The 113,741-nt window shown below is 64.7% G+C and carries 101 protein-coding genes and 1 tRNA gene (1 of these 102 running past the window's edge); 54 read left to right on the plus strand and 48 right to left on the minus strand.

Going from position 1 to position 113,741, the window contains the following annotated elements; all coding sequences use genetic code 11:
* Positions 1-22: 22 nt before the first annotated feature.
* Entirely contained in the window at positions 23-844 is an 822-nt protein-coding gene (locus MA07_RS17680; protein ID WP_036345733.1) for an IS5 family transposase, read from the minus strand.
* Positions 845-2,195: 1,351 nt separating this feature from the next.
* Here MA07_RS17680 and MA07_RS17690 point away from each other — a divergent pair.
* The 4 genes from MA07_RS17690 (at position 2,196) to MA07_RS29715 (ending at position 3,992) form a co-directional block, all read left to right on the plus strand.
* A complete protein-coding gene (locus tag MA07_RS17690; RefSeq protein WP_036354022.1) occupies positions 2,196-2,519 on the plus strand; it encodes a hypothetical protein in 324 nt (107 codons plus the stop codon).
* Between the two features lie 51 nt (positions 2,520-2,570).
* Entirely contained in the window at positions 2,571-2,930 is a 360-nt protein-coding gene (locus MA07_RS17695; RefSeq protein ID WP_036354026.1) for a hypothetical protein, read from the plus strand.
* Between the two features lie 177 nt (positions 2,931-3,107).
* On the plus strand, positions 3,108-3,239 hold the full coding sequence (locus tag MA07_RS31220; protein ID WP_280114247.1) for a hypothetical protein: 132 nt from the start codon (positions 3,108-3,110) through the stop codon (positions 3,237-3,239).
* 339 nt (positions 3,240-3,578) lie between these two features.
* Entirely contained in the window at positions 3,579-3,992 is a 414-nt protein-coding gene (locus MA07_RS29715; protein ID WP_152568909.1) for a hypothetical protein, read from the plus strand.
* 140 nt (positions 3,993-4,132) lie between these two features.
* Here the strand turns inward: MA07_RS29715 and MA07_RS17705 are convergent, their stop codons facing one another.
* The 5 genes from MA07_RS17705 to MA07_RS17725 form a co-directional block, all read right to left on the minus strand.
* Positions 4,133-5,128, minus strand: a complete 996-nt coding sequence (locus MA07_RS17705; protein ID WP_036354032.1) for a site-specific integrase — start codon at positions 5,126-5,128, stop codon at positions 4,133-4,135.
* Positions 5,129-5,238: 110 nt separating this feature from the next.
* Positions 5,239-5,315, minus strand: a tRNA-Arg gene (locus MA07_RS17710).
* 60 nt (positions 5,316-5,375) lie between these two features.
* On the minus strand, positions 5,376-6,140 hold the full coding sequence (locus MA07_RS17715; protein ID WP_036354035.1) for a pseudouridine synthase: 765 nt from the start codon (positions 6,138-6,140) through the stop codon (positions 5,376-5,378).
* Positions 6,137-7,051, minus strand: coding sequence for a class I SAM-dependent methyltransferase (locus MA07_RS17720; RefSeq protein WP_036354040.1), 915 nt, complete (start codon positions 7,049-7,051; stop codon positions 6,137-6,139). Before MA07_RS17720 ends, MA07_RS17715 begins: the two co-directional genes overlap by 4 nt.
* A gap of 69 nt (positions 7,052-7,120) precedes the next feature.
* Positions 7,121-7,459 carry a hypothetical protein gene (locus MA07_RS17725; protein ID WP_036354043.1) on the minus strand — a complete coding sequence of 113 codons (339 nt, stop codon included), beginning with the start codon at positions 7,457-7,459 and terminating at the stop codon, positions 7,121-7,123.
* A 207-nt stretch (positions 7,460-7,666) separates the two neighbouring features.
* Between MA07_RS17725 and MA07_RS17730 the strand changes: the two genes are divergently transcribed.
* Positions 7,667-7,951 carry a hypothetical protein gene (locus MA07_RS17730; RefSeq protein ID WP_036354046.1) on the plus strand — a complete coding sequence of 95 codons (285 nt, stop codon included), beginning with the start codon at positions 7,667-7,669 and terminating at the stop codon, positions 7,949-7,951.
* A 23-nt stretch (positions 7,952-7,974) separates the two neighbouring features.
* On the opposite strand, the gene MA07_RS17735 is transcribed toward MA07_RS17730, so the two are convergent.
* The gene (locus MA07_RS17735) at positions 7,975-8,880 is read right to left on the minus strand and encodes a DMT family transporter (RefSeq protein ID WP_036354050.1); all 906 of its coding nucleotides are present in this window, start codon (positions 8,878-8,880) and stop codon (positions 7,975-7,977) included.
* Positions 8,881-9,138: 258 nt separating this feature from the next.
* On the opposite strand from MA07_RS17735, the gene MA07_RS17740 reads away from it, so the two are divergent.
* The 4 genes from MA07_RS17740 (at position 9,139) to MA07_RS17755 (ending at position 13,139) form a co-directional block, all read left to right on the plus strand.
* Positions 9,139-10,374, plus strand: a complete 1,236-nt coding sequence (locus tag MA07_RS17740) for an MFS transporter (RefSeq protein ID WP_200879389.1) — start codon at positions 9,139-9,141, stop codon at positions 10,372-10,374.
* 207 nt (positions 10,375-10,581) lie between these two features.
* Complete coding sequence (locus tag MA07_RS17745; RefSeq protein ID WP_036354053.1) at positions 10,582-10,971, plus strand: septal ring lytic transglycosylase RlpA family protein; 390 nt, start codon at positions 10,582-10,584, stop codon at positions 10,969-10,971.
* Between the two features lie 151 nt (positions 10,972-11,122).
* The gene (locus tag MA07_RS27930; RefSeq protein ID WP_052003282.1) at positions 11,123-11,989 is read left to right on the plus strand and encodes a hypothetical protein; all 867 of its coding nucleotides are present in this window, start codon (positions 11,123-11,125) and stop codon (positions 11,987-11,989) included.
* Complete coding sequence (locus MA07_RS17755; RefSeq protein ID WP_036354056.1) at positions 11,982-13,139, plus strand: hypothetical protein; 1,158 nt, start codon at positions 11,982-11,984, stop codon at positions 13,137-13,139. Before MA07_RS27930 ends, MA07_RS17755 begins: the two co-directional genes overlap by 8 nt.
* A gap of 52 nt (positions 13,140-13,191) precedes the next feature.
* Here MA07_RS17755 and minE read toward each other — a convergent pair whose 3' ends face one another.
* From minE to minC, 3 genes are read right to left on the minus strand one after another with little or no spacing between them, the layout of a single operon-like run.
* On the minus strand, positions 13,192-13,455 hold the full coding sequence (minE, locus tag MA07_RS17760; RefSeq protein WP_036354060.1) for a cell division topological specificity factor MinE: 264 nt from the start codon (positions 13,453-13,455) through the stop codon (positions 13,192-13,194).
* On the minus strand, positions 13,452-14,267 hold the full coding sequence (gene minD / locus MA07_RS17765) for a septum site-determining protein MinD (protein WP_036354063.1): 816 nt from the start codon (positions 14,265-14,267) through the stop codon (positions 13,452-13,454). The genes minE and minD overlap by 4 nt, the downstream gene beginning before the upstream one ends.
* 17 nt (positions 14,268-14,284) lie before the next feature.
* Positions 14,285-14,953 carry a septum site-determining protein MinC gene (gene minC, locus MA07_RS17770; RefSeq protein ID WP_244445280.1) on the minus strand — a complete coding sequence of 223 codons (669 nt, stop codon included), beginning with the start codon at positions 14,951-14,953 and terminating at the stop codon, positions 14,285-14,287.
* Positions 14,954-15,392: 439 nt separating this feature from the next.
* Between minC and MA07_RS17775 the strand changes: the two genes are divergently transcribed.
* Together MA07_RS17775 and MA07_RS27935 are read left to right on the plus strand one after the other, a co-directional pair.
* Positions 15,393-16,556, plus strand: a complete 1,164-nt coding sequence (locus MA07_RS17775; protein WP_052003283.1) for a TAXI family TRAP transporter solute-binding subunit — start codon at positions 15,393-15,395, stop codon at positions 16,554-16,556.
* Positions 16,557-16,625: 69 nt separating this feature from the next.
* A complete protein-coding gene (locus tag MA07_RS27935; RefSeq protein ID WP_152568910.1) occupies positions 16,626-18,149 on the plus strand; it encodes a hypothetical protein in 1,524 nt (507 codons plus the stop codon).
* Positions 18,150-18,177: 28 nt separating this feature from the next.
* Here the strand turns inward: MA07_RS27935 and MA07_RS17785 are convergent, their stop codons facing one another.
* Entirely contained in the window at positions 18,178-18,435 is a 258-nt protein-coding gene (locus MA07_RS17785; protein WP_036354072.1) for a hypothetical protein, read from the minus strand.
* A gap of 181 nt (positions 18,436-18,616) precedes the next feature.
* Here MA07_RS17785 and MA07_RS17790 point away from each other — a divergent pair, with 181 nt between their 5' ends.
* The 4 genes from MA07_RS17790 (at position 18,617) to MA07_RS17805 (ending at position 21,214) form a co-directional block, all read left to right on the plus strand.
* Entirely contained in the window at positions 18,617-19,216 is a 600-nt protein-coding gene (locus MA07_RS17790; protein WP_036354075.1) for an XRE family transcriptional regulator, read from the plus strand.
* A gap of 10 nt (positions 19,217-19,226) precedes the next feature.
* Positions 19,227-19,766 (plus strand): GNAT family N-acetyltransferase, encoded by a 540-nt coding sequence (locus MA07_RS17795; RefSeq protein ID WP_036354079.1) that lies wholly within the window; start codon positions 19,227-19,229, stop codon positions 19,764-19,766.
* Between the two features lie 103 nt (positions 19,767-19,869).
* Entirely contained in the window at positions 19,870-20,637 is a 768-nt protein-coding gene (locus MA07_RS17800) for a sulfite exporter TauE/SafE family protein (protein WP_036354081.1), read from the plus strand.
* A gap of 145 nt (positions 20,638-20,782) precedes the next feature.
* A complete protein-coding gene (locus tag MA07_RS17805; RefSeq protein WP_152568911.1) occupies positions 20,783-21,214 on the plus strand; it encodes a hypothetical protein in 432 nt (143 codons plus the stop codon).
* A 66-nt stretch (positions 21,215-21,280) separates the two neighbouring features.
* On the opposite strand, the gene MA07_RS17810 is transcribed toward MA07_RS17805, so the two are convergent.
* The 3 genes from MA07_RS17810 to MA07_RS17820 form a co-directional block, all read right to left on the minus strand.
* Entirely contained in the window at positions 21,281-22,312 is a 1,032-nt protein-coding gene (locus tag MA07_RS17810; RefSeq protein ID WP_036354089.1) for a cysteine synthase A, read from the minus strand.
* A gap of 113 nt (positions 22,313-22,425) precedes the next feature.
* Positions 22,426-23,061: a DsbA family oxidoreductase gene (locus MA07_RS17815; RefSeq protein ID WP_036354092.1), complete on the minus strand. Its 636-nt coding sequence runs from the start codon at positions 23,059-23,061 to the stop codon at positions 22,426-22,428.
* Positions 23,062-23,113: 52 nt separating this feature from the next.
* Positions 23,114-24,034, minus strand: coding sequence for a hydrogen peroxide-inducible genes activator (locus MA07_RS17820; RefSeq protein WP_036354095.1), 921 nt, complete (start codon positions 24,032-24,034; stop codon positions 23,114-23,116).
* A gap of 92 nt (positions 24,035-24,126) precedes the next feature.
* Between MA07_RS17820 and MA07_RS17825 the strand changes: the two genes are divergently transcribed.
* Entirely contained in the window at positions 24,127-25,593 is a 1,467-nt protein-coding gene (locus MA07_RS17825; RefSeq protein WP_036354564.1) for a catalase, read from the plus strand.
* A 227-nt stretch (positions 25,594-25,820) separates the two neighbouring features.
* On the opposite strand, the gene MA07_RS17830 is transcribed toward MA07_RS17825, so the two are convergent.
* Positions 25,821-26,471 (minus strand): MBL fold metallo-hydrolase, encoded by a 651-nt coding sequence (locus MA07_RS17830; protein ID WP_036354098.1) that lies wholly within the window; start codon positions 26,469-26,471, stop codon positions 25,821-25,823.
* A 142-nt stretch (positions 26,472-26,613) separates the two neighbouring features.
* Between MA07_RS17830 and MA07_RS17835 the strand changes: the two genes are divergently transcribed.
* Both MA07_RS17835 and fghA read left to right on the plus strand, forming a co-directional pair.
* Positions 26,614-27,726, plus strand: coding sequence for an S-(hydroxymethyl)glutathione dehydrogenase/class III alcohol dehydrogenase (locus MA07_RS17835; protein ID WP_036354102.1), 1,113 nt, complete (start codon positions 26,614-26,616; stop codon positions 27,724-27,726).
* Between the two features lie 14 nt (positions 27,727-27,740).
* Positions 27,741-28,589, plus strand: a complete 849-nt coding sequence (gene fghA, locus MA07_RS17840) for an S-formylglutathione hydrolase (protein ID WP_036354567.1) — start codon at positions 27,741-27,743, stop codon at positions 28,587-28,589.
* Positions 28,590-28,756: 167 nt separating this feature from the next.
* Here the strand turns inward: fghA and MA07_RS17845 are convergent, their stop codons facing one another.
* The gene (locus MA07_RS17845) at positions 28,757-29,332 is read right to left on the minus strand and encodes an NUDIX hydrolase (protein WP_036354105.1); all 576 of its coding nucleotides are present in this window, start codon (positions 29,330-29,332) and stop codon (positions 28,757-28,759) included.
* Between the two features lie 131 nt (positions 29,333-29,463).
* Here MA07_RS17845 and MA07_RS17850 point away from each other — a divergent pair, with 131 nt between their 5' ends.
* The 3 genes from MA07_RS17850 to MA07_RS17860 all read left to right on the plus strand — a co-directional run bounded on the left by MA07_RS17850 (position 29,464) and on the right by MA07_RS17860 (position 32,238).
* Positions 29,464-30,288: an SIR2 family protein gene (locus tag MA07_RS17850; RefSeq protein ID WP_036354109.1), complete on the plus strand. Its 825-nt coding sequence runs from the start codon at positions 29,464-29,466 to the stop codon at positions 30,286-30,288.
* A 60-nt stretch (positions 30,289-30,348) separates the two neighbouring features.
* On the plus strand, positions 30,349-31,665 hold the full coding sequence (locus tag MA07_RS17855; RefSeq protein ID WP_081929026.1) for an MFS transporter: 1,317 nt from the start codon (positions 30,349-30,351) through the stop codon (positions 31,663-31,665).
* Positions 31,666-31,734: 69 nt separating this feature from the next.
* Positions 31,735-32,238, plus strand: coding sequence for a DUF2059 domain-containing protein (locus tag MA07_RS17860; RefSeq protein ID WP_160195456.1), 504 nt, complete (start codon positions 31,735-31,737; stop codon positions 32,236-32,238).
* A gap of 60 nt (positions 32,239-32,298) precedes the next feature.
* On the opposite strand, the gene MA07_RS17865 is transcribed toward MA07_RS17860, so the two are convergent.
* From MA07_RS17865 to xylF, 4 genes are all read right to left on the minus strand, one after another.
* Positions 32,299-33,051, minus strand: a complete 753-nt coding sequence (locus MA07_RS17865) for an SDR family oxidoreductase (RefSeq protein ID WP_036354114.1) — start codon at positions 33,049-33,051, stop codon at positions 32,299-32,301.
* Between the two features lie 137 nt (positions 33,052-33,188).
* Positions 33,189-33,968 carry an ATP-binding cassette domain-containing protein gene (locus tag MA07_RS17870; protein WP_036354117.1) on the minus strand — a complete coding sequence of 260 codons (780 nt, stop codon included), beginning with the start codon at positions 33,966-33,968 and terminating at the stop codon, positions 33,189-33,191.
* An 11-nt stretch (positions 33,969-33,979) separates the two neighbouring features.
* Entirely contained in the window at positions 33,980-35,278 is a 1,299-nt protein-coding gene (locus MA07_RS17875; protein WP_152568912.1) for a sugar ABC transporter permease, read from the minus strand.
* A 157-nt stretch (positions 35,279-35,435) separates the two neighbouring features.
* Positions 35,436-36,482: a D-xylose ABC transporter substrate-binding protein gene (gene xylF, locus MA07_RS17880; RefSeq protein ID WP_036354123.1), complete on the minus strand. Its 1,047-nt coding sequence runs from the start codon at positions 36,480-36,482 to the stop codon at positions 35,436-35,438.
* A gap of 226 nt (positions 36,483-36,708) precedes the next feature.
* Between xylF and MA07_RS17885 the strand changes: the two genes are divergently transcribed.
* The gene (locus tag MA07_RS17885) at positions 36,709-37,917 is read left to right on the plus strand and encodes an ROK family protein (RefSeq protein WP_036354126.1); all 1,209 of its coding nucleotides are present in this window, start codon (positions 36,709-36,711) and stop codon (positions 37,915-37,917) included.
* A 66-nt stretch (positions 37,918-37,983) separates the two neighbouring features.
* Here the strand turns inward: MA07_RS17885 and MA07_RS17890 are convergent, their stop codons facing one another.
* On the minus strand, positions 37,984-40,701 hold the full coding sequence (locus MA07_RS17890) for a calcium-binding protein (RefSeq protein ID WP_036354128.1): 2,718 nt from the start codon (positions 40,699-40,701) through the stop codon (positions 37,984-37,986).
* A complete protein-coding gene (locus MA07_RS17895; protein ID WP_152568913.1) occupies positions 40,698-41,300 on the minus strand; it encodes a hypothetical protein in 603 nt (200 codons plus the stop codon). Before MA07_RS17895 ends, MA07_RS17890 begins: the two co-directional genes overlap by 4 nt.
* A 397-nt stretch (positions 41,301-41,697) precedes the next feature.
* On the opposite strand from MA07_RS17895, the gene polA reads away from it, so the two are divergent.
* From polA to MA07_RS17915, 4 genes are all read left to right on the plus strand, one after another.
* A complete protein-coding gene (gene polA / locus MA07_RS17900; RefSeq protein ID WP_036354134.1) occupies positions 41,698-44,754 on the plus strand; it encodes a DNA polymerase I in 3,057 nt (1,018 codons plus the stop codon).
* An 8-nt stretch (positions 44,755-44,762) separates the two neighbouring features.
* On the plus strand, positions 44,763-45,251 hold the full coding sequence (locus MA07_RS17905; RefSeq protein WP_052003285.1) for a GNAT family N-acetyltransferase: 489 nt from the start codon (positions 44,763-44,765) through the stop codon (positions 45,249-45,251).
* A 193-nt stretch (positions 45,252-45,444) separates the two neighbouring features.
* The gene (locus MA07_RS27940) at positions 45,445-46,773 is read left to right on the plus strand and encodes an adenylate/guanylate cyclase domain-containing protein (protein ID WP_052003286.1); all 1,329 of its coding nucleotides are present in this window, start codon (positions 45,445-45,447) and stop codon (positions 46,771-46,773) included.
* An 87-nt stretch (positions 46,774-46,860) separates the two neighbouring features.
* Positions 46,861-47,145 (plus strand): hypothetical protein, encoded by a 285-nt coding sequence (locus tag MA07_RS17915; protein WP_036354136.1) that lies wholly within the window; start codon positions 46,861-46,863, stop codon positions 47,143-47,145.
* A gap of 7 nt (positions 47,146-47,152) precedes the next feature.
* On the opposite strand, the gene MA07_RS17920 is transcribed toward MA07_RS17915, so the two are convergent.
* The gene (locus tag MA07_RS17920) at positions 47,153-47,941 is read right to left on the minus strand and encodes a class II glutamine amidotransferase (protein ID WP_036354139.1); all 789 of its coding nucleotides are present in this window, start codon (positions 47,939-47,941) and stop codon (positions 47,153-47,155) included.
* Positions 47,942-48,113: 172 nt separating this feature from the next.
* On the opposite strand from MA07_RS17920, the gene MA07_RS17925 reads away from it, so the two are divergent.
* On the plus strand, positions 48,114-49,520 hold the full coding sequence (locus tag MA07_RS17925; protein WP_052003287.1) for a sodium:proton antiporter: 1,407 nt from the start codon (positions 48,114-48,116) through the stop codon (positions 49,518-49,520).
* Between the two features lie 114 nt (positions 49,521-49,634).
* Here the strand turns inward: MA07_RS17925 and MA07_RS17930 are convergent, their stop codons facing one another.
* From MA07_RS17930 to MA07_RS17945, 4 genes are all read right to left on the minus strand, one after another.
* The gene (locus MA07_RS17930) at positions 49,635-50,729 is read right to left on the minus strand and encodes an NAD(P)/FAD-dependent oxidoreductase (RefSeq protein WP_036354142.1); all 1,095 of its coding nucleotides are present in this window, start codon (positions 50,727-50,729) and stop codon (positions 49,635-49,637) included.
* A 103-nt stretch (positions 50,730-50,832) separates the two neighbouring features.
* Entirely contained in the window at positions 50,833-51,888 is a 1,056-nt protein-coding gene (gene ugpC, locus MA07_RS17935; RefSeq protein WP_036354145.1) for a sn-glycerol-3-phosphate ABC transporter ATP-binding protein UgpC, read from the minus strand.
* A 111-nt stretch (positions 51,889-51,999) separates the two neighbouring features.
* Positions 52,000-53,457 (minus strand): FAD-binding oxidoreductase, encoded by a 1,458-nt coding sequence (locus MA07_RS17940; RefSeq protein WP_036354581.1) that lies wholly within the window; start codon positions 53,455-53,457, stop codon positions 52,000-52,002.
* Positions 53,458-53,529: 72 nt separating this feature from the next.
* Complete coding sequence (locus MA07_RS17945) at positions 53,530-55,140, minus strand: phosphoenolpyruvate carboxykinase (RefSeq protein WP_036354147.1); 1,611 nt, start codon at positions 55,138-55,140, stop codon at positions 53,530-53,532.
* Between the two features lie 527 nt (positions 55,141-55,667).
* Here MA07_RS17945 and MA07_RS17950 point away from each other — a divergent pair.
* The 12 genes from MA07_RS17950 (at position 55,668) to trxA (ending at position 73,602) form a co-directional block, all read left to right on the plus strand.
* Positions 55,668-56,366 carry a response regulator transcription factor gene (locus MA07_RS17950; RefSeq protein WP_036354150.1) on the plus strand — a complete coding sequence of 233 codons (699 nt, stop codon included), beginning with the start codon at positions 55,668-55,670 and terminating at the stop codon, positions 56,364-56,366.
* Positions 56,367-56,436: 70 nt separating this feature from the next.
* Positions 56,437-58,290, plus strand: coding sequence for a sensor histidine kinase (locus tag MA07_RS17955; RefSeq protein WP_036354153.1), 1,854 nt, complete (start codon positions 56,437-56,439; stop codon positions 58,288-58,290).
* A complete protein-coding gene (locus MA07_RS17960) occupies positions 58,287-58,742 on the plus strand; it encodes an HPr kinase/phosphatase C-terminal domain-containing protein (protein WP_036354156.1) in 456 nt (151 codons plus the stop codon). Before MA07_RS17955 ends, MA07_RS17960 begins: the two co-directional genes overlap by 4 nt.
* Before the next feature lie 88 nt (positions 58,743-58,830).
* Positions 58,831-59,232, plus strand: coding sequence for a PTS sugar transporter subunit IIA (locus MA07_RS17965; RefSeq protein WP_036354159.1), 402 nt, complete (start codon positions 58,831-58,833; stop codon positions 59,230-59,232).
* Positions 59,233-59,237: 5 nt separating this feature from the next.
* Complete coding sequence (locus tag MA07_RS17970) at positions 59,238-59,558, plus strand: HPr family phosphocarrier protein (protein ID WP_036354162.1); 321 nt, start codon at positions 59,238-59,240, stop codon at positions 59,556-59,558.
* Positions 59,559-59,834: 276 nt separating this feature from the next.
* Positions 59,835-61,235: an adenosylhomocysteinase gene (gene ahcY / locus MA07_RS17975; RefSeq protein ID WP_036354166.1), complete on the plus strand. Its 1,401-nt coding sequence runs from the start codon at positions 59,835-59,837 to the stop codon at positions 61,233-61,235.
* Positions 61,236-61,597: 362 nt separating this feature from the next.
* The gene (locus tag MA07_RS17980) at positions 61,598-64,165 is read left to right on the plus strand and encodes a PAS domain-containing sensor histidine kinase (RefSeq protein ID WP_052003288.1); all 2,568 of its coding nucleotides are present in this window, start codon (positions 61,598-61,600) and stop codon (positions 64,163-64,165) included.
* 29 nt (positions 64,166-64,194) lie between these two features.
* Complete coding sequence (gene tsaE, locus MA07_RS17985) at positions 64,195-65,760, plus strand: tRNA (adenosine(37)-N6)-threonylcarbamoyltransferase complex ATPase subunit type 1 TsaE (protein WP_036354169.1); 1,566 nt, start codon at positions 64,195-64,197, stop codon at positions 65,758-65,760.
* 9 nt (positions 65,761-65,769) lie between these two features.
* Positions 65,770-66,504, plus strand: a complete 735-nt coding sequence (locus tag MA07_RS17990; RefSeq protein ID WP_036354172.1) for a nucleotidyltransferase family protein — start codon at positions 65,770-65,772, stop codon at positions 66,502-66,504.
* Between the two features lie 21 nt (positions 66,505-66,525).
* The gene (gene addB / locus MA07_RS17995) at positions 66,526-69,741 is read left to right on the plus strand and encodes a double-strand break repair protein AddB (RefSeq protein WP_052003289.1); all 3,216 of its coding nucleotides are present in this window, start codon (positions 66,526-66,528) and stop codon (positions 69,739-69,741) included.
* Positions 69,738-73,178 (plus strand): double-strand break repair helicase AddA, encoded by a 3,441-nt coding sequence (gene addA, locus MA07_RS18000; RefSeq protein ID WP_036354179.1) that lies wholly within the window; start codon positions 69,738-69,740, stop codon positions 73,176-73,178. The genes addB and addA overlap by 4 nt, the downstream gene beginning before the upstream one ends.
* A 103-nt stretch (positions 73,179-73,281) precedes the next feature.
* Complete coding sequence (gene trxA / locus MA07_RS18005; protein WP_036354183.1) at positions 73,282-73,602, plus strand: thioredoxin; 321 nt, start codon at positions 73,282-73,284, stop codon at positions 73,600-73,602.
* Between the two features lie 294 nt (positions 73,603-73,896).
* Here trxA and MA07_RS18010 read toward each other — a convergent pair whose 3' ends face one another.
* The 11 genes from MA07_RS18010 to MA07_RS18060 all read right to left on the minus strand — a co-directional run bounded on the left by MA07_RS18010 (position 73,897) and on the right by MA07_RS18060 (position 84,921).
* Complete coding sequence (locus MA07_RS18010) at positions 73,897-75,222, minus strand: folylpolyglutamate synthase/dihydrofolate synthase family protein (protein WP_036354186.1); 1,326 nt, start codon at positions 75,220-75,222, stop codon at positions 73,897-73,899.
* 14 nt (positions 75,223-75,236) lie between these two features.
* Entirely contained in the window at positions 75,237-76,145 is a 909-nt protein-coding gene (gene accD / locus MA07_RS18015; RefSeq protein ID WP_036354190.1) for an acetyl-CoA carboxylase, carboxyltransferase subunit beta, read from the minus strand.
* 102 nt (positions 76,146-76,247) lie between these two features.
* Entirely contained in the window at positions 76,248-77,087 is an 840-nt protein-coding gene (trpA, locus tag MA07_RS18020; protein WP_036354585.1) for a tryptophan synthase subunit alpha, read from the minus strand.
* Positions 77,088-77,232: 145 nt separating this feature from the next.
* Positions 77,233-78,453 (minus strand): tryptophan synthase subunit beta, encoded by a 1,221-nt coding sequence (trpB, locus tag MA07_RS18025; RefSeq protein WP_036354193.1) that lies wholly within the window; start codon positions 78,451-78,453, stop codon positions 77,233-77,235.
* 57 nt (positions 78,454-78,510) lie between these two features.
* Positions 78,511-79,170 carry a phosphoribosylanthranilate isomerase gene (locus MA07_RS18030; RefSeq protein ID WP_036354196.1) on the minus strand — a complete coding sequence of 220 codons (660 nt, stop codon included), beginning with the start codon at positions 79,168-79,170 and terminating at the stop codon, positions 78,511-78,513.
* A gap of 10 nt (positions 79,171-79,180) precedes the next feature.
* Complete coding sequence (locus MA07_RS18035; RefSeq protein ID WP_036354199.1) at positions 79,181-80,128, minus strand: ornithine cyclodeaminase family protein; 948 nt, start codon at positions 80,126-80,128, stop codon at positions 79,181-79,183.
* A 13-nt stretch (positions 80,129-80,141) separates the two neighbouring features.
* On the minus strand, positions 80,142-80,495 hold the full coding sequence (locus MA07_RS18040) for a LapA family protein (protein ID WP_036354588.1): 354 nt from the start codon (positions 80,493-80,495) through the stop codon (positions 80,142-80,144).
* A 28-nt stretch (positions 80,496-80,523) separates the two neighbouring features.
* Entirely contained in the window at positions 80,524-80,838 is a 315-nt protein-coding gene (gene ihfB, locus MA07_RS18045; RefSeq protein WP_036354203.1) for an integration host factor subunit beta, read from the minus strand.
* Between the two features lie 26 nt (positions 80,839-80,864).
* Entirely contained in the window at positions 80,865-81,830 is a 966-nt protein-coding gene (gene sppA / locus MA07_RS18050; protein ID WP_036354206.1) for a signal peptide peptidase SppA, read from the minus strand.
* A 454-nt stretch (positions 81,831-82,284) separates the two neighbouring features.
* Positions 82,285-83,982, minus strand: a complete 1,698-nt coding sequence (gene rpsA, locus MA07_RS18055) for a 30S ribosomal protein S1 (protein WP_036354208.1) — start codon at positions 83,980-83,982, stop codon at positions 82,285-82,287.
* 309 nt (positions 83,983-84,291) lie between these two features.
* Positions 84,292-84,921 (minus strand): 2-hydroxychromene-2-carboxylate isomerase, encoded by a 630-nt coding sequence (locus tag MA07_RS18060; protein ID WP_036354211.1) that lies wholly within the window; start codon positions 84,919-84,921, stop codon positions 84,292-84,294.
* A 218-nt stretch (positions 84,922-85,139) separates the two neighbouring features.
* Between MA07_RS18060 and MA07_RS18065 the strand changes: the two genes are divergently transcribed.
* Positions 85,140-86,372: an argininosuccinate synthase gene (locus tag MA07_RS18065; protein ID WP_036354213.1), complete on the plus strand. Its 1,233-nt coding sequence runs from the start codon at positions 85,140-85,142 to the stop codon at positions 86,370-86,372.
* Between the two features lie 186 nt (positions 86,373-86,558).
* Entirely contained in the window at positions 86,559-87,830 is a 1,272-nt protein-coding gene (locus MA07_RS27945; protein WP_052003290.1) for an MEDS domain-containing protein, read from the plus strand.
* Positions 87,831-87,963: 133 nt separating this feature from the next.
* Here MA07_RS27945 and MA07_RS18075 read toward each other — a convergent pair whose 3' ends face one another.
* A complete protein-coding gene (locus MA07_RS18075; protein ID WP_081929028.1) occupies positions 87,964-89,838 on the minus strand; it encodes a PAS domain S-box protein in 1,875 nt (624 codons plus the stop codon).
* Positions 89,839-90,760: 922 nt separating this feature from the next.
* On the opposite strand from MA07_RS18075, the gene typA reads away from it, so the two are divergent.
* Positions 90,761-92,587: a translational GTPase TypA gene (gene typA / locus MA07_RS18080; protein WP_036354217.1), complete on the plus strand. Its 1,827-nt coding sequence runs from the start codon at positions 90,761-90,763 to the stop codon at positions 92,585-92,587.
* A gap of 76 nt (positions 92,588-92,663) precedes the next feature.
* The gene (locus MA07_RS18085) at positions 92,664-93,287 is read left to right on the plus strand and encodes a glutathione S-transferase (RefSeq protein WP_036354220.1); all 624 of its coding nucleotides are present in this window, start codon (positions 92,664-92,666) and stop codon (positions 93,285-93,287) included.
* Between the two features lie 48 nt (positions 93,288-93,335).
* On the opposite strand, the gene MA07_RS30515 is transcribed toward MA07_RS18085, so the two are convergent.
* The 9 genes from MA07_RS30515 to ubiE form a co-directional block, all read right to left on the minus strand.
* Complete coding sequence (locus MA07_RS30515; protein ID WP_200879390.1) at positions 93,336-93,500, minus strand: hypothetical protein; 165 nt, start codon at positions 93,498-93,500, stop codon at positions 93,336-93,338.
* Between the two features lie 13 nt (positions 93,501-93,513).
* Positions 93,514-93,747: a hypothetical protein gene (locus MA07_RS18090; protein WP_036354223.1), complete on the minus strand. Its 234-nt coding sequence runs from the start codon at positions 93,745-93,747 to the stop codon at positions 93,514-93,516.
* Positions 93,748-93,759: 12 nt separating this feature from the next.
* Positions 93,760-94,116 carry a hypothetical protein gene (locus MA07_RS18095; protein ID WP_052003292.1) on the minus strand — a complete coding sequence of 119 codons (357 nt, stop codon included), beginning with the start codon at positions 94,114-94,116 and terminating at the stop codon, positions 93,760-93,762.
* Positions 94,117-94,259: 143 nt separating this feature from the next.
* Positions 94,260-95,240 carry a cysteine synthase A gene (cysK, locus tag MA07_RS18100; RefSeq protein ID WP_036354227.1) on the minus strand — a complete coding sequence of 327 codons (981 nt, stop codon included), beginning with the start codon at positions 95,238-95,240 and terminating at the stop codon, positions 94,260-94,262.
* A 73-nt stretch (positions 95,241-95,313) separates the two neighbouring features.
* On the minus strand, positions 95,314-95,763 hold the full coding sequence (locus tag MA07_RS18105) for an Rrf2 family transcriptional regulator (RefSeq protein ID WP_036354230.1): 450 nt from the start codon (positions 95,761-95,763) through the stop codon (positions 95,314-95,316).
* Between the two features lie 11 nt (positions 95,764-95,774).
* Positions 95,775-96,230 carry a dUTP diphosphatase gene (gene dut / locus MA07_RS18110; protein ID WP_036354233.1) on the minus strand — a complete coding sequence of 152 codons (456 nt, stop codon included), beginning with the start codon at positions 96,228-96,230 and terminating at the stop codon, positions 95,775-95,777.
* Positions 96,227-97,441, minus strand: a complete 1,215-nt coding sequence (coaBC, locus tag MA07_RS18115) for a bifunctional phosphopantothenoylcysteine decarboxylase/phosphopantothenate--cysteine ligase CoaBC (RefSeq protein ID WP_036354236.1) — start codon at positions 97,439-97,441, stop codon at positions 96,227-96,229. Before coaBC ends, dut begins: the two co-directional genes overlap by 4 nt.
* Entirely contained in the window at positions 97,438-99,012 is a 1,575-nt protein-coding gene (ubiB, locus tag MA07_RS18120; protein ID WP_036354239.1) for a 2-polyprenylphenol 6-hydroxylase, read from the minus strand. The genes coaBC and ubiB overlap by 4 nt, the downstream gene beginning before the upstream one ends.
* A gap of 3 nt (positions 99,013-99,015) precedes the next feature.
* A complete protein-coding gene (ubiE, locus tag MA07_RS18125) occupies positions 99,016-99,765 on the minus strand; it encodes a bifunctional demethylmenaquinone methyltransferase/2-methoxy-6-polyprenyl-1,4-benzoquinol methylase UbiE (protein ID WP_036354600.1) in 750 nt (249 codons plus the stop codon).
* 184 nt (positions 99,766-99,949) lie between these two features.
* Between ubiE and mutM the strand changes: the two genes are divergently transcribed.
* From mutM to MA07_RS18180, 11 genes are all read left to right on the plus strand, one after another.
* On the plus strand, positions 99,950-100,837 hold the full coding sequence (gene mutM, locus MA07_RS18130; RefSeq protein ID WP_036354241.1) for a bifunctional DNA-formamidopyrimidine glycosylase/DNA-(apurinic or apyrimidinic site) lyase: 888 nt from the start codon (positions 99,950-99,952) through the stop codon (positions 100,835-100,837).
* A gap of 85 nt (positions 100,838-100,922) precedes the next feature.
* Complete coding sequence (locus MA07_RS18135) at positions 100,923-101,696, plus strand: enoyl-CoA hydratase (protein ID WP_036354244.1); 774 nt, start codon at positions 100,923-100,925, stop codon at positions 101,694-101,696.
* Positions 101,697-101,698: 2 nt separating this feature from the next.
* Positions 101,699-102,490 (plus strand): TSUP family transporter, encoded by a 792-nt coding sequence (locus MA07_RS18140; RefSeq protein ID WP_152568914.1) that lies wholly within the window; start codon positions 101,699-101,701, stop codon positions 102,488-102,490.
* Positions 102,491-102,665: 175 nt separating this feature from the next.
* Positions 102,666-102,932, plus strand: a complete 267-nt coding sequence (rpsT, locus tag MA07_RS18145) for a 30S ribosomal protein S20 (protein ID WP_036354247.1) — start codon at positions 102,666-102,668, stop codon at positions 102,930-102,932.
* A gap of 830 nt (positions 102,933-103,762) precedes the next feature.
* Entirely contained in the window at positions 103,763-105,214 is a 1,452-nt protein-coding gene (dnaA, locus tag MA07_RS18150; protein WP_052003320.1) for a chromosomal replication initiator protein DnaA, read from the plus strand.
* 162 nt (positions 105,215-105,376) lie between these two features.
* Positions 105,377-106,495 (plus strand): DNA polymerase III subunit beta, encoded by a 1,119-nt coding sequence (dnaN, locus tag MA07_RS18155; RefSeq protein ID WP_036354253.1) that lies wholly within the window; start codon positions 105,377-105,379, stop codon positions 106,493-106,495.
* A 194-nt stretch (positions 106,496-106,689) separates the two neighbouring features.
* A complete protein-coding gene (recF, locus tag MA07_RS18160) occupies positions 106,690-107,850 on the plus strand; it encodes a DNA replication/repair protein RecF (protein WP_036354257.1) in 1,161 nt (386 codons plus the stop codon).
* Positions 107,847-108,632 (plus strand): CPBP family glutamic-type intramembrane protease, encoded by a 786-nt coding sequence (locus MA07_RS18165; RefSeq protein WP_036354260.1) that lies wholly within the window; start codon positions 107,847-107,849, stop codon positions 108,630-108,632. The genes recF and MA07_RS18165 overlap by 4 nt, the downstream gene beginning before the upstream one ends.
* 3 nt (positions 108,633-108,635) lie before the next feature.
* Complete coding sequence (locus MA07_RS18170) at positions 108,636-109,250, plus strand: LysE family translocator (protein ID WP_036354263.1); 615 nt, start codon at positions 108,636-108,638, stop codon at positions 109,248-109,250.
* A 200-nt stretch (positions 109,251-109,450) separates the two neighbouring features.
* On the plus strand, positions 109,451-111,877 hold the full coding sequence (gene gyrB / locus MA07_RS18175; RefSeq protein ID WP_036354266.1) for a DNA topoisomerase (ATP-hydrolyzing) subunit B: 2,427 nt from the start codon (positions 109,451-109,453) through the stop codon (positions 111,875-111,877).
* A 225-nt stretch (positions 111,878-112,102) separates the two neighbouring features.
* Positions 112,103-113,741, plus strand: the 5' portion of a protein-coding gene (locus tag MA07_RS18180; RefSeq protein WP_160195457.1) for a sensor domain-containing diguanylate cyclase. It continues 47 nt past the right edge of the window; only the first 1,639 of its 1,686 coding nucleotides appear in the window; it begins with the start codon at positions 112,103-112,105; the stop codon falls past the right edge of the window.

Below are 113,741 nucleotides of genomic sequence, written 5' to 3' on the forward strand. Positions count from 1 at the left end.
CTTAGTGCCCGTTTGAGAATTGCTACGGATGAGCGATGCGGCGGAGCATGAGGCTGCTCATGGCCACTCCGATCATAGCCTCGGAGACGTCGCAGTGCTCTTCGTAGTCGCGCACCAGCCGGCGCCAGCGCGTCATCCAGCCGAATGTTCTCTCCACAACCCACCGGCGTGGCAGTGCTTGGAAACCCTGCTGGTCGGGCAGCTTGCGTACGATCTCGATCACGAAATCCCGGTAAGCCGCCTCGCTCATCAGCCGCCCACGGTCGTAGGCCCCATCGGCAAACAGGTGCTTGAGCCACGGCCAGCGCTGACGCACGGCCTTGATGATTTGCTCGGCCCCTTGAGCATCCTGGATGTCGGCGGTTGTGAGGTTGACCATGAGCAGGCGCCCGTCTGTGTCCACTGCAATGTGCCGCTTGCGGCCCTTCACCTTCTTGGCCGCGTCATAGCCGCCTCCGCCCGGGGCTGCAGGCGCTTTGACCGTCTGGCTGTCGATCACGCCAGCCGTCGGGCTCGCCTCCCGGCCTGAGCGCTCGCGGTCCAGCATGAGAGCGACATCGTGCAGGGTCTGGAACAGCAGGCGGCGGACAAAGCGCCGGAACCACCAATACACCGTCTGCCACGGCCCGAACTCATGCGGCAGCATGCGCCAGCCGCAGCCGGTGCGAGCCAGATAGCGGATGGCGTTGAGGATCTCGCGCAGATCCACCTTGGGCTTGCGGCCACGCCGGGTGGGTTGAGGCAGGATCGGCCTGATCCGCTGCCATTCCTCATCGGTCAGGTCGGTCGGGTAGCGCTGCCGCTCAAAGGCCTTCTGGCGCTCACGATGCTCTTTGGTCCACATCCGGCTCATGTGGACTCAAGACTAGCCCAATCTAACCCACTGCGACATTCTCAAACAGGCTCTAAGGCATACAGGAGAGGGTTCACCTTTTTCGAGAGAGGGGTGCCATTCGCCTTTGGTGTGTTCTATCTATTGTTAAGCCTTCCGAGATAGGCACAAAAAGCTTTACCTACGTATTTAGCGGGTTCAACAACGGTTTCACATACGCTGCATCACCCCGTTGCAGCCTCCGTTCAAGCTCAAACGCAGCCTTGCCGCTTTCCACACAGGTCCACCTGAAACCCAAGTTTGCTTTAATGTAGTCGCGCGTAGCCTTATCCAGAGACAGACTGCCATCGGCTATCTCTGCAATACGGTTGTGAAGGGTAGGGAGAACAAGCCGATCTGCGACGTAAATACAAAATTGATCCCCGCTTCGTCTTCCGCTTGCATGGCTATTGAGCCTCCCCCAAGGGCCAGCCTTCCCGTTGCCCTCAGCACCGCCTATGAAACTCCGGCCTGACATACCGACATAGATGAAGGAGCCATCCCGGTTCCAAATCGTGTAGACCACTGCGCCTGAGCGAGGTACGTCGCCTGTAGGCCAGTCTGAGAACCAGTGGATAGGGCCGCTTATCAAAGCCTCCGTTGGGTGAGTCATAGCGGTGCCTTTTTAGAGGACTGCTCTAACTCCATGCCTCTTGTCTCCCTGACCCAAACAGGAGCTGCTAATGCCTCATGCCTTCCAAGTCGGTCAACTTGTACGCGCTACAGGAAAGTTCTCCGACCGAACAGGACAGGACGGTGTGTACGAAGTCGTTCGCCTGCTCCCTCCTGACACTGATGGTGTACCGAAGTACCGGATCAGGAGTCAGGCTCTAGGACAAGAGCGAGTGGTCAACCAGCCGGAGATTGCCAAGGGCCCGCAGGGCTAATCTCGCAGCAGCTCCCCTCGGTGCTGCGGAACTTGGATTAACTTATGTTGGTTGGCTCCCTAATGGCGGAGCATCGGTTCAGAGTTGGCGATCTTGTGCGGGTTGGGGCTGGCGTTGATGCAAAACCTGACAAGAGTTCGTTTGCCGCTGGTTCCTGCAATCATCCGAGCGGTATCCATGAGGTGACACGCCTTCTGCCTTCGATGGGCAGCGGTGAGCCGCAGTACCTCATCAAAGGCTGTTCTGGTCAACCGGAGCGCAACATAGGGGAGAGCCAGCTTACCTCTGCGGTTCACTTCCCCCAGCCCCGCCGCTGATAATCCAGCCTCCCCGAAATAGCGGCAGGCTGGATAGTCTCGATTGATCTATGTGAAGGCTATTGCTCCGGGAGCCTATACGGTTGTTTCCTCCTAAAGGGGGGGAAGCAACATGGGGACGTGACCTATCTGATCTGCCTCAATGCTCTTCATCAGGCCTATCGCGAGCTTGAAGAGACGCGGCTTCGGTGTCGTGGGGCCGCTCATGCTCTCACAACGATCCGTGAGACTCTGGATCAGGCTCTAGATCTTGCTTATCAGAAGCAATCTTTCGGTCCCCTCAACAACCTTTTTGATGAAGAAGAGGCTGCGCTTGCATCCTATGAGCAATCGCTAGTCAAGGTCAGGGAAACAGAGGGACGGTGGGCGGCCATGAGTCTAGCCTTGGCTTATGAGAGAGAGCGTTCACAGGCAGGGCAGGTGTTCTCTACCCGCGCCAACTGACCTGTGAGTATGTTTTAGAATAACCCATTTGAGCAAGTTGCTGGTGAAGTCATGCTGGCTAATATTCCTGCCATCATGCCACGTTACAATCTCTTTCTCTATAACCAGCGCAAGCGGGTCAGGTATCCTGAAACCTTAGATCTTCCCGATGTTGATGCCGCGCAGGGTATCGCTCAGAGGGTGGCAAACGTCTTTATGGAGGTTGTTCCATATTGGGATGAACTGACTTCCGAGCAGCAGAACCGCTATGTGGTCGAGATTGTAGATGAGGCGGGAGAACTGCTCCTGACTGTACCATTCAGGAGAAAGAGGAAGCGAAGGCTGGTCCGTCTGAAAGGTTCAATCATCAAGAGAAAAAGGCCCCACCAGGATCACTCAACTGATGGGGCTGGAGAGTCTCAGGAGGAATAGCCACAGTCTGACACATGCCTTGGCTGGGTCTGTGCGATTGCACACCAGCACCAGCAGTCGAGCCTTAATCCTAAGCTGGAAGAAAGCAATCCACAGCCATCCACAGGCTGACTAGAATGTTCCCTATTTGTTCTCATTCTGTGATAGGTTCAGGGACATGATGAGGGAGAACAAGAAATGAGGTTGCCTCGCCTGTCCCTGCGTATCTGGAAGTTGCTCGACGCACATGCCGAGGGTCTTCCTGCTATTGGAGCCTTGGCGCTCATTGTGCTGCTGCTGGTTGTAGCAAAGTATCTGGCCGACCTGTGAACCGAAGAGAGAACTGCCAGAAGGCTTGGCTGTTGCCCTTACGAACTTCATTGGTCCCTTTCTGATAAACTATGAGCCTGACGGTCACTCCATCAGGCTCTTTTCTTTTGTTTAGTCAGCTGTCGCCTTAGCCACCTTCTCTGCCCTCAGGTGAGTATCTCAGCTCAACTCTCTTAAACCATGATGGCCGCTGATAACTGCTGCGTCAGGCGTATCATCCCTCCACCGATCATGAACAATCGCTGTCGAAGCTGTTTGGCTCTGCTTCAAGGGACCTAGTGCATCCTCTTGGACAATGGGGTGGCTCAGGACGAGTTCATCCCTGTGAGGAGGGTTCTTATGAGCATCGGTTGGAAAAAGGTAGTTCTCGGAACATTGGCCGCTCTTGCACTAGGAGGTGCCGCTCAGGCGTCAGAGGTGAGCATCACGATCCGCACCAATGATCGTCTGCCTCACCGGGTCGCAGACTACGATGGCGACTTGTTTGAGCGTCGCCAATACAGCCGGACGGAACACGGGTATGAACATCGTGATCCGGATCGCTACTATGGTCGCCCTGTTCCTGAGTGGCGTGAGAGAAAGCACCGCCATGGCGAGTATCGGAGTATTCCGGTCGTGGACCGGCATGAATGGCACCAGCCTGTCTATGCTAGACCGCATTGGCGCCATCAGGGAGGCTGCAAGATTATCATCAACGAGCGGGTGAACCGCTGGGGCGAGAGGGTTCAGGTGCGTAAGGAAATCTGTCGCTGAACCAGTTGCCGTTTGCCAGGACAGCTAGCAGAGGGAACTCAGGGCTAGCTAGGCCGTTAGCTTAGCGAGGTTTTTGGTCCTCCCTTTCTGCTAAACTTATGAGCCTGACGGAAATCCGCCATCAGGCTCTTTTCTTGTGGTTAGCTCAGGGTCGCCGTAGCCAATTTCTCAGCTACCTTCTCAGGCCTGAGGTGAGTGTATCGGCTCAACATCCGTGGATCCCGGTGTCCACTGATCAGAGCCACCTCAGGAACGGTGAGGCCATACTCAAAGAAACGGGATACGGCTTCGTGGCGTAGGTCATGTAGTCTCAGGTCTTCCAAGCCAGCCCTGCGCCTTAGCCTCTCCCAAGCAAGACGCACAGCATTGGGCGTAACTGGGAAGACTCGCTCATCCCTTCGCTCCAACGAGGCCAATATCTCAACAGCCTTGGGTGTGAGCGGGATGGTCCGGGGATGCCCGTTCTTGGTCTTAAGGATACGAATGGTCGGAGCAGTCAGGTCTACATCCTTCCATCGGATTGACAGGAGTTCACCCCGGCGCATCCCGGTTTCGATGGCGAGGGCAACAAGAGGGCGAAGATACCACGCTGATTTGGAGCTAAGCGCATCAGCCAACCGTGCATTATCCCCATCTTCAAGACGCCGTTCTCTTGGCTTGGAGTCGTTCGGAAGCTTGATCTGATGGACCGGATTGGTGTGAATAGGCATACCCCATTCAGTCCGTGCTACCTCAAAGACATGGCGAAGTACCACTAACTCTCGTCGGACGGATGCTGGTTTAACAACCTTCAACCGATCTTCCCGATAGTGGGATACTGACGCTCCTGACAGATTGTGAAGGTTGGTGTTGGCGATGCTGTGGTTGAGAAGCTGACGTAACCGGGATTGCTCGAACCTCACGCCTCGCTTCCTTGGTGTGACTTCCTGCTCATACCTCCTGAGAAGGTCAGCAACGGTCATGCCCTTGAAGTCTCTGATTGTGGTCGGAAGCTCAGCTCGGTCGATTTGCCTTTCCTTATCCCGCGCCCATTCAGCGGCGTCGGTTCTGACAGAAAAGGATTTGGTGAGAGGCGGGAAGCCCTCTCTTCGCACTTGGACTTGCCAGGAAGAGCCTCTCTTGCGGATGGTCGCCATTGGTCGTGTTTCCGTTCAGCTGTGACAGGGCTGTGACGGACTAGACTTCTTGGCTGTTTGAGAGGCTTCGCCTTTGCTCCTGAAACCCAAGTTCTAGAAGGGTTTAGGAATGGCGCACCCGACACGATTCGAACGTGTGACCTTTGCCTTCGGAGGGCAACGCTCTATCCAGCTGAGCTACGGGTGCTTGCGGCGGTTCGCCTTCTCTTTCCCTACCCGATTACGCGCTTCAGGGCAACCTCTCCGCTCACGAGGCTTGCCGGGAGGTGGTTCCGGAGGGCGGCAGGACCAGGGCGAGGTCGGCCTCGTTCATGATCCGGAACTGCCCCGGCTCCAGATCCGTCGGCAGGTCCAGGGCGCCGATCCGGTTGCGGTGCAGAGCCGTGACGTGGTTGCCCACGGCCGCGAACATGCGCCGGACCTGATGGTAGCGCCCCTCCGTGACGGTGACGTGGGCGCTTGTCGGGGAGAGCACCTCCATCTGCGCCGGCAGGAGCGGCTTGTCCTCGCCTTCCAGCATCAGGGTGCCGGAGGCGAAGATCTCGCCCTCGTCGCCTTTCAAGAGCCGATCGAGGGTCACGTGGTAGCGCTTGGAGACATTGGCGCGGGGCGAGATGATGCGGTGGAGCAGGTTGCCGTCGTCGGTCATGAGCAGCAGCCCCGAGGTCTCCTTATCGAGGCGACCGACCGTCGAGAGCGCCGGGTCGCGCCGGCGCCAGCGGTCGGGCAACAGGCTGTAGACCAGGGGGCCCGCCTCCTTGTGCGAGCAGGTGACGCCCAAGGGCTTGTGCAGCATCAGGATGAAGCCCGGCGGCGGATCGAGGGGCTTGCCTTGAACCTTCATCCTTGCCGGGAGGTCGCGGGTGACGGGAATGCGCTGATCGGAATCCTCGACCGCCTCCCCGTCCAGGGTCACGAGCCCGGCCCCGACGAGCTGCTGCACCTCCCGGCGGGAGCCGTAGCCCAGATTGGCCAGGAGCCGGTCGAGACGCAGGGTCGGTGTCTTGCTCATTTCAGCGCCTCGTAGATCTTGTATCCGCCAGCCTCTACTTTCGGGGTCACGCGCCGGAACAGGGGCTTCAGCACGTTCTCGTAGGGCAGATGGCGGTTGGCGACGAGCCAGAGGACGCCGCCGGGGCGCAGGGCTTCGGCGGCCCGGCGGATGAAGCTCTGGCCCAAGCTCTGGTCTTCGGCGCCGCCGTCGTGGAACGGCGGGTTCATGACCACGAAATTGAGGCCCTGGAGCCCAGGGCCGTTGCGGACATCCACCCAGCGCACCTCAGCGCGCGGATCGGCGATGTTGCGGGACGCCATCTCGACGGCACGGCGGTCGATATCGAGCATCGCAAGGTGCTCCACCGTGGGAGAGGCCAGGATCGTGCGGGCGAGAACACCGATGCCGCAGCCGAAGTCCGCCCCTCTGCCGCTGAACGCGGGCAGGTTCTGCTCCAGCAGCACGCTGCCGGGATCGAGGCGGTTCCAGCTGAACACGCCGGGCCAGGTCCACAGGCCCGACGCCTCATCCAGGCGCGGCCCGCCCTCGGCCAGCGGCTCGTCGAGACCGGTCAGCAGCGTGGGCCGCTCACAGGTGCAGATGCGGAAGTGCCGCCGGGATGTCTCCGAGACCGAGCACCCGAAGGCCTTGAGCTCCTTGGCGATACGCGAGCCGCCCTTGTCCTTGGGCGCCAGAATCGTCAGGGCGCCGCCGGGGGCGAGCACCCGCAGCGCCAGCGCGGTGGTGTAGCGCCGCTCCACGGTGCCGGGCGGCGCCAGCACGAGCATGTCGCTGAACGAGCCCTCCGGCTGCTCCTCCAGCTTCGCGGAGCCGGGAATCAGGGGCGAGAACTGGGCAGCACCCTCCGGCGCTTGAGCCAGTTCGGCCGGAGGCGTCCCGTAGACGCCGCTTCGTGTCGTGTCGTGCAATCTGGTGGCCTGTTGCTGAACCGGCGCTTTCTAATCCACAGCAGCCCGCGCAGCAAACCTCAAGGCTGTTCAGTATTTCAGGCGCAGCGCCCGACCCTCCTGCGTGCCGCCCGCGCAGGTGATGCGGGCCCTGGGGCAGGAGGAGACATAGACCGGGGTCGGGCAATAGGTCTGCATGAAGCTCTCGTCGATGGCGCAGGTGACATGCACGCGATAAGCTCGCTGCGGAACGCCCGGCACGTCATGGAGCACCGAATACCCGAGCCCCTGGTCGGCGAGCCGCGCGATGGGGCGCGTCGTCAGGACCTGACTGGACCGGACGCCGACAACCGCCGTGACATCCGCCGCCAGAGCCGCCGGTCCCACCAGACCTGCGGCGAATGCCATTCCGACCAAAAGCTGCTTCATGCTGCGCCTCATGCAATGCCTCGCCTCCCCTGCTCGCAGAGGGAGGATCATGCAGGATTAATGCAAAGCTCAGCTTCGGGATCCAGGCTGCACGAAGGATTAACCACGCCTGGAACGCCCCGGGGCTATCCGGCCTGCTTTAAGCAACCGGTAGGATTTTTGGCCCGATAAACACCGCCCGACAGGACGTGAACTGACCAGGATCCCATGCACCACATCCATCTCGCTGAGGGTATGCGGCTTCGTTTTCCGGCACGCAGCGCCGATTTCGACCAGGGCGTCGAGATCGGGATCGTGGCGGCGCTGATGAGCCAGGATCTGACGGAATTCACCCGCAAGATCTCGCGCGACAATTTGGGGCAAGTGCGCGCCCTGGTGGAGCAATTCGGCTACCGGCTTGTCGAGGGTTCCGAGGAGGGGGATTTCATCGAGATCAACTTCCTCAGCCGGACGGCGCGCCCGCGGCTTCGGGTCGTCCACTCGGGAGCTTGAGGCTCTTTCAGGCTTTCCGGCCCTCAGGTCGGAAACTTCCTCTCCATCGCCCGCACGCGCTCACGGTAGGCCGTGTAGAGGCCGCTCAAGGCGATGATTCCGGCACCGGTGATCGTCCAGGCATCGGGAAGCGATCCGAACACCAGATAGCCCAGGCTGCCGGCCCAGATGAGCTGGACATAGGAAAACGGCGCGATCATCGAGGCATTGCCATGCCGGTAGGCGAGCACGATGAACCAGTGTCCGATGGCGAACAGCACACCCATGCTCAGGCCCAGGCCGATCTCCGTCGCATCCGGCATGACCCAGTTGAACGGCATGAGCGCGCTCAGCACCACGGTGCCGACAAGGGCTGAATAGGCGAGCGTCGTGAAGGCGTGGTCGCCGACGATCTTCCGGGTCACGACGGCGCCCACCGCCCAACTCGATGCGGCCATCATCGGCAGGAGCGCGGCGAACTGGAAGGCTCCCGTTCCGGGCCGGACGACGATCATGACCCCGATGAACCCGACCGCCGCGGCTGTCCAGCGCCGCCAGCCCACCGTCTCGCCGAGGACAAGAACCGACAGGGCCATGATCAGGATCGGCGAGACGAAGAAGATGGCGGTGGCGTCGGCCACGGGCAGATAGGGCAGGCTCTCTATGAACAGAAGCGACGAGCCCACCATGCCGAAGCCCCTGAGGACCTGAAGCTTCGGACGCCGGGAGCGCAGGAGCGCAGGCCCTCCCTTCAGGAGCACGATCGGAACGATCACGAGCGCAAAGGTCACATAGCGCATCCAGGCCACTTCCGGCGGCGGCAGGGTGGCGGCCAGTTGCTTGGTGATCACATCCGCCACCGAGAACACGACCGTGGAGGCGATCAGGAACAGGACACCCCGCAGCGGAGAGGGAGTCGCATGCGTCCGAGCGGCGGGAGCGGGAGTCATGAATGGCTCAAAAAATGAGGCTCGCGCGGGGGCCGCGACGAGCCTGGAGGTCACAAGTCTGGAGGGTAGTTGATCTATATCAAATACGGTTTTCAGCGTGGGAGAACTGCAAACTCGGCACCTCCTGCATGCTTTAGGCGAATGGATGCTGCACGATGGCGACCTACACTTGCATCAGGAACATGGAATGACGAAAGCTGAGGATCCCTGAACCTCCTCGATTTTCTCTGGCCAGCACGGCAGGCGCGGAAAGACCTCATGACGGATCACTTGCCGGAGAAGCCGAACCGCCTGGTGAGCGGAACACCGGCCTTTCGCCGCCTGAACCTGGCGCTGTTCGCCTCCGGCTTCTCCACCTTCGCCATCCTCTACTGCGTCCAGCCCCTGCTGCCGGAATTCTCGCGCGAGTTCCATGTGAGCGCCGCTGTAAGCAGCCTCTCCCTTTCGCTCTCCACCGGCCTTCTCGCCGTGTCCATGCTGATGGCCGGCTCCCTGTCGGAGGTGTTGGGGCGCAAGCCCATCATGGTGGCCTCGCTCCTGCTCTCGGCTCTCCTCGCCATCCTGTCTGCCCTGGCGCCGAACTGGACCAGCCTGCTCATGACCCGCATGCTGATCGGGATCACCTTGAGCGGACTGCCGGCTGTGGCCATGGCCTATGTGAGCGAGGAGGTCGATCCGAAATTCATCGGCCTTGCCATGGGATTGTTCATCGGCGGCAATGCGGTGGGCGGCATGTCCGGGCGGATCATCGGCGGCGTGCTGACGGATCTGGGCTCCTGGCGACTCGCCATCGGGCTCATCGGCTGTATCGGCCTGGCATCGGCTTTCGCTGCCTGGCGCAGCCTTCCGGCCTCGGCTCATTTTCAGCCGCGCCGGGCCCGCCCGGTGGACCTGCTCCGCTCCATGGGTGAGCACCTGCGGGATCCGGGCCTGCGCGCCCTGTTCGCCGAGGCGTTTCTGCTCATGGGCGGTTTCGTGACGCTCTACAACTATCTCGGCTACCGCCTGACTGAACCGCCCTATGCCTTAAGCCAGAGCGCCATCGGGGCCGTGTTCGCGGCCTATCTCATCGGCACCTGGAGTTCAGCCTGGATCGGGGGCTTGGCCGACCGGCTCGGCCGCAAGCGGGTGCTGTGGGTGATGATCGCGATCATGCTGGCGGGCCTCGCGCTGACCCTCTTCGACCATCTCCTGCTCATCATCGCCGGGATCGTCGCCGTGACGTTCGGCTTCTTCGGCGGCCATTCCATCGCCAGCAGTTGGGTCGGCAGCCGGGCCGCAAGCGCCAAGGCGCAGGCTTCGGCCCTTTACCTGTTCTGCTACTATCTCGGATCCAGCGCCATCGGCACCCTGGGCGGCCTGTTCTGGGCTCGTGGAGCATGGCCCGGCGTCGCAGGTCTCGTGGCGGTTCTGCTCGTCGGGGCTCTGACGATAGCCTTATGGCTGACGCGTCTTCCATCCAGCCGCGCCGAGGTGGGCCCGGCAGATTCTTAAGCGCCTAATGACGGCTATATTTTATTGGATTTCAAGGGATTGATGAGGCTACATCTACAAACTGTTATAATATACAACATAGTAGAAATTCGCGACTCAACACCAGTCCAGGCTAGAGCAATCGCTGTTCAACCATGTTGAACGTCTTAATGTCGCCCCATTAGCCTCCATTTTGCACGCCCAACACAACGAACAAGGGAATGCATCGTGGATCAACGCAAGGTAACGCTCACACTCGCAAGTTTGTTCATCGCCGGATCGGCTTTCCTCTCTGCGCCTGTCGCGCAGGCTGAACCCGCCGGCACCTCCGGCAAGGTCATTCAAAGCGGTCCCGCCTCCTGGTACGGACCGGGCTTTCACGGACGCAAGACAGCGAGCGGCGAAACCTTCAACACCAACGAGATGACCGCCGCCCACCGGACCCTGCCCTTCGGCACGAAGGTGAAGGTGGTGAACAAGAAGACCGGCAAGTCGGTGGTGGTGCGCATCAACGATCGCGGCCCTTACGCCCATGGCCGCGTCATCGATCTCTCGAAGGCCTCCGCGCAGGCAATCGGGATCTCGGGCGTGGGATCCGTCACCCTCGCCCAGCTCTGACCGGGCACGTTTCAGCCAAGCTCATTTTCATCACCTAGTTATTGCGATCTGTCCTGGCCGGAGCCTCCGGCCAGGACATTCATGGAACCGGGATGCCTTTCACCCGCTTTTCCCCAGTCACCTTTTCTCGAGAAGAGGCCTTAGGAAACGCATGCAGATCGGCTGGCCGCTCGCAACGAAATCCGCTCTCCTGACCCTGCTGATGGCCGTGGGTCCCATGGCCACCGCACAGACGGCACGCCCCTGGGTCGATCCTCCTGGGGAGGGCGCAGCGGCGCCGTCTCAGGCCCCTGAACCCGTCAGTCCGGCTCCTCCCGCGGCCTCGCCGCCACAGGCCGCTTCGCCAGCGCCTGCGACACCGCCGGCACAGGCGGCTCAACCACAGACACCCATCTTCCGGCCCGAAACGCCTGCGACCCGGCAAGCGCAGCAGCCTGATGCTCCTGCAACCCGCCAGACGCTTCAGCCCGAGACGCCCGTGACCCGTCAGGCGGAGCAACCTCAGGCTCCCCCGCCCGCTGCCGCCCCGGCGCCTGTGACGACCGCTCGGCCCAAGCAGGATCCCGCTGACGACAGGCGGGAGGCGCGGGCCTCCACGGCCAAGCGATTCGCCATCGACTACCTCACGTCATGGTCCGCCCCCAACGATACCGCTCTCGAATCGACGGCAGCCTTCTATGCGCCGCGCGTGCTCTTTCACGGGCGCGAGGTGTCGATGAAGCGATTGTTCGACGAGAAGCGCCGCTTCGTGAAGCGCTGGCCGGAGCGGGACTACCGTCCGCGCGAAGATGGGGTTGGCACGACATGCAATCCGGCAGGCGAGATCTGCACGGTTCACGCGGTGTTCGACTACACGGCGTCCCATCCCCGGCGCCGGCGGGTCTCGCAGGGCACGGGCGCCCTGCAGCTCGTCGTCCACTTCATCGGCGACAGGCCCGTCATTGTTGCGGAACACAGCACGCTGCTCGGTCAGGAGCGCAAGCGAAATCTTGCCCTGGAGGGTGTCTCGAATGATTGACGATACGACGACCCATGATCCATCCGCGGATCCGCGCCGCAACTGGACCCAGATGAGGGAGAGAATGCGCGAGACCATCCACGCGGAACTCGACAAGATCAACCCGACCGATGATGCTCGCCGCGCCCTGGAACTCATTATCGAGTCCTCGCTGCGTCCTTCGGAGGTGGATGGAGCGTTGAAGCTCACCGTCATCGATCAGGACGGCAAGCCGCGCACGATCGAAAAGGACGGGCAGCAGAGAGAGTTCACCCTCCAAGATCTCCTGGAGGAGCTTCGGGGCAGGTATGGGGTGCTGTTCAGATCGGCAAAGCCCGATGCAGCTGCCTGTGTGCAACCGGAGCGCCCCGAAAAGCGTGAGCCGCCTCAGCGGGATTGGCTCAAGCTGGCCGACGATGCGGCGAAGCCCGAAACCGAGATCCCTCCGTCACCGGCAGAGCCTGCTCCGCTTCAAAATCCTGGCATTGGGAAGCCGCGCATTCACGACTGGTCCCGTAATCCATTGGCCAGCTTGAAGACCTCTCTGGCGCCAAAGCTCGGCGCGAAGAGTGAACCCAGAAACCAGGCTGTCCCCGTGGCAGCCGAGCATGAGCAGACCGTCTTCGGTGGGATGCGGACGCGTTCCTGGGCACGGCCCAGCGTGGCATTGGGGGCCGTTGCGCTCCTGGCTCTTCTCGGTGTCGGCACCCTCCTGTTCCAGGGCGAGGAGCCGGCCGCTCCCGCTCGTCAGGCCAGCGCTGCGGAGCCTGCCATCGCCGGCAATGAAACGGCCAGCACTCTCCAGGATCCTGAACCGTCGACCACCGGGTCGACGGCGTCCTCCGCGTCGCTGCGCGGCGTGCCGGACGTGATCGACACGGCCACCCTGTCCCTGAAGGGGGAAGTGGTGCGCCTGTATGGTGTCGAATGGGCTCCCGGCGGCGGCAAGCCGGAGGATCTGACCCGCTATCTCAATGGCCGCGAGGTGGCCTGCGCGCCGATGGGCTCGAACGATGTCTATCGCTGTCAGGTCGGCAATCAGGATCTGTCGCGGGTCGTGCTGTTCAATGGTGGCGGGCGGCCGACGAACGATGCGACGCCGGAGCTGAAGGCCGCAGCCGACAAGGCCCGCGAGGCCAAGATCGGCGTGTGGGGCAAGCAGCAGCCATGAAAAAGCGGCCTCTGCATCGGCAGGGGCCGCTCATCCTTCATTGCACTGCATCTCAGGCGCGTGCTGCGACCGGAGCAGGGATTTCGATCTCGATCTCGAGGGTCGAGATGTCAGAGTCGCGGTTCATCTTCACCTGAACGTTGTCCTGCTCCACCATCACGTGGCGACGGACGACGGCCAGGATCTCCTCACGCAGCTGGGCGACGAGATCGGGCTTACCCCCGACGATGCCGCGTTCGTGCGCCAGCAGGATCTGCAGGCGCTCGCGCGCCACGGGCGCGGAGGTGCGCCGGTTGAAGAAACTCAGGAGATTCATGCAGCCCTCCGTCCGAACAACTTGCCGAACAGGCCCTTCTTGTCCGTGGGGATCGTGAGTTCGACGGTTTCGCCCTTGAGCCGGCGCACGGCGTCGAAATAGGCCCGGCCCGGCGCGCTGGCAGGATTGTTGAGCGTCACCGGCGAGCCGACGTTCGACGCCCGCAGAACCTCTTCGCTCTCGGGAATGATGCCGATGAGCGGGATGGAGAGGATCTCCAACACATCGTCGACCTTGAGCATCTCGCCGCGCTCGGCGCGGACGGGGTCGTAGCGGGTGAGCAGCAGGTGCTTCTCGATGCGTCCGCCCTTCTCGGCCAGCTCCGTCTTGGAATCGAGGAGGCCGATGATGCGGTCCGAATCGCGCACGGACGACACTTCCGGGTTCGTCACGACCACGGCCACATCCGCATGGCGCATGGCCATCGTGGCGCCGCGCTCGATGCCGGCAGGGCTGTCGCAGATGATCCAGTCGAACTTCTGGCGGAGCTCGTCGAGCACGCGGGCGACGCCCTCTTCCGTCAGCGCATCCTTGTCGCGGGTCTGCGAGGCGGGCAGCAGCGACAGGTTCTCAAGCCGCTTGTCGCGGATGAGCGCCTGGTTGAGCTTCGCGTCGCCCTGCACCACGTTGATGAGGTCGAACACCACGCGGCGCTCGGCTCCCATCACGAGATCCAGATTGCGCAGGCCGACGTCGAAGTCGATGACGACGACCTTCTCGCCGCCATGCGCCAGAGCCGCGCCCAGAGCTGCCGAAGACGTTGTCTTGCCAACGCCACCCTTGCCGGAAGTTACGACCAAGACTTTGGCCATTGTCGTCTCTCTTTCTCTCAATCCATTGTTTTCAGGATGATGGAATCGCCATCCAGGTTCACTTGCACGGGCTGACCGAGGAACTTGCCGCCGAGATCGTCAGCGGTCTTGTAGAGGCCGTCGATCGCAATCAATTCGGCTTCGAACTTGCGGCAGAAGATGCGGGCCTTGCCGTTGCCCGTGCATCCGGCAATGGCGCGGCCGCGCAAGGAGCCGTAGACATGGATCGAGCCGCCTGCGACGATCTCCGAGCCCGAGGCGACGGAGCCCAGAACCGTCACGTCGCCTTCGGGATGCAGGATCGATTGCCCCGAGCGCACCGAGCCCTCGATGAGAAGCGACTTCTCCGGCACGGGAGCATCGGCGAATGGCGAGCCTGCGGCGGCCATGGCCGCGTTGGCTGCATCCGGCACATCGATCTCGCCCGTGGGCTTGCCGCCGCTGATCTGCGGCGGCATGTCGGCATCGACGTTCTCGGGCGCGGCGCCCTCGAGCCCGACGATGCGGATGTTGCGCATCTTGAAGGCCGCCAGCAGAAATTTCAGCTCGGATTTCGACGGCTTCAGGGAGGATACGTCGGCAATGATGGGACGCCCGGTGAAAAACCCGGGGGAGCGCTCGGAGACGGCATCGAGATCCTCGAGCCAGTCCCTCAGCGGCACTTCCGGCGCGAGAACCAGGGCCATGAAGGACCTGCCGCGGAAGCGAAGAGACGGACGATTTCGAACGGCAATGGTCACGGGGGTTCAGATTCCTTTAATGCCCTACGATTTCGACCGCTTATGGTTAACGGACGGTTAAAGGAGGCGCCGGGCGCTCATAAATTTCTTAATGCCGCAGGCAATCAGCCGCGAAGCTCCCAATCCCAAACCTGGACAGCGCGATAAGAAATTCAGCTTTCACAAGGAATATAAAGATAAAACCTATCTCTTTTTGATTATTCTCTAGCACTTCATGAGTACTAATCCGGACGCCAAGCACGATTGACCATGGGTTACATGAGCATACGATGAGCGTTCTTTCGTTTCGTTTTTCATTCCACCAATCTTTATTCAATTCATAAGCCCGAAAAACGAGACGATCGAATCGACAAGCAGCCATAAGGCTCCTCCGGGGAGGACAAGAATGTCGGGTCGGGTTTCCGTTTTCTCTTCCATCTGCCAACGTTTCGGGGCTTCCTTCGCCCAAGCAGTCGCCGTCGCGGCTGTCCTCGTCTCCAGTCTGACCGTCGCATCGGCTCAGACGGCGCCGTCCTTCAACCCGTCCCGTGCCAATGCAGGCACGCTGGGGGTTATCTCCGGCGGCGCGGACGGCACCTACATCCGCATCGCGGCGGATCTCGCCAACGTCCTCGATGGCGAGGAACTGCGCGTGCTGCCGATGATCGGGCGCGGCTCGCTTCAGAACCTGCGTGACATCATGTTCCTGCGCGGCGTCGATATCGGCATCGTGCAGATGGATGCCCGCGAGCAGCTGAAGGCGGAAAAACTTCAGGACAGCGCTATCCGGCGCCTGCGGTTCATCACCCGCCTCTACAACGAGGAGGTCCATATCATCGCCAGCCGGCAGATCACCGATATCCGGCAACTCGATGGTCAGAAGGTCAACATCGACAAGGCCGGCAGCGGCACCAACCTGACCTCGCGCCTCATCTTCGAGAAGCTCGGCATCAAGCCCGAAGTCACGACTTTCGATCAGGCCTCGTCCTATGCGAAGCTCAAGTCCGGCGAGATCCAGGCTGCGGTCTATGTGGCCGGACGTCCGGTGCGCGCCATCGCGGAATTCCAGACCGACGGGCGCTTCCATCTTCTGCCGATCCCGTTCGAGGGCGAGATCGCCGAGAGCTACTTCCCGGCGCGCTTTGCGAACTCCGACTATCCCCAGCTCGTCGATGCGTCCAAGCCCGTCGAGACCCTGGCGGTCGGCAGCCTGCTCGCCGTGTTCAACTGGCCTGAGAATTCCGACCGCTACAATCGCGTGAAGCGTTTCGTGGACACGTTCTTCACCCGGTTCGACGAGTTCCTGCAGCCTGGGCGGCATCCGAAATGGAAGGAGGTCAATCTCGCGGCCGACGTGCCCGGCTGGGAGCGCGTCAAGCCGGCCCAGGATTGGCTTGATCGCGCAGTCGCCGCCCGCACGTCCTCTCCCCAGGTTCAGAGCTTCGAATTTTTCATGAACAACCGGGGAATCAACGTCTCGGCACAGGAACGCGAGGTTCTGTTCCGCGAGTTCCTAGCCTGGCAGGGCGACCGGGAGAGGGCACTCCGGAGGACGACCCGGCAGGACTGACGCCACAGGCAGGACCCGAGGCCTAAGGCTGTTCCTCAAGCCTTCGGCGATAACAACAGGAGGTCCGACATGATTGGGTACACATCATCTAAATCAAGATTTTTCATCACCGAATTGCTGACCACGACATTTCTTGGCCTCGCGCTTCTCGCTCCTGCGGCCGCACAGGATTCACCCCGCATCGCTCCTGGCGCGGAGGCGGCGGGCGACCCGCTCAACAGCGCCCTCTCACAAAAGGACCTGCAGACATTTCTTCCGCTGCTGCTGACCTCCGCAGACCGACGCAAGCTTGCTGCCGATCTCGAAACCTCGATTCGCAAGGGCGACCTGAAGGCGGCGGAGTCCAGCCTCAACACAGCCATCGAGGTCGGCACTCTTGCCATCGTGCTGTCCGATCATCTGAACAATCCGGACTTGCTCAAGGCATTGCGGGATCTCAACGTTCAGGCCTCCATCGAGCCATCATCCCTGATGCCTGCTCCTGCGGACAACCCGTCGGGGGCCTGCACGGCAACAGCTGAGATCAGCAGCGCCAACTTGGTGGAACTCCAGGAAGCTCTCGAGCAGGAGCGGTCCTATGGCGGCATGATCTCGCAGACCCTGACGGCCCTGATGCAGGAGCACAACGCCCTTGCTGCTCGGCTCGAGTCGGACACAGCCTCTCAAGACGTCAAATCGGCCGAGATGCAGCAAGCTCTGCAGCAGGAGCAGGAGCGAATCGAAACGCTGAAGCAGGAACTTCAAAGGCTTCAGGAGCAGTACCAGACCCTGCAGGCGGCGAAGGAGCAGACTCCCGCTCCGACGAATATCGCCGCGTCGGACGATCGTCTGCGGCAGGAGCGGGAGCGAACTGACCTGGCGGAGCGCCAGCTCGCCGGCGCGCTCAAGGACCTGCGCGAGCTGCAAGGTCTCAAGAACGAAATCGAGGCCTCGGCGACATCCCGGATGGCCGAGCTGGAGAAGGCTCTGGCGCGTGCTCAAATGCGGGGCGATGTGCTGACGCAGGAACTGACCGCAGCCAGTGATGAACTGCGTGCTTTCAAGGAGCCCCGTCAGCCGGGCCCCGCCCCTGTGGTGTTCCGGCTTGCTTCAACGGGCGCTGAACCCCCCTTGGGCCCGCCGCAGTTGGAGGCTGCTCCGGCGGCTCAGGCGAACCCGCTGCCGCCCGAGAGGTCGCCTGTTGCTCAGGACGCCACATCGTCATTGCCCGCCGCCAAGGCTCCTGCCCCTGTGGTCGTCGCAGCCCTGCCGGACAGCATTCAGCCATTGCCCGTGACAAGCGTGCCGCCGCTCGGAGGCGAAACCTCGGTTAAGGCCGAACCTGCCAAAGCGGACGACCGGCTCGTCTCCCGCGCCGAGGAACTGTTCCGCCAAGGCGACGTGAGCGGCGCGCGTCTTCTCCTGGAGCGCGTGCTTGCGAGCGGTCATGCCCGTGGGGCCTTCCTTCTGGCGGAAACCTTCGATCCCAACGTGCTCTCGAAGCTGGGTACGCTGGGTCTCAAGGGGGATGCGGCGAAGGCGCGGGAATTCTACAGGCAGGCTCAGACCCTGGGCATGGCTCAGGCCCGGGAACGGCTGGAGGCCCTAAGATAGCGTGAAAGGCGGCTGAGGCGTCCGGAGCCTAGAACGGCACCCACTCGCCGCCTTCTGTCAGCGAATCCACTGCACGCTCGAGGGCGGTGCCGGCATCGAGCAGTTGCTGGGCCGTCTGCTGGATCTGCAACGGAGGTCCCGGAAGGTCGGCCACGTGCTCCGTCAACTCCCGGACCCGCTCGATCAGCTCGATGAGATCGGCCGCAAGCGCAGCCCTCTCCTCCGCATCCGCGTTGGCGGACCGGCCCGGCTTCAGGCGGGGGGCGAGAGGGATCACGTTCGACATGAGTTGAAAATCTTCTTTTGTTCTGCCGAGGGCAATGGACTGCCCCTGGGTGATCCACAGCAAACCGCAGCCATAAGGCCCGCCAAGCTCTTTGGCGACTCCATTTTCCCAGGAAGCCACTGCTGCATTGGCTTCAGCCCTGTGCCTTGACTCCATTATACTGGAATTGCATTCTAGTTTAATGAGTGAGACTCAGGACATCAGCACCCATTTGGCCACGCGCCTGCGCGACCTCCGTGCCGAAGCGGGCATGACGCTCGACGGCCTGGCCGAGCGCACCGGCGTCAGCCGCTCCATGATCTCCCTCATCGAGCGAGGCGAGAGCAGCCCGACGGCGGCCGTGCTCGACAGGTTGGCTGCAGGCCTTGGCGTAACCTTGGCATCCCTCTTCGCCCGGCAGGAGAGCGTAGCCGCCTCTCCCTTGTCCCGGCGCGAGGATCAGCCTGTGTGGCGCGACCCGGAGAGCGGCTATACCCGGCGCAACCTGTCGGCGCCTGGCTTCCCCTCGCCCATCGAGCTGGTGGAGGTGGTGCTCCCGCCCAGTGCTCGGGTGGCCTATGATACGGGGCAGCGGGCCGCTGCCGTTCATCAGCAGATCTGGATCGTCGAGGGCGCCATCGCGCTTACGCTCGGCGAAGAGACCTATCGCCTCGGCACCGGCGACTGCCTCTCCATGCGGCTCGACCAGCCGATCATTTTTCGCAACCTGACCGATACCCCCGCCCGCTACGTGGTGGCGCTCGCCACCGATCCGCGCGCCGGGTCCAGCTCCTATCGATGAGACAGCGCCCATGAACCAACCCGTCACCATCCGCCAGCTCACCCCTCAGGAAGCTCGGGAGCAGATCGGCGCCCTGTCGGCCGTGCTGATCGACTGCGTCGAAGGCGGCGCCTCGGTCAGCTTCATGCTGCCCCTGACCCGGGACAGGGCCGATGCCTTCTGGCAGGGAGTCGCCGAGGGTGTCGCTGCCGGGAAGCGGATCCTGCTCGTCGCACAGGACCCATCGACCGACACGATTGTTGGGACTGTCCAAGTCATCCTCGACCAGCCGGAGAACCAGCCTCACCGGGCGGACATTGCCAAGATGCTGGTTCACAGCCAGGCCCGAAGACGTGGCGTCGGCGCCGCCCTGATGCAGGCGGCCGAGGAGGCGGCAGCAAAGGCCGGCAAGACCGTGCTCGTGCTCGACACGGTGACCGGCGGTGACGCCGAGCGCCTGTATGAGCGGGTCGGCTGGGTGAAGTCGGGAATCATCCCGAACTACGCCCTCTGGCCCAAAGGCGGGTTCTGCGACACGACGGTATTCTACAAGCAGATTTCCGCCGCCTGACCGACGTTCGGCGACGGCCTTTATTGCGCTCGCCGGGCGTCCGGCCTATGGCTGACATCTCGAACCATCCTGCCCTCCCGCATTCACCACCAGACTGATCATCATGGAATTGTCCACTGCGGCGTTGCTCGCCGCCTCGGGCCTAGCGGCCGGTCTCGTCAACGCCATTGCGGGCGGCGGCACCTTCTTCACCTTCTCGGCCCTGGTCGCCGCGGGCCTTCCGCCGGTCGTCGCCAATGCCACCAGCGCCGTGGCCGTCACGCCGGCGAACCTGTCGAGCGCCTGGGCCTATCGGCGGGAGCTCGCGGCCAATGCCCGGCGCTTTGCGGCTCTGGGAATCGTCAGCCTCATCGGAGGTCTGGGCGGAGCCTATATTCTCACCGTCACCAACAACGACGCTTTCCGGCAGCTCGTGCCGTGGCTGCTGCTCTTCGCGACCCTGCTCTTTGCCGCAAGCCCGAAGATCGTGGCGCTGGCACGCGCCATCGGCAAGCACGAGGGCGATCATCCCTCCACGAAGGCCTGGGCCGCCGGCCTCGTCTTCCAGACGGGCGTCGCCGTCTATGGCGGCTTCTTCGGCGCAGGCATGGGCATCGTCATGCTGGCGGCGCTCGCCGTCACCGAGGGTGACGATTTCCACCTGATCAATTCCGCCAAGCATCTCTGCTCCACGCTGATCCAGCTCGTCGCCGTCGTGCTGTTTGTGTTCGCAGGTCTCGTGAGCTGGCCGGAGACGATCATCGTCGGCGCAGCCTCCGTGATCGGCGGCTATCTCGGCGTGGTGTTCGGCCGCCGCCTGCCGGCGAGCATCATCCGCTGGCTCGTGATTGCAGTCGGCGCGACACTGACACTGTATTTCTTTATTCGCTGAATTCGATAACCATATTCGAAATAGCGCGATCTCAAGCGGCTTTTTGCCGGCCGCCGCCCGATTCACGCCACAACCATACTCCTTCCTGCACGTCTCGATTCTGAGTTGTCGCAAAAAGGAAATGACCGTGGCTGAATCCCAAAACATGTCAGGACTCGACGGAACGCAATCGGTGAGCGCCCTCGGCCTGCGGTGGGCTGCCTTGCGCGGCATGCTGAACTCTCCGCTGATCATGGTCGAGGAACAGCGGTCGCTGCGCGATGAGCTGTTGCGCGAATTGTCCACGATCGAGCAGGATTTCAGCGATCTGCCGTCGCGCAACACGATGGAGGTTTCGGCGAAGCTCGACATCGCGAAATCGGCGTTGCGCGAGCGCGTCCAGAACGGAGAAACCTGGCTGGTCGACCTGATCGACAGCATCCAGGCCGATCTGCATTCGCTCCATGCGAAGGCGCCGGCCGCGGCCTCGCATTCGACAAGCCGCTCGCCCGCCAATCTGAGCCGCCCTCAGCAGCGCTCCGATGAGACGGCCAGTACATCTTCGGCCGCCGAGACGAGCACGTCGTCCGCCGCCTGATGACGACACGCCGCGTCTGATCCGGTCAGGCGCGGCCCTTCAATGCAGGTGCGCAACGTTGCTGCGCTACACGAGCCCTGGATCGATGGTGTTCTTCCTCTCGAGCCATGCGGGAACAGGCAGGTTCTTGCCGCGCAGGAATTCCGGATTGAACAGTTTCGACTGGTAGCGCGTGCCGGAATCACACAGCACTGTGACGATGGTGCGCCCGGGTCCCAGATGCTTTGCGAGCCGGATTGCGCCCGCAACATTGATGCCTGACGATCCGCCGAGGCAGAGTCCCTCGTGCTCCAGCAGGTCGAAGATGATCGGCAGCGCCTCCTCGTCCGGGATCTGGAAGGCTACATCGATAGGGGCGCCTTCGAGATTCGCGGTGATGCGCCCTTGACCGATGCCTTCCGTGATCGAGGAACCCGCCGACTTCAGCTCACCCGTGGTGTAGTAGCTGTAGAGGGCTGCACCCATGGGATCGGCAAGCGCAATCGTGATCTTCGGACTGCGCTCCTTCAGCGCCATGCCGACGCCCGCGAGGGTCCCGCCGGTGCCCACCGCACTGACGAAGCCGTCGACCTTGCCGTCCGTCTGCTGCCAGATCTCGGGACCGGTGGTCCCGATATGCGCCTGCCGGTTGGCGACGTTGTCGAACTGATTGGCCCAGATGGCGCCGTCCGGCTCAGTGGCCGCCAAACGCTCCGCCAGGCGTCCCGAGACCTTCACGTAGTTGTTGGGATTGGCGTAGGGCACCGCAGGCACCTCTATCAGCTCGGCACCTGCAAGCCGCAGCATGTCCTTCTTCTCCTGGCTTTGCGTTTCGGGGATGACGATCACGGTCCTGAAGCCCATGGCGTTGGCGACGAGCGCCAAGCCGATGCCGGTATTGCCTGCCGTGCCTTCGACGATGAGCCCGCCCGGGCGCAAAGCTCCGCGCCTGACCGCCTCCTGAATGATGAAGAGCGCCGCGCGGTCCTTCACCGATTGCCCGGGGTTCATGAACTCGGCCTTTCCGAGGATCGTGCAGCCCGTGAGCTCCGAGGCACGGCGGAGCTTGATGAGAGGCGTGTTGCCGATGGCGGAGGGAACGTCAGGCTGGATCGTCATCAGGTCATACCTCGTTGGCCGAGTGGGAAGGCTCGTCCCTTGGTGAAGGACCTCGCCGGAAATGCCCAGACCTCTTCATCCCATGTATGCTGCCGCTCCGCCATCGTTTACGATCAGGTTGCCGCCTTGGCGTCGGAGAGCGCGCGGTCGATTACCTCCTTCACCGTCTCATAGGGCTGGGCTCCGGATACGAGATAGGCCTGCGCGCCGGCGGTGACGATGAGGGCGGGAACGCCGGAGATGCCGATCTGCCGCGCCAGCTGCTCGTCCTCAAGCACCCGCTTCGTGTGGCGCCCTTGTTCGAGGGCTCCACGCAAGCCATCCTCGTCGAGCCCGACCGATCGCCCGATGTCGACCAGAGCCTCGAGGTCGGCGAGGTCTCGTCCGTCTTCGAAGAAGGCCTTGAACAGGGCGTGGTTCATCGCATCGAGCATGCCGGCTTCGCGGGCATACTCCGCGGCTTGGTGGGCCTTGCGGCTGCGGGGCTGAACCGGCGGCAGCTTCATCATGCTGAGGCCGCGCTCCTGGGCCATCTGGTAGACCGACTGGTTCCAGACCCGGTGCAGGTATTCCGCGTTCGGGTCGAGGGTCGGCTCGGGCTCGGGGCGGAGCTCGAAGGAGCGCCAGTCGATCTCGACCGTCTCGCCGAACTCGGCCCTGACCCTCTCCAGCACCGGCCGCTCAAGATAGCAGAAGGGGCAGACGTAATCGCTCCAGACCAGGATACGGACAGGATTGTTGTTCAGCATCGGCACCCTCCCTTCCCGGACCCGACCGGCTCTCAGCTTGCGTGATAACGCATCAGAGTTTCGCAGGTTTTCCGATGCCTGCCTCATCACACCTGAGCGACTTGATGAGTTCACCGAGGGCCGCGAAGTCCCTTTGCCGCGCGGAGCTGCGGCGCCAGGCGAGCCCGACGATGCGCATGGGCGGCTCCTCGGGAAACGCGATGAGCGCCACCCGCTGCCGGTCGACCTCCGTCTTGGCGCAGAGCTCGGGCAGCAGCGTGATCCCGTGCCCCGCTGCCACCATCTGCATGATGGTCGTCAGTGAAGCGGCGCCGAGCGCCTTGCGGGCCTGCATGTTGGCGATCTGACAGAACTGAAGCGCCTGGTCGCGCAGGCAATGCCCCTCCTCCAGCAGTAACAGACGCTCCTGCCCGATGCGGGTGCGCAGGTCGCCCGCCGCCCAGTCCCGAGCCGCCTGCCTCTGAACGGCGATGAGGAAGCGGTCCTCGAAGAGCGGCATTGTTTCAAGCTGCGGTGGCTCGACCGGCAGGGCGACCAGCACGGCATCCAACTCGCCCCGGACCAGTTCCTCCACCAGGGCATTCGTCTGCGTCTCGCGGATCTGCAAATCGAGCTGCGGATAATGCTTCATGACCTCGGTCAGAATGTCCGGCAGAAGGTAAGGCGCGATGGACGGAATGATGCCGAGGCGAAGGGATCCCGTGAGAACACCATGATGCTGGCGGGCAAAATCGGAAAGCTCACGCACCTGACTGAGGATCGCCTCGGACCGCGCCGCAATCTCCTGCCCGGCAGGGGTCATCGCGATGGCGTTGCCCCGCCGCTCGACGAGTTCCACGCCGAGTTCCCGCTCCAGCTCCTTGATCTGCATGGAAAGAGCCGGCTGCGTGACGGCGCATTGATCGGCCGCGAGGCCAAAATGCTTCGTCCGAGCCAATGTTTCGAAGTAACGGAGCTGCCTGAGGGTGACCATGCGATAAGAATATCTGATCGCACTTTGTAATCAATACAATTGGACCTGATCACCCCATCCCGTCATGGTCCGCCCACTCAATGGGGACGACCATGACAAAAACAACGACAATGACCACCACGGCCGGGGCGCCGATCGCCGACAACCAGAACAGCCTGTCCGCCGGCTCCCGCGGCCCGCTGCTGCTGCAGGATTACCAGCTCATCGAGAAGCTTGCGCACCAGAACCGCGAGCGCATTCCGGAGCGCGTGGTGCATGCGAAGGGTTCGGCTGCCTACGGCACCCTGACCATCACCAACGACATCACGCCGTATTCCAAGGCGAAGGTCTTCTCCGAGATCGGCAAGCAGACGGAAGTTTTCCTGCGCTTCTCGACGGTGGCCGGCGAGCGCGGCGCGGCCGATGCCGAGCGCGACGTGCGCGGCTTCGCCCTGAAGGTTTATACGGAAGAGGGCAATTGGGACATCGTCGGCAACAACACGCCGGTGTTCTTCGTTCGCGATCCGATAAAGTTTCCCGACTTCATCCGCACGCAGAAGCGCCATCCGTCCACCAATCTGCGCTCGACCACGGCCATGTGGGATTTCTGGTCGCTCAGCCCGGAGACGCTGCACCAGGTGACGATCCTGTTCTCGGATCGCGGCCTGCCGCAGGGCTATCGCTTCATGCACGGTTTCGGCTCGCACACCTACTCGTTCATCAACGAGGCCGGTGAGCGCTTCTGGGTGAAGTTCCACTTCAAGTCCATGCAGGGCATCAAGACCTGGTCGAACCGCGAGGCCGAAGCCGTTGTCGCCAAGGATCGCGAGAGCGCCCAACGCGATCTCTACGAGGCGATCGAAGGCGGCGACTTCCCACGCTGGAAGTTCTGCGTCCAGATCATGCCGGAGACCGACGCGGAAAAGACATCCTATAATCCGTTCGACGTCACCAAGGTGTGGCCGCATGCGGAGTATCCGCTGATCGAGGTCGGCATTCTCGAACTCAACCGCAATGCCCAGCACTATTTCGCGGAAGTGGAACAGTCCTCGTTCTCGCCGTCTAACATCGTGCCGGGCATCGGCTTCTCGCCGGACAAGATGCTGCAGGGCCGCATCTTCGCCTATGCAGACGCCCATCGCTACCGCGTCGGCACTCATTACGAGGCGCTGCCGGTGAACCGTCCGCGCTGCCCGGTGCATCACTATCATGCCGACGGTGGCATGCTGTTCGACATCCCGAACCGGGGTGATGCCTATTACGAGCCGAACTCCTTCAACGGCCCGGTTCAGACGCCCCGCGCCGCAGAGCCGCCGCTGAAGATTTCAGGCGATGCGGACCGCTACGATCACCGCGCCGGCAACGACGACTACAAGCAGCCGGGCAACCTGTTCCGCCTCATGACTCCGGACGAGCAGGGCCGGCTCATGGACAACATCGCAGAAGCGATGCAGGGCGTACCGCAGGATATCGTGCGCCGCCAGATCGTGCACTTCTACCTCGCCGACAAGGCCTATGGCCTCGGCGTGGCGGACCGCATGGGGCTCAAGGGCGCCGTGATGATCCAGGCTGCGGAGTAAGAAACGAAAGCCGTAGGGGCAAAGCGAGCCGTCCGGGAGCGCTCCCGGGCCGTTTTTTGTTTTCCACTCAACCACTGTCATTCCGGGGGCGCGCAGCGGAGCCCGGAATCCATAAACACCGCGGCTCAGGAAAGGGCGAGCAGCGTCGCGCCTCTTAGTGCACCGTTAGCGGTTATGGATTCCGGGCTCTCGCTGACGCTCGCCCCGGAATGACAGTGGCGACTGTCTCAGAGCATCCCATCGCCCTGCAGGAACGGGTTGCTCTGCCGCTCCTGGCCGATGGTGCTTGTGGGGCCATGGCCGCAGATGAAGGCGATGTCGTCGCCGAGCGGCAGGAGCTTGTCCTTGATCGAGCGGATCAGCGCCTTGCCGTCGCCGCCGGGGAGATCCACACGTCCGACGGAGCCCTGAAACAGCACGTCGCCCACGAGGGCAAAGCGCTGCTCTTTCGACACGAGCACCACGCTGCCGGGCGAATGGCCGGGGCAATGCAGCACGTCGAGGCTGAGGTCTCCGACCGTGACCGTGTCGCCCTCGTTCAGCCAGCGGTCCGGCGTGACAGCTCGCGCCTCGAAACCGTAGGCCTGTCCCTGTTCGGCAAGACGGTCGAGCAGGAAGCGATCCGCCTCGTGCGGCCCTTCCACCGGAATGCCAAGCTCCTCCCGCAGCTCAGCGGCACCGCCGGCGTGGTCGATATGGCCGTGGGTGAGGATGATCTTCTCGACGGTGACGCCGCTCTGCGCGATGGCCTGCTTGATGCGGTCGAGATCGCCGCCGGGATCCACCACGGCTGCCTTCTTGGTCTTCTCGCACCACAGCAGGGTGCAGTTCTGCTGGAACGGCGTCACGGGGATGATGGCGGCGCGAACGTCTGGCACTCTGAAATCCTTCCTGTGGTCGTGGGAGACATAAGGACCGCGGACATCCTTGAGAAGCCTCGACGCTTCGCGACGGCTTTACTTGACCTTCGGACACCCGCGTTCACATAGTCCCCCATCGAATCAAAACGAGGACACGAGCATGGAAACCAGGGCCGCCGTGGCGTGGGAGGCTGGCAAGCCGCTCACCATCGAGACCATCCGCATCGAAGGCCCCAAGGCCGGCGAGGTGCTCGTGGAGGTGATGGCGACAGGCGTATGCCACACGGATGCCTATACCCTGTCAGGCCTTGATTCCGAGGGCAAGTTCCCGGCGATCCTCGGACACGAGGGTGCAGGTATCGTGCGCGAGGTCGGGGCCGGCGTGAGCACGCTGAAGGTCGGCGACCACGTGATCCCGCTCTACACACCCGAGTGCCGCAGCTGCAAATCCTGCCTGTCGCGCCGCACCAATCTGTGCACCGCCATCCGCTCGACTCAAGGCCAGGGCCTGATGCCGGACGGCACCTCGCGCTTCCGCTGCGACGGCGAGACGGTGTTTCACTACATGGGCTGCTCGACGTTTGCGAACTTCACCGTGCTGCCGGAGATCGCGCTCGCCAAAGTGCGCGAGGACGCGCCCTTCGACAAGATCTGCTACATCGGCTGCGGCGTCACCACCGGCATCGGCGCGGTGCTCTACACCGCGAAGGTGTGGCCCGGCGCGAACGTAGTGGTGTTCGGCCTCGGCGGCATCGGGCTCAACGTGATCCAGGGCGCGCGCATGGTGGGCGCCGACAAGATCATCGGCGTCGACATCAACCCTGCCAAGGTCGAGATGGCGAAGAAGTTCGGCATGACCGACTTCATCAACCCGAAGGAGGTCGGAAACGACAAGGTCGTGCAGGCGATCGTCGATCTCACGGGCGGCGGCGCAGACTTCTCTTTCGATGCCACCGGCAACACGGACGTGATGCGCCAAGCCCTCGAATGCTGCCATCGCGGATGGGGCGAGAGCATCATCATCGGCGTGGCGGAGGCCGGCAAGGAAATCGCCACCCGGCCGTTCCAGCTCGTCACCGGCCGCGTGTGGAAGGGCACGGCCTTCGGCGGCGCGCGCGGCCGCACGGACGTGCCGAAGATCGTGGACTGGTACATGGAGGGCAAGATCAACATCGACGACCTGATCACCCACACCATGCCGCTCGACGAGATCAACACCGCCTTCGACCTCATGCACGAGGGCAAGTCGATCCGCTCCGTCGTCGTGTATTGATCGGGAGTGGAATGTTGAGCATCGAGACCGTCTCGCAGGCGCGCTGCTTCAACGGCACGCAGTTCGTCTATCGCCATGCCTCACAGGAGACCGGCACGCCCATGCGCGTGGCGGTCTATGTTCCGCCGCAGGCGAAGTCCGCGAAGGTGCCGGTGGTGTGGTTTCTCTCCGGGCTCACCTGCACGGAGGAAAACTTCACCGTGAAGGCGGGCGCGCAGCGGGTCGCCTCGGAGCTCGGCCTGATGCTGGTCGCGCCCGATACCAGCCCGCGTGGCGAGGGCGTGCCCGACGATCCGGAGGGCGCTTACGATTTCGGCCTCGGGGCCGGTTTCTACGTGGATGCCGTGCAGGAGCCATGGGCGAAGCACTACCGCATGCGCTCCTACATCGAGCGCGAGCTGCCGGATCTCATCGCCCAGAACCTGCCGGCGGACATGAGCCGCCAGGGCATCACCGGCCACTCCATGGGCGGGCACGGGGCGCTCACCATCGGCTTGCGCAACCCTGAGCGCTTCAAGGCCGTCTCGGCCTTCGCGCCCATCGCCTCGCCCATGAACTGCCCCTGGGGCGAGAAGGCGTTGGGCAATTATATCGGCCCCGACCGCTTGGCCTGGCGCGACTACGATGCCTGCGCGCTGATCAAAGGCGGCGCCCGCCTGCCCGACCTCCTGGTCGACCAGGGCAGCGCCGACAGCTTTCTCGAAAGCCAGCTCAAGCCCGGTCTGCTGGAGGAGGCCTGCGCCAGGGCCGGCCAGCCCCTGACCCTGCGGATGCAGGACGGCTACGACCATTCCTACTTCTTCATCGCGACCTTCATCGAGGATCACCTGCGCTGGCATGCCCGGCGCCTGGGTGTGGTCTGAGCCCCTCGGCGGCTTTCTATCTCTGTCGTCGCCAACCGGCCTTGTGCCGGTGATCCCGATGCGGTGAGCCTTGAGAGGGTCGGGATGGCCGGGACGAGCCCGGCCATGACGCGAAGGATATGCTTCCCGGCTGGCCTTCTGAACGGACGGAATTTCCAAAGCGGCTTTCAGACCTTCCCGAACAGCTCAGGGTGCCTGAGCTGCAAGGCTTGGATCAGCACCAGTGTCTTCATGTCCGTGATGGCGCCCTGCTCCAGCATCGTGATAACTTCGTTGAGGCCGATTTCCAGCACCTCGATATCCTCGTGCTCCTCGGCCAAGCCCCCGCCCTCCTCCACCCGGTCGGCGCTCGCGTAGGGGGCCAGGAACAGGTGCAGGCGCTCCGTGGTGATGCCCGGGGTCGACCATGCGGTGACCACCCGTTCCAGATCACGGAGACGAAGACCCGCCTCTTCCATGGCTTCACGCTTGGCGCAGGCCTCCGGCTCATCCTCGTCGAGCAGCCCGGCCACGGCTTCCAGGAGACTGGGCTGCCCCTCCACATGCATGACAGGAGCGCGGAACTGCCGAACCAGGATCACCTTCCGCTGCTCCGGATCGTAAGGGAGCACGGCCGCAGCATCGGCGCTGTTGAGGACCTCCCGCGCCATGGTCCGGCCATCCGGCATCTCGACCGTCAGCTTGAGAAGCCTGCGCCAGCCCTCGTGAAGGGTTTCGACCTGCCTGATCTTGTAGCCTGCCACGTCCTGTTTTCTCCTGTTTGGCGGTCTGCACCCTATGACAACACGCGAAACGCTCAAGTTATCCCTTACCACGCGGTGAAGCTTGAGGGCGGGTTCGCGCGTTAAGGCCAGGACAGGGCAAGGAGAGTAGCGTGCTTGAGGATCTGGTCGCAGCCGTCAGGACAAAGCAGGCGATCCTGTTCGCCGGCGCCGGCGTCTCCATGACGGTCGGGCTGCCGTCCTGGAGCACCCTGATCGAGCATATCGCCGGCGAACTCGAAATCGACCTGTCCGACTTCAAGGGAACTGACCTCAACTACCTGACACTGGCGGAATATTACCGGCTCAAGCAGGGCAGCATCGGCCCCCTGCGCAGCTGGATGGACCGGAACTGGACCATTCCCGAGGACACCCTGAAGAAGTCCCGCGTCCACGAATTGATCTGCAAGCTCGACTTTCCGATCGTCTACACCACGAATTTCGACCGGAACCTGGAAACGGCCTACGACCTGCACAGCAAGGATTACGTGAAGATCGTCAACGCCAAGGACATCGCCCGCGTCCGCGAGGGTGTGCCGCAGATCGTGAAATACCACGGGGATTTCGACGACGACGGGTCCATCGTCATCGCGGAGACGGATTATCTCGAGCGCCTGTCTTTTGAGTCTCCCCTCGACATCAAGTTCCGCTCCGATTCGCTGGGCAAGACCATCCTGTTCATCGGCTACAGCATGACGGATCTCAACATCCGCTTCCTGATGCACCGGCTCTGGAAGACCTGGGCAGGGTCGGGCTACGAGCGCGACCGGCCGCAATCCTACGTGTTCATGCTGCGTGCCAACCCGGTGGAGCAGGCGGTTCTGGAGCAATGGGGCCTGCAGGTGCTGATGGAGAAGGAGTGCCCGCCGGAGAAGGCGCTGGAGAAATTCCTCACCAAGCTCAGCAAGGCGGTCGAGAAGGACGAGGCCGGGGTCTGATTGGCACCGGCACGGGCATATGCCAATGTGCGGGCCTTTCCAGAGTGACAAGTTGATTTCATGGCTGCCGCAGAAAAACGCCGTCTCTCCCTCCGTGACGTTCTGACCGACGGGCGCATCGCGCTCATGCTGCCCTTGGGCTTTTCCTCGGGCCTGCCCTTCCTGCTCGTCTTCAGCACCCTGTCGGCGTGGCTGCGGGAGGCGGGCATCTCCCGCACCGAGATCGGGATGCTGAGCTGGGTGGCCCTGGCCTATTCCTTCAAGTTCCTCTGGGCGCCCATCGTCGACCGCTACGACGTCCCGGGCCTTGCAAGCCTCCTCGGGCGGCGGCGCGGCTGGATGGCATTCGCTCAGATCGTTACCGCGCTCGGTCTCGTCGGCATCGGATTGAGCGATCCGCAGACCAGCCTTCCGCTCACCATCGCGTCGGCACTCCTCGTCGCCTTTGCGTCGGCCACACAGGACGTGGTGGTCGACGGCTGGCGCATCGACGTGGCGTCCACCGAGCGGCAGGGCATGATGGCGGCCTCCTATCAGCTCGGCTACAGGCTCGCCCTCATCTGCGCGGGCGCAGGCGCGCTCTACATCGCTGAATTCGTGAACTGGCGTAGCGCTTACTTCGCCATGGCGGTTCTCATGGGAGTCGGCCTCATTGGCACGCTCTTGGCCCCGCGCGGCAACGAGAGCGCCGTACGCGAGCGCCTTCCGTTCAGTGCGGCCATCATCGAGCCGCTGGCAGATCTCTTCCGGCGCAAGGGGCTGATCCTCATACCCATCCTTGCGCTCATCGCGTGCTTCCGCCTGCCGGACTTCGTCGCAGGCGTTATGGCTAACCCGCTCTATATCGACCTAGGCTTCTCAAAGACCGATATTGCCGACGTGTCGAAGCTTTACGGCATCTGGGTCGGCATCGCCGGCGCCTTTGCGGGCGGCTTGGCACTGACACGGCTCGGCCTGTGGTGGACGCTGCTGATCGGCGCCGTCATCGCCGCGGCCTCGAACCTGATGTTCGCCTGGCTTGCCTTCGAGGGAGCCGACAAGCTCCTGTTCATCTTCTCGATCAGCATCGACAACTTCGCCTCGGGCTTCGCCGGCTCCGCTCTCATCGCCTACATGTCAGGCCTGACCTCGCCGGGGTTCGCCGCCACGCAGTATGCCCTGCTCAGCTCGCTCTACGCCCTGCCGGGCAAGCTCATCGGCGGCGCCTCCGGTGCGGTGGTGGACGCCTACGGCTATCCGCTCCTCTTCACCGCGACCGCCAGCATCGGCATCCCTCTGGTGATCCTGTGCTTCGTGGTGCGGCGGGACACGATGAAGACGGTAGAGAAGAGAGAAGATGGCGAACTTCCCGATGCAGTTCCAGCCGCATCCCGATAAGCAATCCTAAACTGATAGTTGCCTCGCTAAGTCAGTCATGCAACTCTATAGTTTATGTTACAGAGCTGCATGAAAGGCAAAGCCGTGCGTCAGATGTTTCGTTCAATGGCCGTGCTGTTCGTGTTGGCTCTGCCGCTGCCGGCCACAGCCCAATCCCTGGATGAGAAAGTAAGATACATTCTCGAGATCAGCGATACGGAACGTGTCATAGATGCCGCCTTCGAAGGTTTCCGGCCCATGATGATCAATCAACTCAGGAAGATGTCCAACAAGATCACCCCTGAGATTGCCGATCATCTAGCCAACATCGCAGCCGACGAAATGCAGCAGGTCAAGCCGGAGTTCGTGACCTTCGCCGTGGACCTCTACAAGAAGGAATGGAGCGAGGAAGAAATCGGAGCGCTGTACGATTTCTACAAGTCGCCCATCGGCGCACGCATCGGCAGAAAGATGGTGAAGTTCACAGAGATCATGCTGCCTCAGGTTCAGTCCTTCATGACAAAGCATTATGTGCCGAGAGTCCAAGCGCGCATCAGCCGCGATGAGCGGCTTCGCAACGCTCTTTCTCCCTGAATATTGTAGTGAACATCGCCGCTCGTCTTGAAATCGAGGGGCAACATCCGAGCGGAATTTTTAAACCCAACCGCCATCCACGAGATAAGTCTGCGCCGACATAGCGCTGGAATCGTCCGAGCCTAAGAACAGCGTGAAGTTGGCGATGTCCTGCGGCACGAGCTTGCGCTTCACGCATTGGCGCTTGAGCAGTTCCGTCTCTCCTTCAGGCGTCAGCCACAGGTCGATCTGTCGCTGGGTCATGATCCAGCCCGGCACGAGGCAGTTGACGCGAATGTTCTTCGGCCCGAGTTCGCGCGCCAGTGCACGGGTGAGCCCGACTGAAGCGGACTTCGCGGTCTTGTAGGCCGCAAATGAATCGTCGCTCACCATGTAGCTTGTGGAGCCCATGTTGATGATCGAGCCACCGCCGGCCTTCTCCATGTCCGGCAGCACGGCTTGCGCCGCGAAGAACTGGTGATCGAGATTGGTGGCGAAGCGCTCGCGCCAGTATTCCGGCGTCACCTGATCGATGGTGTGGCGGTCGTCGCGCGCCGCGTTGTTGACGAGAATGGTGATCGGTCCGATGGCATCGCTCGCACGCCGGATCGCCGCCTGGAAGGCGGGAATGTCGCGCACGTCGCTGTGCTCGAAATGCACGCCCTCACCGAGTTCCTTCGCCAGCGCCTGGCCGGCCTCGGCATTGTAGTCGAGGACGGCAACTTTGCTGCCCTGCGCATGAAACGAACGCGCGATGCTCTCACCGATTCCGCTGGCGCCGCCCGTGATGAGAACGGTTTTTCCTTTGAGGGAGCCGTAAATGGTCTGGGTCATGAATCCTCACAAAATTTCAAACGATAAATTCGTCATCCCGGGGCTTCGGGGCAGAACCCGAGATCGCATGACGAGCGTGGCGCCTTATCCTGCTCGCGATCCCCGATCGGATCCGCCGTCCAGGATGACGCCGAATGTTAGCTCGCCCCCGGTCCCGGCGTTGCTCCGGGCGGGCACTTGCCGAGGATGATCATGCCGAGCACCTCGTCCTGCGTCACGTCCTGCACGTTGGCGGAGCCCACGAGCTTGCCGTTCTTCATCACGCTCACCCGGTCGGCGAGGCCGAACACGTCATGGATGTCGTGGCTGATGAGGAAGATGCCGATGCCTTCCTTCTTCAGCTGCAGCACGAGATCGGCCACCTGCTGGGTCTCGGCGGGGCCGAGCGCCGCCGTGGGCTCATCCATGATGAGCACGCGGGCGTTGAAGTAGATCGCGCGCGCGATCGCCACCGATTGCCGCTGGCCGCCGGAGAGCGCCTTCACCGGCTCCTTGAAGCGGCGGAAATGCGGGTTGAGCCGCGCCATCACCTTGCGGGTCTCGGCCTCCATGGTGGCATCGTCGAGGGTGCCGTAGGGGGTGAGCACCTCGCGGCCGAGGAAGATGTTGCCGGCCGCATCGATGTTGTCGGCGAGCGCGAGCGTCTGGTAGATCGTCTCGATGCCGTAGCGCTTGGCGTCGCGCGGCGTTGCAATGTCGGCGTGCTCGCCGTTCACGTAGATCTCGCCGGCATCCGGCTTATAGGCGCCGGACAGGATCTTGATCAGCGTCGACTTGCCGGCGCCATTGTGGCCGAGCAGGCCCACCACCTCGCCGGGACGGAGATCGACCGACACGCCGTCCACGGCCTTGATGCCGCCGAAGGCGATGGAGATGTTGCGCATCTCGACGAGAGGCGTCGTTCCATTCGTTTGCATGTTGCCTCTCCTTACTTGATGCGGCGGCGATAGAGGCTGTCGACCCACACCGCCAGGACGAGCACCGCGCCGACGACGATGTTCTGCAGCGGCGTGTCGACGCCGAGCAGCACCATGCCCGATTGCAGCGACTGCATGACGAGGGCGCCCAGCATCGCGCCCGCGATGGTGCCGACGCCACCCGCCAGCGACGTGCCGCCGATGACCGCGGAGGCGATCACGTAGAGCTCGTCGAGGCTGCCCGCCGCATTCGTTGCCGCGTTGAGGCGTGCGGTCGAGATGCAGGCTGAGATGCCGCAGAGCAGGCCCATGAGGCCGAACACCTTCATGAGCGTCCAGCGGGTGTTGATGCCCGACAGCTCCGCCGCCTCGGGATTGCCGCCGATGGCGAAGACGTAGCGGCCGAAGCGCCTGCGCGTGGCGATGAAGGTCATCACCAGTCCGACCAGGATGGCGATCAGCACCGGCAGGGCGACGCCATGCGGGATGAACAGCCCGCCATCGGGCCACGAGATGCCGTTGGCCTCGGCCCAGCGCCGCGCCGTGCCGGCGGGCAGCGGATAGGCATTGGCGATGGCAGCGGCTGCGAGCACGGCACCGCAGGCCAGGGCCGCGATCACCGCATCGGCCCAGCCCGGCCGCACGGGAAAGCCGAAGCTCAGGCGACGGCGGCGCGAGAAGCCGAGCGCGATGATGATCAGGCCGCAGGCGACGGCGGCGATCACCCAGGTGGTGGTGGCGCCGAGCGCCCCTTCCACGCCGCCGCCGAAAGCCTTGAAGCGGGTGTCCATGGGCGCGACGGTCTGGCCGGTCGTGACCCACCAGGCCGCACCACGCCACACCAGCAGGCCACCCAGGGTGACGATGAAGGAGGGAATGCCGAGATAGGCGATGAGCCAGCCCTGGAAGAGGCCGATGGATCCGCCGATCACCATGGCCAGCACCACCACGAGCGGTGCGGTCAGCCAGTGCTCGAGCCCGAGATAGGCCGGCAGCCACTGCACCTGCGCGACGCCGATGATCATGCCGGTGACGCCCAGAATCGCGCCCACCGACAGGTCGATGTTGCGCGTGACGATCACGAGCACCATGCCGGTGGCCATGATCGCCACGGAGGCGGTCTGCACCGACAGGTTCCAGAGATTGCGCGGGGTGAGGAATACGCCGCCCGAGAGAAGATCGAACCCGACCCAGATGACGGCAAGCGCCGCCAGCATGCCGAGCATGCGGGCATCGATCTCGAGCTTCGACAGGAATGAGCCGGACGCGGCGCTCGGCGGCGGGGCGGCAGTGGCAACGGGTGCGGTCATGACGTCACGCAAAAGATCAATGAAGTGTCATCCCCGGCGAGAGGAGCGAGGGAAGGGGATCCATAGGCTATCGCACATGGATCCCCTTCCCCTCCAGCGACTTCGCCGCCTCCGGCCGGGGATGACACGGAGGCGGCTGCTTCTCAGCAGGAAGCTATTAGTTGCAGGCCTTCACCGTGCCGGCCTTCACGCCCTGGCAGACCACGTCCTTCGAGGCCCAGCCGGCGTCGATCACGACGTTGAGGTTGTCCTTCGTGACCGCCACAGGCGTGAGGAACAGAGCCGTCATGTTCTGCTTCTTGGGGCCGAGGTTCCAAGACTTCGCGCCCTGGATCTCGGTGAGCTTCTTGCCGCCGGCCAGCTGCAGGGCGATCTCCGCCGCGTTGCGGCCGAGTTCGCGGGCATCCTTGAACACCGTCACGGTCTGCGTGCCGAGCGCCACGCGGTTGAGCGCCGCCTTGTCGGCATCCTGGCCCGACACCGGCACGGTGCCGGCCAGCCCTTGAGCCGCGAGGGCCGCGATGGCGCCGCCGGCGGTGCCGTCATTGGCGGCGATCACCGCGTCGATCTTGTTGTTGTTCTTGGTGAGGAACTGCTCCATGTTCCGCTGCGCGTTGGCCGGGAGCCAGCCATCCGTGTAGGCCTCGCCCACATTCTTGATCTTGCCGGAATCGATCCCGGCCTTCAGCACTTCCATGGAGCCCTGGAACAGGAAGTTGGCGTTCGGATCCGAGCCCGAGCCCTTGATGAAGGCATAGTTGCCTTCGGGCTTCACCTTCAGGACCTCGCGAGCCTGCAGACGCCCGACCTCGACGTTGTCGAAGGTGAGATAGAAGGCCTGCGGGATCTCGATGAGGCGGTCATAGCCCACGACCGCGATGCCCTCGGCCACGGCCTTCTCGACCGCGGGACGGACGGCGTCCGCATCCTGCGCCAGCACGATGAGCGCCTTGGCGCCGCGGGAGATGAGGCTCTCGATATCGGTGAGCTGCTTGGCGGGCGACGACTGGGCATCGGCCGACACATAGGTGCCGCCGGCCTTCTCGACCGCGGCCTTGATGGCGGCCTCGTCGGTCTTCCAGCGCTCTTCCTGGAAGTTCGACCAGCTGACGCCGACCACGGGGCCCTTGCCCTGAGCGAAGGCGGCGCCGGCGGACAGGGCCAGAGCGGCAAGCGAGATGAGAGCGTGTTTCTTCGAAAGCATCGGTTTTCCTCCTGGGCGGCGCTTCCCTGGAAAGCACCGCGCTCATGGCAGTTGTCGGGCTTAGCTAGGACCGACGAACGTGGCTCAACCTGCCATGCGTTATTGTTCGAGCGCGGAAATAATTATACGAGGCTGCGCTGCCTTCAAGCGCCATCCTCGTAATATTTTGGTCTGATATCCGCAGCTCGCAGTTTTGATTTATTCAAGCTGTGAATAAAGTGCATCCATGACCACGCTGCCTCTCTCCCCCCGCGAAACTGCCCGCCGGCGTCTGCTCGATGCCCTGCGCCGGGAAGGACCCCTGGCCAGGGTGGAGATCGGCCAGCATCTCGGCATGAGCCCGGCCAGCGTCTCCGAACTCGCAGCAAACCTTCTCGACGAAGGCGTGCTGGTGGCGGAGGACAGCCCGGACCAGAGCCCCGGCCTGCTGCGGGGCCGGCCCAAGACCCGCCTCTACTTCGCCGAAACCCTGGGCTCCGTCGTCGGCGTGTGGACCGGCTTCAACCGCATCGAGCTGCGCCTCGTGGACAGCGCCGGACGCACCCGGGCGAGCCGCCACGTGGAGCGCCCCTTACGCAACCTCGAGGCCGAGGAGCTGATGGACGTGCTGGCCCGGACCATCGCGGCCTTTGCCGAGGAGAGCGGCGCGCGGGACGTGAAGGCCGTGGGCCTCGCCTGCCAGGGCTATGTGGACACCCGCGACGGGATCGTGGCCTGGAGCCCGGTGCTCGGCACCCGCGACCTGCCGCTGGCCTCGGGCTTAAGCCAGCGCCTCGGCAAACCGGTTCTGATGGAGAACGACGCCAGCGCGATGGCCTTCGCCATCGCGCAGCGCCACGCCGACCTGCGCTCGGGCCGCACCGCCTGCCTGATGGTGGGCGATGGCGTCGGCCTCGGCTTTCTCATCCAGGGCGAGCTCTATCGCGGCGCCCGCTTCGGCGGCTCCGAGTTCGGTCATGTACGCCTGCGCCGGAGCGGCCCGCAATGCCGCTGCGGCGGGCGCGGCTGCATCGAGGCCTATCTCGCCGATTACGCCCTGCACCGGGACGCGCAGCTCATCGACCACCGCCCGGCCCCGACCCTGCTCCTGCCGGGCGAGGAGGCCATGGGAGCCATCGTCGCTCAGGCCCGCGCGGGCGACCCCGCCCTGCTCAACCTGTTCCATGCTGCGGGCGAGGTTCTGGGCGATGCGGTCGGCATCCTGATCCAGACGCTCGAGCCCGACCACATCGTGATCTGCGGCCCCGGCACCCGCGCCATGGACCTCCTGCGCCCCTCCTTCGAGGCCGCGCTCGAATCGCAGACCATTCCGGAATTGCGGGCGCTTGCCACGATCCACGTGGTGGAATCCTCCATGGACCTTTTGACCGAGGGCGTGGTGATGCAGGCCCTGCGCGAACTCGACCTCGATCTGGCGCGGCTCAAGGCTGCTTGACGCCGGCATGAAAATACCGCCCGGTGATGAGCCGGGCGGCACATGAATGTGAGACCTCAACGCCCCTTAGATGACGAAGAAGTCGTGCCAGTAGAGCTTTGTCTTGTTGGAGATGGTGGCGATCTTCACCTGAGCCTTTGAGCCGGTGCCGTCCTGATCGTAATAGAGCGCACCCGACTTCTTGTCGTAGACGATCCGGTCTTCGCGATCCTGAGCCCGCGTGCCCTCGACGAACATGTCCGAGTTGAACTTCTTCGGCCTGCTCTCGGTGCCGGAGCCCAGCTTGGTGAAGACCTTGTTGTCGAGATAGAAGCTGTCGTCCCTGGACTTGAAGTCGAGCACCTTGTCCACGTTCGTACGCTTGTTCGTGCGCGTGTCGAACACGAACACGTCCTTGCCCGCCTCGCCTTTGAGCTGATCGTTGCCCACACCGCCATAGAGCTTGTCGTCGCCTGAGCCACCATAAAGCCGGTCATGGCCCACATCACCCCGGATCTGGTCGTTGCCGGCCTTGCCCCATAGCTGGTTGTTGAAGCCATTGCCGATGATCGCATTGGCAAAGTCCGAGCCGGTGATGTTGAGCGCCCCGACGCCCGCCATCAAGGTCTCCACCTCGGCTCCGGCGCCGAGCACGTAGGCGGCGGTGTTGACCATTACCGTGTCGATGCCCTGGCCGGCATGCTCCACCACCACGTCGCCGTCATTGTCGACGTAGAGGGTGTCGTTGCCTGTGCCGCCCGTCATGGTATCGGCACCAGCCCCGCCCACGATCAGGTCGTTGCCGGCCTGCCCGTCGAGATTATTGGCGCCGGCATTGCCGGTGAGCACGTTATCGAGTTCGTTGCCCAGTAGCCTGACCGTGGCTGTTGTGGAGAGCACGATGTTCTCGATGACGGCACCAGGCGAGAGGGTGAAGTCCGTGGTGACATAGACCGTGTCTATGCCCTGGCCTGACCCTTCGACGATCGTGTCGGACGCGTCCACATAGTAGGTGTCGTCACCCGCGCCACCATCAAGCGTGTCGGCCCCGGCACCGCCGGTGAGCGAATCGTTGCCCAGCTCGCCTTCCAGACGATCGTTTCCGGCACCGCCATCCAGGGTATCATTGGCACTACCGCCCCGCAGGACATTAGCTTTTCCATCGCCGATCAGTGCATCAGCATAGGCCGAGCCGATCAGGCCCTCGATGTTGACATAGTAATCGCCAGCCGCACCCCCTGTTCCGACAATGCTAGCAACAGCAGGTGATGCAAATTCAACTTCTCCACTTGAAGTATTAAGACTCGCCGTTACTCCGGATGTCGCACCGGCATAGCTGGCGTAGTCCATGCCATCACTTCCATCTAGGACATCCTCTCCGGCTCCTCCTTCCAGAGTATCAGATCCCTGTAGCCCATACAGCTGATCATCTTCGTCGCCGCCGATAAGGATATCGTTTGAGAGCCCCCCACCAAGCAGATCCCGGTGCTTTGATCCGATCAACCCTTGGATATTTTTGTATGTATCACCCGCAGCATCGCCTCTGTTTTGATCGGGTGTGTCAAAAAACGCCCGGACGCCAGCTCCAGCATTGGCATAGGACGCGAAGTTGAAGCCCACGCCGCCATCGAGCTTGTCGGCACCGACGCCACCTTCGAGCGTGTCATTGCCGGCATCGCCGAAGAGCTCGTCGGTGTTTTCCTTGCCCTGCAGCAGATCGTCGCCGTTATGGCCGTAGAATGTATCGTAGGTATCTGCGCCGGTCATCGTGTCGTTGAAGGTGCTGCCGATATAGGCTTCGATGCTGATGAACTTGTCGCCCTGGGCATCGCCCCTGTTGTCGCTTCCGTCCGCATCCGTCAGGTCGAGAAGGATGGCCGCCGTTGATCTCTGGTAGGAGGCCTGATCGTAATCGGCACCTCCATCCATCTTGTCAGCGCCTGCGCTACCGAAGAGGTCATCGGTCCCGGCCATACCTTCGAGTTCGTTCTCCGCATCGTTTCCGATCAGGACGTCCCTGTGGGCGGAGCCGCGCAGGTTTTCGACAGAGAGGTAAACGTCACCCATGGCATCGCCAGCATTCCTGGTCCGGCCCAGGGCGGCTGTGTTGGCGGTCAGGTCGGCTATGACGCCTGCGGCCGCCAAAGTGTAGTCGGCCCAGTCCCCACCGTTTCCGCCGTTCAGGGTGTCCTCGCCAACGCCACCGTTGAGGAGATCATGCCCGTCGCCACCATAGAGAGCATCGTTCCCAGCATAACCATACAGTTCATCATAGTTGTGTTCCGTGCCGACATAAATGTCGTTTTTGCCTGTCCCTTGAACGATCACCTTTTCAATGCGCGGATCGACGATGATGCTGGAGATGTTGCTCGGACTACCTGTGGGATCACGCCAGGTCACGGAAAGACGGCCATCCTCCAGTTCGGTGATCTTGGGATCAGTTCCCTTGTTGCCCTCGAGAACCAGTGTGCCGGTGACGCCTAGAGAACTGACGATCTTCAAGACGACTTTGGGGTCGCTGGGATTCGGCCCTTCTCCGGACAGAACAACGGCGACACGCCCGCCCCGTAGCGCCGTGGCGCTCATGAAGTCGTTATTGTTGGTGCCATTAGTGGTGACGTCGATTTCCGTCGTAACACCAGAAAACTTTACGCTGACGGCCGCGCCATTCTGCTTGATGATCGCAAACGCACCGTTTGCAGCAGGGTTGCCGTTAGGGTCGTTGAGAACAACGATTTCTCCTCTCTGCCCGAAACCCGCTCCGGTTTCCTGCCCGACAGGCGCTGTCGCTGCGAGGTCGATCATTCGATAGTACGTGTTGCTACCCTTCGTATAACACACGATATATTTCGTATCCGAGACGCGAGCCACATCTGGAAAGTTGATTGTCGACCCGGTGTGTCCGCATTGACGTGAAGCGTTCTGACAATGGCACCATTGCTGTCGTGGATCGAGAACCTGATCTGCCCGTTGTCTTTGTAGGTGCTGACGAAGCCGCCGTTCTGCCCTTGAGCCATGGCGGCGAGAAACTGGGAGTCACCTGTAGAGGCGGTCAGATTGGTGACGACACCGGGGGTGCCTTCAGGGCTGAAGACACGGACATTCAGCGCTCGCGCGCCCCCATTCGGACCACCGACATTCCAGGAAACCGCAAACCCGCCCTCGTTCCCGATCGCATGGATTTCAAAGGCACTCTGGACTCCAACGCCGGCATTGACCGAGTAGATCGTGCCCGTTGTATTGCCGAGGCCGTCGTAGATCTTGAATTTGAGTTGGTCGCTCTCACGCCATCCAACCACATAACCACCTGTCGGCAGGGTCGTGATTGTCGGTTCATAAACCGAGGTTCGGGCGTCCGAACCTGTGCGAACTTGCGTCTCAGGGCTCCAAATTGCCAAGGTCACGAGGTGTCTCCTATAAGCGATCAGATGGGTTTTGTGAAACGGAATCACGTTGCCAAAACTGCTTTTGCAGTAAGCGATCAGCGCCTTAACGGCAAGTTTATAATGTTATAGATTGAGCCAGGGGTGCGCTGCCGCACATGATCTAGGGTAAGGGGACGCCATCCGAACAATAACCTTACGGTATCCAAAAGATGAAGCAGACTCAGCAACTTATGGTCTGACCGGCTTCCAGGATCGTGAATCTTGACCCTTATCCTTTGCACTGCACTGGCGTCGCAAGTAAGCCTCCCCGCTTCAACATGCCCTAGGATCGTGCGCTCAAAGCCCCCTCCCATAGCCATCCGCCCCCGGAGCCGCTATTTCTTGCCTGTCACAGCCTCATAGCCCCCGAGACCCGATGCCCTCGTCCTCCCGTCCCGTCCAAGCCGGCGATCATGTGTTTCTCGTCGACGGCTCGTCCTTCATCTTCCGGGCCTATTTCCAGTCCATGAACCAGGACCAGAAGTACAATTCCCGGTCCTCGGACGGGATGCCTACGGGGGCCGTGCGGCTCTTCGTGTCCAAGCTCCTGCAGTTCATGCGCGACGGGGCGGCGGGGCTGAAGCCCACGCATCTGGCCATCGTGCTCGACAAGTCCGAGGGGTCGTTCCGCAAGGAACTCTACGAGGATTACAAGGGCCACCGGCCGGACGCGCCGGACGACCTCAAGGTCCAGATGCCGATCATGCGCGAGGCGATCCGCGCCTTCGGGCTCGAGCCGGTGGAGCTGCAGCGCTACGAGGCGGACGATCTCATCGCCACCTATACCCAGCAGGCGAAGGCGCGCGGGGCAGACGTGCTCATCATCTCGTCCGACAAGGACCTGATGCAGCTCGTGGGTCCCAAGGTTGCTTTCTACGATTTCGAGTCGGGCTCCAAGGGCAAGCCGGGCTACCGGCCCGAGCGCAACCTCGACGAGGCCGCCGTCACCGAGAAATGGGAGGGAATCCCGCCGGAGAAGATCGGCGACGTGCTGGCGCTGATGGGCGATACTTCCGACAACGTGCCGGGCGTGCCGGGCATCGGGTTGAAAACGGCAGCCCAGCTCATCAAGGAATACGGCGATCTCGAAACGCTGCTGGAGCGCGCGCCCGAGATCAAGCAGCCCAAGCGCCGCGAGAGCCTGATCGCCAACGCGGAGATCGCGCGCCTGTCCAAAAAGCTCGTGACGCTCGATTGCGAGGCTCCCGTTCCGGTGCCGCTCGACGACCTGCGCGTGCCGGACCCTGATCCGAAGACGCTCGTGGGCTTTCTCAAGGCCATGGAGTTCAACACGATCACGCGGCGCGTGGCGGAACTCTACGAGGCCGACCCCTCGGCGATCCCGCCCGACCCGCGCCTCATGCCCGGCGGCGAGGCAATCCGCTGGACCGGCAACGGCACCAGCGTGACGGCCCCCACCGATGATGCGGTGCCGTTCTTCGAGAATGCCGGCGCAGCCTCCGGCGAGGTCGACCCGTTCGCGGGTCTCGACCTGCCGGAGACCGCCACCTTGCGCAAGCCCGTCGAGGGCCTCGGCACGCCCTCGCAGCTGGCCGGAAAGCGCGCGACGGAAGCCTCTTCCGTGCCGATCGATGTGACGGCTTACGAGACCGTCACGAGCCTGGAGCGCCTGAAGGAATGGGTCGCACAAGCCCGCGAGCAGGGCTATGTGGCCGTCGACACAGAGACGAGCGATCTCGACGCGAACTTGGCCGATCTCGTGGGCTTCTCCCTGGCGCTGGCGCCCGGCAAGGCCTGCTACGTGCCGCTGCAGCACCGGGATGAATCCGATCTCTTCGGCGGCGGCCTCGTGAAGGGGCAGATCTCCGTCACCGACGCGCTCGACGCGATCCGCCCGATGCTGGAGGATTCGTCCGTCCTCAAGATCGGCCAGAACATGAAATACGACTGGATCGTGTTCAAGCGCCACCGCATCGAGGTGCACCCGTACGACGACACGATGCTGATCTCCTACGTGCTCGATGCAGGCAAGGGCTCGCACGGCATGGACGAGCTCTCGCGCCGGCATCTCGGCCACTCGCCGATCACCTTCTCGGATGTGGCCGGCACGGGCCGGAACAAGGTGACCTTCGACAAGGTCGAGATCGGCAAGGCCACGACCTATGCGGCCGAGGATGCGGACGTTACCCTGCGCCTCTGGCAGGTGCTAAAACCTCGGCTTGCAGCCGAGCGCCGCGCCACCGTCTACGAGACGCTGGAGCGTCCGATGGTCGACACGCTGGCCCGCATGGAGATGCGCGGCATCCTGGTCGATCGGCAGATCCTGAGCCGCCTGTCCGGCGATTTCGCCCAGACGCTGGCGCGCCTCGAGGACGAGATCCACGAGATGGCGGGCGAGAAGTTCTCCCTCGGCTCCCCGAAGCAGATCGGCGACATCCTGTTCGGCCGCATGGGCCTGCCCGGCGCGAAGAAGACCCCGTCCGGCCAATGGGCGACGCCCGCGACGCTCCTCGACGAACTGGCGCAGGCCGGACACGAGCTGCCCGCCAAGATCCTCGAATGGCGTCAGCTCTCGAAGCTGAAATCCACCTATACGGATACCCTGCAGGAGCACATGCATCCCGAGACCAAGCGGGTGCACACCTCATTCTCGCTGGCCTCCACCACGACGGGGCGTCTGTCCTCGTCGGATCCCAACCTGCAGAACATCCCGATCCGCACGGAAGCGGGCCGCAAGATCCGCAAGGCCTTCGTGGCGCAGGAAGGCCACAAGATCATCTCGGCGGATTACAGCCAGATCGAGCTGCGCCTGCTCGCGCATATCGCCGACATTCCGCAATTGCAGGAAGCCTTCGCCAACGGCGTCGACATTCATGCGGCGACCGCGTCCGCCATGTTCGGCGTCCCCCTCGACCAGATGACGTCGGATCTGCGCCGTCAGGCGAAGACCATCAATTTCGGCATCATCTACGGCATCTCGGCCTTCGGGCTCGCCGTGCGCCTGGGCATCGGCAACCAGGAGGCCTCAGCGTTCATCAAGCAGTATTTCGAGCGCTTCCCGGGCATCCGCACCTATATCGACGAGACGAAGAAATTCGTGCGCGAGAAGTCCTACGTGACCACGCTGTTCGGGCGCATCTGCCACTACCCGCAGATCAGGTCCGGCAACCCGTCCGAGCGCGCGGGCGTGGAGCGCCAGGCGATCAACGCGCCGATCCAGGGTACCGCCGCCGACATCATCCGCCGCGCCATGGTGCGCATGGAGGATGCGCTCAAGGCCGAGCGACTCTCCGCCCGCATGCTGCTGCAGGTGCACGACGAACTGGTGTTCGAGGTGCCGGACGACGAGGTTGAGGCGAGCCTGCCGGTGATCTCGCGCGTGATGACGGAAGCGCCGTTCCCGGCCGTGTCCCTCAAGGTGCCGCTGGCGGTGGATGCCCGGGCTGCGCAGAACTGGGACGAGGCGCATTAGAGCTCCTCATGGCAGCGTTCGAACTCAGCATCCGAAAAGCTGTCATCGAAGATGCCGAGGCGATCTTCACCTTCGTGGCCGGCCTGATCGACGATCATCTGCCCGGCCAGACACCCTGGACGTCGGCGGAGCGGATCAGGGCCGACGGCTTCGGTCCCGATCCTCTCTTCGAAGCATTCGTCGCAGAGCGAGATGCCAGACCTGTGGGTTTCGTTTCCTTCTTCCGCGGCTATGCAGGCTGGCGCGGCAAACCCATAGGCATCGTGCATGCGCTCTACGTGGTGCCGGAGGAGCGGCGCACGGGAGCAGCGCGGGCGTTGATGGCAGCCGTGGCGAGGGTCGCGTTGGATCGTGACTGGGTGCGCGTTGAACTCTTCGTCGAGGAGGAGCGGCCGGCCCTCCGCTTCTACGAGGCCATCGGCATGTACGATCTTCGCCACCGGCACATGAGGCTGGACGGTGAAGCACTCGTGCGGTTGGCCGACAACACGCTTTGACCGCTGGTCCGGACGCTTGCCACCTTCCTTGCCGCCTTCGCCACCATCGCGAAAGAATCCCGGATAGACCTCTTTCCTTCCTCTTCGGCAAGAGCTATATTGTAACATGAAAACAACGGGGCCTCATCTTGCCGGGATGCAGGGTACCATCGCAGCTTCGGTCTGAAGCCTTCATGCGCCGCAGAGTCCGCCCATGAAGCGGAAGGTGGCCGCCATTCTTGCTGCGGACATCGTGGGCTTCTCCCGGCTTGTCGCGGAAGATGAGGACGGAACGCTGCGGCAGCTCGCAGCCTACCGCAACGTTCTGGATGATTTCGTAGTCCATCATGGCGGACGCGTTTTCAACACCGCCGGCGATTCGATCATGTGCGAGTTCGACAGCGCCGTGAAGGCCACCCGTGCGGCCATCGACATCCAGGACTACATGCGGGCGCAGAACCTCACCTCCCCGCGGAACAGGCGGGTGCAGTTCCGCATCGGCATCTCGGTGGGCGAGGCGGTCGAGCGCCAGGGCGATCTGCTCGGGATGGCCGTCAATATTGCGGCCCGGCTGGAGACCCTGGCCGCGCCAGGGGGCATCTGCCTCTCGCGGGCCGTGCATGAGGCCGTCACCGGGCACATCGCCGTGCCCCTCGTCGACATCGGCGAGCGGCAGCTGAAGAACATTCCCTTCCCGGTCCATGCCTTCACGGTCGCGGGCCAGGATGCAGACATCCCGCCCGAGCCGCTGCGCTCTTCCATACGGTCCCGGGTGATGTCCGGGCTGTCGGTGGCAGGCGCCTGCCTGCTCATCCTCATCGGCGCGGGAGGATTTGCCTTCCATGACCAGCCGTCAAGGCCGATGGAGCGGCTTGCGGCAGAGGCCGGGTTGCTGTCTCCGGTCCGGCAGAGAGCTCAGATTCCTGTGCTGATCGCTGATCCGATCGAGGCGTTCTCAGGGCTGGCGCAAAGGGGTGGACAGATCGACGATCCGCACTCCGCCCCGGGCCTGTATCACAACGCCCTGCTCTTCGAGGCAAAGGGCGAGTCCATCGGGGCACACCGGGCGTACTACACCCTGGCCCGGATGGGCCTGGAATTCGTCGACCCGCATCTGCGCTATGCGGCACTGGTGCGGGCTCACGAGGGCCGGCTCATCGCCCGGCAGGTCTATGCCGAATTGAACGAGGATGTTCCAACCCGGGCCACCGCTCTCGTTCATGCCCTGCAGTTCGAGAGTGCGGAGCGGAGGGCAAGGCTGCAAGCCCTGATCGAGACGCACCCGGATTACGCGCCAGCCTACTTCTTCCTGGCCGAGGAGCATTCCGAGGATCGGGTCGGCAGCCTGCAAACCGCGCAGGACAGGCGCGTCGAGCAGGCGGCCCTGGCCGAGTTCCTGAAAGCCCATGAGGAGGGCCGCCTGATGCAGCTCTTTCTCGACCAGTCCGTCGCGGCCGACTGGATCGAAAAAGCCTACGATCGCCACGCAAGGCTGGCCCTGTCGGGCGAGAGCGTCTCGGCCCTGCCGATGTTCGAGCCATAGTTTCATCAGGCTGCCAACAATCGATTAAGACCTGGCCTCTAGGATCGCGCTCCCGCAACGACCCATCGATCCTGTGAGGAGCCGGCCATGAATGATGAAGCAGGCAGCGTCGCCTTTCGTCTCTGGCGCGACCGTGCGCAGCTGCGCGAGGAGGAGCGCAACGAGGCACTAGCCCGCCTTCGGATCGCTCACGAGAAGGTGGCGATTCTGATGGCGGAGAACGAGCGGCTCGAGGCCGAGAATGCCCGCCTTCGTGCCCTTCACGCGCCGGACGAGAGCATCACCCAGGCCGAGACGGATTTGCAGATGGAAGCCCTGAGAGGCGCGCTCCTGCCCTTGATCACCCAGCCCACGGGACGGCTGAACGCCTGAAGCCGCCTCACGCCGCCAGGCGGCCCATGGCCTCGTTCAGGCATTCCACGGCGACGGTGCCCCCCTTGGCCACGAGGCTGCAGCCCTTGGGCACCTCGCGCCATCCCTTCGTCTTGTCGTCGATGGGCTCGGAGACGACCAGCAGGTTGCCGTTGTCCTCGCGGAAATAGAGAGTCGGCGGCTTGGCATCGCAGGCCCAGCGATAGGCCCACAGGTTCTCGCCGTCCGTGAAGGCGGCGGTGAAGCGCAGGGGCTCCTGGATGCCGGCCTCGGTCATCAGGCCACGCACGGTTTTGAGCGTCCTGGCCATGGCCGTCACGGGCTCCTCCGCCAGACCATGGGCGAGGGCCATGAGGAAGATCGCCTCCGAATCCGTCGTGCCGAGGCGCCGGTCGTAAAGCTCGTCCGGGATCAGGGCTTCGAGGCGCCGCTTGATGCGCCCGTAGCCGCCGATCTGGCCGTTATGCATGAACAGATAGCGGCCATGGGTGAAGGGATGGCAGTTCGCCCGCGTGGTCGAGGTGCCGGTGGAGGCGCGCACATGGGCGAAGAAGAGCCCTGAGCGCACCTGCTCGCACAGGCTGCGCAGGTTCTCGTCGGACCAGGCGGGGCGGACCTCCCGGTAGACGCCGGGCTCCGGGCGCTCCCCGTACCAGCCGATGCCGAAGCCGTCCCCGTTCGTGCCGGTCTTGGCCTCGACCGCATGCAGCGACTGGTGCACCAGCGAATGGGCCGGGGCACAGACGAGTTCGTCGAGGAAGATCGGCTCCCCCCGGTAGGCGAGAAAGCGGCACATCGGCTCTGGCACCCCTGGCACGGCAAGGCTTTGTAACGATGTTGTACTATCTTTGACTTATGGTGAATAGCCGGTTAACGGCCACGCCGTTGCAGCCTCAAACCCGTTCCCCTAAAGCTGTTCTCAAATCCTGAAGAACGAGCCGGCCGCCGGCCGCTGGGGACCCATCCGCATGCTTCGCTTCTTAAGCCTGGTGCTTGCCGCCGCCCTGACCCTCCTGCCCCAGGTTGCCCTTGCGGCCGAATTCGACGGCGCGAGCCTCGGCTTCATCTGGGCCCTGCCCTTCGTGGGCATTCTGCTGTCGATTGCCCTCTTCCCGCTGCTGGCGCATCATTTCTGGGAGCATCACCAGGGTAAGATCGCGGCTTTCTGGGGGCTGCTGGTTCTGGTTCCCATGGCGCTTGCCTTCGGACCCACGGCGGCGATCCATGCCCTGGCCCACACGGCGCTGCTCGAATATATCCCGTTCATCCTGCTCCTGCTCGCCCTGTTCACGGTGGCGGGCGGCATCCTGGTGCGGGGCAACATCCATGGCGCGCCGGGCACCAACACTATCCTGCTCGGCATCGGAGCCGTGCTGGCGAGCTTCATCGGCACCACGGGCGCCTCCATGGTGATGATCCGCCCGGTAATGCGCGCCAACGACGACCGGCGGCACAACGTGCATGTGATCGTGTTCTTCATCTTCCTGGTGTCGAATATCGGCGGCTCGCTCACGCCGCTCGGCGACCCGCCGCTCTTCCTCGGCTTCCTGCGCGGCGTCGACTTCTTCTGGACCACCACGCACCTGTTCATGGAGACCGTGGTGGCCGCAGGCATCCTGCTCGCCCTGTTCTTCGTGGTCGATTTCGCGATCTACCGCCGGGAAGGCCGCGTGCGGCCGGATCCGACACCCGACAATCCGGTGCGCGTCATCGGCGGCTTCAACTTCCTGCTGATCTTCATCATCATCGCGGCGATCCTCATGAGCGCCACCACGGATCTCGGGCGGATCACGGTGCTCGGCACGGAAGTCGAGCTGGCGAATGCGTTGCGCGACCTCATCATGGTCGCCGTGACCATCATCTCGCTCAAGGTGACGCCGAAGGCGAACCGGGCCGAGAACGGCTTCGCCTGGGGGCCGATCAAGGAAGTGGCGAAGCTCTTCGCGGGCATCTTCATCGCCATCATTCCGGTGCTTGCCATGCTCAAGGCCGGCGCTGACGGAGCCTTCGCGCCGCTCGTCGCGCTGGTGTCCAACCCGGACGGCAGCCCCAGCAACGCGGCCTATTTCTGGCTCACCGGCGGCCTGTCGTCGTTCCTCGACAATGCCCCGACCTATCTCGTGTTCTTCGAACTGGCCGGCGGCAATCCGCAGCAGCTCATGACCACGGGCGCGCTGACGCTGGCTGCGATCTCGGCCGGCGCCGTGTTCATGGGCGCCAACTCCTATATCGGCAATGCGCCCAACTTCATGGTCTATGCGATCGCCCGCGAAGGCGGCGTGAAGATGCCGAGCTTCTTCGGCTACCTGCTCTGGTCGGGCGCCATCCTGGTCCCGGTGTTCCTGCTGCTGACGCTGCTGTTCTTCAGGGTCTGATACGCACCCGTCATCCCGGACGGCGACAGCCGATCCGGGATCGCAAGCCGGATGAGGCACCATTCTCGTCTCGCGATCCCGGGTTCCGCTCCGCGGCCCCGGGATGACGCCTTTCTATGAATTCAACCTCTCCGCCACATCCTCGGCGATCGACAGGCACGAGGTCAGCCCCGGGCTCTCGATGCCGAAGAGATGCACAAGCCCGGGGAGTCCATGCTCTGCCGGGCCGTCGATCATGAAGTCGGCGGCCTTCTCGCCCGGCCCGGTGAGCTTGGGGCGGATGCCGGAATAGTCCGGCACCAGCGCACCGTCGGGCAGGCCCGGCCAGTAGCGGCGGATGGAGGCATAGAAGCTCTCGGCCCGGCGAGGAGCGACCTCGTATTCCTCCCTGTCGATCCATTCCACGTCGGGACCGAAGCGCATGCGCCCGGCAAGATCCAGGGTCACGTGGGTGCCTAAGCCCCCGTCGACGGGCGCTGGATAGATCAGGCGCGAAAAGGCGGGCTTGCCGAGGCAGCCGAAGTAATTGCCTTTGGCGAGAACGAGCGGCGGCACGCGCTCCGTCGCATAATCCTCGGTCAAGCGGGCGAGCGCCTGCGCCCCGAGGCCCGCTGCGTTGACGACGGCATCGACCGCAATCTCCGTTGCTTCCGCGCCGCCGACCTGCACGTTCCAGCCCGTGCCGCTGCGTGCGATGCGCTCGACCGGCGCATGGAAGGCGATGACGCCGCCGGCATCCTCCAGATCGCCCTGGAGCGCGAGCATCAGCGCATGGCTGTCGATGATGCCGGTCTCGCCCGACAGGACTGCGCCGGTGCAGGAGAGGTTCGGCTCCAGCGCCCGCGCCTCTTCGCCGGTCAGGAACGAGAGGCCCTCGACGTAGTTCGCCAGCCCCTGCTGGTAGATACCTTCGATCTTGGCCTGTTCAAGATCGTTGGTGGCGACTATGAGCTTGCCGCACTTCGCATGCGGCACGCCGTGGCTTTCGCAGAAGGCATAGAGCCTGCGGCGCCCCTCGACGCAGTGGCGGGCGCGCAGGGAGCCTGAAGGATAATACATCCCGGCATGGATCACCTCGCTGTTGCGCGAGGAAACGCCGTTGCCGATGCCGCCCGTGGATTCCGCGACGATCACGCTGTGGCCGCGCAGGGCAAGCGCCCGTGCGATTGCGAGACCCACCACTCCTGCTCCAATGACCAGAACGTCTATAGCGGCCTCCCGTCGCTGCCGGACACATCATTCTGCGGCATACAATGGAGAGCCGCGTTCAACCAGAGACGCTGCCTCAGTCCAGGGTTGAACGTGCTGCGGATCAGAGGCGCTGACCCGTCCGCTCGTCGAAGAGATGCACGAGCTTCGGATCCGGCGTGATGCGGATCTGCTGGCCGGGCTTGGCGTCGACGCGCTCGCGGAACACGCCCACCACATCGGTGCCGGCGAGCCTGGCGAAAACCTGAGTCTCCGATCCGGTGGGCTCGACGACGGCGACTTCGGCCGGCAGGCCGTTGACATCGTCGAGCATGAAATGCTCCGGCCGGATGCCGTAGACGACGGGCTGCCCGTCAGAGGCGACCGGCGTGTGAGCGACCGGAAAAGCGGTGCCGTCCTCAGCAACGAAGCGGCCTCCCTGCAGATGGCCTTTCAGGAAGTTCATGGCGGGCGAACCGATGAAGCCTGCCACGAACAGGTTGGCCGGGCGGTCGTAGAGTTCGAGCGGCGCGCCGATCTGCTCGACCACGCCGTCGTGCATCACCACGATCTTGTCGGCCATGGTCATGGCCTCGATCTGGTCGTGGGTCACGTAGATCGTGGTGGTCTTGAGCCGCTGGTGCAGGGCCTTGATCTCCGTGCGCATGGCCACCCGCAGCTTGGCGTCGAGGTTGGAGAGCGGCTCGTCGAACAGGAAGACCTGCGGATCGCGCACGATGGCGCGGCCCATGGCGACGCGCTGGCGCTGGCCGCCGGAGAGCTGGCGCGGGTAGCGGTCGAGGAGCTTGGTCAGCCCGAGGATCTCGGCGGCGTGGTCGACCCGCTGCTTGATCTCGGCCTTCGACGCGCGCTTGAGCTTGAGGGAGAAGCCCATGTTGTCCGCCACCGTCATGTGGGGATAGAGCGCGTAGTTCTGGAACACCATGGCGATGTCGCGCTCTTTGGGCGGCACGTCGTTGACCACCCGTGGGCCGATGCGCAGCTCGCCGCCGGAGATGTTCTCCAGCCCGGCGATCATGCGCAGCAACGTGGACTTGCCGCAGCCGGACGGCCCGACGAGGGTGACGAACTCTCCGTCCTTGATGTCGAAGGACACCCCCTGGATGACCGATACGGCCCCGAAGTTCTTCTGGATGTTGTGAATCTCGACCGAGGCCACGGGGCTTCCTTCCCTATCGTCATTGGCCGGCACCCTCGAGCCCGGCTGCGTTATCCTAGGCACGGGCAGCAGCCGGTCAAGGCGGAACGGCCGGTTCTTCCCAGGCAGGTCTCAGGCCTGACCCGATCCAGGCAGACGGGACGGCAGGTCGGCCTCCGGTGCCAGAACCTTGCCGGGATTCAGGATGTTCTGGGGGTCGAGCGTTCTTTTCAGCGTCCGCATCAGGTCCAGGGCCACCGGATCCTTGTAGAGAGCAAGCTCGTCCCGCTTGATCAGCCCCACCCCGTGCTCGGCGGAGATCGAGCCGTTCATGCCATGCACGATGTCGTGGACGATGCGGTTGAACCGCTCCCACTGGTCCAGGAACGCCGCTTTCTCCATGGCGACGGGCTGGCTCAGGTTGAAGTGGATGTTGCCGTCGCCGAAATGCCCGAAGGCGCAGACGCGCACGCCGGGCAGCGCCGCCTCGCAGGCGCGGGTGGCCGTGACGATGAAGTCCGCCACCCGCGAGACCGGCACGGCGACATCGTGCTTGATCGACCCGCCTTCGAGCCTCTGCACATGGGACAGGCTTTCGCGCAGATGCCAGAGCGCATCGCCCTGCGCTTCGCTCGCGGCGATGACGGCGTCCTCGACGATGCCCGCCTCCAGCGCCTCACCCAGAACGGCCTCAAGCCGCTCGCGCAGGTCGATTGCGGCATCCGGCGACGACAGCTCGACCAGGGCATAGGCCTCGTGCTCGCCTGAAAGCGGACGGACAGCCCCTGCAGCGTGCTTGAGAACGATCTCCAGCGCGAAACGCGGCATGAACTCGAAGGCCGTCAGCTGATCGCCCGTGCGCCGGCGAAAGGTGTCGAAGAGGTCGAGCGCCGCATGGGGCGATGCGCAGCCGATGAAGGCCACCGTGCGGCTCTTCGGGCGCGGAAAGAGCTTGAGCACTGCCGCCGTGATGACCCCGAGCGTTCCTTCCGACCCGACGAAGAGGTTCTTCAGGTCGTAGCCCGTGTTGTCCTTGCGCAAACCTTTCAACCCGTTCCAGACCCGCCCGTCGGCCAGCACGACCTCGAGCCCCAGAACGAGATCGCGGGTATTGCCGTAGCGCAGCACGTTCACCCCGCCCGCATTCGTGGCGATGTTGCCGCCGATCCGGCACGAGCCCTCGGATGCGAGCGACAGGGGAAACAGGCAGTCGGCCTTCTCGGACTCGTCCTGCACCGATTTGAGGATGCAGCCGGCCTCGACCGTGATGGTGGCGTTGAACGGATCGACCTCGCGGATGCGGTCGAGGCGCGCGAGCGACAGGACAATGCCCTTGTGCGGCACACCGCCGCCGACGAGGCCTGTATTGCCGCCCTGCGGCACGATGGGGATTCCGGCCTTCGCGCATTCACGGACCACGAGGGCGACTTCCTCCGTGCTGCCGGGACGGACCACGGCCAGGGCGGTGCCGCGATAGAGCTTCCGCTCCTCGACGAGGTAGCTCTCCATGGCAGCGGCATCGCGGATGACATGCTGGCTGCCCAGGCGCGTGGACAATACGTCCAGAAGATCGGATCGAGGATCGGTCATCGGAAGCACCAAACGGAAAAGGCGGCCAGTGGCCGCCTTCTACACGATTTCAGGGGAGAGATAACTCCGGCTTCAGGCCGCGATCGAGGTCTGCGGCCCTGCGGAGCGCACATCGGAATCCACGTGCCCCTCGAAGCGCTTGAAGTTCTCGTTGAACATGTCAATCAGGCGCTTGGCGGTCTCGGCGAACTCCGCCTTGTTCTGCCAGGTCTTGACCGGATACAGGATGTGCGGCTCGACGCCGGGCACCGAGGTCGGCACCGCGAAGCCGAAATAGGGATCGCGGCGGAAATCCGCCCGGGAGAGCGAGCCGTCGAGCGCCGCGGTGAGCAGGCGGCGGGTGACGCGGATCGGCATGCGCCGGCCCACCCCGTACTTGCCGCCGGTCCAGCCGGTGTTCACGAGCCAGCAATCCACATGGTGCTTGGCGATGAGATCGCGCAGCAGGTTGCCGTAGACCGACGGATGACGCGGCATGAACGGCGCGCCGAAGCAGGTGGAGAAGGTGGCCTCCGGGTCCTTCACGCCCTTCTCCGTGCCGGCCACCTTGGCGGTGTAACCGGACAGGAAGTGGTACATGGCCTCTGCGGGCGTCAGCTTCGCGATGGGAGGCAGCACGCCGAAGGCGTCGCAGGTGAGCATCACGATGTTCTTCGGGATGCCCGCGCGGCCGGTGGCGCTCGCATTGGGGATGAAGTCGAGCGGGTAGGCGCAGCGCGTGTTCTCCGTCCGCGATGCATCGTCGAAATCGGGGATCCGCGTCGTCGGGTCGACGATCACGTTCTCCAGCACGGTGCCGAAGCGCTCGGTGGTGGCGAAGATCTCGGGCTCCGCCTCGCGGGAGAGGCGGATGGTCTTGGCGTAGCAGCCGCCCTCGAAGTTGAAGACGCCGTTCGGGGCCCAGCCATGCTCGTCGTCGCCGAGCAGGATGCGGTTCGGATCGTTGGACAGCGTGGTCTTGCCCGTGCCCGAGAGCCCGAAGAACACGGCCACATCACCCTCCTTGCCCACATTGGCGGAGCAGTGCATGGGCATGACATTCTGCGAAGGCAGCACGTAGTTGAGGTAGGTGAAGACCGACTTCTTCATCTCTCCCGCGTAGGACGTGCCGCCGATGAGGACGATCTTGCGCTTGAAGTCGCAGGCGATCACCGTCTCCGTGCGGCAGCCGTGCCGGGCCGGATCGGCCCTGAAGGACGGCAGGTCGATGATGGTGAGGCCGGGCACGTAGTCGGCGAGCTCGCCCTGCTCGGGACGGATCAGGAGATTGCGGATGAAGAGCGAGTGCCAGGCGAATTCCGTGAAGACCCGCGCCTTGACCCGGTAGCTTGGGTCGGCACCGCCGTAGAGGTCCTGGGCGAACAGCTCCTTGCCCTCGGCGTGGGCGAGGAAGTCCTGGAGCAGGGTGTCGAAATGGCCCGGGGTGATGGAGCCGTTGTTGTCCCACCAGACGGTGCTTTCCGTCGCGTCGTCCCGCACCACGAACTTGTCCTTGGGTGAGCGGCCCGTGTGGATGCCGGTCTCGGCCAGGAGCGCGCCGCCCTTCACGAGCTTGGTCTCAGCCCGGGTCAGGGACTGCTCGTAGAGTGCGGGCGCCTCGAGATTCCAGTAAACCCGTTTGAGGTTGCGGAGGCCAAAGGCCTCAGCGCCCTGCGCGCTGTTGAAGACGCCGATATTTTCCACGGAAGATGTCTCCTGATTGCCAGTCACCGCGCAGCCGGATGTGCCGCCGTCCGATGGCCGTCACATGGGGTGGATCAAACAATGCGGCCGAAACTTTGCCGTCTCGCTTGAACATAGAACCTTCTTTAGGTCAGCTGACGGGGCCGTCAACTCAAGCCGTTTCATTGCATTCTATTTTCGTCATAATCAGACGCCTGACAGCCCCATTTTCGGGGATTTACGGGCTTTGAGGGGAGTTCTTTCGTATGATTGACATGCTGCCCCGGCGGAAACTCCGGCTTTCCCAAGCTTGAGGCAGCGCTCCGCGCCGGGCCCCGAGAGAACCTGTCCGGTCGATAACAGGCCGTTCATCCCTGGTTGAAGCAGCTATTCCTAGACCCCACTATCAGGACCTCCCTGGTCACAGCCCGGGGGAAAACCATATTTATGCCACGAGAAAGGCGCAGTTGGGGACGTTTTAGGGCCTTCTGCGTTGTCACACGGGGCAAAAAGCCGACATTCGTCCGTGCCAAGCTAAGGAAGAGTTCATGCCAACGATCGCCCTTGTCGATGACGATCGCAACATCCTGACCTCTGTTTCCATCGCCCTCGAGGCGGAGGGCTACCGCATCCAGACCTACACGGACGGAGCGTCTGCCCTGGACGGGCTCAAGCACGCCCCGCCGGATCTGGCCATCTTCGACATCAAGATGCCGCGCATGGACGGCATGGAACTGCTGCGGCGGCTGCGGCAGAAATCGGACCTTCCGGTGATCTTCCTGACCTCGAAGGACGAGGAGATCGACGAGTTGTTCGGCCTCAAGATGGGCGCCGACGACTTCATCCGGAAGCCATTCTCGCAACGTCTCCTGGTCGAGCGCGTGAAGGCGGTGCTGCGCCGCTTCGCCCCCAAGGATCAGAGCGCCCCCAAGGAGGCCGACCCGAAGGCCCTGGAGCGCGGCCAGCTCAAGATGGACCCGGAGCGCCACGCCTGCACCTGGAAGGGCGAGCCCGTGACCCTGACCGTGACTGAGTTCCTCATCCTGCAGGCCCTCGCCACGCGCCCCGGGGTGGTGAAAAGCCGCAACGCGCTCATGGATGCGGCCTATGACGACCAGGTCTATGTGGACGACCGGACGATCGACAGCCACATCAAGCGCCTGCGCAAGAAGTTCAAGTCGGTTGACCAGAGTTTCGAAATGATCGAGACCCTCTACGGCGTGGGCTACCGCTTCAAGGAAGCCTGACGCTGAAAGCGCGAGCAACCTGGAAGGACCTTGGCCCGGTGCGCATCGGGTCATGGGTCAAGCGAGTGGCATGAAGGCTGACCCCATCCACGCCGAGGCGGGTTTCGACGATCCGCCTGCTCCACAGAGCACCCTGGAGCGGCTGAAGCAGTTCGGCCGCATGCTCGTGCAGCGTGCCTCATCCAGCCTGACGCGTCGGATCGTGGTGCTCAACCTGGCCGGGCTCGTGGCCCTGCTCGTCGGCTTCCTCTATCTCAACCAGTTCCGCGAAGGCCTCATCGAGGCCCGGGTGCAGAGCCTGCTCACCCAGGGTGAGATCATCGCCGGGGCGATCGCCGGCTCCGCCACCGTGGAAACCAACACCATCACCATCGATCCGGACCAGCTCCTGCAGATGCAGGCCGGAGAGACGGAGCGGTTCAACGACGAGGCGTTCTCCGCGCTAGAATTCTCGATCAACCCTGAGCGCGTCGCGCCTCTCCTGAGGCGGCTGGTGACACCGACAAAGACCCGTGCGCGCATCTTCGACCGCGAGGGCATGCTCCTCCTCGATTCGCGGTCGTTCTACTCCCGCGGTGACATCCTGCGCATGGATCTGCCGCCGGTGGCCACCATGGAAGACACGATGACCGCCATGGAGCGCACCTGGAACAGCATCCGCAAGATGTTCCGGCGCACCAAACGGCCGGTGCAGGAGGAAGCGGGACCGATCAACGGCAAGTCCTTGGCCGAAGTGCAGCAGGCCTATGCCGGCCAGCAGGCGAGCGAGGTGCGCGTCAACGCCCGGGGCGAGACCATCGTGTCGGTGGCCGTGCCGATCCAGCGCTTCCGCACGGTGCAGGGCGCGCTCCTGCTGTCGACCCAGGAAGGCGACATCGATGCCATCATCGCCTCCGAGCGTTTCGCCCTGCTCCAGGTCTTCCTGGTGGCTGCCGTGGTGATGATCGTGCTGTCGCTGTTCCTGGCCGGCGCCATCGCGGGCCCGGTGCGGCGCCTCGCTGAAGCCGCCGAGCGGGTGCGTTGGGGCACGAAATCGCGTCAGGAGATCCCCGATTTCACCAGTCGTGCCGACGAGATCGGCCACCTGTCGGGGGCGCTTCGCGACATGACCAAGGCCCTGTACAACCGCATCGACGCCATCGAGAGCTTCGCGGCGGACGTGGCGCACGAATTGAAGAACCCGCTGACCTCCCTGCGGAGCGCCGTGGAGACCCTGCCGCTTGCCCGCAGCGACGAGTCCCGCGGGCGGCTCCTCTCGATCATTCAGCACGACGTGAAGCGTCTCGACCGGCTGATCAGCGACATCTCGGATGCCTCGCGCCTCGATGCGGAGCTGGCCCGCGCCGATGCGGAGCCCGTGGACATGGCGCGCCTGCTCGAGGCCGTGGTGTCGGTGGCCAACGAGCGCCGCCAGGAGCACGATGCGCGCATCACCCTGACCATCGAGAACATGGCCAAGAACCGCGACGCCTTCCTGGTGCTCGGCCACGACAGCCGCTTGGGCCAGGTGTTCAACAACCTGCTCGACAACGCCCGATCCTTCTCGCCGCCTGACGAGGCCGTGAAGGTTTCCATGCGCCGACGCCGGAACGACGTGGAGATCCTGGTGGAGGACAGCGGGCCCGGCATCGAGCCCGAGGCTCTCGACCGCATCTTCGAGCGCTTCTACACCGACCGGCCCGAGCAGGGTTTCGGCCAGAACTCGGGTCTTGGCCTGTCCATCTCCCGCCAGATCATCGAGGCGCACCGGGGCACGATCCGAGCCGAGAACCGGCTTGGCGCGCCCGACGAGAGCGGCGAGCCCCGGCGTCTGGGGGCGCGCTTCGTCATCCGCCTTCCGGTCGAGGGCGCCAGGACCCGGATGGAGCAGGGCAGAAGGACCAAGGATCGCGACAGACGGGAGACGGGAAGGAACGGGCCGTGAGCGACCGGGAGACCATCCATGCCGGCTGCGTGCTCATCGGGGAAGCCGGCCTCCTGATCCGGGGCGCATCGGGTTCCGGCAAGTCGACGCTCGCCCGCGAGGTGGTGTCCCGTGCCGTCCAGGTGGGCCGTTTCGGGCGCCTCGTCAGCGACGACCGGACCAGGATCGAAGCCCGGCACGGCCGTCTTGTCGCCCAGCCGGTCGAGCCGCTCGACGGCTGCATCGAGGTGTTCGGCCTCGGGATCGTCCGGCAATCCCACGAGCCGGCGGCCGTCATCCGCCTCGTGATCGATCTTTGCGAGGATCTGCCGCGCTACCCGGACGAGCGGGACGGGCATGTCGCCCTCTGCGGCGTCATGGTCCCTCGCATTCGCATGCAAGCAGGAGCAGTCTCTGCGGACATCGCTGTAGCCTGCCTGAGTGGTGTTTGCGACACGGTCGTGACACTGTGATGAACTTTTGCTCTGATTGCTCTTGCGCTTGGCTTCGCGGTGCACAAAATAGCGGCTCCGCTCTCGGAGCGTTCGGACCTGTAACATTATGATTGGAATGGTGCTCGTCACCCACGGGCAGCTCGCGACCGAATTCAAAGCGGCGCTCGAGCATGTGGTGGGACCTCAAGAGCAGCTTGAGACGATCACGATCGGCCCCGATGACGATATGGAGACACGGCGCAAGGACATCATGGACGCTGTGTGCCGGGTCAATTCGGGCCAGGGGGTCGTGGTTTTGACGGACATGTTCGGAGGCACTCCCTCCAACCTGGCTCTGTCCTGCATGAATGGCGGCTCCGTCGAGGTGGTGGCCGGCATCAACCTGCCCATGCTCATCAAGCTTGCCAGCGTGCGCGACGAGGAGCCCCTGATCGACGCGGTGTCCCATGCCCAGGAGGCGGGGCGCAAGTACATCAACATCGCCTCGCGCGTCCTCTCGGGAAAGTAACCAGCATGGACCGGCTCAGCGACGAGGATTGCCCCCCTGCTCCTGTGCCTGACGGGGCCGAGGTCCGTGAACTGCCCATCATCAATCGCCGCGGCCTGCATGCCCGCGCCTCGGCCAAGTTCGTCCAGACCGTCGAGCGCTTCGACGCCGACGTGACCGTCACCCGCTGCGGCGAGACCGTGGGCGGACGCTCCATCATGGGCCTTCTCACGCTGGCCGCCGCCCAGGGCACAACGATCACGGTCACGGCCAAGGGAGCCGACGCGCCGGCCTGCCTGCAGGCCATCGACGACCTCCTCGCCAACAGGTTCGGCGAGGACGAGTAGGCTCCAAGGAGCTCCCTCAGCCCGAAGCACCCTGCACGACCCCTTGCTCCCCACGTCGTCAGCGGCCTTGTACCGGTGATCCCGGTCAGTCGAAGCACGGCGTTCTTCCGTATCGAGATGGCCGGACGGGCCCGGCCATGACGGGAGAGGTACCAGTGCTGGTCTAACTCTCCGCAAAACATATAAAGACATCTTTATATCTTGATTGCCTCTGCCCCGGCTCTCTGGTAGAGACGGCGCCAATTCACCTGGAACTGGTGCAACAGAGAGGCCATCATGGCACAGGATTACATCGTCAAAGACATCGGCTTGGCCGAGTTCGGCCGCAAGGAAATCTCGATCGCCGAGACCGAGATGCCGGGCCTCATGGCCATCCGCGAGGAATACGGCCCGAAGCAGCCCCTCAAGGGCGCCCGCATCGCCGGCTCGCTCCACATGACCATCCAGACCGCGGTGCTGATCGAGACCCTGAAGGCTCTCGGCGCCGACATCCGCTGGGTGTCCTGCAACATCTATTCCACCCAGGATCACGCCGCCGCCGCCATCGCGGCTGCCGGCATCCCGGTCTTCGCCTATAAGGGCGAGACCCTGCAGGAGTACTGGGAGTACACCGCCAAGCTGTTCGACTGGCACGACGGCGGCATGCCCAACATGATCCTCGACGATGGCGGCGACGCCACCATGCTGGTCCATCTCGGCCTGCGCGCCGAGCAGGGCGACACCGCCTTCCTGGACAAGCCGGGCTCCGAGGAGGAGGAGGTGTTCTTCGCGTTGGTCAAGCGCCTGCTCTCCGAGAAGCCGAAGGGCTGGTTCGCGGGTCTGGCCGAGTCGATCAAGGGCGTGTCGGAGGAGACCACCACGGGCGTGCACCGCCTCTACATCATGGAGAAGGAGGGCAAGCTCCTCTTCCCGGCGATCAACGTCAACGACTCGGTCACCAAGTCCAAGTTCGACAACCTCTACGGCTGCCGTGAGTCCCTCGTCGACGGCATCCGCCGCGGCACCGACGTGATGATGGCCGGCAAGGTTGCCATGGTGGCGGGCTTCGGCGACGTGGGCAAGGGCTCGGCCGCCTCATTGCGCCAGGCCGGCTGCCGCGTGCTGGTGTCGGAGGTCGACCCGATCTGCGCCCTTCAGGCCGCCATGGAAGGCTATGAGGTCACCACGATGGAAGACGCGGCCCCCCGCGCCGACATCTTCGTCACCGCCACCGGCAACAAGGACGTGATCACCCTCGACCACATGCGCGCCATGAAGGACCGGGCGATCGTCTGCAACATCGGCCACTTCGACAACGAGATCCAGGTCGCTGGCCTCAAGAACCTCAAGTGGGACAACGTGAAGCCGCAGGTGGACGAGATCACGTTCCCCGACGGCCACCGCATCATCCTGCTGTCGGAAGGCCGCCTCGTGAACCTGGGCAACGCCATGGGTCACCCGTCCTTCGTGATGTCGGCCTCGTTCGCGAACCAGACGCTCGCCCAGATCGAGCTCTTCGCCAACCAGGGCAAGTACGAGCGCAAGGTCTACACCCTGCCCAAGCACCTGGACGAGAAGGTTGCCGCCCTGCATCTCGAAAAGATCGGCGTGAAGCTCACCAAGCTGCGCCCCGATCAGGCGTCCTATATCGGCGTGTCGGAGAAGGGCCCGTTCAAGCCGGATCACTACCGCTACTGATCGTCCCCTGGTCTACGAACCGCGAAAGCCCGGCACTCCGCCGGGCTTTTTCTTTGCCTGAAGGTGAGCGAATCGACAGAGTGTCGCACCGGCATGTGTGTGACCGGATTGCAATATGGTTCGACGAATTGCGCACAGGTTCTCCAAAGGAAGTTTAAGCCGGTGTTAACCCTCTTCCTGGCGGAGTCGGGGGTAGTCTAAGGTGAACACGAATCGACCGGCTGTGCTTCGGCATCGAACCTGCGCCGGCAGTTCCGTTCATGCGTAGACGGTTGACCTCTGCGGCGTCGGAAGGCGCAGTCGAGGATTGATCCAACTTGGCCCGATAACCGGGCCGCCAACACGGGAAGGACAGCAACGGCATGGCCGGGCTTGGGGAGCGACACGACCGCAGCGGAGACGGGAGAAGCCTTCTCGTCGGGCCAGCCCGTGCGTCCCTGTCCTTGATGTTGCTCGCCGGCACCTCCCACGCGGCCCTGGCCGACGATCTGCTGACGCCCCTCACCGAGAAGGCCACCGACCTCCTCGGGTTCCTGCACAGCTTCGACCTGCACAACGCCGTCTATTTCGGCCTCTTCATGGGCCTTGTGGCGACCTCGACCATCACGTCCCTGTTGCTGCGTCATGAGTGGAGACGATCGGAGCGCATGGAGCGGACCCTGCGCAACGAGCTCAGCGCTTTGCGCGGCGCGGACGACTTGGCCGCTCTTCTGATGGGCTCGGAGCGCCAGCTCCTGATCAGCTGGCACGGCCGCGACGGCGAGCCGCGCTTCCAGGGCGATCCGTCCATCATCGGCGAGAATGCCCCGGCCCAGCGGGCGCTGGCCTTCGGCACCTGGCTGAGCCCCGCCGATGCCGCCGCCGTGGAAGGCGCACTCGAGCAGCTCAAACTCCGGGGCCAGGCCTTCCGCCTCACGGCGCGCTGCACCGGCACCCGCTTCATCGACGTGGAGGGGCGCACCATCGGCGGCCGGGCGATCCTGCGCCTGCGCGACGTGACCGGCGACCGGGCCGAACTGCTGAAGGTCCAGGGACAGCTGGCGACCGCGCGCAGCGATCTGCGCTCCATGACGATGCTGCTCGACGACGTCGCCTATCCGCTCTGGATCCGCGATACGGACGACCGGCTGCTCTGGGCGAACCAGGCCTATCTGCGCTCGGTCGAGGCCCGCGATCTCGACGATGCCATCGGTCGCTCCCTCGAACTCCTCGGCGCGCCGACCCGCGAAGAGGCGCGGCGCAAGCGCCAATCGGGCGCCACCTATTCCGGCCGTTTGACGGCCGTCGTCGCCGGGCACCGCGCCGTGCTCGACGTGATCGAGCGCCCGACGGCCGGCGGCAGCGCGGGTATCGCGGTCGACGTGTCGGAGCTGGAGGCGGTTCGCACCGATCTGCAGCGCCAGATGGATGCTCATGTGCGTACCCTCGATCAGCTGCCCACGGCGGTGGCGATCTTCGACGGCGCGCAGAACCTCATCTTCAGCAATTCCGCCTATCAGCGGCTCTGGGGCCTCGACGCCGCGTTTCTCGCGTCGCGCCCGTCCGACAGCGAGGTTCTGGACCGCCTTCGCGCCGCCAGAAAACTTCCCGAGCAGGCGGATTTCCGCGCCTGGAAGGCCGATTTCCTGCAGGGCTATCGCTCCGTCGAGCAGCAGGAGACCTGGTGGCACCTGCCCGACCGCCGCACCCTGCGCGTGGTCGTCAATCCCAATCCGCAGGGCGGCGTGACCTATCTGTTCGACGACGTGAGCGAACGCTTCGAGCTCGCCTCGCAGGTTCATTCGCTCACCCGCGTGCAGAGCGAGACCCTCGACACCTTGAAGGAAGGCGTGGCCGTGTTCGGCTCCGACGGCCGACTCAAGCTGCACAACCGCGCCTTCGCCGACATGTGGAGTCTCGCAGCCGAGATGACGGCCGCGAACCCGCATATCGATACGGTGATCAAGGCCTGCCGCTCCCTGTCGCCGCGCGACGAGCCGTGGATCGACATCCGCGGCGCGGTGGCGGGCCTGGCCGACATGCGCATGGGCCTGTCCTGCCGCATCGAGCGGCTCGACGGCTCGGCGCTCGACTGCACGGCGCAGCCCCTGCCTGACGGCGCAACGTTGCTGAGCTTCACCGACGTGACCGCGAGCGTGAACGTGGAGCGCGCGCTCACCGAGCGCAACGATGCGCTGCAGCGCGCCTCGCGCCTGCGCGACGAATTCGTGCATCACGTGTCCTACGAGCTGCGCTCGCCGCTCACCAACATCATCGGCTTCACGCAGCTGCTCGGCGACGAAACGGTGGGCGCGCTCAACCCGCGCCAGCGCGATTACGCCGATCACATCATGCGCTCCTCGGCGGCGCTGCTGGCGATCCTCAACGACATTCTCGATCTCGCCTCCATCGACACGGGCTCCCTCGAGCTCAGCCCCGAGATCGTCGACATCCGCTCCACCATCGAGGCTGCGATGCGCGGGCTTGAGGATCGTCTCGCCGAGTCCTCGCTGCATCTTGTCATCGACGCGCCGGACGACATCGGCACGTTTGTCGCCGACGGCAAGCGCGTGCGCCAGATCCTGTTCAACCTGCTCTCCAACGCAGTCGGCTTCTCCTCGCCCGGCCAGACGATCCGTGTCTCGGCGCGCAAGCGCGGCGGTGAGGTGATCTTCGAAGTGAAGGACCAGGGCCGCGGCATTCCGCCGGAGGTTAAAGCCCGCGTCTTCGAGCGGTTCGAGAGCCACACATTAGGCACCCGCCACCGCGGCGTAGGCCTTGGGCTGTCGATCGTGCGCTCCTTCGTGGAGCTCCACGGCGGGCGTATCGACATCTCGTCCGCGCCGGGCCAGGGCACCACGGTCACCTGCATCTTCCCGAACGAGCGGCACGAGACCCCGTCCGATGGCCGATCCGCGCAATCTGCGCTAACTCCCATCGCAGCCGAGTAGGAACAGCGATAGTGAATGGACCGGCCCTCATGCCCGAGCAGGACATTTTGCAGGCTGCATGGATCGTGACGCTTCCCGACCATGAGGCGACGGAGCGTTTCGCTCGCGTGTTGGCCGAGGAGCTGAAAGCCGGCGACCTCGTCACCCTCTCGGGCGGCCTTGGGGCCGGCAAGACGACGCTTGCCCGCGCCCTCGTGCGCATTCTCGCGGGCGACCCGGAACTCGAGGTCCCAAGCCCCACCTTCACCCTGATGCAGGTCTATGACGGCCCGCGCAGCCCCATCGTCCATGCGGATTTCTACCGCCTGGCCGGCGGGTACGAGCTGGTGGAGCTGGGCTGGGACGAGATGACCGAGAACGCGATCTCCCTCGTCGAGTGGCCGGAGCGCGCCGAGGATGCGCTCAAATCCGAGCATCTCGACATCCGCCTCGATTTCGCCCCCGGCGGCCAGGGCAAGGGCCGCCTCGTCATGCTCACCGGCACCGGCGCCTTCGCATCCCGGCTGCAGCGCATGAAGGCCTACCGCAACCTCGTGGAGCGTTGCGGCTGGGGCGATGCCAAGCGCCATCCGATGACGGCCGACGCCTCCGTGATCCGCTCCTACGAGCGCCTCGTGAAGCCCGACGGCTCGACCGCGCTCCTGATGATCTCGCCCCCGCGCCCCGTCGGGCCCGCCGTGCGGCGCGGCAAGCCCTACACCACCATCGCCAAGCTCGCCGAGACGGTCCATGCGTTCGTGGCCATGGACAAGGGCCTGCGGGCTCTGGGCTTCAGCGCGCCCTACATCTACGGCGAGGAGCTGGAGGCGGGCCTCCTTCTCATCGAGGATCTCGGCGCCGAAACCGTGACCGACGAGAACGGGCCGATTCCGGATCGCTATGCGGAGGCCACGCGTCTTCTCGCACAGCTCCATGGCCAGACCCTGCCGCAGGTGCTGCCCGTCACCGACGGCGTCGACCACACGATTCCGGCCTACGATCTCGAAGCGCTCCTGATCGAGGTGGAGCTGCTGCTCGACTGGTACGTGCCGCACATCATCGGCACCCAGCTCTCGGGCTCGGTGCGGGCGGAATTCGTCAATCTGTGGACCGAGACCCTGGGCGAGGTTCTCTCCGCGCCTGTGAGCTGGACCCTGCGCGACTATCATTCGCCGAACCTGATCTGGCTGCCGGAGCGCGAGGGCCTGCAGCGGGTCGGCATGATCGACTTCCAGGACGCAGTGCTGGGCTCGCCGGCCTACGACGTCGCCTCGCTCCTGCAGGATGCGCGCGTGACCGTGCCGCCGGAGCTCGAACTCAAGCTCATCGGCCTCTATGCCCGCGACCGGAAGGCCGCCGACCCGAGCTTCGACGTGTCGGCCTTCGCCCGGGCCTACGCCATCATGGCGGGCCAGCGCGCCACCAAGATCCTCGGCATCTTCGCCCGCCTCGACCGGCGGGACGGCAAGCCGCACTACCTCAAGCACCTGCCGCGGATCGAATCCTACCTCGTCCGCAACCTCGCCCATCCGGCCCTGGGGAAGCTCAAGGGCTGGTACGAGACCCATCTGCCGCGGCTCATTCCGCCCGCGGACGAAGCCCCTCCCGAATCCTGAGCCAGTCCTTTGCCCCAGACCTCTCCGCATGCGCCCCGTAAAGCCATCGTCCTCGCTGCAGGTTTGGGCAAGCGCATGCTGCAGATCACGGCAACCATGCCGAAGCCCCTGGTGAAGGTGGCGGGCCGGAGCCTGATCGACTTCGCCCTCGATAAGCTGCACGAGGCCGGAGTCGAGACGGTGGTGGTGAACGTGCACCATTTCGCCGACATGCTGGAGGCGCATCTGCGTGGCCGCGAGACGCCCCGGATCGTGATCTCCGACGAGCGCGCCGAGCTTCTGGAAACCGGCGGCGGCGTGAAGAAGGCCCTGCCGCTTTTGGGCGACGAACCCTTCATCACCTTCAATTCCGATTCGCTCTGGATCGAAGGCGAGGCACCCAATCTCAAGCGCCTTGTGGCTGCCTGGGACCCGGACAGGATGGACATCCTGATGCTCGTGGCGCCGTTATCCACAAGCATCGGATTCGAAGGCCGGGGCGATTTTCATCAGGACGAGAGCGGCCGTCTGCGCCGTCGCGGAACCGACGACAGCGCTCCTTTCGCCTATGCAGGGGTCGCCATCGTGAAGCCGGAACTGGTTCACGGCACGCCGGACGGAGCCTTTTCCGCCAACGCCTTCTACGACCGCGCCATCGCAAAGGAGCGCCTCTACGGCTTGTGCCTGGAGGGGCAGTGGCTGCATGTTGGAGAGCCGCAGGCCATTGCCGAGGCCGAACGATGCCTCGCCGCCAGCAAGCCGTGAGAGTGTGAGGTGCCGAACAGTATGACCCGGAAAAGTGGGAACCGGTTTTCCGACCAGGTCATACATGATTCAAAGACTTTGCCGCGTGTCTTTTCGATCCCTCCGGGTTGCGCCTTCCTGCCGACCCTGGTGGACGCGCTGTTCGACGGCCGCCTCGTCGGCCCGCTTCCTGATGATCCCGCGGCTCTGGCCGACATCACGATCTATGTTCCCAACCGCCGCGCCACCCGGGCGCTGATCGCGCTGCTGGCCGAACGGGGCGACGGCCGGGCGCAGCTCCTGCCGCGTATCGTGCCGCTCGGCGAAACCGACGAAGCCGAATTCGAGCTGACGGGCCTTGAGGGCACGCCGCTGCAGGAGGCCGCGAGCCTGAAACCGCCGATCCCGCCGTTGGAGCGCCGCCTTATCCTCACGCGGCTCGTGCAGCGCTGGTCGGCGGAAGTGGACCGGGCGCTGCTGCAGATCGGCCCCGAGGTGCCCTTCATGGTGCCGGCCTCGCCCGCCGATGCGGTGAACCTCGCGGGCGATCTCGAGACCCTGATGGATGCCTTCACGACGGAAGGCATCGACTGGCACGCGCTCGAACTCGCTGTTGATGCGGATTATTCCAAGTATTTCGAGATCACCCGTCATTTCGTGCAGATCGCGAGCGAGTACTGGCCCAAGATCCTGGCCGACCGGCAGGCAAGCGACCCGGCGCAGCGACGCAACACGCTGTTGGACGCGGAAGCGAAGCGCCTCACCCGCGAGCGCCCGGAGCATCCGATCATCGTGGCGGGCTCGACCGGTTCGGTGCCGGCGACGGCGAACCTGATGGGCGTGATCGCACGCCTGCCCAAGGGCGCCATCGTGCTGCCCGGCCTCGACACGGATCTCGACGAGGAAAGCTGGTCCACCATCGGCGGACACGGCGATGACGAGACCGACCCGGTGCACAGCCATCCGCAGGCCTCGCTCCGCCGTCTGCTCGACAAGCACCTGCGCATTCCACGCTCCGCCGTCACCGTGCTCGGCGACACACCGGAGGCAGCAACAGCCCGCAATCATCTGCTCTCGGAGGCGCTCCGCCCAGCCGACACCACGGATCGTTGGGCGCTGATCTTAAACGAAGATCGTGTCGCCTTGAGCCGCAGCGGCTGCCAGGGCCTCGCCATCATCGAGGCGGCGGACGAGCGCGAAGAGGCGTTGTCCATCGCCATCGCGTTGCGCGAGACCATCGCTCGTCCGGGGCAAACGGCCGCCCTCGTGACGCCCGACCGCGCTCTTGCCGCGCGCGTGACCGCGGAACTCGCCCGCTGGGGCTTGAGCGTGGAGGATTCCGCCGGCATTCCTCTCTCCGATACGCCGGCCGGACGTCTCGCGCGGCTCGCCGCCGAAGCGGCGGCCGATGACTTGCGCCCCGTGCGGCTGCTGGCTTTGCTCGCCCATCCCCTGGTGCGCCTCGGGCTCCCGCGCGAGATCCTCGAACACGCGGCGAGCGTGCTCGAGATCGGCGTGCTGCGCGGCCCCGCACCCGCGCTCGGCATCGAAGGCATTCGCGCGGCGCTCGCCAGCCGCCGCGCGGAGAACAATCGTCGCGCACCGCGTCCGGTGAAGCGCCTGACGGAAGCCGACTGGGACCTTGCCGACGAGTTGCTGCAGCGACTCGGCGTGGCTTTCGACAGCTTCACGCCTGCCGTTCACGGCGAGGGCAGGCTCGATCTCATGGCCCTGGTGGAACACCATCGCCGGGCGGTGGAGTTGCTCTGGGCCGGGCCCGACGATGCCCCGGAGGAGCCCGACCAGGACACCTCCAGGGAAGCGCTCGCGGCGCTGTTCGACGATCTGGAGCACTCGGACATCCGCGCCGAGGAAGGCCATCCGCTCAGCGGTCGCTTCGTCGATTACCCGACCTTCTTCAACGCGCTCGCCAAACAGCGTTCTTTGAGCCCCTCGCCGCGCTCGACCCATCGCCGCCTGAAGATCCTCGGGCTGCTCGAAGCACGCCTGTTGTCCGTCGACCGCGTGGTGCTCGGCGGGCTGGACGAGGGCACCTGGCCGCCGCGCACGGTGACGGACGCGTTCCTCAACCGGCCGATGCGCTCGCGCGTGGGCCTGATGCCGCCGGAGCGGCGCATCGGCCAGACGGCGCACGACTTCGTGCAGGCGCTCGGCACCCATAACGTGGTGATCACCCGCGCCCACAAGCGCGACGGCTCGCCCATGGTGCCCTCGCGCTTCCTGCAGCGGCTCAAGGCCTTCACCGGCAAGGACACGTGGGAGCAGATGACGAAAGCCGGCGAGTATTATCGCCGCCTCGCACGCACCCTCGACACGCCTGAGCCCGCGCCGCCCCTGGCCCGTCCGCGCCCGAAGCCCGACCCGGCGCTGTTCCCGCGCAGTCTAAGCGTCACGGAGATCGAGACGCTGGTGCGCGACCCCTATTCGATCTTCGCGCGCCACATCCTCAAGCTCGATGCCCTCGACGCGCTCGCGGTCAGCCCGAGCGCGGCGGATCGCGGCACGATCATCCACGACGTGATCGGGACCTTCACGGAACGATATCCGAAAACGATTCCCGCTCACGCACTGGAAGAACTGCTCACCCTCGGCACGGATGCCTTTGCCGACATCGCGGAAGCCTATCCCGAACTCTACGCCGAGTGGTGGCCCCGCTTCACGCGACTCGCCACCGAATTCGTCGTATGGGAGCAGGCACGCCGTCCCGCGCTTGTCGATGTCTATGCGGAGCGTTCGGGCTCCCTGTCGATCCCGTTGCCGGACGGCTCGGTGTTCAACTTGCGCGCCCGCGCCGACCGCATCGAGCATCGCCGCGACGGCGGCTTTGCCATCATCGACTTCAAGACAGGCCAGCCGCCCGGCATCCGGGAAGTCTATGCCGGCTTCTCGCCGCAGCTGACCCTGGAGGCCATGATGCTGATGAAGGGCGCCTTCAAGGGCTTGCCGAAAGCCAAGGAAACGCCGGACCTCATCTACATCCACACCACCGGCGGGCGCGAGCCGATCAAGCCGCGCGAGATCGGACCGACGGCTAAGGAAACGCGCTCCGTCGCGGAGATCGTGGAAGAACATCGCCTCCGCTTCGAGGGCATGATCGCGCGCTACGCCAAGGGCGAAGCCGCCTATCTCTCGCGTCCCTTCCCCAAATATGCGCGGCGCTTCTCGGAATACGACCATCTGGCGCGGGTGAAGGAATGGTCGCTCGCCAGCGCAGGCGGCGGAGAGGGCTTCGAATGAGCACCGATCTCGTCATCCCGCAATACACCAAGGATGCGCAGCGCCGCGCCGCGAACCCGCGCGCTTCCGCCTGGGTGTCGGCCAATGCGGGCGCGGGCAAAACCAAGGTGCTGACCGATCGCGTGGTGCGCCTGCTGCTCAGCGGTTCGCTGCCGGGCCGAATCCTGTGCCTCACCTTCACCAAGGCGGCTGCCGCCAACATGGCGATCCGCGTCTTCGAGCGTCTCGGGCGCTGGGTGACGCTCGACGAGGACAGCCTCGTCGCGGAGCTGACGGAGCTGGAAGGCGAGAGGCCGACCCGCAAGCAGGTGAAGCTCGCGCGCACGCTGTTCGCCCGCGCGGTGGAAACGCCCGGCGGCCTGAAGATCGACACCATTCACGCCTTCTGCGAGCGGCTCCTGCATCTCGTGCCCTTCGAGGCCAATGTGCCGGCGCGCTTTGCGGTGCTCGACGAGAGCCAGATGAAGGAGATGCTGGCGCAGGCAACCGCCAACGTCATGGCCGATGCGGCGAGCGGAAGTGAGGACTACGCCGCCCTGGCCGAAGCCCTCGACGTCATCAGCGTCGACGCCGTGGGCGATGCGCTCTCCTCCGCAATCAACGCGGCGTTGAAATGCAAGCCGTTCCTGCACGATCCCGCAGGTCCGATGCGGCTTCGCAGGGAACTCGGGCTTGCCCCGGACGAGACGCTCGAATCCATCGAGCGCACCATGCTGGAAGGCGGCCTCAAGCCGGAGACCTGGCCTGCCATCGCACAGGAACTGCTTGGCGGAAAAGCGACCGATCAGAAGCGCGCCGCGTCCCTCATCGCAGCCGCCGAGTCCAAGGAACTACCTGAGAAGCTGGAGAACTATCTCTCGGTGTTTCTCACCGACGGCGGCACGCCGCGCAAGGGTTCGGCCTTCCTCACCAAGGATGTGAGCGAGAACCTGAAGGACGAGCTGCTGCGCGAGCAGGAGCGCGTGTGCTCGCTCATCGACAAGCGCAAGGCCGCGCGTGCGGCCGAACGTACGGTTGCGCTGTTCACGCTGGCGGCCGAGATCCACACCCGCGTCGAGCAGGCGAAGATGCGCCTCGGCGCCCTCGACTTCCAGGATCTCATCGACAAGACCCTGGCGCTGCTGTCGCGCGGCGACACCGCCTGGGTGCTCTACAAGCTCGATCGCGGCATCGACCATGTGCTCATCGACGAGGCGCAGGACACGAACCCGGAGCAATGGGAGATCCTGCGCAGGATCACGGAGGATTTCACCTCCGGCGCCGGCGCGGCTGGCGGTCGCGTGCGCACGCTCTTTGCGGTGGGCGATCCCAAACAGTCGATCTACGGCTTTCAGGGTGCCGCCCCGCAGGAATTCGAAACCACCCGCCGCAGCTGGTCGCAGAAGGTGCGTGAAGCGGAACTCGCCTTCGAAGACGTGTCGCTCACCATGTCGTTCCGCTCAGGTAAAGCCGTGCTCTCGGCGGTGGACGCGACGTTTGCGGTCGACCGGCACTTCAAGGGCCTGTCCTTCGAGGACAAGGCCGTCGGCACCGTGCACGAGAGCGCACGCCCCCATGCGCCGGGCCTCGTGGAGCTGTGGCCCGTCGAAGCGCCGGCCGACGAAGAGGAGCCCGAGGCCTGGGTTCTGCCTATCGACGAGCCCGAGCAGCAATCCCCGCCCGTGGTGGTGGCGCGGCGCATCGCGCAGGCCGTGAAGTGCTGGACCACCAAGGGCGACGAGATGGGCCGCCTGTGGAAGGCCGGCGACATTCTCGTGCTGGTGCGCAAGCGCGGCGCAGCCTTCGAGGCGGTGATCCGCGCGCTGAAAGAAGCCGGCGTGCCGGTGGCGGGCGCCGACCGCCTCAACATCGGCGAGCACATCGCCGTGCTCGATCTGGTGGCGGCGGGACGCGCGGCGCTGCTGCCGGATGACGACCTCACGCTGGCAACGGCGTTGAAGTCTCCGCTCGTGGGCCTGAACGACGACGACCTCATCCGCATCGCGGCCGATCGCCCGGAGGAGGAATCGCTCCACGCAGCTCTGGCACGTCATGCAGAGGCTGGCGACGCGAAGGCCAAGCGCGGATGCGAGGCGCTCGCCGCATGGCGCGAGCTGGCCCGCATGCACGGTCCCTTCGGCTTCTTCGCCACCCTGCTTGGGCCTCGCGGCGGTCGCTCGCTGCTCGTGGCGCGGCTCGGGAGCGAAGCGGGCGATGCCATCGACGCCTTCCTGTGCTTCGCGCACCAGTCGGAGATGATGGAGACGCCGTCGCTCGCCTTTTTCCTCAGCCGGTTCGAATCGGCCGAACACACGATCAAGCGCGACCTCGACTCCGTGAACAACGAAGTGCGCGTGATGACCGTGCACGGGGCCAAGGGCCTGGAAGCGTCCGTCGTGGTGCTCATCGACGGCTGCGAGGTCCTGGGCCGCGATTCGCCGCTGCTGCAGCTGCAGACGAAGTCGGGCGACAGGATCCCCGTCTGGGCGCCGGGCAAGAATTCCGATTCCGGCGTCATGATGCTGGCCCGCGAGATCCTGCACGCGAAGGGTCACGAGGAACACAACCGGCTGCTCTATGTGGCCATGACCCGCGCCAAGGACCGGCTGGTGATCGCGCCTTATCTCACCGGCAAGAAGGAGTCGCCGCAGGAGGCCTGGTGCGAGATGATCCGCCATGGTCTGGTCGCGAAGGCCGGCGGCCTGGAGCTCGACAAGGCGCCCTACGGCCCGATCTCCGTGTGGCGCGACGGCTCGCCCCTGGCGCGCACCCTTGTCGCCGAGTCGGACGTTCCGCTGCTCGATCCCATCGCCGTGCCGGACTGGCTGACCAGCGCAGTGGCGCCGGAGCCCGAGCCCCTGCCCCCGATCCGCCCCTCCAGCGCGCTGGGTGCTGCCGACCGCATGACGCGGCCGGGCGACGGGCCCTATGCCCCCGAGGCGCGCCTGCGCGGCACCCTGGTCCATGCCCTGCTGGAGCGCCTGCCGGCCCTGTCGCCGGAGCACCGGGAGAGCATGGCCCGATCTTACGTGAAGGCCCGCGCCCCGCGTCTGGCAGGCGACCTGCGGGAATCGATTCTGGCCAATGCCCTTGCCGTTTTCGACCATCCCGACCTGAAGCCCCTGTTCGGCCAGGGCTCGCGGGCCGAGGCCCCCATCGCCGGGCGCGTGATGACGGCAGAGGGCGAACTCATGGTCTCGGGCCAGATCGATCGTCTTGCGGTGGTCGATGGGGAAGTGCTGGTCGCCGACTTCAAGACCACGGCCCGCCCTCCCCACCCCGGCCAGCCCCCGCCGCCTTCCTACGTGGCGCAGCTCGCCCTCTACCGGAGGCTGCTCGCGGAGATCTATCCGGGCCGGCAGATCCGCACCTTCCTGATCTGGACCTCGGGGCCGGTGATCCATGAGCTCATGGAACCGGAGCTGGAATCGGCACTTACCCTCATCAAAGCAGCGTGAAGGCAGGCGCTCTTGCTTGATTCCCGAAAGGCCGGTTCTTACCTTGGCCCTATAGCCGAGCGGCTCGGACATGAGTCGCGCTTCAAATGTCAAAGGTGATGTGATGGCGACCGTAAAGGTGACCGACGCAAACTTCGCACAGGACGTCCTGCAGTCCTCCGAGCCCGTCGTGGTCGATTTCTGGGCGGAATGGTGCGGTCCCTGCCGCATGATCGGCCCGGCCCTGGAAGAGATTTCCGACGAAATGGCCGGCAAGGTGAAGATCGCCAAGCTCAACGTGGACGAAAACCCGCAGATCTCCTCCCAGCTCGGCATCCGGTCGATTCCGGCCCTGATGATGTTCAAGGACGGCAAGGTCGTGGCCCAGAAAGTCGGCGCCGCCCCCAAGGGCGAGCTCTCCCGCTGGATCCAGGCTTCGGCCTGATCGAGCCGCGATCTTGAGTTGATGAGAGGGGGCCGAAAGGCCCCTTTTCTTTTGAGCTCCGTCATTCCGGACGAGGCGTCAGCGGAGATCCGGGATCGTGCGCAGGGCATGGCGCCGGAACCACGACGCCGTCATCCCCGCGAAGGCGGGGATCCATAACCGCTGACGGTGCTAGCTAAAATACTGTCGTGGTTATGGATCCCGGGCTCTGCTGCGCAGCCCCGGGATGACAGAGCCGTATTCTGAGTACGATCCCGGATCGGCTGCACCGTCCGGGATGACGAGGTTTGAAGGCTATTCCGGCAGCGTGCCGTTCGCCGCCAGCACCTCGCCGGCCAGATACAGCGAGCCGCAGATCAGCACGCGGGGCGGGCGGTCCCAGACGTAGTTGTGGAGCGAGGCAAGCGCCGATTCGACGCTGGACGCGACCGAGGTGGTGAGCCCGACGCTGCCGGCGATACTTGCAACTTCCTCGGCCGGACGCGCGGCGATCTGGCCGGCAATCGGCACCGCGATCACCTCCCGGGCCAGCCCCGAGAAGTTCTTGAAGAAGGCCCCGGAATCCTTGGTGCCGAGCATGCCGGCGATGAGCACGAGGGGCGCGTCCGCGCGCTCGCTCTGGTCGGCCATGGCGGCGGCGAGCACCCGGCCCCCATCGGCGTTGTGGCCGCCGTCGAGCCAGATCTCGCAGCCGGACGGCGCGATCTCCGGCAGGCGGCCCCGGTTGAGGCGCTGCAGGCGGCCCGGCCATTCGGCGCGGGTGAGTCCCGCCTCGAACGCTTCAGCCTCGAAGCCTTCGAAACCGGCGGCGCGCAGCGCTGCAATCGCCGTGCCGGCGTTGATGAATTGATGGCGGCCGATGAGTTTCGGGCGCGGCAGGTCCAAGAGGCCCTTCTCGTCCTGGTAGACGAGGCGCCCGCCCTCCTCATGGACGGAGAAATCCTGCTGACCGACAAGAATGGGAGACGCGCCGATGCGCTCGGCCTCCTCGCGCAGGGTCTGGTCGGCCTCGAGATAATCCTGCGGGGCGATCACCGCCGGGCAGCCGCGCTTGAAAATGCCCGCCTTCTCGCCGGCAATCGCCTTCAAGGTCGTGCCGAGATATTCCGCGTGGTCGTGGCCGATGGACGTGACCACGGCGGCGGCAGGCCTGTCGATGACATTGGTGGCGTCGAAGCGGCCCCCTAAGCCCACTTCGAGCAGGAGCACGTCCGCGGGCTCCTCGGAGAAGATCAGCAGGGCGGCCGCGGTCGTGATCTCGAACACGGTGGTGGGCGCGCCCGCATTGACCGCCTCGCAGCGGCGGAAGGCCTCCACGAGCCGGTCCTCGGTGACGTACCGCCCCCCGCCGATGCGCCCGATCCGGATGCGCTCATGGAAGCGCACGAGGTGGGGCGAGGTATGGACATGGACGGCGAGCCCCGCGCTTTCCAGGATCGCCCGCATGAACGCGATGGTCGAGCCCTTGCCGTTGGTGCCCGCCACATGGATCACCGGGGGCAGGCGGCGCTCAGGGTGCCCGAGACTGGCCAGCAGCCGCTGGATGCGCCCGAGCGACAGGTCGATGGCCTTGGGGTGCAGGGCGAGAAAGCGCGCGATCAGCGCATCGGAGGAATCCATCGCCCTGGTCTCGCTTACTCGGCTGCCGCCGCCGTCACTTCAGGGGCGATCGGAGTTGCCGGTGCGCTCGCGGCGGGCGCCTTCGTGAAGAGGCGGGACAGGCGGGCGACGGTCGATTTGAGGTCGTGGCGATGCACGACCGCATCGACCATGCCGTGCTCCTTCAGGTATTCGGCGCGCTGGAAGCCGTCGGGCAGCTTCTCGCGGATGGTCTGCTCGATCACCCGCGGGCCAGCAAAGCCGATGAGTGCGCCGGGCTCGGCCAGATGCACGTCGCCGAGCATGGCATAGGACGCCGTCACGCCGCCCGTGGTCGGGTTGGTGAGCACGACGATGTAGGGCAGCCGCGCATCGCGTAGGCGGCGGATCGCCACCGTCGTGCGGGGCATCTGCATGAGGGAAAGGATGCCCTCCTGCATGCGCGCGCCGCCGGAGCCGGCGAAGAGCACGTAAGGGGTCTTCTTCTCGAGTGCCGTCTCGGCGCCTTTGACGAAGGCCTCGCCGGCCGCCATGCCGAGCGAGCCGCCCATGAAGCCGAAATCCTGCACGGCAATAGTCATCGGCAGGTCCTCGACCCGGCCGAAGCCCACCTTGAACGCATCCTGCTGGCCGGTCTTTGCGCGGGCGTCCTTCAGGCGGTCGATGTAGCGCTTCTCATCGCGGAATTTCAGCGGATCGACGGCCACTTCGGGCAGCGCGACGTCGAGCCAGGTCGCGCCGTCGAACATGAGCTGCAGGCGCTGGGTGGCGGAGATGCGCATGTGGTGGTTGGACCCGGGGATCACCCACTGGTTCGCCTCCACGTCCTTGTGGAACACCACCTGGCCCGTCTCCGGGCACTTGATCCAGAGATTGTCCGGCGTCTCGCGCTTGTTGAAGAGCGTCTTGATCTTCGGACGGACGACTTCGGAAATCCAGTTCATCGCTTCAATCCTCTCGTCATGGACGGGGCTTGCCCGGCCATCTCAGCGGACCACGCCGGAGGCGTGGCTGCCTGCACAACGGCATGACGTGCTCTGTATGTATTAGGCCGCGGCGCGTTTTGCCACCGAGCGCACGCCTTCGCTCAATTCCTTCACCAGCTTCGTCACCGCCTCGACCGACCCTGCCGTAGCGCGATCCTCGGCATCGAGGGTGCCCTTCAGCGCATCGATGAGCGCCGAGCCCACCACGACGCCGTCGGCGCCTTGCGCCACCGCCGCCGCATGCGCTCCGCTCTTGACGCCGAAGCCCACCACCACCGGCAGGGGCGTGTGGCGCTTGATCCGCTCGACCGCCGAGGCGACCTTGCCGAAATCCGGCGTCGCGGCGCCGGTGATGCCGGTGATCGACACGTAATAGACGAAGCCCGCCGTGTTCGTGAGCACCGCCGGCAGGCGCTTGTCGTCGGTGGTCGGGGTGGCAAGGCGGATGAAGGCCAAGCCTGCCTTGAGGGCCGGCAGACAGAGTTCGTCATCCTCCTCCGGCGGAAGATCCACCACGATCAGGCCGTCGACGCCAGCTTGCTTGGCGTCCTCAAGGAAGCGGTCGACCCCGTAGACGTAGATCGGGTTGAAATAGCCCATGAGGATCACGGGCGTGTCCCCATCCTCGGCCCGGAAGCGGCGGATGAGGTCGAGGGTCTTGACCGTATCCTGCCCGACTTTCAGCGCCCGCAGGCCCGCCGCCTGGATCGCCGGCCCGTCCGCCATGGGATCGGTGAAGGGCAGACCGAACTCGACGATGTCGGCACCGGCCCTGGGCAGGCTCTTGAGGATCTCGAGCGACGTCTCGGGATCCGGGTCGCCGGCCATCACATAGGTGACGAGAGCCGCGCGGCCTTCGGCGCGGCACTTCTTGAAACGGGCTTCGATGCGTTGGGTCATGGGCTGCGTCTTTAGCATGGGACTATGGGAATGACACGCGTGTCATTCCCGGCCGGAGCGCAGCGGAAGGGAATCCATCGCGCCGCGCCTGATCGTGGATCCCCTTCCCGGCCCTTCAGGCCGCCGGGGATGACACGGAGCCTTCTCAAACGATCTGATTGCCCAGATGCTCGGCGATCTGGAACAGGTCCTTGTCGCCGCGGCCTGAGATGTTGACCACCATCAGGTGATCCTTGGGCTTGGTTGGCGCGATCTCGACCACCTTGGCGAGCGCATGGGCAGGCTCGAGCGCCGGCAGGATGCCCTCGAGGCGCGAGCAGAGCTGGAAGGCGTCCAGGGCCTCCTGGTCGGTGGCGGAGATGTACTTGACCCGGCCCATCTCGTGCAGCCAGGCATGCTCCGGGCCGATGCCCGGATAGTCGAGGCCGGCCGAGATGGAATGGGCGTCGGCGATCTGGCCGTCGCGGTCCATGAGCAGGTAGGTGCGGTTGCCGTGCAGCACGCCCGGGCGACCGCCGGTGAGCGAAGCGGCGTGCAACTGGTCGAGCCCGTGGCCGGCCGCTTCCACGCCGTAGATCTCCACGTCCTTGTCGTCGAGGAACGGGTGGAACAGTCCGATGGCGTTGGAGCCGCCGCCAATGCAGGCGACGAGGGAATCCGGCAGGCGGCCTTCCGCCTGCATCATCTGCTCGCGGGTCTCGGTGCCGATCACGCACTGGAAATCGCGCACCATGGCCGGATACGGGTGCGGGCCCGCCACCGTGCCGATGCAGTAGAAGGTGTCGGCCACGTTGGTGACCCAGTCGCGCAGGGCCTCGTTCATGGCGTCCTTGAGCGTGCGGGTGCCGGACTGCACCGGCACCACCTTGGCGCCGAGCATGTTCATGCGGAACACGTTGGGCTTCTGCCGCTCCACGTCGACCGCGCCCATGTAGACGATGCACTCGAGCCCAAAGCGCGCGCACAGCGTCGCGGTGGCAACGCCATGCTGGCCGGCCCCGGTCTCGGCGATGATGCGCTTCTTGCCCATGCGGCGGGCGAGCAAGATCTGGCCCAGCACGTTGTTCACCTTGTGGGCGCCGGTATGGTTCAGCTCTTCGCGCTTGAAGTAGATCTTGGCCCCACCGAGATGCTCGGTCATGCGCTCCGCATAATAGAGCGGGCTCGGGCGGCCGATGTAATGGGTCGAGTAGCTCGCCATGTCGGCGTGGAAGGACGGGTCGTTCCGCGCCTCCTCATAGGCCTTTTCCAATTCGAGGATGTTCGGCATCAGGGTTTCGGCGACGAAACGTCCGCCGAACTGGCCGAAATGCCCGCGCTCGTCGGGGCCGGTGCGATAGGAATTGGGTTGAGCTTGAGCTGACACGGCCTGTCCTGCCTTGAAGGTCTTAGAAGCACGCCCGAACAGACGTGCCGTCCTGGTCTAGTGACGGGCAGCCGCGAAGGCTGTCCGGGCGGCCCTGATGAAGGCCACGATCCTGGCCGGATCCTTGAGACCCGGTCCGGTTTCCACCCCGGACGACACGTCGACGGCCCTGGGCTTCGTGAGCCGGATCGCCTCCGCCACGTTGTCGGGGTTGAGGCCTCCTGACAGCATGAAGGAAACCCGGGGGTCAAGCCCGTTCAGCAGCCGCCAGTCGAAGGAGATCCCGTTGCCGCCGGGCAAAGCATCAGTAGTGCGGGGCGGCTTGGCGTCGAGCAGGATGTGATCGGCGCCGGCGTAAGGGCTCAGAGCCTGGAGGTCGGACGGCTCCGCGACGCCCAGGGCCTTCATCACCGGCCGTTTGACCATGGAGCGGATCTCGGTCACGCGCTCGGGCGTCTCGCTCCCGTGCAGCTGGATCAGGTCGGGGTTGATGGCCTCGACCGCCTGGGCAATGTCCTCGTCGCCCGGATTGACCAGCAGGACGACGCGCTGCGCCCGCCCCTTGGCCTGCAGGGAGAGCTTGTGGCCCAGGTTGAGGCTCACATGGCGGGGGCTCTTGGCGAAGCGCACGAAGCCGACCATGTCCGCGCCTGCGCTCAGGGCGGCATCGAGGGTTTCGGGCGTGGAGAGCCCGCAGATTTTCACCAGGTTATCCATAGGAGGTAGTTTACAACACTTTCGCCAGCGAGCGCCACACCAGCATCGCCGCAGCCAAATCCTCCAGGGCGGCGCCTACCGACTTGAACGCGGTGATCACCGCAGGGCCGCGATGGGGGGCGCTGCGGCACAGGTCCGCGAGGGTTCCGCGGATGTGATCCTCGGTGATGGCGCCCCGGTGCAGGGCCAGGGCCACGTCGCCGCCCTCCGACTTGGCCGCCGGGGTGTCGATGTACACCTGCGCCCGGCGCAGGGCCTCGTCGTCCGCCTCGCGCATCTTGAGATTGAAGGCGCCCACGAGATCGAGATGCGCCCCCTCCTTGAGCCAGGCACCCTTGACCACGGGCGCGGTCGACAGCGTCGCGCAGGAGACCAGGTCGGCTCCCCGCACGGCGGCTTCCAGATCGGCTACGGCTGTGACGGGCAGGCCCTCGGCGCGAAGCTCGGCAGCCAGGCTTTCGGCCTTCTCCGGCCGGTGATTCCAGAGCGCCACCTCGCGGATCGGCCGCTGGCTCATATGGGCGCGGATGAGGAAGGGCGCCAGGGCGCCGGCCCCGACCATCACCATGCTGCTTGCATCCTGGCGGGCGAGCATGCGGGCCGCCAGCGCCGAGGCCGCGGCGGTGCGCCAGACGGTGAGGCGCGCGCCGTCGAGGACGGAGACCGGCTCGCCCGTTGTGCCGTCCATCAGCAGATAGGAGCCCATCACGCTGGGCAGGCTCCTGGCGCCGTTCTCGGGAAACACGGTGACGACCTTCACGCCGAGGAAGCCGTCCTGCATGGCAGGCCCGGTCCAGGACGGCATGAGCAGAAGCGTGCCGTGGCTGCCCGGACGCTCGACCTCGTGGTGATGCCGGACCGGGGTGACCATGTCGCCGCGAAACGCCTCGGCCAGGGCATCGATCAGGGCCGGAAAGGTGAGAACCCGATCGATCTCGGCAGAGGTGACGACGCGCATGTTGCTGGTGTTCTCAGAAGCTGCGGGCCGGTGCGGACGAGACCGTGGCCGGCAGGGTCGTGGTGGCGGGGCCCTGCGCCTTCAGGCGCTCGGTCTCATAGCGCAGCTGCCGGGTCTCGCGCCGAAGCTTCCGGCGCGACTTGCGGTTCTTGCCCTGAGCAAGCCAGCTCGCCGTGCCGCCGATCACCACGCCCAGCATCACGGCCGCGAAGATGACGGCGAACAGGGGCAGCTGGAACGCGAATTCCGGCGCTTCCTGCGAGAACGGGTCGAGGGACAGGGTCACCGGAGCCCGGTTCGCCACCGCGAGCAGGACGATCAGGATAGCGACCGGCAGGAGAATGAGCGCCTTCAGAAAGCGAATCACGAACACCTCTCGATATTTATCGGCAGATTTATTGGGCAGCCGCCGCCTTCATCACCTTCGGAGCCGGGGCATTGAGACGCTGACGCATTTCCTTGCCCGTCTTGAAGACCGGAACGACCTTTTCGGAGATGGAAACGGATTCGCCCGTGCGCGGGTTGCGGCCCGTGCGAGCATCGCGCTTTTTCACCGAAAAGGCCCCGAAGCCGCGCAGCTCCACCCGGTCGCCCCGGGACAGCGCATCCGCGATGGTGTCGAGGATCGCGTTCACGATCTTCTCCACGTCGCGCTGGTAGAGATGCGGGTTCTGCTCAGCGATCTTGAGCACGAGTTCGGATTTTATCATGGATGAGCTATATCTTTGACGTTGCTTTATTTTTCCAAAGGTTGCCAGACAGCCAGGAGGCCGTCAAGCCGTGCGATCTCGGCTTGCGCGGACGTCCGGCGCATAGCCTCGGCAACCCGCTCGAAGCCGAAGAGATCGGCCATCGTGGCGCTCGCGGCGAAAATCGAGATGTCGCGATCCGACCGCGGCTCCCAGTCGCGAATCGGCAGGTCCTTGGCCACGCCCTTTTCCTGCTCGAGCCAGGCCACCGCGTCACGCTCGCTGCCGATCTTGTCGACGAGCTTGAGGGGCACGGCCTGACGGCCGCTGAACACCTGACCCGTGGACGCGGTGGAGAGCTCGCCCTCGTTCAGGCGGCGGCGCTCGCGCACCAGGTTCTTGAACCAGTCGTAGGTGTCGTTGACCACCGCCTGCATGGCGGCCCGCGCCTCCGGCGAGGTCGGCGTGAAGGGGTTCGGCTCGGCTTTCAGCGGCGCGGACTTCACGGCCTCCACCTTCACGCCGATCTGGCCCATGAGGCCCGTGAGGTCGGGATATTGGAAGAGCACGCCGATGGAGCCGACGATCGAGGTCTCGCGCGCCACGATGTAGTCGGTGGCGATCGCCGTGATGTAGCCGCCGGAGGCCGCGGTGCCGTCCACGAAGGTGACGACCGGCTTCTTCTCGGCGAGGCGGCGGATGTTGCGGAAGAGCTCTTCCGATCCCGTGGTGGTGCCGCCGGGGCTGTTGATGGAGATCACCACGCCGGAGACCGCGGTCGACTCGCCCACCCGGCGCATCAGGTCGGCCATGCGCTGGTTGCCGGTGATCACCCCGTCGACGGAGATGCGGGCGATCTGGTTCTGGATCGTCCCATAGCCGGCCCGGTCGGCGGCGGCATAGCCGATGGCCGCAACCGCGGCGATCAACCCGGAGAATCCCGCCACCCGCCAGAAGGAGAGCTTGCGGCGCAGGCGGCGGCGGTCGGCAATGGCTTCGGCATCGATGGACATCGTCTGGTCTCTCGAAATCGTATCGTGCTGGGTTCGCACCGGGTGCGGGGGGAGCACCCTATTGCGAAGCCAGATAGGGCGGCAAGACAGGGGGCCAACAAAAAACCTGCGCGGTCCATAGGCGGGGACCTTCGAGGTGTCTCGCCCTCCTCCGTCATCACCGGCCTTGTGCCGGTGATCCCGATTGCCAAAGCGCCGTGCCCTTCATGACCGGGATGGCCGGAACGAGTCCGGCCATGACGTGGTGGGTGTCATCCCCGGCACACGAAGTGCGGGAAGGGATCCACGATCAAGCGCGGAGCTATGGATTCCCTTCCCCTCCGCTGCGCGTCCTTCCGGGAATGACATCGGGGAAGCACCACCCCCCCCTGCTCCTTGGCCGCAATACCCCACAAACAAAAATCCCCGGGCTTGCGGCCCGGGGATCCGTCAGTCTCGAACAATCGAGGTCTGATTACTTCTTGCCGGCCTTGTTCAGGGCGGCGCCGAGGATGTCGCCGAGCGACGCACCCGAATCGGCCGAGCCGTACTGAGCCATGGCTTCCTTCTCCTCAGCGACCTCGAGGGCCTTGATGGAGACGGTCACGCGGCGGGCCTTGCGGTCGAACTGCGTGACGCGGGCATCGAGCTTCTCGCCGGCGGCGAAGCGCTCGGGGCGCTGGTCGGCGCGGTCACGAGCGAGCTCGTTGCGCTTGATGAAGGTGGAGAGGTCGGTGTCGACGATCTTCACCTCCAGGCCGCCGTCCTTCACCTCGAGAACCTCGCAGGTGACGATCTGGCCCTTCTTGATCTCGCCGGCTTCGGCGAAGGGGTCGCCCGCAAGCTGCTTGATGCCGAGCGAGATGCGCTCCTTCTCGACGTCCACGTCGAGAACCTGAGCGCGCACGACGTCGCCCTTCTTGAAGTCGTCGATGACCTGCTCGCCCGGACGGTTCCAGTCGAGGTCCGAGAGGTGGACCATGCCGTCGACGTCGTTCTCGAGGCCGATGAACAGACCGAACTCGGTCTTGTTCTTCACCTCGCCCTCGACCTCGGTGCCGACAGGGTGCTTCTCGGCGAAGGCCTCCCACGGGTTCTGGAGCGTCTGCTTCAGGCCCAGCGAGATGCGGCGCTTCACCTGATCGACCTCGAGGATCACGACCTCAACCTCCTGCGAGGTGGAGATGATCTTGCCCGGGTGGACGTTCTTCTTCGTCCAGGACATCTCGGAGACGTGGATCAGGCCTTCGATGCCGGGCTCGAGCTCGACGAACGCACCGTAATCGGTGATGTTCGTGACGCGGCCCTTCAGCTTTGCCTGAACCGGGTAGCGGGCGGCGATGCCCTCCCACGGATCGGCGAGCAGCTGCTTGATGCCCAGCGAGATGCGGTGCGTCTCGTGGTTGATCTTGATGATCTTCACCTTCACCGTCTGGCCGATGGTTACGACCTCGGACGGATGGTTGACGCGGCGCCATGCCATGTCGGTGACGTGCAGCAGGCCGTCGATGCCGCCGAGGTCAACGAACGCACCGTACTCGGTGATGTTCTTGACCACGCCGTCGATGACCTGACCCTCTTCGAGGTTCGCCACGAGTTCGGAACGCTGCTCGGCGCGGCTCTCTTCGAGGACCGTGCGGCGCGACACGACGATGTTGCCGCGGCGGCGATCCATCTTGAGGATCTGGAACGGCTGAGCCACGCCCATGAGCGGGGTGACGTCGCGCACCGGGCGGATGTCGACCTGGGAGCGCGGCAGGAACGCCACGGCGCCGTCGAGGTCGACGGTGTAGCCGCCCTTCACCTGGTTGAAGATGGTGCCGTTGACGCGCTCCTGGGCCTCGAAGGCCTTCTCGAGCTTCACCCACGACTCTTCGCGGCGGGCCTTGTCACGGGAGATGACGGCCTCGCCCAGGGCATTCTCGATGCGCTCGACATAGACCTCGACCTCGTCGCCGACGACCACGGTCTGGTCGCGGTTAGGGCCGGCAAATTCTTTCAGGGCGACGCGACCTTCGGTCTTGGCGCCGATATCGATGACCGCGACGTCTTTCTCGATCGCGACCACCTTGCCCTTCACGACCGAGCCTTCGCTGATCTCGTTCGTGCGGAAGGATTCTTCGAGCAGGGCCGCGAAATCTTCACGGCTCGGCTGTTGCAAAGCTGCAGACATAGGTTCTCCTGAATGGCCCTTGTTCAAAGGGGCAACGCCGGCGGCTCGTGTTAACGGGCCGTTTCCAGCCGCCGCTGCCAAGGACGCCCCTTCAGGGCCATGTCCCGGGCATGCTGCTCATCCGAGCAGGCCGGCGTATCATCAGCGGATGGAAACGCTTGGTCCGACAGGGTTTTTCGGAACACCGCGAGGGCGCGGAACACGCACCCTGACAATCGAAACCGTCACTGTCCTGTCGGATTGGGGTTCTCTTAACCCAATTGGCCCCGGATCACAAGGGTTTCGGGGTTTTGGGCCCTGCCCTGGCTCTCAGTCCGGCCATTCCCCGCGCCGCGCCTGGGTGACGGCCCAGTCGAGGGCCTGGTCTAGGCGGTCGTTGCCCCAGAACATCTCCCCGTCCTCGGCGAAGAAGGTGGGGGCGCCGAAGAGGCCCCGTGACTGCACCTCCTCGCCCATCCGGCGCAGGCGCATCTTGTTGGCCTCGGCCCCCGCCTCGGCGACGACGGCCTCGGCGTCCAGGCCCAGGGCGGTCAGGATGTCCGCGACCGTCTGCGGGTCGGCGATGTCGCGGCATTCCGCGAACTGGGCCGTGTAGACCGCCCGGGTGAAGGCCGGGGTCCAGCCCCGGTCCGAGCCCAGCAGGGCGACCCGCGCGGCAAGGAGCCCGTTCTGCGGGAAGGTTTTCGGGCGGTAGAAGGGCAGTCCGAGGCGCGCCGCCTCCCGCTCCATGTCCCGCCACATGTAGCGGCCCTTGGCCGGGTACAGGCTGAAAGGCGTGGTCTCCCACCCCTGCGCCTTGAAGACCGGCCCCAGCAGGAACGGGCGCCATACGAGCTCCACCCCGGCGGCGTCCGCCGCCGCCTCGATGCGCATGGCCGCGAGATAGGAATAGGTCGAGGCGAACTCGTACCAGAATTCGAGAACCGGCCGACGGTGCATGGGCGTCCTTCGCAACCAAAAACCCGGAGGAACCAGGCCAACTCCCGAAGCCGGCCTTCCGCTCCACATGAAGGCCTAATCCATTCCGCTAGGTTACGGCAGCCTTTGGCTTTCCGGGCAGGAATGCGACGCAAGCACAGCGGTGCGAGAATTGCCCGTTGCGCTCAAAAGCCTTCCCCGCTAAGCCGCTGGCAGTCTTTCTCTCTGGAACCTTTGCCATGGCCGACAAGCGCGTGAACAAGGTCGTGCTCGCCTATTCGGGCGGCCTCGACACCTCCATCATCCTCAAGTGGCTGCAGACCACCTATGGCTGCGAGGTGGTGACGTTTACCGCCGATCTCGGCCAGGGCGAGGAGCTGGAGCCCGCCCGCAAGAAGGCCGAGCTTCTCGGCATCAAGCCGGAGAACATCTTCATCGAGGACCTGCGCGACGAGTTCGTGCGCGACTACGTGTTCCCGATGTTCCGGGCCAACGCCCAGTACGAGGGCCTGTATCTGCTCGGCACCTCCATCGCCCGCCCGCTCATCGCCAAGAAGCAGATCGAGATCGCCGAGAAGGTGGGCGCCGATGCGGTCTCCCACGGGGCCACCGGCAAGGGCAACGATCAGGTGCGTTTCGAGCTCGGCTACTACGCCCTCAAGCCCGACGTCACCGTGATCGCCCCCTGGCGCGAGTGGGACCTGCGCTCCCGCGAGCAGCTGATCGCCTTCGCCGAGCAGCACCAGATCCCGATCGCCAAGGACAAGCGCGGCGAGGCGCCCTTCTCCGTCGACGCCAACCTCCTGCACGCCTCCTCCGAGGGCAAGGTGCTGGAGGACCCGGCCATGGAAGTGCCGGACTACGTCTATTCGCGCACCGACGGGCCTGAATCCGCCCCCGACAAGCCGACAATCATCAAGATCGAGTTCCTCAAAGGCGACCCGGTCGCCATCGACGGCCGGAAGATGGGTCCGGCCGACCTGCTGGCCAAGCTCAACGAGCTCGGCAAGATAAACGGCATCGGCCGCCTCGACCTCGTGGAGAACCGCTTCGTCGGCATGAAGAGCCGCGGCATGTACGAGACCCCGGGCGGCACGATCCTGCATCTGGCGCACCGCGGCATCGAGTCGATCACCCTCGATCGGGGTGCTGCGCACCTCAAGGACGAGCTCATGCCGAAATATGCCGAGCTCATCTATAACGGCTTCTGGTTCTCGCCGGAGCGCGAGATGCTCCAGGCCATGATCGACAAGTCGCAGGAATTCGTCACCGGCGAAGTGACGCTGAAGCTCTACAAGGGCGGCGTCCACCTCATCGGCCGCCAGAGCCCCTACACCCTCTACGACCAGGACCTCGTGACCTTCGAGGAAGGCGCCGTGGCCTACGACCACCGCGACGCTGCCGGCTTCATCAAGCTCAACGCCCTGCGGCTGCGCACGCTCGCCCAGCGCAAGAAGAAGCTGGGCCTTTAAAAGTTCTCCGCGAGAGGGCGGTCAGCACGTCGTGCCTGCAACAGCCTGGGTCTCCCCAGGCTGTTTTTCCTTGACCGCCCATTGGGACGAGAACCGTTGTCGCCCGATGGCCGCGAACTAAATGTATACACCGTCCGACCCTTGCCCTAGCCTGGGCCGGCGCGATCGCATTTCAGGAGACTCCCCATGACCCGCATCTCAAGCGGCATCCCAGCCGTTGGCGAATTGTCATGGGGAACGCACTTCTGCCAGTTCTATGAGGATCGCCACGACCTGGCCGAGGCTCTCGTGCCCTTCTTCAAGGCTGGCCTGGAAGGGAATGAGAAGTGCCTTTGGGTCACGTCCGAGCCCTTCGGTCGGGAGGATGCCCGGGACTCCCTGCGGGCGGCCGTGCCGGACCTCGACCAGCGTGAGAAACGCGGCCAGATCGAGATCATCGACTTCCAGAACTGGTATCTGCGCAACGGCGATCTGAACCCGGACGAGACCGTGGAGCAGTGGCTCGGACGAGCCAACACCGCCGTTGGCGAGGGCTACGCAGGATTGCGGCTGACCGGCAATACGTTCTGGCTCGAATGCGACGGCTTCGACGAGTTCGCGGACTACGAGGCCAAGGTCAATACGCGCTTCTCGTCCCAGCCCATTCTCGCCCTGTGCAGCTACTGCCTCGGGCGCTGCCGTCCTACGGACATCATCGAGGTCGTGCGCAATCATCAGTTCGCCATTTCGAGACGGCGCGGAACCTGGGAGGTGATCGAAGACGCCTCCCTGAGGATCGCCCGCTCGGAGCTCGAAAGGCTGAACTCCGAATTGGAGCGCCGTGTCCGGGACCGGACGGCTGAACTCGAACGGGCGCTGAACGAGAAGAACGAGCTCTTCCGTGAGGTGCATCACCGGGTCCGCAACAATCTCCAGATCATTTCCAGCCTCGTCCGGATGAAGCTGAGGCAAACCAGATCCGACGACATCCGGCAGAACTATGCCGATATCCTTGGTCGGGTCGATGCCATCGCCCTGGTTCACGATGCCCTTTATGCATCCGACGAGCTCTCCCGGGTTCCCATTGCCCAATATCTCGACCGGCTCTGCGCGAGCCTGGTGCAGCTCCGGCGGGATCAGGACCGCGTGACGATCCGGGTGGACACGCAGGACGCTGATATCGGCCTCGATCAGGCGGTCACCCTGGGATTGGTCACGACCGAACTGGTCACGAACGCGCTCAAACATGCCTTTCCCGACGACCGCACCGGACAGATCACGGTCCGTTTCGGCTGCCAGGACGGAACCTGCACCCTCACGGTCTCCGACGATGGGATCGGCATGGACGCCCCGAGCAGCGACCCGCGCTCCCGTTCAGGCCTGAGGCTCGTCTCGAGCCTGGCCCTCCAACTCGGTGCCACGATGCACGAGGCCACAGGACCGGGAACGACGTTTTCCCTGAACTTTCCTCAGAGATAGCTTTGCGGAAGGCAGCGCGACCATGGCGCAAGCTGCTTTCCGGCGCGATCAGCGGCACAGCCTTGCATGTCCGGTCTCTCGATCCTGTCCGCGTTGACGGCATCGGGAGGCGGCCGGGCGATGGAACTCGCGTCTAATGTGGCGGATCGCTCTCGTCCCTCAACGGAACGTTCATCATGCACACGACGCCGGTGGGCTCGTAGGTCAGCCGCACATCACCGCCCACGTCGGTGGCCAAGCTGCGCTCGATCAGACGCGTGCCGAAGCCCCTGCGGGTCGGCGGTGAAACCGGCGGGCCGTCCCGCTCCTGCCAGCGCAGCGCGAGGTGCGGAATCGCGTCCGACGTGATCGTCCAGGTGATGAGGACGCATCCGGACGGGACGGACAGCGCGCCGTATTTCGCGGCGTTCGTGGCCAGTTCGTGGATCGCCATGGCAATGGCGAGAGCCGTTCTCGGGATCAGGCGAAGGTGCGGTCCCTCGATCTCGATGTACTTCGTCTTCTGCCGCAGATAGGGCTCGACCACCTCGTTGATGATCTCGCGCAGCTCCGCGCCTTCCCAGTTCTCGCGGGTGAGCACGTCATGGGCGCGGGCCAGGGCGAACAGGCGATCCTCGAAGGCCTGGACCTTGGGACGGTTCTCCTCGCTCAGGTGCCGCAGGCTCTGCGACGCCATGGACTGGACAATGGTGAGCGTGTTCTTCACCCGGTGGTTCAGCTCGTTGATGAGAAGCTCGCGGTGCTCCTCGACCTGCTTGCGGTCCGTGATGTCGAGCACCGAGCCCACATAGCCGAGGAAGGTGCCGTCCTCGCTGAAACGCGGCGCCGCGGCATCGATGGCCCAGCGATAGGTGCCGTCGGCGCGCCGCAAGCGGTATTCCACGCGGAAAGGCCCCTGCTCGGCATTGGACGCGCGAAACACTTCGCCCGACCAGATTTTGTCCTCCGGATGCACCGCATCGAGCCAGCCGAAGCCCAGTCCGGTTTCCGGCGTCTGGCCGGTGAACTCGTACCAGCTCTGGGATAGGTAGATGCAGGTGCCGTCCGCCTCCGTCACCCACACCATGACGGGTGCATTGTCGGCGAGATTGCGGAACCGGGCCTCGCTCTCGCGCAGGCTTTCCTCGGCCTGCACGCGCTCCGTGACGTCGTAGCCTTCGGCGAAGATGCCGCTGACCTGCCCCTCGTGGTCAGTGATGGGCTGATAGACCACGTCCACGAAGCGCTCTTCGGCCGGGCTTCCCGGCTTGCGTTGCAGCCCGACCCGGAGGCTTCGTCCGACGAACGGCTGTCCGGACGAGTAGACCTGATCGAGCAGCTCGAACAACCCCTGACCCTGGACTTCGGGCAGGGCCTCCCGGGCGGACTTGCCGATGATGTCGCGGCGGTGCCCCACGAGCTGAAGGTAGGCGTCGTTCACCAGCTCGAACACGTGCTCCCGTCCGCGCAGCATCGCCATGAAGCCGGGCGCCTGCTGGAAAAATTCGCGAAGCCGGTCCTGCTCGGCCTTGAGGGCCGCGCGGGATTTGACCTCCTGCGTGGTCTCCGTGCAGGCGCAGAACATGCCGGCGATCCCGCCCGTCTCATCGCGGACAGGCGAGTAGGAGAAGGTGTACCACGTGTCCTCCGGGTAGCCGTTGCGCTCCATCACGAGGTGCAGGTCCTCGTGGTAGGTCGCTTCGCCTGCGAGCGCCTTGGTGACCAGCGGCTCGATATCGTGCCAGATGTCCGACCAGACCTCGCGGAACGGCAGACCGAGCGCGTGCGGGTGCTTGGCGCCGAAGATCGGCCGGTAGCCGTCGTTGTAGAGAAACGCGAGTTTCGGTCCCCACGCGACGAACATGGGAAATTTCGACGTGAGCATGAGGCTCACCACGGCCCGAAGGCTCTGCGGCCAGCGTTCCGGCGGACCGAGAGGCGAGGAGGACCAGTCATGGGCCCGCATGAGCGAACCCATTTCACCGCCCCCAGTGAGGAAATCCGGACTGGGAACGAGCCTATCGTGCATGAAGCCTGCGCCTTCCCACGGGCGGCCGGTGCGTGGGATATCCGGTGTCAGCGGCACTGCGACAGGGATCGGCCTGCCTGACGGCTGCCGCGAGAGCTTCAGGCCCGAGCATGCGAGGAGCGTTCGATAATGGTGTTGCAGACATGCTGAGCTTCGGGAACGGGAGGGCTTTCAGCCATTTAGGTTTTTGGGGAGCGACTTCAATCTTTGTGTAGAGCATATGGCAGCGGCAAGCGACGGCCCTCTGTCGCGGGAGGAATGCGCGACGGGGAGGATACGTCATCCCGGATGGCGCGGCAGATCCGGATCGGGTGCAGGACAGGGCGCGGGTTCCCCCTCCCCCCTTTGCGGGGGAGGGTGGCGAACGCAAGTGAGCCGGGAGAGGGGCAGTCCGGCTGAGCGCGACCCCTCTCCCGACCTGCTACGCAGGCCACCCTCTCCCGCTGAAGGGGAGAGGGAAGACGAGTTCGTGTTCTCATTTTGTTCTTGACAATTGCCCTAAGCTGGGCTATAGCTATGGACATCCTCGCCCGACGAGGGGCGCGCTCGCGAGGCGTCGCAGATGCGGGGTGAGGAGCGGTCCCACCGCAGGTCTCGCACGCCTGTGATCGCGGGTGGCCGATCCTGGCTTGATCCAGGTCCGCTGAAACAAACCGTGCGTGACGAGCAGTCTGGCTCTCACCTTCCACACCATAGCATCGAGCCGGGCTGCCCGACGCGCCACCCTCGACTGACCTTCAGGCTCGCAGCTCACGCTGCGGGCCCCAAGGTGCTGGCTGTTCTTTGAGCATGGGAGACAAGCTGCCCTATTGCCGCCGCTCTCTTATCATTATATTGCAGCGCATCAGATTTCGCCCGGTACGAGCCAGGGGCGCGGCCACGCTTGCCGCGAGCCGGGCTGCTTTGCTTTGAAAGACCCCTTATGAAACTACGCAATATCGCCATCATCGCCCACGTCGACCATGGCAAGACCACCCTCGTCGACAAGCTCCTCCAGCAGTCGGGCAGCTTCCGCGAGAACCAGCGCGTGGAAGAGCGCGCCATGGACTCGAACGACCTCGAGAAGGAGCGCGGCATCACCATCCTGGCCAAGGCGACCTCGGTCGTCTGGAAGGACACCCGCATCAACATCGTCGACACCCCCGGCCACGCCGATTTCGGCGGCGAGGTGGAGCGCATCCTGAGCATGGTGGATGGCGCCATCGTCCTCGTGGACGCGGCCGAAGGCCCGATGCCGCAGACCAAGTTCGTGGTGTCCAAGGCCCTCAAGATCGGCCTCAAGCCGATCGTCGCCATCAACAAGATCGACCGTCCCGATGCCCGCCACACGGAGGTCATCAACGAGGTGTTCGACCTGTTCGCGGCGCTCGATGCCACCGACGAGCAGCTCGACTTCCCGATCCTCTACGGATCCGGCCGCAACGGCTGGATGGCGAAGTCCCCGGAAGGCCCGAGCGACGAGGGTCTGGCGCCCCTGTTCGACCTCGTGCTGGAGCACGTGCCCCCGGCCAAGACCGAAGAGGGCCCGTTCCGCATGCTCGGCACCCTGCTCGAGGCCAACCCGTTCCTGGGCCGCATCGTCACGGGCCGCATCACCTCCGGGTCGGTGAAGCCGAACCAGTCGATCAAGGTCCTCGACCGCGAGGGCAAGGTGGTCGAGACCGGCCGCGTGTCCAAGATCCTGGCCTTCCGCGGCCTTGAGCGCCAGCCCATCGAGCTCGGCGAGGCCGGCGACATCGTGTCCATCGCAGGGTTGGTGAAGGGCTCGGTGGCCGACACCTTCTGCGCGCCCGAGAACGACATTCCGATCCAGGCCCAGCCCATCGATCCGCCGACCGTCACCATGTCGTTCATCGTGAACGACAGCCCGCTCGCGGGCACTGAGGGCGACAAGGTCACGAGCCGCATGATCCGCGACCGCCTGTTCAAGGAAGCGGAAGGCAACGTGACCCTCAAGATCGAGGAAGCGGCCGACAAGGACTCGTTCTACGTCTCGGGCCGCGGCGAGTTGCAGCTCGCGATCCTGATCGAGACCATGCGCCGCGAGGGCTTCGAGCTTGCCGTGTCGCGTCCCCGCGTGGTGTTCGAGAAGGACGAGGCCGGCCAGCTTCTCGAGCCCATCGAGGAAGTGGTCATCGACGTGGACGAGGAGCATTCCGGCGTCGTCGTGCAGAAGATGTCCGAGCGCCGCGCCGACATGGTCGAGATGCGCCCCTCCGGCGGCAACCGTCAGCGCCTCGTGTTCTACGCTCCCACCCGCGGCCTCATCGGCTACCAGGGCGAGCTGATGACCGACACCCGCGGCACCGCGATCATGAACCGCCTGTTCCACGCCTACGAGCCCTATCGCGGCGAGATCGCGGGACGGCGCAACGGCGTGCTGATCTCGAACGACAACGGCGAGGCCGTGGCCTACGCCCTGTGGAACCTCGAAGACCGCGGCCCGATGATGATCGAGCCCGGCTGGAAGGTCTACCAGGGCATGATCATCGGCGAGCACAACCGCGAGAACGACCTCGAGGTGAACGTGCTGAAGGGCAAGAAGCTCACCAACATCCGCACGACCTCCAAGGACGAGGCGGTGCGCCTGACCCCGCCGATCCGCATGACGCTGGAGAAGTCGCTGGCCTGGATCCAGGACGACGAGCTCGTCGAGGTGACGCCGAAGTCGATCCGCATCCGCAAGGCGATCCTCGACCCGAACGACCGCAAGCGCGCCGAGCGTTCGAAGGAAGCCCTGAGCGCTTAAAACGAGCGCCTCGGACAACAGTTGAAAGGCCGCTCTCCGGAGCGGCCTTTTTCATAAGCAAAGATGGGGAAGGCACATGCTGACGATTCACGGATATGCAGGGTCCATCAATGTCCGGAAGGTGCTCTGGACCTGCGCGGAGCTTGGCCTCCCGTTCGAGCGCATCGACTGGGGCGGCGGCACACGGCCTGTCACCGATCCCGAGTTTCTCAAGCTCAATCCGGTCGGCATGATCCCGGTGCTGGAGGACGCAGGCCAGCTCTTCTGGGAATCGAACAGCATCGTCCGCTATCTGGCGGCGCGGGAAGGCCGTGACGACCTGCTGCCCTCCGATCCCGCCAGGCGGGCGCAGGTCGAGAAGTGGATGGACTGGCAGGTCTCCGACTTCAACAACACCTGGCGCTACGTCTTCCAGGCGACGGTGCGCAGGAACCCGAACTTCCAGGACGAAAAGCAGATCGCCGCGTCCTGGCAGTCGTTCTGCTCAGCCGTCCAGGTGCTGGACCGGGAGCTCGCCCGCACCGGCGCCTATATCGCCGGGCCAAACTTCACCTGCGCGGACATCGTCATTGGCCTGTCGGTCCATCGCTGGAAGAGCATTCCGCTCGAGCGGCCGGATCTGCGGGAGGTCGAACGCTACTACGAGCGCCTCTGCGAGCGGGAAGGCTTCCGGGTCTATGGGAGGGACGGAGGATTGTAGAGAGAAGCCGGCATGGCTTCCCTCGCTGTTGGCCGACGGGCCTGTGCTTCAGCCTTCGGCCTTGTCGCTCTGTCCCTTCTTGGCACCCTCGCCCATCGGGTTCGTCGAATCCTCGCCCGCGGCCTCAGGGTTCTCGCGGCCCTGGGGGGTCAGACGCGGAGCGCTGATATCTTCTTCAGTGGCTTGATTGGACTTGTTGTCGGGATTTGCCATCGCTGCATCATCCTTATGAGCTGGTCGAGTCGGTCGCGTCCCGGTCGCCCGCATCAGGCAGGGCGCCCGTACCGGGCGTCGAGTCCGGGTTGGTCAGCGACGGTTTGCTGTGAGGGCCTGCCGCCGGCTGCTTGTCGCCGGGCTGCTTGTCGGACGGAACCTGTTGGTCGCCCTGCGGATCGGTCCGCTTGATGTCGACGTAGTCCTTCGTGTCTTCGGTGTGATTGCCGTAACCTGCATTGCCCATGGCGCTCTCCTGTCAGCCCTGTTCTTTGCCGTTGACGGCAGTCGCCCGCTCGATGGCCTCGGCCGTCGCATCCTTGTCGTTCGGAGACAGGGTGGCGTCGCTCAGATGCTTGGTGGTCTCAGGGGTCTCGGCGGCGGTGAGTTCATCGTGGCCGTCATGCCCGGCCTTGCTGGTCTGGCCGGTTTGCCCCTGGCGATAGGCATAGGCCTCGCCGCCGGGCTGGCTCCACACACGTCGCAGAGTCGCGTTGCCTTCGACGCCGCCGTCCTGGTTGGGATCGACCGGGCTGTCGATGCCGCCGCGCTGCTCGTTGCGGATCTGGTCCGCGTCTTGGTCCTTTAACGAATGGGGAGCTTTGCGGTCCGCCATGATGAACTCCTTGAAAACCTTTGAATTCGTGTGTCGCAAGGAGAACCCGAGGGATCAGGGGAAGTTCTGGCCAAGCTTGGAGCCTGCGCCAACAAAAAGGGCGGCCCGGAGGCCGCCCTTGGATCGTCTTCCTGGATGAGAGCTCAGAGCCCTTCGAAGAGCGCGCTCGAGATGTAGCGTTCGGCAAAGGAGCAGGCGACCGTGACGATGCGCTTGCCATTGAACTCGGGCCGCGAGGCCACTTCGAGGGCTGCCGCCACATTGGCACCCGTCGAGATGCCGCCCGGAATGCCTTCAAGCTTGGCGAGCTTGCGCGCCATGTCGAAAGCGGTCTGGTTGCCCACGGTAACTATCTCGTCGATCACGGAGCGGTCGAGCACGTCCGGCACGAAGCCCGCGCCGATGCCCTGGATCTTGTGCGGGCCCGGCTGGCCGCCGGACAGCACGGGCGAGTCCTCGGGCTCCACGGCAATCACCCTCAAGGAGGGCAGGCGCGGCTTGATCACCTGGCCGACGCCGGTAATCGTGCCGCCGGTGCCCACCGCCGAGACGAATGCGTCGAGCTGGCCGTTGGTATCGTTCCAGATCTCTTCGGCCGTCGTCTTGCGGTGGATCTCCGGATTGGCCGGGTTCCTGAACTGCTGCGGGATGACCGAACCGGGAATCTCGCGGAGCAGCTCCTCGGCGCGGGCGATGGCGCCCTTCATCCCCTGGGGACCGGGCGTGAGCTCGAGCTCGGCTCCGAGGAAGGACAGCATCTTGCGGCGCTCGAGCGACATGGTCTCGGGCATCACCAGGATCAGGCGATAGCCGCGCGCCGCCGCCACGAAGGCGAGGGCAATGCCCGTATTGCCGGAGGTCGGCTCGATCAGGGTCGCGCCGGGCTTGATGTGGCCGGCAGCCTCCATGGACTCGACCATGTTGACGCCGATGCGGTCCTTCACGCTCGAGATCGGGTTGAAGAATTCGAGCTTGAGGAGAATCTCGGCATCGACACCATGCTCCCGCGGCAGCCTGTTGAGACGCACGAGCGGGGTATTGCCGATGGTTTCCGTAATCGAGCCATAGATGCGGCCGCGGCCGGGCTTGGTGCCGGTACCCGATGCGTTGACGGTGTCAGCCATGAGATCCTCCTTCAGATTGGAGGAAGTTTATCTTTTTCCGCAGCAGCTGTCGATATTTGGAATAATCTACATATCAAATTGTGAAATCCACGGCCGAGACCGGCTCGACAGCCGATTCCGCCTGCGCTTTCTGGCACAGGTCTTCGACGGTGACCTGATCGAGTTCGCTCAGGAAAGCCTCGGTGCCGCGCTGAACCAGAGGGCTGACCACAGCCTCGGCCAGGCGAGATTCGGGGATGGGCGACGAGCCATCCTCCTCCAGGGCCGCCATTGCGATGCGCACGATGTCGCCCGCGGTGATCCGGCGCCGTTCGCGGGCCAGCTCGTACCCGCCCCGCGGTCCGCGCACGCCCTTGAGGATCCCCTGGCGCACGAGAGCCTGAAGAACCGGCTCGAGATAGCGCGGCGGCAGGTTGTGCCGGGCGGCCAGAGCCTTGGCGGAGACCGGCAGTGGCCGGGCGTGGAGGGCGATGTCGGTGACGGCCGCGATGGCGAGAAGCGAGCGGCGTGAGAGAAAGTTCATGGCGGATGCCCCTACCCCAAACCCGTGGAGCCGAAACCGCCGGCGGCACGAGGTGTTTCATCCACCTGCTCCACCTCAACCGGCTCCACCTGAATGACGGGTGCAACGATGACTTGAGCAATCCGCATGCCGCGCGTGACGGCGAAGGGCTCCGAGCCCAGATTGACGAGCAGCACCTGCACCTCGCCGCGATAATCCGCATCGACGGTGCCCGGTGCATTGAGCACCGTGACGCCGTGCTTGAAAGCCAATCCCGAGCGAGGACGCACCTGGGCCTCGAAGCCGGGTTCGAGTTGAAGCACAAGACCTGTGGGAACGAGCGCACGCTGCATCGGCTGCAGGACGATCGGCGCGTCGGCAGGATTGGCGGCGGTGAGATCCATGCCCGCCGCACCGGCTGTTTCATAGCGGGGAAGCGGCAGATCGGCCGCATGGGCAAGGCGCTGGATGCGCAAGCGGTGGCTCATGGCCTGCTGCCTCCCACCATCGCGCCGAGACGCTCGACGAGCTTCTTCGCCACGTCGGTTTTCGACAGGGTCGGCCAGGTCTCCACATCGGAGGCTGTGACGAGATGCACGGTGTTGCTGTCGCCGCCCATCACGCCCGTTGCCGTCGAGACATCGTTGGCGACGATGAGGTCGCAGCCCTTCTTGGCGAGCTTCTGCCGGGCATGCTCGATCACGTTCTCGGTCTCGGCCGCGAAGCCCACCATGAGCGGCGGGCGGTTGCTTGCGTGTCGTGCGATGGTGGCGAGGATGTCCGGGTTCTCCGCGAGCGACAGGTTCGGCAACGCGCCGTCCTTCTTCTTGATCTTCTGCTCGCCCGCATTGTCGACGCGCCAGTCGGCCACGGCGGCAGCGAAGATGCCGATATCGGCGGGCAGCGCCTGCTCCGTGGCCTGCAGCATCTCGCGGGCGCTCTCCACATGCACGACCGTCACGCCCGCGGGATCGGGAAGGGTCACGGGGCCGGCGATCAGGGTGACGCGCGCACCGGCTTCAGCGGCGGCCTTCGCGATGGCGTGGCCCTGCTTGCCGGAGGAGCGGTTCGCGATGTAGCGCACCGGATCGATGGGCTCATGCGTCGGGCCGGAGGTGACGATCACGTGCTTGCCGGCGAGCGGGCCCGAGGGCGCCAGCAGACGCTCCACGGCAGCCGCAATCTCCAGCGGCTCCGCCATGCGGCCGGGGCCGAACTCGGCCTCCGCCATGGCACCGTCATTGGGCCCGACCACGTGAACGCCATCCGTCTGCAAGGTCTTCAGATTGCGCCGCGTCGCCGGGTGCAGCCACATGCGCACGTTCATGGCCGGCGCGATCAGGATCGGCAGGGTGGTGGCGAGCAGCACCGTGGAGGCGAGATCGTCGGCGTGTCCGCCGGCCATCTTGGCCATGAGGTTGGCGGTCGCCGGAGCGATCACGATCAGATCCGCATCGCGGGCAAGCTTGATGTGACCGATATCGGCTTCGTCCTCGCGGTCGAAGAGATCCGTGTGGGAGCGCTGTCCGGTGAGCGCAGAGGCGGCGAGCGGCGTGATGAACTGCTGCGCGCCGCTGGTGAGAATACAACGCACGGAGGCACCGCGTTCGCGCAGGCGGCGGATGAGATCCAACGATTTGTAGGCCGCGATGCCGCCGCCGATGACGAGGAGGATGCGTTTGCCGGAAAGCGTCGTCATGCGAAGCCCCTGAACAGCATGATCATCAGCGAGGCCGCAATGATCCACAAGGCCGCCACGCCCCAGCGGTTGCCTCGCGCCTCGGCGCGCCCGATGGCCGCGACGCTGTCCTGATTGAGGGACACGCCCCGCGCCGTCACGTCCTCGAGCTGGTTGAGCACCCGCTCGGCGCGCAGGGCCAGCTCCGGCAGGTCGCCGATCACGCCGGCCAGCGTCCACAGGCCACGGCCCGCCTGCTCGGCGCGGCCCAGCGGCCCGAGATTGCGCTCGATCCAATCACGCACCACGGGCTCGGACGTGGTCCACATGTCGAGCTTCGGGTCGAGGTTGCGGGCGACGCCCTCCACGACAACCATGGTCTTCTGCAGCATGACGAGCTCGATGCGGGTCGCCATGTCGAACAGCGCCGTGATCTCGAAGAGAAGCGTCAGGAGCTTCGCCATGGAGATCTCGTCGGCCCTCCGGTCGTGGATCGGCTCGCCGATGGCGCGGATCGCTTGCGCGAAATCCTCCACCGAATGGTGCGGCGGCACGTATCCGGCCTCGAAATGCACCTGCGCCACGCGCAGATAATCGCGGCGGATGAAGCCGAGAAGGATTTCGGCGAGGAAGCGCCGCTCCTTCATGCCGAGCCGGCCCATGATGCCGAAATCGACAGCCACAAGCCGCCCTTCCGCATCGATGAACAGATTGCCCGGATGCATGTCGGCGTGGAAATAGCCGTCGCGGATGGCATGGCGCAGGAAGGACTGGATCACCGTGCGCCCCAGCGCCACCCGGTCGAAGCCGGCGGCCTCGATGGCCGCAAGATCGTTGAGGCGGATGCCCTCGATCCAGGTGGTGGTGAGCACGTCGCGGGCGGTGAGGTCCCATTCGGGCTTCGGCACCCGGAAATCGGGATCGTCCTTGGTGTTCTCCGCCAATTCCGAGACGGCCGCTGCTTCGAGACGCAGGTCCATCTCGACGGCCACGGAGCGGGCCAGCGCCTCCACGATCTCAAGGGGTTTCAGGCGCTTGGCATCGGGCACCATGCGCTCGAACAGGCGGGCGGCGGCGCGCATGGCCTGCAGGTCGCGGGCGAAACCCTCGCGCACGCCGGGCCGCACCACCTTCACGGCCACCGTTTCCTCGCCCTCTGCGGTTCGGATGCGGGCCCGGTGGACCTGCGCGATGGAAGCGGCGGCAATCGGCTCGCTGAACTCCAGGAAAAGCACGTCGATCGGACGGCCGAGGGCGATCTCGACCATGCGCACCGCCTCCGCCCGCGGGAAAGGCGGCATGCGATCCTGCAGGCGTTCCAGGTCGCGGGCGGCCGCAACGCCGACGATGTCGGGGCGGGTCGCCAGGAACTGGCCGAACTTCACGTAAGAGGGCCCGAGCCGCGTCAGGGCCTTCGACAGCCGCGCCGCGCCGTCGCCCGCCTGGGGACGCTCGACGAGGCGGGCCATTTTCAACCCGAAGCGCGCGGCGGGGGGCAGGGCGCTCGGATCGACGAGCGCCAAAGCGCCTTCGCGCGCCAGGACGAAGCCGGCGCGCAGGTTACGAGCGAGGTGGAAGAGGCTGCCGATCACGCTTTAAATCTTCCAGCCCGAGTGAATGGCCACGACGCCGGCCGTCAGGGTGCGGTGGGTGACGCGCTTGAAGCCCGCCTCCTCGATCATCCGCGCAAAGGCCGCCGGCGGCGGGAAGCGGCGGATCGACTCGACGAGGTACTGGTAGGATTCCGCATCCCCCGTCACCATCGCTCCCAGCTTCGGGATCACGTTGAAGGAATAGGCGTCGTAGATTCTGTCCAGCAACGGCACGTCGACCTTGGAGAATTCCAGGCACAGGAAGCGCCCGCCGGGTTTCAGCACCCGGTGCGCCTCGCGAAGCGCCGCATCGATGCGCGGCACGTTCCGGATGCCGAACGCGATGGTGTAGGCATCGTAGGTCTTGGATTCGAGCGGCAGCTCCTCCGCATTGGCCTCGACGAAGTCGATGCGGCCCTCATAGCGGTGGCCGGCCCGTTCGGCGCCGACCTTGAGCATCTCGCCGTTGATGTCGAGCACCGTCACGCGGGTCTGCGGCCCGCCCTGATCGAGAATGCGGAAGGCCACGTCCCCGGTGCCGCCGGCCACATCCAGATGGCGGAACGGCCGGTCGCGGGGCGGGCGCAGGGTGGAGATGAGGGCGTCCTTCCAGACACGGTGGAGGCCTGCGGACATGAGGTCGTTCATCAGGTCGTAGCGGCCTGCCACCGAGCGGAAGACCTCGTTGACCTTGCCCTGCTTCTCACCCAGGGGCACGGACTGGAACCCGAAATGGGTGTTCTCGTCGGTCATGATGTCTGAGCCTCTTGTCACCTGGAGCATCGGATATATCCGATGCTCCACCCTTTAAAGCGCGCATCGTTGGGCGCGGAAAACCGGAAACCACTTTTCCGCACGATGCACTAGTGTCGCGATCCATAGCGGAAGCGGGGCCTAAAGGCTATGTAAGAGCCCTCAAGAAGCCGAGAGATGGTTGATGCCTGAACTGCCCGAAGTCGAGACCGTGCGCCGCGGCCTGGAGCCCGCCATGGTGGGAGCCCGCTTCACCAAGGTGACCCAGCGCCGCCCGGATCTGCGCTTTCCCTTTCCCGAGCGGTTTTGCGAACGTCTGGAGGGGCAGGAGGTCAAGGCGCTCGGCCGCCGGGCCAAGTATCTCCTGGCCGATCTCTCCTCCGGCGAGGTGCTGGTCATGCATCTGGGCATGTCCGGCCGCTTTCTCGTAACCAAGGACGGCGCCACCCGGATGCCCGGCGAGTTCCATCACGAGCATGGAGGCCTGGGGGCTCACGACCATGTGGTGTTCGGGCTCTCAAACGGGGCGACCGTCATTTATAATGACGCCCGCCGCTTCGGCTTCATGGATCTGGCGCCCCGCCAGGAGATCGAGACCTCGAAGCATTTTGCCGGCATGGGCATCGAGCCCCTCGGCAACGAGCTCTCGGGCGAGACCATCGCCAGATTGTTCATGGCTAAGCGCACGCCCCTGAAGGCCGCTCTCCTCGACCAGCGCCTGATTGCCGGCCTCGGCAACATCTATGTGTGCGAAGCCCTGTTCCGCACCGGCCTTCATCCGGAGGCTCCGGCCGGATCGCTCGTGACCAAGAAGGGCGAGCCGACCGACAAGGCGCGCCAGCTCGCGGATGTCATCCGGGACGTGCTCGCCGAGGCGGTGGAAGCTGGAGGCTCCACCTTGCGCGACCATGCCCAGGTGGATGGGTCGCTGGGCTACTTCCAGCATTCGTTCCGGGTCTACGACCGGGAGAGCGAGCCCTGCGTCACGCCCGACTGCACCGGCACCGTCACCCGCCTGGTGCAATCCGGCCGCTCCACCTTCTACTGTCCGGAATGCCAGAAGCGCTCCTGAACTCAAGTCAGGGCTTCCCGATTTTCACTTGCCGGGTCATGCGCCCTCGCCTACCGGTGTCCCATCATCGAGCAGGAGATGTCACATGGCTTTTGAGACGATTCTCACGGAGACGCGCGGCAAGGTGGGGCTGATCACCCTCAACCGTCCGCAGGCCCTGAATGCCCTCAATTCCACGCTCCTGGGCGAGGTCAACCAGGCGCTCGACGCCTACGAGGCGGACCCGAACATCGGCTGCATCGTCATCACCGGCTCGGAGAAGGCTTTCGCGGCCGGCGCCGACATCAAGGAGATGGCGGAGCTCGACTATCCGCACACCTACATGGCCGACTTCTTCTCCGGCTGGGAGAAGGTGTCGGGGCGGCGCAAGCCCATGATCGCCGCGGTGGCGGGCTTTGCCCTGGGCGGCGGCTGCGAGTTCGCCATGATGTGCGACTTCATCATCGCGGCGGACAACGCCAAGTTCGGCCAGCCCGAGATCAAGCTCGGCGTGATGCCCGGCATGGGCGGCACCCAGCGCCTCACGCGCCTCATCGGCCGGGCCAAGGCCATGGAGATGTGCCTGACGGGCCGCATGATGGGAGCCGAGGAAGCCGAGCGCTCCGGGCTCGTCGCCCGGGTGGTGCCGGCGGCCGATCTCATCAACGACGCCCTGAAGACGGCGGACACCATCGCGTCCATGTCGCTGCCCATCGCCATGATGACGAAAGAGACCATCAACCGGGCCGACGAGATCTCGCTCTCGGAGGGCATCCGCTTCGAGCGACGCCTGTTCCACGCCATGTTCGCCACCGCCGACCAGAAGGAAGGCATGGCGGCCTTCGTCGGCAAGCGCCCCCCTGAGTTCAAGAACGGCTGATCGTGCCCGACATCGGCTTCGACATGATCGCGGCTCTGACCGCGATCTCTTTTCTCGCGGGCTTCGTGGATGCCATCGCGGGAGGCGGCGGGCTTCTCACCGTGCCGGCCCTTCTGCTCGCCGGCCTCGATCCGGCCCAGGCGATCGCCACCAACAAGGTGCAGGGTTCGGTGGCGGCGGCCTCCGCCACCTACACCTTCGGCCGCAAAGGCCTGATCGAGTGGAAGAAGGCCTGGGGCTTTACCCTGGTGGCCTTCACGAGCAGCATCGCCGGGGCATTGTGCGTGCAGTTCCTGCCGCGTGCCGTGCTCGAAGTGCTGATCCCGGTCATGCTGATCGCCATGGCGATCTACTTCGCCCTCTCGCGCAAGATGAAGGACGAGGATGCCCAGGCCCGCATGACGGCTCTCGCCTTCGGCCTCACCGCCCCGGTGGCCATCGGCTTTTATGACGGCATCTTCGGGCCGGGGGCAGGCTCCTTCTATATGCTCGCCTTCGTGACGCTGCTGGGCTACGGGGTTGTGAAGGCCACCGCCCATACCAAGCTCGTCAACTTCGCGAGCAATTTCGGCAGTCTCCTTCTTTACGCTGCGACAGGCGCGGTGATCTGGCCCCTAGGGCTCGCCATGTCCGTGGCGTCCCTGCTCGGAGCCCAGGTTGGGTCGCGGCTTGCCATGAGACTGGGCTCCCGGCTCATCCGCCCGCTCCTGGTCGTGGTGTCGAGCCTGATGGCGCTCAGGCTCCTGCTCGACCCCGCCAACCCCTGGCGCCAGGGCCTTTTGGCGCTTTTTTGACGCGCAAAGGCCTATGGTCGTTGACGTTCGCAGGGTTCGCGTCTATAAGCCGCCTCACATGAGCCCGCGCGTCCCGCGGGCTCTTCGGTTTCCATGCAATCAACCGATCGCTGCCGGAGCTCTCCCATGGGCTTGAGCTTGGCCATCGGGATTTTAAAAAGAACGAGGATGGGCCATGGCCAACACCGTGTCCGCCAAGAAGATGACCCGCAAGATCGCGAAGCGCACCGCGATCAACAAGTCGCGTCGCAGCCGCATGCGGACCTTCGTCCGCAAGGTTGAAGAGGCCATCGCTTCCGGCAATCAGACCGAGGCTGCAGCCGCCCTGCGCGCTGCCGAGCCGGAGATGATGCGCGCGGCCCAGAAGGGCATCGTGCACAAGAACACCGCGTCGCGGAAGGTCTCGCGCCTCGCGAGCCGCATCAAGACGCTCAGCGCCTAAAAAGCAGCCCTCGAAGCTGCCTTTCCATCACGGATCAGACCCGGCCAAGAGGCCGGGTTTTTTCATGCCCGATGCTGGATTCTACGTCCAAATTTTATCCACACGAGAGCTTGACTTTATCCCCGTATGACAGGGTGAAGGCTCCACAGTGTGGATTCAAAATGCACATAAAAGATCGACTGGATTCAACAGCTTAGCAGGCAAAGCATCGCGAAGCATCAGAATCACCCTCGATTCGGAGCGAATCGGTTCTGAATCAAGGTTGCGCAAAAACTCTTTTTTCGGGACTGCGCACAGGCTGTGATGACACAGTGAATCAGTTGAAGAGTCAGCGATTTACAGCCCAGATTCAAAACCTGTGGACGAGCCTGTGAACGCCATCGGGTGCTCCCGGGAGGTTGAGACTCGACTCAGCCATATTGCACGCCCTCCCGCACCCTGTGTAAGGTCCATTTGCTTCGACGGCTCGCCGTTAAGTCATTCACTCAAAGCCTGAACTAAAGACACCATGCGCGGGGATAAGCTGTTGTTTCACTCTCTCAAGAAGCAAGCGCAGACTCATCCTTTATCGCGAGGTAAACTTGCCAGACCTTGAGTGAAGACCAAGGAGATGACAGATGACGATCATCTCCACTTAAAATCGAACAAATAATCTTTAGTACAATTGGGGGCGCCACGTTCTGAATAACCTGTGAGGCATCTGTGCCTTGGTGTTCAGAAACGGGACATGCGTAGGGGTTTCCGGCCTTAACAGGGGGAAGCCTCGTGGAGGGACATTGATGTATCGCAGCGAAGACCATCGCACCTTTGCCGCTCCGAGCGAGAACGGCATGGATGTTCCGGGCGAGCAATCGGCCTCTGAAGTTTGGGCGCGGGTCAAGCGCCGCCTTCGGGCCGAGCTGGGCGAGGATATCTTCGCCAGCTGGTTCGGACGCCTGGAGCTGGACTCGGTGATCGAGGGCTGCGCTTATCTGACCGTTCCCACCCGCTTTCTGAAGAGCTGGATCGAATCTCACTACGCCGATCGGGTGCTTGCGGTTTACCGCTCTGAAGCCGGTGACGTGGAGCGGGTGTCCATCGGCGTGCGCAGCACCCTCGGACGCGATCCTGCATCCCAGCGCCGGGCGAGCGAAGCTCCGCGCCCGGCCTCTGCTCCTTCCATGGCGATGCCGAGCATGAATCATGAGATCAAGGCTCCTGCTGCACCCTCCTCTCACGAGGAGCGCGGCGAAGGCGGCGAACTCGGCGGCGCCCCGCTCGATCCCCGTCTCACCTTCGAGAGCTTCATCGTCGGCCGCTCCAATGCGCTGGCCCATGCGGCGGCGGATCGGGTCGCCCATGCGCAGAACGGACAGGCCATCTACAACCCGCTCTACCTTCATGCGGGCGTGGGCTTGGGCAAGACGCATCTTCTGCATGCCATCGGCCATGCGGTGCGCGCCCAGGGCCGCCGGGTGATCTACCTCACGGCCGACCGCTTCATGTACGGCTTCGTCGCCTCCCTGAAGGCCCAGACATCGCTTGCCTTTAAGGAGCGCCTGCGCGGCATCGACCTGCTCATCATCGACGACGTGCAGTTCATCCAGGGCAAGCAGATCCAGCAGGAATTCGGCCACACCCTGAACGCCCTCATCGATGCGGGCCGCCAGATCGTCATCGCCGCCGACCGTCCGCCGGCGGATCTGGAAAATCTCGACGAGCGGGTGCGTTCGCGCCTCGCCGGCGGCCTCGTGGTCGAGGTCAGCGCTCTCGACGAGGCGCTGCGCACCTCGATCCTCACCACCCGCATCGAGGCTCTGAAGACGATCCATCCCACCTTCGAGGTGGGGCCGAACGTGATCGCTTTCGTGGCCCGCTCCATCACGGCCAACGGCCGCGACCTCGAAGGCGCCGTGAACCGCCTGCTGGCGCACGCGACGCTCACGAACTCCGCCATCACCCTGGAGACGGCCGAGGCCGCGATCCGCGATCTCGTGCGTAACCGGGAGCCCAAGCGGGTCAAGATCGAGGACATCCAGAAGCTGGTGGCCTCGCGCTACAACGTCTCCCGTTCCGATATCCTCTCGGAGCGCCGCACCGCCGCCGTGGTGAAACCGCGCCAGATCGCCATGTACCTGTCCAAGGTGCTGACGCTGCGCTCCCTGCCCGAGATCGGCCGCCGCTTCGGCGGGCGCGACCACACCACGGTGCTCCACGCCGTGCGCAAGATCGAGAAGGCTCTGGGCGAGGACCACGCGCTCTCCGACGAGGTCGAGCTCCTCAAGCGCATGCTGCAGGAATAGGACCATCGAGGCCGGGTTCCGGCCTGTCGCCGGGGCCAGAATAGCCCCGGCCTTGCTTTCTCCGCCGACAAAAGCCAATCTTGCTGCCCTGCTTGTCCCGCCCAAGGGCGACCTGCCGCGGGCGCGAGCCAAGAATTTCACCGAAACCGGGTGTCGAAGGTTATGAGAGTTACCGTTGAGCGCGCCGCTCTGCTGAAGGCGCTGGGGCACGTGCACCGCGTCGTCGAGCGCCGCAACACCATTCCGATCCTCTCCAACATCCTGCTGCGGGCCGGAGAGGGCTCCTTGCGTCTGAAGGCCACGGACCTCGACATCGAGGTGACCGAGACGATCCCGGCCGACATCACGGAGGCCGGCTCCACCACCGTCCCGGCCTACATGATCTACGACATCGTGCGAAAGCTGCCCGACGGGGCGCAGGTCTCCCTCGAAATGACGCCCGATATGGGCCAGATGCAGATCCGCTCCGGCCGCTCTCGCTTCATGCTGCAGGCTCTGCCCGAGAGCGACTTCCCGGATCTCGCCGCCGGCGACCTGCCGCACCGCTTCACCCTGGCGGCCGCCGACCTCAAGCGCCTGATCGAGAAGACCCAGTTCGCGATCTCCACGGAAGAGACCCGCTACTACCTCAACGGCATCTATCTCCACACGCTGGACGTGGGCGGCACCATCGTCATGCGCGCCGTCGCCACCGACGGCCATCGCCTCGCCCGCGTCGAGATCCCGGCGCCGGGCGGCTCGGAGGGCATGCCCGGCGTCATCATCCCGCGCAAGGCCGTGGCCGAGATCGTCAAGCTCGTGGAGGATGGCTCCGAAAACATCACCATCGAGTTGTCCTCCGCCAAGGTGCGGCTGACCTTCGACGGCGTGGTGCTGACCTCCAAGCTCATCGACGGCACCTTCCCCGACTACCAGCGCGTCATCCCGGCCGGAAACGACAAGGTCCTCGTGGTCGAGCGCGCCGATTTCTCGAAAGCGGTGGACCGTGTCTCAACGATCTCGTCGGAGCGCGGCCGCGCCGTGAAGCTGGCGCTCGGTGACGGACGTCTGACGCTCACCGTCAACAACCCGGATTCGGGCAGCGCGACGGAAGAGCTCGAGGTCGATTACGATGCGGCGTCGATCGATATCGGCTTCAACGCCCGCTACCTCCTCGATATCGCATCCCAGCTCGACGGCGACACCGCCGTGTTCAAGCTCGCCGATCCCGGCTCCCCCACGATCATCCAGGACCGCGAGGGCGCTGCGGCGCTTTACGTCCTGATGCCGATGCGGGTGTAAGCCGCATCTCCGGAGTCATCTTCACAATCAAACTTCGCGTCATCACCGGCCTTGTGCCGGTGATCTCGCCTCAGGAAGACGCAACGCCCTTCTTACCGGGATGGCCGGGACAAGCCCGGCCATGACGATCCGCGTGACGGTTCGGCCGTGCCGACGCTTGATCTTTCGCGCCCGCTCCTGAATGAAGGGGGCGCATGTCCACCGCCCCCGTTGCCGCTTCCCGAATCGCCCGTCTGATCCTTCAGGATTTCCGCACCTATGCGAGCCTGAATCTCACCGTCTCGCGCCCGCTGGTGGCGCTGGTGGGCGAGAACGGCGCGGGCAAGACCAACGTGCTGGAGGCGATCTCGCTCTTCATGCCCGGCCGTGGCCTCAGGCGCGCGGAACTTGCCGAGATGGCGCGCAAGGAAGGGCCGGGCTCGTTTGCCGTGTCCGTCACCCTCGATGCGCCTTACGGCGAGCACCGGCTCGGCACCGGCCTGGAGCCGCAGAGCGAGACGGCACGGGCTTCGCGTATATGCCGCATCGACGGGATGCCGGCTTCCTCGCCGACTGCCTTTGCCGAGTACCTGCGCATCGTCTGGCTCACCCCCGACCTCGATGCCCTCTTCCGCGGCCCTGCCGGCGACCGGCGCCGGTTTCTCGATCGGCTCGTGCTCGCCGTCGATGCAGAGCATGGCACGCGGGTGAATGCACTCGAGCGGGCGCTGCGCTCACGCAACCGCGTGCTGGAGGAAAACCCGGACGATCGTCTCTGGCTCGATGCGCTGGAGCGCGAGGTGGCGGAGCTCGCCATCGCGGTCGCGGCCGCCCGCCGGGAGACCGTCGAGCGCCTCGCAGCCCTGATCCTGGAGACCCGCGAGGAGGAGTCCCCCTTCCCCTTCGCCACGATGGGCCTGGAGGGCGATCTCGACACCCTGGTGGCCACCCTGCCGGCCGTCGATGCCGAGGACCGCTACCGGGCCACCCTACGGGAATACCGGCCCCGCGACCGGGCTGCCGGACGCACCCTCGTGGGGCCTCAGGCCTCAGACCTGCTCGTCCGCCACGGCCCCAAGGACATTCCGGCCAACACGGCCTCCACGGGCGAGCAGAAGGCCCTGCTCATCGGTCTCGTGCTGGCTCATGCGCGGCTGGTAGCCAGCATGAGCGGCATCGCGCCCTTCGTGCTGCTGGACGAGGTTGCGGCCCATCTCGACCCGCGCCGCCGGGCCGGCCTCTTCGCGGCACTGGAATCCCTTGGCGGGCAGGTCTGGATGACCGGCGCGGATCCAAGCCTTTTCGTGGAGCTCGAGGGCCGGGCCGACCTGCTCCAGGTCCAGCCCGGGCGGATCGAGCCTCTGGACCGGCCATGAAGTCGTCGGCCGGCTTCCTGAAGCCTTTCCTCGTCATGAGCGGTTTAGGGCTTTTGGGCGTTCTCGCGCTCATCCCTCTCATGGAGGCCTCCATCGAGCAGGCAAGCCGGCTGCCCGGTGCGCCGGCCCTGTCGCGAGCGGCCCTTGCGCTTCTGCTGCTAGGGCAGCCTGCCGTCATTCTGCTCTTCACTGTCGCGCTAGGCGTCGCACTGACGGAGAAAGCCGGCCTGACCTCTCTGATCCTGCGCCACCTGCGCGGCGACCCGCTGGGGCCGGCGGCAAAGGGCTGGGGATCCACGCTCGCCCTGGCCATCCTGTTCGCATCGAGCGTCGCCTTGGCCGACCTCATTCTTCGCGGAGCCTTTCCGGCGGCCTTCGAACGCGTTCCCCGCTTGGACGAGGTCACGCTGGCGGGCCGCCTGCTCGGCCTCCTCTACGGCGGGATCACGGAAGAGCTCATGATGCGGTTCGGCCTGATGACTCTTCTTCTCTGGCTGGGTCTCCGCCTGACCGGAGGGCGCGGGCGCTCCATGCTGACCTGGACCGCCGTTCTTCTGACCGCCCTCATCTTCGCCGCCGGTCATCTCGGAGCCGCCGCCCCGATGATGCAGGCGGATGATCATATCCTGCTCGTCAGGACGCTTGCGCTGAACGGAATTCTGGGGCTTCTCTTCGGGGGGCTCTATGCCTGTCGCAGCCTGGAACACGCCATGCTGGCCCACATGGCCTCCCATGTCGTATTCTGGATCGCAACGCCGCTTCTGGTCGCCCTTGGATTCTGAGCCATGGATCTCGCAGGCCTTCTGCTTTTCTCCTCCGCCCTCTTCATCGCCGCGGCTTCGCCGGGGCCTGGCATCGCCGCCATCGTGGCGCGGGTGCTGGGGCGCGGGCCGAAGGAGGCGGTGGCCTTCAGCATCGGGGTGGCCTTGGGCGACGTGGTCTGGCTCTCGTTCGCGATCCTGGGCCTCGCCGCCCTGGCCCAGGCCTTCCACGGGGTATTCCTGGTGGTGAAGTACCTGGGCGCGGCCTATCTGCTCTACATCGCCTACAAGATCTGGACCGCGCCCGTGATGGCCCAGGACATCGAGGCTGAAAGCCGTGCGGAGCACCCGGCCAAGCTCTTCCTCGCCGGCCTTGCCGTGACCATGGGCAACCCGAAGGTCATGGTGTTCTACCTGGCGCTCCTGCCCACCTTCCTCGACCTCACACGGATCAATCTGCTGGGCTTTGCCGAGCTCGTGGTTGCGACCCTGACGGTGCTGGGCGTCGTCTTTACCGGGTACATCGCCCTGGCCGCCCGGGCGCGCCGCCTCTTCACCAGCCCGCGGGCGATCCGTATCCTCAACCGGACCACCGGCACGGTCATGGCAGGTGCCGCAGCGGCCGTGGCGGCGCGCTGATCGCTTTCGAGCCCCTGAGGCAACAAACCGCCCCTCACGCGCCCTGATTCGGCAGTTTTTGGTGGATTTTCCGCCCGTTTTCACGCGCGCGTATGCGCGTGGGGGTGAAATTTCAACCATTCGCACCTAAATAACTGATCTGACGAATCAAAACCTGAGCGCACGCCTCCCCCTTTTTGCTGCGCTCCGAAGGATCCCAAATGGCCGAACCTGCTATCAACGTGAATGCCGACGCCTATGGCGCTGAATCGATCAAGGTGCTCAAGGGCCTTGATGCGGTGCGCAAGCGGCCGGGCATGTATATCGGCGATACCGACGACGGCTCGGGCCTCCACCACATGGTCTACGAGGTGGTGGACAACGCCATCGACGAGGCGCTGGCTGGTCACGCAACGGAAGTCACGGTCACGCTCAATGCGGATGGCTCGGTGACCGTCACCGATAACGGCCGCGGCATTCCCACGGACATCCACAAGGGCGAAGGCATCTCGGCGGCCGAAGTCATCATGACCCAGCTGCATGCGGGCGGTAAGTTCGACCAGAACTCCTACAAGGTCTCCGGCGGCCTGCACGGCGTGGGCGTTTCGGTGGTGAACGCGCTCTCGAGCTGGCTCAAGCTGCGCATCTACCGCAACGGCAAGGCCCACGAGATCGAGTTCAAGCACGGCAATGCGGTCGCGCCTCTCGCGGTCGTGGGCGACGCCGATGGCAAGCGCGGCACGGAAGTGACCTTCCTGGCCTCCACGGAAACCTTCACCATGGTGGAGTACGACTACAACACCCTGGAGCACCGCCTGCGCGAACTCGCCTTCCTGAACTCGGGCGTGCGCATCATCCTCACCGACAAGCGCCATGCGGAGCACAAGCGCGAGGAGTTGATGTACGAAGGCGGCGTCGAGGCCTTCGTGCGCTATCTCGACCGCGCCAAGACCCCGCTGATCCAGCAGCCGATCATGATCCGGTCCGAGAAGGACGGCATCGGCGTGGAAGTGGCCCTGTGGTGGAACGACTCGTACCACGAGAACGTGCTCTGCTTCACCAACAACATCCCGCAGCGGGATGGCGGCACGCACCTCGCGGGCTTCCGCGCAGCGCTCACCCGTCAGGTGAACGGCTATGCGGAATCCTCCGGCATGACGAAGAAGGAAAAGGTCTCGCTCACCGGCGACGATTGCCGCGAGGGCCTGACCGCCGTCGTATCCGTGAAGGTGCCGGACCCGAAATTCTCGTCGCAGACGAAGGACAAGCTCGTCTCGTCCGAGGTGCGCCCCGCCGTCGAGAACGTGGTCAACGAGGCCCTCAACAACTGGCTCGAGGAGCACCCGCAGGAGGCCCGCACGCTGATCGGCAAGGTGGTGGAAGCCGCCGCCGCCCGCGAGGCGGCCCGCAAGGCGCGCGAGCTCACCCGGCGCAAGGGCGCGCTCGACATCGCGTCTCTCCCCGGCAAGCTCGCCGACTGCCAGGAGCGCGATCCGTCGAAGTGCGAAATCCTCCTCGTCGAGGGCGACTCGGCCGGCGGCTCGGCCAAGCAGGGCCGCGACCGCTCCTTCCAGGCCGTTCTTCCCCTGCGCGGAAAAATCCTCAACGTGGAGCGCGCGCGCTTCGACAAGATGCTGGGCAGCCAGGAGATCGGCACGCTGATCACCGCGCTCGGCACCGGCATCGGCCGCGAAGAGTTCAACCTCGACAAGCTGCGCTACCACCGCATCATCATCATGACGGACGCGGACGTGGACGGCTCGCACATCCGCACCCTGCTGCTCACCTTCTTCTTCCGGCAGATGCCGGAGCTGATCGAGCGCGGGCACCTCTACATCGCGCAGCCGCCGCTCTACAAGGCGACCCGCGGCAAGTCGTCGATCTATCTGAAGGATGAGCGCGCGCTGGAAGATTACCTCATCGGCGAGGGAATCGAGAACGCCGCGCTGCAGCTCGAAACCGGCGTATCGTTCCAGGGCGATCAGCTCAAAGGCTTGATCGACGAGTCGCGTCTCGTGCGCCAGGTGCTCAACAGCCTGCACACCCGCTACGACCGTAAGATCGTGGAGCAGGCAGCGATTGCCGGTGCGCTTCGTCCCGACGTTGCCGAGGATCCGCAGCAGGGTCCTGCGAAGGCGGCCTACATCGCCCAGCGCCTCGATGCGATCTCGGAGGAGATCGAGCGCGGCTGGACCGGTGAGGTGCGCGAGGGTGGCTACGTCTTCTCCCGCACCGTGCGCGGCGTGACGCAGACCGCAACCCTCGACCAGGCGCTCATCGCCAGCCAGGAAGCGAAGAAGCTCGACGAGCGCGCCACCTCCCTGCAGGACGTCTACGCGAGGCCGGCCAAGCTCGTGCGCAAGAACGACGAGATGCAGATCGACGGTCCGCTCTCCCTGTTCCAGTCGGTGCTCTCCGCCGGCCGCAAGGGCCTGCAGCTCCAGCGCTACAAGGGCCTCGGCGAGATGACCGCCCAGCAGCTCTGGGAAACGACCCTCGACCGCGACGTGCGCTCGCTGCTCCAGGTGAAGGTGAAGGACACCACCGACGCCGACGACCTGTTCGTCAAGCTCATGGGCGACGTGGTGGAGCCGCGCCGCGAGTTCATCCAGGAGAATGCCCTCTCGGTGGCGAACCTGGACGTCTGACGCCATCCCATCACCATTCAGAAAGGCGGGGCAGTTGAAAGCTGCCCTGCCTTTTTTCGTTTCTGCGCCGGGCGCGTGGAAGATTTTGCTTTAACTTTCAACGCAGATGCCGCTGCGGAAGGATTCCCTTAACCGATCTGTTGGAAGGTATCATCAAGACAAGGCAGGACAGGGTAAGGCTCGACGCCCATGACTTATCTTCGGCGGACAGCCGCGATGTTGGCCATGCGCCATCGATCGCTCCGGCAGCAGGTGACCCTGCTGGTCGGCGTCCTGTGCTTTGCGCTCGTGTGCATCGTTGCGGTGGGCGCAGCCTATATCGCTCAGAGCCGCGTTCGCGGCATCGTCATGGCCCATGAGGCGCAGCAGGCTGCCGTGATCGCCAAGATCCTGGACCGCGGCATGTTCGAGCGGTACCGGGAGGCCCGCAACCTCGCCGCGATGCCGGCTCTGAACGCGATCTGGACCGGAGAGCCTGCGGGCATCCGTCAGACGCTTGAGCGGATCCAGGCGTCCTACCCGGACTATGCCTGGATCGGATATGCCACGCCCGACGGAACGGTGCGGGCGGCAACGCAGGGCATGCTGGAAGGTCAGTCCGTGCAGGCCCGGCCCTGGTTCCAGGACGGGCTCAAAGGGCCTGCCGTCGGTGACGTGCACGAGGCGAAGCTCTTGGCCAAGCTCCTCGGTCCGGGACCGAACAACGAGCCTTTCCGTTTCGTCGATGTGGCCGCTCCGGTTCGCGACGATGCGGGTCGCATCGTTGGCGTGATCGGTGTCCATCTGAGCTGGACATGGGCCGATGAGACGCGCCAGTCCATCCTCGGCAGCCAGTTCGATGCCGGCGGGAGATCGCTCTGGATCCTGTCCGCCGACGGAACCATGCTTCTGGGGCCGCGGATCGGCAGCAGGCCTTTCTCCGAGGAGCAGGTGCTGTCCATGCGCCAGGCGAAAGCCGGCGCCTTCGAGGATGCAGCAGGGCCGGAGCCCATGCTCACGGGCTTTGCCGCTGCCGAGGGTTACCGGGATTACCCGGGTCTCGGCTGGATTATCGTCTCGCGTCAGCCGGACAGCATCGCATTTGCGGCAACACGAGGCATCGTGTGGATGATCATGGGGCTGGGCTGCGCCATCGCGGCCATCGGGCTGGTCTGCGCCCTCTTCATTGCCCGAGGCGTGGTTCGCCCCCTGCAGACGATCATCGAGGCCGCCAACCGGATCGGCCGCGACCCTGCCATCACCCAGCTGCCGCGCGTGACCGGATCGCTGGAGATCGTACAGCTCTCCTCGGCCCTTCGCTCCCTCCTGCGCAGAGCCGGCGCTGCGGAGCAGCAGGTGATCGCAACCTCGTCCCAGCATGCGAAGGACGTGTCCACCCTCCGGCATCTGGCCGAAACGGATGCGCTATCCGGGCTGCTCAACCGCCGGGGCTTCAGCCTTCTCGCCGATGACGCGTTCAGCCTCTACCGGCGCTACGAGCGCCCTGTCGCCGTGCTGATCCTCGACATCGATCTCTTCAAGAATGTCAACGATACCTATGGCCATGTCGCCGGCGATACAGTGATCCGGTCGGTGGCCACGGCTTTGACCAAGGCCCTTCGCACCTCCGACAAGGTGGCGCGGTTCGGTGGCGAGGAATTCGTCGTTCTCGTGCATGAGGTGGATGGGGCCGGGATCATCACCGTCGCCCAGAACCTGCGCCGGGCTGTTGAGGCCCTCACCATCGAGCATCAGGACCACCGGATTGCGGTGACGGTCAGCGTCGGAGGCGCCATGGCCAGCCGCAGCGACGAGGACGTTCAGGAAGTGATCGAGCGGGCGGATTCAGCCCTCTACAGGGCCAAGGCGGCAGGCCGCAACCGCG

The sequence above is a fragment of the Microvirga sp. BSC39 genome (genome assembly GCF_000739015.1).
Taxonomy (GTDB): domain Bacteria; phylum Pseudomonadota; class Alphaproteobacteria; order Rhizobiales; family Beijerinckiaceae; genus Microvirga.

What these genes read in the sequence shown, in the direction of transcription:
- minD (WP_036354063.1), bottom strand. Translation starts at nt 14,267, where the DNA reads ATGGCCAAAGTCTTGGTCGTAACTTCCGGCAAGGGTGGCGTTGGCAAG.
- MA07_RS31220 (WP_280114247.1), top strand. Translation starts at nt 3,108, where the DNA reads ATGAGGTTGCCTCGCCTGTCCCTGCGTATCTGGAAGTTGCTCGACGCA.
- MA07_RS18135 (WP_036354244.1), top strand. Translation starts at nt 100,923, where the DNA reads ATGGCTTTTGAGACGATTCTCACGGAGACGCGCGGCAAGGTGGGGCTG.
- MA07_RS17920 (WP_036354139.1), bottom strand. Translation starts at nt 47,941, where the DNA reads ATGTGCCGCTTTCTCGCCTACCGGGGGGAGCCGATCTTCCTCGACGAA.
- MA07_RS17885 (WP_036354126.1), top strand. Translation starts at nt 36,709, where the DNA reads ATGACCACGCTGCCTCTCTCCCCCCGCGAAACTGCCCGCCGGCGTCTG.
- rpsA (WP_036354208.1), bottom strand. Translation starts at nt 83,982, where the DNA reads ATGTCTGCAGCTTTGCAACAGCCGAGCCGTGAAGATTTCGCGGCCCTG.
- polA (WP_036354134.1), top strand. Translation starts at nt 41,698, where the DNA reads ATGCCCTCGTCCTCCCGTCCCGTCCAAGCCGGCGATCATGTGTTTCTC.
- MA07_RS17735 (WP_036354050.1), bottom strand. Translation starts at nt 8,880, where the DNA reads ATGACTCCCGCTCCCGCCGCTCGGACGCATGCGACTCCCTCTCCGCTG.
- tsaE (WP_036354169.1), top strand. Translation starts at nt 64,195, where the DNA reads ATGCCCGAGCAGGACATTTTGCAGGCTGCATGGATCGTGACGCTTCCC.
- addA (WP_036354179.1), top strand. Translation starts at nt 69,738, where the DNA reads ATGAGCACCGATCTCGTCATCCCGCAATACACCAAGGATGCGCAGCGC.
- MA07_RS17870 (WP_036354117.1), bottom strand. Translation starts at nt 33,968, where the DNA reads ATGCAAACGAATGGAACGACGCCTCTCGTCGAGATGCGCAACATCTCC.
- minE (WP_036354060.1), bottom strand. Translation starts at nt 13,455, where the DNA reads ATGAATCTCCTGAGTTTCTTCAACCGGCGCACCTCCGCGCCCGTGGCG.
- minC (WP_244445280.1), bottom strand. Translation starts at nt 14,953, where the DNA reads ATGGCCCTGGTTCTCGCGCCGGAAGTGCCGCTGAGGGACTGGCTCGAG.
- MA07_RS18170 (WP_036354263.1), top strand. Translation starts at nt 108,636, where the DNA reads ATGGATCTCGCAGGCCTTCTGCTTTTCTCCTCCGCCCTCTTCATCGCC.
- coaBC (WP_036354236.1), bottom strand. Translation starts at nt 97,441, where the DNA reads ATGACGACGCTTTCCGGCAAACGCATCCTCCTCGTCATCGGCGGCGGC.
- MA07_RS17955 (WP_036354153.1), top strand. Translation starts at nt 56,437, where the DNA reads ATGAAGGCTGACCCCATCCACGCCGAGGCGGGTTTCGACGATCCGCCT.
- MA07_RS18065 (WP_036354213.1), top strand. Translation starts at nt 85,140, where the DNA reads ATGGCCGACAAGCGCGTGAACAAGGTCGTGCTCGCCTATTCGGGCGGC.
- MA07_RS17810 (WP_036354089.1), bottom strand. Translation starts at nt 22,312, where the DNA reads ATGACGATCCAGCCTGACGTTCCCTCCGCCATCGGCAACACGCCTCTC.
- MA07_RS17725 (WP_036354043.1), bottom strand. Translation starts at nt 7,459, where the DNA reads ATGAAGCAGCTTTTGGTCGGAATGGCATTCGCCGCAGGTCTGGTGGGA.
- MA07_RS17715 (WP_036354035.1), bottom strand. Translation starts at nt 6,140, where the DNA reads ATGAGCAAGACACCGACCCTGCGTCTCGACCGGCTCCTGGCCAATCTG.
- MA07_RS17740 (WP_200879389.1), top strand. Translation starts at nt 9,139, where the DNA reads ATGACGGATCACTTGCCGGAGAAGCCGAACCGCCTGGTGAGCGGAACA.
- dut (WP_036354233.1), bottom strand. Translation starts at nt 96,230, where the DNA reads ATGAGCCACCGCTTGCGCATCCAGCGCCTTGCCCATGCGGCCGATCTG.
- MA07_RS17815 (WP_036354092.1), bottom strand. Translation starts at nt 23,061, where the DNA reads ATGCTGAACAACAATCCTGTCCGTATCCTGGTCTGGAGCGATTACGTC.
- MA07_RS17950 (WP_036354150.1), top strand. Translation starts at nt 55,668, where the DNA reads ATGCCAACGATCGCCCTTGTCGATGACGATCGCAACATCCTGACCTCT.
- MA07_RS29715 (WP_152568909.1), top strand. Translation starts at nt 3,579, where the DNA reads ATGAGCATCGGTTGGAAAAAGGTAGTTCTCGGAACATTGGCCGCTCTT.
- trpA (WP_036354585.1), bottom strand. Translation starts at nt 77,087, where the DNA reads ATGACCCAACGCATCGAAGCCCGTTTCAAGAAGTGCCGCGCCGAAGGC.
- typA (WP_036354217.1), top strand. Translation starts at nt 90,761, where the DNA reads ATGAAACTACGCAATATCGCCATCATCGCCCACGTCGACCATGGCAAG.
- MA07_RS18075 (WP_081929028.1), bottom strand. Translation starts at nt 89,838, where the DNA reads ATGCACGATAGGCTCGTTCCCAGTCCGGATTTCCTCACTGGGGGCGGT.
- mutM (WP_036354241.1), top strand. Translation starts at nt 99,950, where the DNA reads ATGCCTGAACTGCCCGAAGTCGAGACCGTGCGCCGCGGCCTGGAGCCC.
- MA07_RS17905 (WP_052003285.1), top strand. Translation starts at nt 44,763, where the DNA reads ATGGCAGCGTTCGAACTCAGCATCCGAAAAGCTGTCATCGAAGATGCC.
- MA07_RS17805 (WP_152568911.1), top strand. Translation starts at nt 20,783, where the DNA reads ATGTCAGGACTCGACGGAACGCAATCGGTGAGCGCCCTCGGCCTGCGG.
- MA07_RS18105 (WP_036354230.1), bottom strand. Translation starts at nt 95,763, where the DNA reads ATGAACTTTCTCTCACGCCGCTCGCTTCTCGCCATCGCGGCCGTCACC.
- MA07_RS18090 (WP_036354223.1), bottom strand. Translation starts at nt 93,747, where the DNA reads ATGGGCAATGCAGGTTACGGCAATCACACCGAAGACACGAAGGACTAC.
- MA07_RS18095 (WP_052003292.1), bottom strand. Translation starts at nt 94,116, where the DNA reads ATGGCGGACCGCAAAGCTCCCCATTCGTTAAAGGACCAAGACGCGGAC.
- ubiE (WP_036354600.1), bottom strand. Translation starts at nt 99,765, where the DNA reads ATGACCGACGAGAACACCCATTTCGGGTTCCAGTCCGTGCCCCTGGGT.
- MA07_RS17865 (WP_036354114.1), bottom strand. Translation starts at nt 33,051, where the DNA reads ATGACCCAGACCATTTACGGCTCCCTCAAAGGAAAAACCGTTCTCATC.
- MA07_RS30515 (WP_200879390.1), bottom strand. Translation starts at nt 93,500, where the DNA reads ATGGCAAATCCCGACAACAAGTCCAATCAAGCCACTGAAGAAGATATC.
- MA07_RS18060 (WP_036354211.1), bottom strand. Translation starts at nt 84,921, where the DNA reads ATGCACCGTCGGCCGGTTCTCGAATTCTGGTACGAGTTCGCCTCGACC.
- MA07_RS17940 (WP_036354581.1), bottom strand. Translation starts at nt 53,457, where the DNA reads ATGACCGATCCTCGATCCGATCTTCTGGACGTATTGTCCACGCGCCTG.
- addB (WP_052003289.1), top strand. Translation starts at nt 66,526, where the DNA reads ATGACCCGGAAAAGTGGGAACCGGTTTTCCGACCAGGTCATACATGAT.
- rpsT (WP_036354247.1), top strand. Translation starts at nt 102,666, where the DNA reads ATGGCCAACACCGTGTCCGCCAAGAAGATGACCCGCAAGATCGCGAAG.
- xylF (WP_036354123.1), bottom strand. Translation starts at nt 36,482, where the DNA reads ATGCTTTCGAAGAAACACGCTCTCATCTCGCTTGCCGCTCTGGCCCTG.
- sppA (WP_036354206.1), bottom strand. Translation starts at nt 81,830, where the DNA reads ATGTCCATCGATGCCGAAGCCATTGCCGACCGCCGCCGCCTGCGCCGC.
- MA07_RS18085 (WP_036354220.1), top strand. Translation starts at nt 92,664, where the DNA reads ATGCTGACGATTCACGGATATGCAGGGTCCATCAATGTCCGGAAGGTG.
- MA07_RS17785 (WP_036354072.1), bottom strand. Translation starts at nt 18,435, where the DNA reads ATGTCGAACGTGATCCCTCTCGCCCCCCGCCTGAAGCCGGGCCGGTCC.
- MA07_RS17925 (WP_052003287.1), top strand. Translation starts at nt 48,114, where the DNA reads ATGCTTCGCTTCTTAAGCCTGGTGCTTGCCGCCGCCCTGACCCTCCTG.
- MA07_RS17730 (WP_036354046.1), top strand. Translation starts at nt 7,667, where the DNA reads ATGCACCACATCCATCTCGCTGAGGGTATGCGGCTTCGTTTTCCGGCA.
- MA07_RS17855 (WP_081929026.1), top strand. Translation starts at nt 30,349, where the DNA reads ATGGCTGCCGCAGAAAAACGCCGTCTCTCCCTCCGTGACGTTCTGACC.
- MA07_RS18010 (WP_036354186.1), bottom strand. Translation starts at nt 75,222, where the DNA reads ATGGATTCCTCCGATGCGCTGATCGCGCGCTTTCTCGCCCTGCACCCC.
- ihfB (WP_036354203.1), bottom strand. Translation starts at nt 80,838, where the DNA reads ATGATAAAATCCGAACTCGTGCTCAAGATCGCTGAGCAGAACCCGCAT.
- dnaN (WP_036354253.1), top strand. Translation starts at nt 105,377, where the DNA reads ATGAGAGTTACCGTTGAGCGCGCCGCTCTGCTGAAGGCGCTGGGGCAC.
- dnaA (WP_052003320.1), top strand. Translation starts at nt 103,763, where the DNA reads ATGGATGTTCCGGGCGAGCAATCGGCCTCTGAAGTTTGGGCGCGGGTC.
- recF (WP_036354257.1), top strand. Translation starts at nt 106,690, where the DNA reads ATGTCCACCGCCCCCGTTGCCGCTTCCCGAATCGCCCGTCTGATCCTT.
- MA07_RS27940 (WP_052003286.1), top strand. Translation starts at nt 45,445, where the DNA reads ATGAAGCGGAAGGTGGCCGCCATTCTTGCTGCGGACATCGTGGGCTTC.
- MA07_RS17695 (WP_036354026.1), top strand. Translation starts at nt 2,571, where the DNA reads ATGCTGGCTAATATTCCTGCCATCATGCCACGTTACAATCTCTTTCTC.
- MA07_RS18030 (WP_036354196.1), bottom strand. Translation starts at nt 79,170, where the DNA reads ATGGATAACCTGGTGAAAATCTGCGGGCTCTCCACGCCCGAAACCCTC.
- MA07_RS27935 (WP_152568910.1), top strand. Translation starts at nt 16,626, where the DNA reads ATGATTGGGTACACATCATCTAAATCAAGATTTTTCATCACCGAATTG.
- MA07_RS18165 (WP_036354260.1), top strand. Translation starts at nt 107,847, where the DNA reads ATGAAGTCGTCGGCCGGCTTCCTGAAGCCTTTCCTCGTCATGAGCGGT.
- MA07_RS17795 (WP_036354079.1), top strand. Translation starts at nt 19,227, where the DNA reads ATGAACCAACCCGTCACCATCCGCCAGCTCACCCCTCAGGAAGCTCGG.
- MA07_RS27930 (WP_052003282.1), top strand. Translation starts at nt 11,123, where the DNA reads ATGCAGATCGGCTGGCCGCTCGCAACGAAATCCGCTCTCCTGACCCTG.
- MA07_RS17970 (WP_036354162.1), top strand. Translation starts at nt 59,238, where the DNA reads ATGGACCGGCTCAGCGACGAGGATTGCCCCCCTGCTCCTGTGCCTGAC.
- MA07_RS17825 (WP_036354564.1), top strand. Translation starts at nt 24,127, where the DNA reads ATGACAAAAACAACGACAATGACCACCACGGCCGGGGCGCCGATCGCC.
- MA07_RS17915 (WP_036354136.1), top strand. Translation starts at nt 46,861, where the DNA reads ATGAATGATGAAGCAGGCAGCGTCGCCTTTCGTCTCTGGCGCGACCGT.
- MA07_RS17820 (WP_036354095.1), bottom strand. Translation starts at nt 24,034, where the DNA reads ATGGTCACCCTCAGGCAGCTCCGTTACTTCGAAACATTGGCTCGGACG.
- trxA (WP_036354183.1), top strand. Translation starts at nt 73,282, where the DNA reads ATGGCGACCGTAAAGGTGACCGACGCAAACTTCGCACAGGACGTCCTG.
- MA07_RS17875 (WP_152568912.1), bottom strand. Translation starts at nt 35,278, where the DNA reads ATGACCGCACCCGTTGCCACTGCCGCCCCGCCGCCGAGCGCCGCGTCC.
- ahcY (WP_036354166.1), top strand. Translation starts at nt 59,835, where the DNA reads ATGGCACAGGATTACATCGTCAAAGACATCGGCTTGGCCGAGTTCGGC.
- MA07_RS17705 (WP_036354032.1), bottom strand. Translation starts at nt 5,128, where the DNA reads ATGGCGACCATCCGCAAGAGAGGCTCTTCCTGGCAAGTCCAAGTGCGA.
- MA07_RS18035 (WP_036354199.1), bottom strand. Translation starts at nt 80,128, where the DNA reads ATGCGCGTCGTCACCTCTGCCGAGATCGATCGGGTTCTCACCTTTCCG.
- MA07_RS17860 (WP_160195456.1), top strand. Translation starts at nt 31,735, where the DNA reads ATGAAAGGCAAAGCCGTGCGTCAGATGTTTCGTTCAATGGCCGTGCTG.
- MA07_RS17835 (WP_036354102.1), top strand. Translation starts at nt 26,614, where the DNA reads ATGGAAACCAGGGCCGCCGTGGCGTGGGAGGCTGGCAAGCCGCTCACC.
- cysK (WP_036354227.1), bottom strand. Translation starts at nt 95,240, where the DNA reads ATGGCTGACACCGTCAACGCATCGGGTACCGGCACCAAGCCCGGCCGC.
- MA07_RS17800 (WP_036354081.1), top strand. Translation starts at nt 19,870, where the DNA reads ATGGAATTGTCCACTGCGGCGTTGCTCGCCGCCTCGGGCCTAGCGGCC.
- MA07_RS17775 (WP_052003283.1), top strand. Translation starts at nt 15,393, where the DNA reads ATGTCGGGTCGGGTTTCCGTTTTCTCTTCCATCTGCCAACGTTTCGGG.
- MA07_RS17790 (WP_036354075.1), top strand. Translation starts at nt 18,617, where the DNA reads ATGAGTGAGACTCAGGACATCAGCACCCATTTGGCCACGCGCCTGCGC.
- MA07_RS17980 (WP_052003288.1), top strand. Translation starts at nt 61,598, where the DNA reads ATGGCCGGGCTTGGGGAGCGACACGACCGCAGCGGAGACGGGAGAAGC.
- MA07_RS27945 (WP_052003290.1), top strand. Translation starts at nt 86,559, where the DNA reads ATGACCCGCATCTCAAGCGGCATCCCAGCCGTTGGCGAATTGTCATGG.
- MA07_RS17680 (WP_036345733.1), bottom strand. Translation starts at nt 844, where the DNA reads ATGTGGACCAAAGAGCATCGTGAGCGCCAGAAGGCCTTTGAGCGGCAG.
- MA07_RS17755 (WP_036354056.1), top strand. Translation starts at nt 11,982, where the DNA reads ATGATTGACGATACGACGACCCATGATCCATCCGCGGATCCGCGCCGC.
- accD (WP_036354190.1), bottom strand. Translation starts at nt 76,145, where the DNA reads ATGAACTGGATTTCCGAAGTCGTCCGTCCGAAGATCAAGACGCTCTTC.
- MA07_RS17890 (WP_036354128.1), bottom strand. Translation starts at nt 40,701, where the DNA reads ATGATCGACCTCGCAGCGACAGCGCCTGTCGGGCAGGAAACCGGAGCG.
- MA07_RS17965 (WP_036354159.1), top strand. Translation starts at nt 58,831, where the DNA reads ATGATTGGAATGGTGCTCGTCACCCACGGGCAGCTCGCGACCGAATTC.
- gyrB (WP_036354266.1), top strand. Translation starts at nt 109,451, where the DNA reads ATGGCCGAACCTGCTATCAACGTGAATGCCGACGCCTATGGCGCTGAA.